Here is an 82,500-nt window from a genome sequence, read left to right on the forward strand (position 1 = left end):
CCCCCGCGCCCTCGCTGGGGGTTTGTGGCCCCCCTTTTGCCCTGTTGTGGGGGTGCTTTTTTTTTTCTGCTTTGGGTTTCCTTCCGCCGGGGGGCCGGGCCCCGCCCCCCGCGACGAACACAACCGCGCCCAGCCGGGCGAGCATCTTTCCGTCCATGACGTTGCCCTCATTCGCCGTTCTGGAACATGCGGACGTTGCCCGGCTGGTAGCCGGCGCCCGGTGTCAGGAACCGGCGGCGCTGCTCGCGGCCCTGTTCGGCGGCCGCGGCCTGCTCAGCCGATTGAAGCGCTTGCGCCCGGCCGTTCGCGGCGACCACGGCAGTCAGGTCGGCGAACTGCTGCGCCTGAAGGCCGAGAAGCTGGTTGCCGGCCTGCGCCGCTTGCAGCGCGCCGGTGGCGCCCTGGCTCTGCCCGATAAGCGCGGACATCTGGGTTCGATTGGTGTCGATGTTGCCGACGACCCCGGCTTGGACACGCATGGCGTCCTGAAGGCCGCCGACGGTGTTCTGCCAACGCTCGCGTGCGCCAGCGATCAACTGCTGGTCCGAGGCCGAGAGCGAGGCATTGCCGTAGGTCGTCTGGAACGCCTGGTCGATCTGCTGGACGTCGAAGGCGATGTTCTGCGCCTGTGTCAGCAGTTGCTGGGTACGCTGGACCGACTGTTGAAGCTGCTGGAGCGAGGAGTAAGGCAGGCTCGCAAGGTTGCGGGCCTGGTTAATCAGCATCTGGGCTTCGTTCTGGAGCGAGGTGATCTGGTTGGTGATTTGCTCGAGTGCGCGGGCGGCCTGAAGGACGTTCTGCCCATAGTTCGTCGGATCGAAAACGATGAAGGCGTGGGCCGATGTCGTGATCATCGGCGACAGCGAGAGAGGTGCTGTCGCGAGAGCCGCCGCAATGCGTGCGGCAAGCGAACGGGAACGGATAGTCATGGTTGGGCCTCCTGCTGGACTTGGGAACTGAGGTTGGTCAGATTGGGGATGAGGTCAGCGGCCCACGCGACGCCGCGGGCCCGGAGCCATGCCGGCACGAAGCCATCACGACCGGCATCGGCTAGGACGCGCTCGATCGCGGCCTGGTCGGTCTTGGACGAGGCGGCGGTGAAGGCGAAGGCCACTTCGCCGAGACCCAGCTCGAACAGGCGGTTGCCGCGGCGACTCTGGCAGTAGTAGTCACGCTTCGGGGTGGCCCTCGCGAGGATCTCGATCTGGCGGTCGTTAAGGCCGAAGCGCCGATAGATCGCCGTGATCTGCGGCTCGATCGCGCGCTCGTTCGGCAACAGCAGCCGCGTCTGGCAGCTCTCGATGATGGCAGGTGCAATCGCGCTGCGGTCGAGGTCGGAGAGTGACTGCGTGGCGAAGACGACGCTGGCGTTCTTCTTGCGCAGCGTCTTTAGCCATTCGCGGAGCTGGCCAGCAAATCCCTCGTCATCCAGAGCGAGCCAGCCTTCATCGACGATCAGCAGGGTAGGCCGACCGTCGAGCCGGTCCTCGATGCGGTGGAACAGATAGGAGAGTACGGCCGCCGCCGCGCCCGTGCCGATCAGCCCCTCGGTCTCGAAGGCCTGCACGGAGGCCTCGCCGAGCCGCTCCGTCTCGGCGTCGAGCAGCCGGCCGTACGGTCCGCCGACACAATAAGGTCGAAGGGCTTGCTTCAGAGCCGATGATTGTAGCAATACGGAGATGCCGGTCAGCGTGCGTTCCTCGACTGGGGCCGACGCAAGCGAGGTCAGCGCCGACCAGAGATGTTCCTTCACCTCCGGGGTAATGGCGACGCTCTCGCGCATCAGGATCGCCACGATCCAGTCTGCCGCCCAGGAGCGCTCGGGTGTATTATGGATACGCGCGAGCGGTTGGAGCGAGACGGACGCCGCGGCGCCGTCGGTCAGGTCCCCGCCGAGGTCATGCCAGTCGCCGCCCATGGCCAGTGCGGCCGCGCGGATCGAACCGCCGAAGTCGAACGCGAAGACCTGAGCGCGTTCGTACCGCCGGAACTGCAAGGCCATCAGCGCCAGCAGAACCGACTTGCCGGCGCCGGTCGGACCGACGACGAGGGTATGGCCAACGTCGCCGACATGAAGAGAAAACCGGAACGGGGTCGAGCCTTCGGTCCTTCCGAAGAGCAGGGGGGGCGCTGCAAGATGCTCGTCCCGTTCCGGCCCCGCCCACACCGCCGAGAGCGGGATCATGTGGGCGAGATTGAGTGTGGAGATCGGTGGCTGCCGGACGTTGGCGTAGACTTGGCCGGGCAAGCTGCCGAGCCAAGCGTCGACCGCGTTGATCGTCTCGGCCATCGCAGTGAAGTCCCGGCCCTGGATGACCTTCTCGACAAGGCGCAGCTTCTCGTCAGCAATGCGGGGGTCGTCGTCCCAGACGGTGACAGTCGCCGTGACAAAGGCTTGCCCGATCAGGTCGGAGCCGAGTTCCTGGAGCGCGAGATCGGCGTCGGCCGCCTTGTTCGCGGCATCGCTGTCGACGAGCGTCGATGCCTCGTTGGTCATCACCTCCTTGAGGATGGCGGCGATCGACTTGCGCTTGGCGAACCACTGCCGACGAATCCTGGTCAGCAGCCTCGTCGCGTCGGTCTTGTCGAGCATGATTGCGCGTGTCGACCAGCGATACGGAAAGGCCAGCCGGTTCAGCTCGTCGAGGATGCCGGGTGTTGTTGAGGTCGGGAACCCGACGATGGTGAGAATGCGCAGGTGCGCCGTGCCGAGCCGCGGCTCGAGGCCACCGGTCAGCGGCTGATCCGCAAGCAGTGCGTCAAGATACATCGGGATTTCGGGCACGCGGACGCGGTGGCGTTTCGTCGAGACCGTCGAGTGGAGGTAGGTCAGCGTGTCGGCGTCATCGAGCCATGTGCTTTCGGGCATGAAGCCTTCGACGAGTTGGAGGACACGGTCAGTGCGTTCGATGAAGCCGCGCAGGATGGCGCGGACATCGACGCCGCCTTGCGCCTTGCCCTCGTAGAGCCAGCTCTCTGCGCGCGCGGCGTCCTCGGCCGCCGGCAGATAGAGGAAGGTCAGGTAGAAGCTGGACTCGTAGTGCACGCCCTCTTCCTCGAAGTCGGCTTTGCGTTCGGCGTCGACGAGTGCGGACGCCGCGTCGGGAAACCGGCTCTCGGGATAGCGCTGTGCCGGCAGCCGCGCGGCTTCGACAAATATCGCCCAGCCGGAGCCGAGGCGGCGGAAGGCATTGTTCAGACGGCCTGCAACCGCGACCAGCTCGGCCGGCACCGACGATTCGAGATCCGGCCCGCGAAAGCGTGCGGTCCGTTGGAAGGAGCCGTCCTTGTTCAGAACCGCGCCTTCGCCGACGAGGGCGACCCAGGGCAGGAAGTCGGCCAGGTGGGAAGATGTTCGGCGATATTCGGCAAGGTTCATCATGGCCGACTCTTGATCCTTCGCTTCAGACGTTCAGATGGCCGGGAATGCGCAGATGCCGGCGCACCACGTCGACGAACATCGGGTCCCGCTTGGCCGCCCAGACCGCTGCGAAATGGCCGATCGCCCAGAGCATCAGGCCGACAAGCCAGAGCCGCAGGCCGAGACCGAGCGCCGCAGCCAGCGTGCCGTTCAGGATGGCGACCGCCCGCGGCGCGCCGCCGAGCAGGATGTGTTCGGTCAGCGCGCGGTGGACGGGGGCGGTGAAGCCCGGAACGTCGGTGCCAGTGTCGAGGATGGCTGCCATCAGACGAGTGCCCCGCCGCCGAAGGAGAAGAACGACAGGAAGAAGGAGCTGGCCGCGAAGGCGATGCTCAGCCCGAACACGATCTGGATCAGCCTGCGGAAGCCGCCTGAGGTGTCGCCGAAGGCGAGCGTCAGGCCGGTCACGATGATGATGATCACCGCCATGATCTTGGCGACGGGCCCTTCGACGGATTCGAGGATCGACTGAAGAGGCGCTTCCCACGGCATTGAGGAACCGGCGGCATGGGCGGGCGACAGCATCAACGTAGCGTAGGTGGCAAAGGTCACTGTCGCGACGTGACGGCGGAAATTAAGGGCATGGCGGATCATGGACGGTCTCCTTGGGGCTCGATCGTTGCGGGGGTGATGACGTAGTCGCCGGTCGGGCCCAAGCTCTCGACCCCAGCCAGTTCGGCAAGACGGCGGTGCGAGCCGCGACCGGAAAGTACGGCCACCAGGTCGATGGTCTCGGCGATCAGCGCGCGCGGCACGGTGACGACGACTTCCTGGATGAGCTGATCCATCCGGCGGAGCGCGCCGAGGGCGGTCCCGGCATGGATGGTGCCGATGCCACCAGGATGTCCGGTACCCCACGCTTTGAGCAGGTCGAGTGCCTCGGCCCCACGCACCTCGCCGATTGGAATTCGGTCAGGCCGCAGACGCAGCGACGAGCGGACGAGATCGGAGAGCGAGGCGACGCCATCCTTGGTGCGCAGCGCTACCAGGTTCGGCGCGGCACATTGCAACTCGCGAGTGTCCTCGATGAGCACCACGCGATCGCCGGTCTTGGCGACCTCGGCGAGCAGCGCGTTGGTGAGCGTGGTCTTGCCGGTCGAGGTGCCACCCGCGACGAGAATATTCTTGCGGGCCGTGACGGCTGCGCGCAGCAATTCGGCGTTGTCGGCCGTCATGATGCCGGCGGCCACATAGTCGCCAAGGGTGAAGACGGCGACCGCTGGCTTGCGGATTGCAAAGGTCGGGGCTGATACGACAGGTGGCAGAAGCCCCTCGAATCGTCGGGCAACTCGGCGGAGACGCGTGGGCGGCCGGAATGGACCTCGGCGCCGACATGGTGGGCGACGAGACGGACGATGCGCTCGCCGTCGGCAAACGACAGATTCTCGCCCGTGAAGGCGAGCCCATGCGAAAGACGGTCGACCCAGAGCCGCCCGTCGGGGTTGAGCATCACCTCGACGATTTCGGGATCTTCCAGAAATCCAGCAATCGCCGAGCCCAGCGCTGTGCGTAACATGCGCGCGCCACGGCTGGACGCCTCCGAGTGCTGGTAGGAAATCGCCATGTCGTCCCCTTTTTGCCAACGAACCGCAAAGGCGGCCGTGGCTTGGGGATGATTAGAAGAGGCAGGAATTTGGACCTGGCAACACCAACAATGCGGCGTCGTAGCCTAGCGTGCAGACACAGGGAAACGGCGGGTCGTCGGAATACTTGGAATCCGCTTCGCGACGACTATTCAGCCTTCATTGGCAGACTCGACGGCTCTTCAGGCGACGTGACGCCGCCGATGTCGTCGGGAATCTCCCGAAGAAAACTTTGTCCCTTTTGCAGGCGCCGGCCCAGCGCTTCAATGAACCCCTCGAATCGCTCACGGCCCTTGATCTGGGCAGCGGCCTGGGCGTCGTTCGGGAGCGGCGGCGTGATGGTGAGCCAGAAGCGGACGAACAGTGCCAGGGTCTCCGCGGTCACGCCGAGATCGCGTTCCATGCGTTGTACCTGTCGCGAGAGCCGATCGAGGCGTCGGGTGAATGCCGCCTCGCGCCGGTCGGCGCCATCCGGCGACAGGAAGGAGGTGACCGCAGCCTCGACAATCGCCGAGCGGGAGAGCTTCTTGCGATCGGCAAGTTCAGCGATCTCTCTCAACATTGCAGGCGGAAAATAGACGTTCATCCGGTCGCGCATGATCCAGCCTCACATCTCGATGCCATCATTGGGGTCAAGCGCAACCTGGCGGGCGACCCCGCGCATCTGCTGGCGCAGGATGCGGCCTTGGCGGGCGGTGTCTTCCGGCTCGTCGTCATCGATGATGGCGAACTCTTCCTGCGGCCTCAGTCCGCTGTTCTCCCTGGCGATGGCGACGTGATCCGGCAGCTCGGGTTCGCGGCGAAGGCCGCCATTGGCCGCGTCCTGTTCCTTGTCCGCGTCGGCCAGGAGCATCGGGGAAGGCCTCTGCGGGGCAAGCGGCGACCAGTTGTCCTTGCGTTCTGACCAGACACTCTTTGCCGGATCGGGGGGCGGCAGCAAACGTTCCTTGAACCGTTCGTCCTCGTAGTAACGGGCCTTCTTTGCACGGATCGGCGGGGTACCGGCCACCATGACGATCTCGTCGCTGGGCGGGAGTTGCATCACTTCGCCTGGCGTGAGCAGGGGCCTCGCCGTTTCCGAGCGCGAAACCATCAGATGCCCAAGCCAGGGCGACAGGCGGTGCCCGGCATAGTTCTTCATCGCTTTCATCTCGGTGGCGGTGCCGAGAGCGTCCGAAACGCGTTTGGCCGTCCTCTCGTCATTGGTCGCGAAGCTTACCCGGACATGGCAGTTGTCGAGTATCGAGTTATTGGCGCCGTAGGCTTTCTCGATCTGATTCAGCGATTGCGCGATGAGGAAGGCTTTCAGGCCGTAACCCGCCATGAACGCCAAAGCGCTCTCGAAGAAATCGAGCCGGCCGAGGGCCGGAAATTCGTCGAGCATCATCAGGACACGGTGACGTCGGTCCTTCGCATGAAGATCTTCGGTCAGGCGCCGGCCGATCTGATTGAGCACCAACCGGATGAGCGGCTTCGTGCGCGAAATGTCGGAGGGCGGCACAACAAGGTAGAGGGTCGCCGGCCTTGGGTCGGCAACGAGGTCAGCAATCCGCCAGTCGCAGCGGCTCGTCACCTCGGCAACGACGGGATCGCGATACAGACCGAGAAACGACATCGCGGTGGAGAGCACGCCTGACCGCTCGTTGTCGGATTTGTTCAGTAGCTCGCGTGCTGTGGAGGCGACCACGGGATGCGGACCGCCTTCTCCGAGATGCGGTGTTGTCATCATCGCAGCCAGCGTGGTCTCGATTGGCCGCTCGGGGTCCGACAGGAATCCAGCGACGCCGGCTAGCGTCTTGTCGGGTTCGGCGTAGAGGACATGCAGGATCGCTCCGACGAGAAGAGAGTGGCTAGTCTTCTCCCAATGATTCCGCTTCTCGAGCGACCCCTCGGGATCGACCAGCACGTCGGCGACATTCTGGACGTCGCGCACTTCCCACTCGCCACGCCGCACCTCGAGGAGCGGGTTGTAGGCGGAGGACTTCGCGTTCGTGGGATCGAACAGCAACACCCGCCCATGCGTGGCGCGAAATCCTGCCGTGAGCTGCCAGTTTTCCCCTTTGATATCGTGGACGATCGCCGAGCCCGGCCAGGTGAGAAGAGATGGCACGACGAGGCCGACGCCTTTGCCGCTTCTTGTCGGTGCGAAGCACAGCACATGTTCCGGCCCGTCGTGCCGTAGGTAGTCGCGATCGAGTTTGCCGAGCACTACGCCGTCAGGGCCGAGCAATCCGGCCGACTTGATCTCATTCGGTTTCGCCCAACGCGCCGAGCCGTAGGTCTCGACGTTTTTCGCCTCGCGCGCCCGCCAGACCGACATGCCGATCGCCACGGCGATGGAGATGAAGCCTCCAGAGGCCGCGATGAATGCGCCCTCGACGAAGATCGGCGGCGCATAAGCGTCGTAGAAGTACCACCACCAAAAAAAGGCCGGCGGGTAATAGAGCGGAACGCCCGCCAGTTCGAACCACGGTGTGCCGAGCTGTGACTGGAAGCCGAGCCTCCACGCCGTCCATTGCGTCGCCGACCAGGTCGTGACGAGCACGATCAGGAAGACGACAGTGATCTGGCCCCAGAGGATTTTCGTGGCGGACAATAGCAAGTTCCTCGACAGCAAATGCCATCAAGGTCGGTGCTCAGGGCAGACGATTGCAAGGCGTCATCGTCGCGGGTCGCAGTCCCGGCGAGACTAGAGAACATATACAGGAGAAAGAGCAGGCAGGCGACGGCGGCGGGCGGCCCTAGGTCCCTCATCCGCCGGCGAAGGCAGTGGACGCTCGCACTTATGAGGCGTCCTGTTTGATAGTCGATCAGACGTCCTGTTTCGGCACGAAAAACCGGCAGGGCAACCTTCCCCGTCGACGAGAAGTCTTGATCGCTTCTATCTCCTATTATCGAACGTTGGGTGGTTGTATTCGTTCGCGACGTTGGTGGTGGCAGCCATCCAGCGTCCCGTGAGAGTGTCATTCCATCATGATGACCTCGCCAAGATCGGCGAGGCGCTCGATCACGTGATCCGGTCTGAATGGAAACCGATCCATGTCAGCCCGCGTGCTCACACCAGTAAGTACAAGCGCTGTCTTCAGGCCCGATTCCAATCCGGCGACCACGTCCGTATCCATTCTGTCACCGACCAGAATCGTATCGGCCGCACCAACTCCTAGCCGGTCGAGCGCACTTCGCATCATGAATGGGTTCGGCTTCCCAACGAAGTAGGGCTGGCGGCCGGTAGCCTTCTCGATGAGTGCTGCAACCGCGCCGCATGCCGGATGGAACCCGCGCTCTGTCGGGCCGGTCGCATCCGGATTGGTGGCAAGAAACCACGCTCCCTTTGCCACAAGCTCGGCGCCAGTGGCGATTTGTTCGTAGTGATATGAAGTGGTGTCCCCGAGGACCACAAAATCCGGCCCATACTCCGTGATCCGGCAGCCTGCGCTGCGCAGGGCCTCGACCATCCCGTGGTCGCCGATGACATAGGCGGATGATCCTGGCTTTTGCAACTCGACGAACCGCGCGGTAGCCAATGCCGAGGTGTAGATGTGTTCAGGGGTTACGGGGAAGCCAACTGCTCTGAGACGCTCGGCATGATCTTCCGGCGTAAAGCGAGAGTTGTTAGTGAAGATTTGAAACGGCTTGCCAGTGGCAATCAGCGCCGCGACATAGTCGATCGAGCCTTCAATCGGTTGGCCGCCGCGGACCAGAACCCCGTCCATGTCGAGAAGGTGCGCTATGATCATCGTCTCTCAACCATCGATGCCTTTGGGTGGATGCGCGGCTTGAGCATGTGCCGTGTCACGCGCGCGGTAAGTCGCAAGAGTGCCGGCAAAATACCCATTGAGAACGATGTGGGAAGGGCACCCAATCGCTCATGCGGCAATAGGACGTCGCAGCGTGAAAAAAGGGCCGACCTAGTCCGGTCGCCAGGCGCACTGGCTCAGCCGTTGCACGGATGCTTGCGCACATGCGCGACGCGTCGGCGATAGACAGACCGCGATCGGCCAACTCCTGCCATCCAGCACTCGTGAAGGGTCCGTGCCACTGAGGATAGTGAATGGCGGGGTTAGGGGCCAGTCAACCGCCGATACTCAGGCCCGAAGATCAAAGCTCCCGGTAGTCGAGCCCGATATCGAGGATCGGGGCGCTGTGGGTCAACCAGCCGATGGAAATCAGATCGACGCCAGTCGCGGCGACGGCTGGCGCCGTCGCGGCGGTGATCCTGCCCGACGCCTCGGTAATCGCCCGGCCGGCAACCAACGCCACCGCCCGACGAAGCTCGTCGACCGACATGTTGTCGAGCAGGACGGCGTCCGGAGTGAGCGCCAGCGCCTCTTCCAGCTGGGCCAGAGTATCGACCTCGACTTCGACCTTGACGAGATGGCCGACGCTGCTTCGCGCGCGTTCTATTGCCGGGCGGATACCGCCGGCGATGGCGATGTGGTTATCCTTGATCAGGATGGCGTCGTCGAGGCCGAAGCGGTGGTTGGCGCCGCCACCGGCGCGCACGGCGTATTTTTCTACAGCCCGCAATCCGGGGGTCGTCTTGCGCGTGCAGACGATCTTTGCGCCATGGTCGCGAACCGCGGCGACGACCGATGCCGTCGCCGTGGCGATACCGCTCAAATGACAGAGAAAATTGAGCGCCGTCCGCTCCGCCGTGAGTATGGCCCGGGCCGAACCGCACACCGATGCAATGATCTCTCCGGGCGCGACTTCGCTGCCGTCCGCACGCTCCACCTTCATGTCGACGTTCTGGTCGATGAGCCGGAAGGCGAGCATCGCCAGATCGAGCCCGGCGACAGTTCCGGCCTGGCGGGCTGTCAGCACGGTTGTCGCATGATGGTCCTTCGGTACGACCGCATCCGAGGTCAGGTCGCCGGCCCTGCCGAGGTCTTCGAGCAGAGCTGCCCGTACCAGAGGCTCTAGCATGATTGCGGGAAGTGGTGGCAGGTTCATCACAGGACGCTTTCCAGCGTTGGGGAGGATGCAAGTTCCCGCGCTGCGGCCATGGCCGCGTCGAGTGTGATTTGGGAGCGGCGGGCGACGGCGGCATGGAGGGGGAAGTCCGTCCGGAAATGAGCACCGCGGCTTTCCCGGCGCAGCAAGGCGGCAATGGTGATCATCAGCCCGACGGCGGCGGGATCGGACGCTGCGTCGTGCGGCTGCAACAGGGGCAGCAAGGCGCGCGCAGCCTCTTTCAACCCTTCGCCATCCCGCGTGACGCCAAGGGCACGTGACAGGAGAGGGCGCACTGGCCTTGGATCTGGCGCGGGTAGGTCAAGTGCCATCGCTCGCTTTCCACCGCCGTCAGACGACCCGGCGATGCTTTCGGCAACCCAGCGAGCGCAAACGACGGCCTCGGTCAGCGAGTTGCTGGCAAGCCGGTTGGCGCCGTGCAGCCCGGTTGAGGCGACTTCGCCGCAAGCCCAAAGTCCCGGAATGGACGTGCGCCCGGCCAGATCCACGGCGACGCCACCCATGTGATAGTGCTGGGCAGGCCGGATGGGAATGAGGTCACGCGTCGGATCGATGCCGGCCTTGCTGCAGGCTGACGCGATCGTCGGAAAATGCTGCGCGAATGTCGCGCCTGGCTTTTCGCGTACGTCGAGGAAGACGTGATGGCCGTCGGCAAGATGCCTCCAGACGGCGCGCGCCACAACGTCGCGCGACGCGAGTTCCGCACCTCGCACGCCGACGAGGAAACGTCGGCCTGTTTCGTCGACGATTGTTGCGCCTTCGCCGCGGACCGCCTCGCTGATGAGCGGCATGGGGCGTTCCGACCCATCAAGCGCTGTCGGATGGAACTGGATGAACTCGAGGTCGGCAAGGGTTGCACCGGCACATGCTGCGAGCGCCAGGCCTTGTCCCCAACTGCCCAGCGGGTTTGTCGTGTCATGGAACAGCCCGCCGATCCCGCCAGTGGCGAGAACGACCCGTCCCATGGCGAGAAACACCGGACCTGTCGAGCAACTCGCCAGCACGCCAGTGATCCTGCCGTCCTCCACGGCCAGCCGGCGTGCTTCGATGCCCTCGACAACCTCTATTGTCGGCGTGGAGCGCACGGCGGCGACAAGTGCGCGCATGAGCTCCCGTCCGCTGCCGTCACCCCCGGCATGAACGATGCGCCGCCGGCCATGCGCGGCTTCCAGCCCGAGACGCAGAGCTCCTTCGGGTGTCCGATCGAAGCGAACCCCAAGGCGCGCCAGATCCTCGATCGCGGCAGGCGCCGCGTACACGATGCGCCTTGCTGCTTCCGCATCGCAAAGGCCGTCGCCTGCGGCGAGCGTATCGGAAAGATGGAGCGCTGGTTCATCATCGTCGCCCAGGCTGGCGGCAAGTCCGCCCTGCGCCCACGCACTCGACGCGTCCGCGCCAAGCGGCGATCTCGACAGCAGAAGCACCGGCTCGTGCGCCAGATGCAGCGCAGTCACCAGTCCGGCTATGCCGCCGCCGATGATGACCGATCGGCCGGCGAGATCGCGGACGTCCATGCTCATACCGCCAGCATCCGCTCGACGGCCAGACGCGCACGCCCGGCAATCTCGGGCTCGATGGTTACGACATGGCGGTTCTGCTCGAGCGCTGTACGGATGTTGGCGAGCGTTATCCGCTTCATGTGCGGGCACAAATTGCAGGGGCGGATGAACTCGACTTCGGGGTGGTCGACCGCGACATTGTCGCTCATGGAACACTCCGTCATTAGCACGACGCGGGGCGGCTTTTGCCGCCCGACATAGTCGGACATGGCCGCGGTCGAGCCGGAGAAATCCGCTTCGGCCACCACTTCGGGCGGACATTCGGGATGCGCCAGCACCGTCACGCCGGGATGGTCCTCGCGCAACTGGCGAATGTCGGCAGGCGTGAAGCGCTCATGCACCTCGCAATGCCCTTTCCAGGCGATGATCTGCACGTCGGTCTGCGCGGCGATGTTCTGGGCCAGATACTCGTCCGGCAGCATGATGACCCGAGAAACACCCAGCGACTCCACGACGGCTTTCGCAGTGCCTGAGGTACAGCATATATCGGACTCGGCCTTCACCCCGGCCGATGTGTTGACATATGTGACGACCGGCAAGCCCGGATAGCGCTGCCGAAGCAGACGGACATCCTCGGCGGTAATCGAGTCCGCCAGCGAGCAGCCGGCCTCCATGTCGGGAATGAGCACCGTCTTTTGCGGATTGAGCAGTTTCCCCGTCTCGGCCATGAAATGCACGCCGGCCAGCACAATGACGTCCGCTTCGACCGACATCGCCTTGCGGGCAAGCGCCAGGCTGTCGCCAACGATGTCGGCGACACAGTGGAAGATCTCCGGCGTTTGGTAGTTGTGCGCCAGGATGACGGCATTCCGCTGCCGCTTCAGATCAAGGATGGCGTCGATATCGTCGGTGAATGCCGGCCACTCGATCGGTGGGATGACCCGTCGCACCCGGTCGTAGAGCGCGGCTGTGCGCGTCGAGGCGTTGTGCATGTCCGGCACCCTTATCCTCAGAGTGAGTATAACTAAGGCATATACTCACTCTGAGGATAAATAGAGTCAAGTCCGCGACAGGGGTAATTTCGTCCCGGCGGCCGCCCGCTCGTCGAGGACAGCATGACGAAAGCGGAAGAGCTTGGCAGGCCGTCCGACGGTTTCGGCTGTCGTCCCCCCCGCTTCCTCTACAAGATCCTGCTGCTCGATGAGCCGCCGGAAATTCGACTTGTGGATCAGCCTCCCGGCAAGCGCTTCGACAGTGCGCTGCAATTGCAGCAGGGTGAATGCCGGCGGCATCAGCTCGAACACGACGGGGCGGTATTTGATCTTGGTGCGAAGCCTGGCGATCCCCGTTGCCAGAATGCGGCGGTGATCGACAATCATCGACCGACCGGGGATGGACGGCGGACTGCCGTTGTCCCCGCCACGTGTGGCCTCCGCTACCAGCACGGCTTCATAAAGCAGTTCGTATCGCTGCAGGACAAGTTCCTCGTTCCAGTTCCGACCATCCAGGCCGAAGGCATAGGCCACGCGCTGCCGGCGATCACGGCGCATGTTCATATTTTCGGCTCCGTCGGCCCAGGCCAAAAGTCTGGGCATGAGGACATCGGCCAGGATGGGCGGCACGCCTGCGCGGTGATCTTCCCATGGAAAATAGTCGTACCAGCCTCGCCAGCCGTGCACTGCGGACCTTTCGGCCTGCTCTTCGCGCGTCAGGCCGAGATAGCTGATCGAGATCACCCGTTGCACATGCTCTTCGCCTATCCGATCACGGTCGGCGAACGTGTAGAGCTGTTCGATATAACCCAGGGGATGGCCGGTCTGCCGTTCCACCCATGCTCTCAAACCCGACTGCAAGGAACGATGGCCGAGTTCAAACGGGCCCGAAGGCAAGGCACTTGCCTGGCCAACGGTGAGCACGCGTGGCTTGCCATCAGTGACGGCGATCACAACGGCGATCAGATCTGCGCTGACCGCCTGGCTTCGCCCGCTTCTTCCGGTCTGTTTCTTCGCCAGTGTTGTCTTGTCTTGCATAGGGGGTTGAAGGCATTCCGATTATCAAGTCGCCCCGAGAGGACCAACCTGAGTGAAGGGTGGACCGCCGCCTGCCGCCCGTCAACGTTCCGCGCGGCACTAGAGTCCCAAAGCACGTTTCCGGCCGAAGCTCCATTGAATGCCGCCTCCATCCCTGGCGACGCCGGCGATGGTCTGACCAAGTCTTCTTTCGAGCGGAGGCGACCACGGCACGAGCTGGAAGCCGAGGCCGTTGTCGATCATCGCGAAGCGGCCAGACGTGAGCGTCAGGCGCTGGCGATAGACTCCGCCGACATTCTCGCCGGCGGCCGCCTTCATGTGAGACAGGCCGGTTTCGGCCGAGAGCCGCGCGGCGGTGGCATCCAACTCTCGGCGACTCAGCGTATTGAGGAGGTCGCGCTGCAGGATGATGCGCTGGCCCTGTCGTCGGGCGAGGCGCTCCTCGGCGAGATGGTCTGCACGAGCTGTCATGGCGTCGCGCACCTCGCGGCCGAACCCGCCCATCGCCAGCGGCATTGGTTCGCGTTCGACCAGCCGATGATCGAGCCACGTCGCCCCCGGTGCGGTGATCTGGCGGTTGAGGTCGAAGTCCGAGCGGTTGGCGAGCACAAGCGTCGGCCGTTCGTCCTCCGCCCCGCCGAAGCGGCGCACCTCGACGATGCCGCCAATCGGCGGCGAGTGCTCAAATGCCTCGATGCCACGGAACCTGACGTGATGCGCACGTCCGTCGGTGCTGTCGATGACGGCGTAAGCCTCACCGGTCAACTCGTTCTGAAGGCCTTTGTCCACCAGCCGGCCGATGATGGGCGCGCCCCTCGCGCCAGAGTCGATCACATAGTCGGCGATGCCGCGATCCTGCCGGAGCTCGGTGAAGGCGCGGTGCATCGTCTTGATGATGTCGCCGCGCAATCCGAGCTCCCGGAGTGAGCGTTCGGCTTCAAGACCGACCATCCATTCGCCAGAACTAGCCGGAGTGGCCAGGCCCATCTTTTCCAGATGCTGGATCCGGCCGATCATCAGGCGGCGGGTCTCTGGATCGGCGGCGCCGGTCGCCTCGGGGCGCAGGTCGATGTACCCGGTCTCGTCGGCGGCAATGCGGATCTCCACATCGAGCCGCGTCCAGCGCTCGGCAGTGATCTCCTTCTCCAGGGCGTTGCGGACTTCGTGCTCGGGTCGGGGTCCGAGTTCGATCGACACCAGTTCCTCGGCGCGGGAGCGCAGGCCACGGCTAATGTAGTCGCGCGAGATCACGAGATCCGCGCCGGTGTCGTCGACGCCTCGCACCAAAAGATGGACGTGCGGGTTGTCGGTGTTCCAGTGATCGACAGCGACCCAATCGAGCCGTGAACCAAGGTCGGCTTCCATCTGCTTGGCAAGGTCGCGCGTGAAGGCGCGAAGGTCCATCATCTCGCCGGCGTCCTCAGGCGAGACGATGAAGCGGAAATGATGCCGGTCATCCTTGGAGCGCTGGGAGAAGGCCATGTCATCGGCTCGTTCGCTGCCGGCGTCGAACATCACCGCCTTTTCGCCGGCGCGAGTCACGCCGTCGCGCTTGAGATAGGACAGGTGTGCGGCGAGCGGCGCGGAGCGAAACGCCTTGCCGGAATGCCGGGCAATTCGCGCGGCGACGACGACACGACGACTGGACGAGAAGAGCCGGTTCCGGCTGAAGCTGATCCGGCCGCGGCCGAAGCTTGAGCGCCCCAGAACGGGCGAGCGGCCGTTCCTCGGTGCCGAACTGGACGCGCCATCGGTGTGGCCAGCACGTTTGGCCGCGCGCAGCACCTGGTTGACGAAGCTCTTCGCCTTCGGCGCGCGGGTGCTGCGGATGCGTCCTGGCCGGAGGCGAAAGTCGCTGTCGCCCTCGCTCATGGCTATCCCGCCAACAGGGGCGTTAGCCGGACAGTGCCGGAAACCACTTTGAAATAGTTCACAAAATCCTCAAGCGCGGCACGCGCCCCGACCGACAGGCACGCCGGAAACCAAGCCACATCAATGGCTTGGCTGACGACCGGCGAGCCCCTTTTATCTTGCCGTCCGAAGTTCGTGTTTCCTCGCCTCTCCTGCAATTCCCTCCACCCTCCGCCATTCCACGCCGGTTCGCGCGATCCCGCGAAACTCGTCATCGTGGGCCTCCAGTGCTGGGACGGGCGATGAACAGGCCTTCGGAAACGGGCGAGATGGCGGAGAGATCGTGCACGGGAGTTGCCGCCGAGGCGTCATCGGGCTGACGATCGCGCGGTGCAGGATCGACAGCCGGCGTGTGCTCGGACTGGGCGGCGAACAGCGTTGCGCGCGCCCAGTTATTGCGCTCGACGGCCCCGGCTACGACGAAAGGGCGATCGATTTTTCCGCCTCCGACAAGAGGCGCGAGGGCAGCGACGTAGGCGCGGGTTTCGGCTGGTAGCGCACGGCGGCCAGCGAGATATTCCTCGTAGCGGCCGGGGCCAGCATTGTAGGCGGCGAGGAAGCCCGGGGAGCCATAGCGGTCGTGCATTTCGCGCAGATATGCCGTGCCCGCCAGGATGTTGTCGCGCTTGCCGTAGGGATCGCCGCCGAGATGATGGCGAAGGCGAAGTTCCGTCCACGTGTCGGGCATGATCTGCATCAGCCCCATGGCGCCCGCAGGCGAGATCGCCCGGACGTCGCCATGGCTTTCGGCACGCATGACGGCGCGTATCCAGGTCTTTGGAATGTCGAAACGCCGCGACGCCTCGGCGATGATAGCAGCGTAGGGGTCGCCTGCCGCCGTCCGTTCGATCGGCGCATTTTGCGCGACTGTAGCGGGCGGCAAGGCGGCGACCGAAAGAAAACCGGAAAGGAGAAAGCGGGCGACCTTGGGAAGGCCGGCGGTGGAGCGACGGTGAGTGAGCGGCATGGCGTCACTCCCGCTCGCCGCGCTTGGGTGGACGGTTCCAGTGCAGCGACCACGACGCATCGTCGGCATCGGATTGGAACAGGTGGGCCCGGATCGGCTGCGTGAAGATGGGATCGTCGAACAGCAGCGAGACGTATTCGCCGGCCTTCTCTCCGGTACGCTTCCAGCCCGCACCAACCTCCGGACCGTCGCCGTCCCCGAGATGAACGCGATAATCCGGCGCATTCTCGGCGTCCGACGGCTCGGCCGGAACCACGGCGACCTGCACGTCAAGGCTGAGCGTGCGGAGGTGGCCTGAGTATCCGGACTTCGTGCGGGTGAACTCCCCGATCTGTGGCATTTCGTACTCCTTTCTGCGGCGGTCATTGACGGTTCAGGCGTGTTCAGTGGGTTGGAGCGCGCCACTCGTACCGCCCTGTCCCGTCCTCATCGGTCCAGAGTGGCGACGCGCGGCCGATGATCGAACTGTTCTCAATCGGCCCGAAGTAGCGGCCGTCGAGGCTGTCGCGAACGTCCCAGTTCATGAGGAAGAGTTCGTTGCTGGCGATGCGGCGGCAGCCCTGCCAGACCGGCAGCGGTCGGCCGAGCCGGTCGCGTTCGAGCGCCTTACCCATCGCGATGCCATCGACGGTGATACTCACGCCGTCGCGACAGACTTCCTGTCCGGGAAGGCCCACGACCCGCTTCATCAGTGGCACACCGCGTGGCAGATAGCCGCCGTCGGCGAGGAAGCTCGCCAGCGGCTCCGGTGTGTCGATGGCGACCAGATCGGTCACCTCGATCCGTCCGGCTGGCTGTATGCTGTAGAGACCGATCGGCGCGCTGGCTGACGCGTTCCAGATCAGTTTCGGCGGGACATGAATGAAGGACAATCCGCCGATCGCCAGCACGGCGAAGTAGGTCGTCATGACGTAGCCGAACCGCGTCATGGTTCGGCCCTGCGGCGCTGGAGCCAGGCGTGATGACGCTCGCGGGTGTAGGGGCGTGGCTCGTGGCCGGCGTTGAGACGGTTGTGGACGTGTCGCCAATGGTCGGGCGCGACATCGACGGGGTCGATGCCGAGCGCCTCAATGGCGTCGATGGCCTGCAGCACGCGCTCGACCTTCGGCCAACGGTCGACTTTCAGAAGGATGTCGCCGCCTGGTCTGACGAAGGGCAGCGTCTGGAACGGTTCGCCGTCACGAACCGTGCGCAGGATGTCGATGCGCGAGATGATCGTGCCGAAGTCATTCGCGGCCCAGCGGACGAAGGCGAAGGTCGTGTTGGGCGCAAACCCGACGACGCGGTGGCGCTGGTCGAGAACCTGCTCGTGAATCTTGCGACCGAACCTGATCCAGTGCTCGATCCGCTTCTCGATCCAGGTCAGCTCAACGAGGGTTGTGGATGGTGTGGCAACGTCGGACTGTCGGCCGCCGCGCATACGAGGCGTCTGGTTTCGGGTCACGGAGTGTCTCCTTGGCTCTCGGGAAATTCGCGGGCGAGCAGGTCGCGCAGCATGTCGGCGACGGTCTGGCCGCGCTGGAAGGCGACGATCTTGATACGACCGCGCAGCTCAGGTGTGACGTCGATCGTCAGCCGGGCGGTGAAAGCGGAGCCGTCACTGCTTCGACCCGGCGGCGCTATCCCGGATTCCTTGATCCAGTCCTCGGCGGTGCCGGGACGGGCCGTGAAGCCGCGCTTCGGGGATCGCCCATTCATGGCGCGATCCTTCCGATCTCGGCGGCGAAGGCCGCAATCTCGCGTGAAGACGGGCTATCCTCATCTGTCTCAAAGACGAGGCGACCCGATTGCGCGGAATCGGCAAATGCGACGCGTTGGCCAATGGTCGCGGCGAGCACGGGCGGATCGTGATCGGCCAACGTCTCGGCTGTTTCGCGAGCGATGACGGTGCGCGTGCCGAAGCGATTAAGCACGAAGCGCGCAGCAAGTTCGGGGCGGTAGATCCGTGCCTCACGGATCAACGCCAGCATCTCGGCTGACGCCCAGCCGTCGAACGGCGATGGCTGAACCGGGACAAGCGCAAGATCGGCCGCGAGCAGCGCCGAGCGCATCAGCGCGGCGACACGGGGCGGCCCATCGATGACGATATGATCGGCACCACGGGCCAGTTCGGGCGCCTCGCGATGCAGTGTATCGCGCGCCAACCCGACAACCCCGAACAGCCTTGGCAGACCTTCCCGGGCGCGCTGCTGCGACCAATCGAGAGCCGAGCCCTGCGGGTCGGCATCGATCAGCGTGATACGCTTTCCCGTCCTGGCCCATTGCCCGGCGAGATGCAGCGCCAGCGTCGTCTTGCCGACACCGCCTTTCTGATTGAGGAGCGCTACGATCATTTTGCCCCTCGCGGCTTAGGTTCGAGGGGAAGTTCAGGTGTCGGAACACCGGATTTACTGAAAGACGTATGCGGGAAGATCGGGGGCTGAAACGTCTGTGTTTCGTCGCGATTGCCGTCGTCGGCAGAGCTTTTGACGATGCCGCGCGCGGCATAAGAGTTAGATTCTGTGTTAGATTCTAAGTTAGGTGCGCGAGTTTCGCTTGCTGTGCAGTGCGTTAACCCCTGTTTGGGTTCCCGATAGCACGAGCCTCGGGTTCCCGATGGCACGATAGTGTGGGTTCCTGATAGCACGAGGCCGTCCACAGGCTTTCCTTGAGGAGACGGCTCGAAGGAGAGCAGCACCCGGCCGCTAGTTTCGACCTCGATGAACAGCGTGTACCCGGGCAGCGGCTGGCGGCGGACGATATCGCGCAGTTCGAAGGCAAATCGCTTAAAGGGTGAGAGGCTACCGGACTTCAGGTAGAGATGGCGGAAGTCGAAGCGCCAGCCGGCGCGCTGTCGGCCGCCATGCTTGCGCACGAGCCGATAGAGCCAGCGGTCAAGCCCGCCCGTCAGCGAAAAGTAATCGCGGTCGATGGTGAGAACGAGGGCATCGTCGAGGATCGCCTGGTAGAACCAGTCGGGAACGATCAGCTCAATGCCGGCAGGACGACCGTGATGATCGGTGCGCTCGACCCATTCGTTGATCCAGGAGAAGCGGTGCCGGCGGCCCTGCGCGGGCTGGCGGATTGTCGTCGCCACTGTTGTCGATTGCAGGCGATCAAGTGCCGCCTTGAGACGCTGGTAGTCGCGAGCGCCGACGCCGCGTCCGATGAAGGTGAGAATTTCGTAGGGCGTCGCCGCCATGAGGCGCGACGTGCGCAGTCCCGCGTCGCGCGCCTCGACGATCTGGCTCGCGGCCCAGATCAGGATATCCGCATCCCAGATGGTCGCCATGCCGTGCTCGGCCACGGCCTCGACGCGAATGACGACGTCCGCGGCGGAGAAGTCAATGGGCTGCGTCCGATGGGATTTGGAGAGGCTGAAGAACGGATATGCCATGAGATCCTGCGTGTCTCGGGGTGCGAGATCGCCGCCGCGCGCACGGAACAGTTCGAGCTGTCCGCGTTCAGACTGAGGGCGACCGCGCACCAGCATTGAGGGAACCGACGCGACGGTCAGCGGGCGTGGCGGCCGGCAACGACCGGCGTCACGGCCTCATGGCGCTTTGCGGGGAGGACGGCGCCGCGAGGATCGGAGGTCGAGGTGACGGCGCCCCTGTCGGCCCAGGCCTGCAGGTCGTCGATCGCGTAGACCACGCGACCTCCGAGCTTGCGATAGGAGGGGCCGGTCCCGTAGGTCCGGTGTTTCTCCAGGGTGCGGCCGGACAGACCCAGGAATCGGGCCGCTTCGGGAGTACGCAGAAAGCGTGGTGGCAAGCCGGAGAGGTTGGCGGACATGATCGGGCCTCCGAGAGGTTCGTTGAGGCCGCTGGCGATCAGCGGCGGACGAAGGCCACGGTGGCGGAGAGGCGCCGCGAGGGGGATGGCGAAGAAGGGCAAGCTAAATTCGCACCCCGCCGGGGCGCGAAGCGTATCAGGACTTGCGGCGATGGCGCAGAAGCTTGCGATAGCCGCCGGCGATCATGGCGCGGCCGTCCTTGACGAGGTCTATGGTGCTGTCTCGAAGCGCCGAGGTCTTCCAGGAATCTGCTGCGACGCGCGGCGCGCCGTAGATGACGTTTGCGATCTCGCGGTAGCTCGCGCCGCTCATGCTGCCGTCGACTGCCTGCAGCATGTGGCGCAGCCTTCGTCGCTGCTGAGCCGTCAGGCGGGTATCGGGGAAAACGCGACGGCTATGCAGCGCCCGCCAGAGCCGTGTGATGGCGTCGATGCGATCGAGGCCGTCGGCGTCAAGCGGAACAAGGGCCGCAAGCGGCTGATCGGGCCGAGCATCGCCGAGCACCAGTAGGCGGATGGCGGCGGCACCCTCGCCGTACACAGTGCTCAGCCCCTCCGGGCCGAGCTGCGCGTTGCGCGGATCAAGTTCAGGTGGCGCAACGCTGTCCAAGCCCGGCAATGCCGGGATCGCTGTGAGCATGACTGTGCCCGGATCGGTTTCCGGCGCCCAGAACACCACCGTCTCAATGGCACTGAAAGTTGGGTGGACAGGGAAATCGCAGCCCCCAGCGCATTCGCACCATGTTCGTCAGGCGCTCACGGTCCGCGTCGGGATGTTCGACTTCAGCGTAATCGCGCTGATAGTCGGCATTGCGGCGCAGCCATTCCCAGGCGAGGTCGGCGGCGACGAGGTCGTCCAGGTAGTCGTACGTCGACGAGGATCGCCACTGTGATGTGTCCGGCCGCATCAGTGTCCTCCAAGCGTGCATGTCTCGTACATGCTGGGAGCGACACGATTGCCGGATCGAAAGACCTCGGGAAGCCCTCGCGTGGACAACGCGCGATGCGGGCGCTGCATCGCGGTCGAGTTAGTGACGGCTCTCGCGAACAAGCTTGCGGTAGCCATGCTCTGTCATCCAGCGTGCGCGGGCAAGATGGGTGTCGTAGACGCGGCGGGCTCGTTCGGGTTCGAGGTCAGCATCTAAACCAAAGAGGATCGAGACCGCCTCGTGCCAGTCGGCACCGTCCGCCGCCGCGTCAAGCAGGCGAATATATAGCGTCATGTGCTCGCGATCGTACCTGGTGATCTCTTGGCTCTCTGGTGGCTGGTCCAGAAACGCTTCTTGTGTCACGCCGATCTCCCACAGCCAGTCATCGCAGCGTCTGCATCATTGTTAGCAGTATCGGCTGGCAGGTGAATGCGCGAGTGCACGAAGGCATCAGGTGATGCGCGCGGCGCATCGCCGCGCCGGTCCGTGAGAGACTAGGACGAACTGGGGGAATCGATCTTCGCACGAACAAGCATCACTCCTTCCCCTTGGTCGGAGGACAGAAAGACGATACCGCTGCTCTCAAGGATCCGGCGCACCTGATCGCGCGTTGTCTCGTACACCTTGAAGTCGTTCGCGGACTCAAGGCGCTTCAACGCGGTCAGCGATACCAGGGCCTTCTCAGCGAGCGTCTCCTGCGTCCAACCAAGCAACGCGCGCGCGGCCCGCGTCTGTCGGGCGGTGATCATGCATGACCACCTCCTACAGACCTAAATGCGCACGCCAGAACTACGACTAAAATAGTCGTTCTTTGGTGATATGGCGAGAGAAAAGTGCCGCGCGGAGCTGGCTTTGGGCAATTAAGCCCGAACTGATTCGGTCGCCCGAAAAGGCTGGCCCCGCCCGGTGTGTCCGGGCGGGGCATTGTTCAGGCGGCCTACTCGCCGTTACGGCGGCTGGGGCGGGACCAGATGAGGCTGAAGCCTTCACCTTCTTCGTCGTCGAAGAGGTTGGCATAGATTGGGGCGTTGAAGCTCGGGTCGTCCAGCTTCAGGCCGAGGTAGTCGCGGCCCTCGTTTGAGGTCTTGGACCAGGCGGCGCCGATCTCGGCGCGGCCGACGAAGACACGGTGGCTGGGAGCGTTCTCGCCGACCTGACGCGTCTCGGGGACGATGCGGACGTTCTTGGTCTGAAGGCTCAGGGTGACGATTTCGCCGGTGAATTCGTTGCCGGACTTTTTGAAGGTGCCGATGGTCGCCATGGTAGTTCTCCTTGATCTCTGCTCGAGCCCGCACCATTGCGGCCTCGATGGCGATCGGCAGGCCGGAGGCGATCGACGCGGCATCGCTTGCGACCGCAGCGTCAGCGGAGGATGGCAGCCAGGCGACTTTGTTGTCTCGCGAGGAATGACGGCACAGCCGGCAGGGGAAGAAAGTCGATCGGCGCCATTGCCGCATAGGCGGTCGAGGCATAGCCGACCTTCGGTCAGATCAGGCCATTGATGAGGCCGTTTTGGAGCGGTCGACCTGCAAGAGGACCTCAAGCGAGAACATGGCGACCAACGTTCACTTCGAATAGCCGGCGTTGCTCTACGGCGCTCAGCCCGCCTTTCGACCATATCCGCGATGTCACCGGAATGAGCCTCCCAGGGAGAAGAACGCCGTTGCATCTGTGATCGACGGCCGCTTGAGGTCGTCATAGCGGTCAAAGCCAGACGGGGTACTGCTCGAATCTGTGCCGTGCGGGTGGGAACCCCTTGGGCTTGAAAGCTCTGTCCGTGACCCTGACGCAGCGAGGAGCGGCTTGGTCGTGATCCTCGCTGTCCTGGCCCTCAATCTCTGGACAGCGCCTAGCCGCGAGCGGCCCCTCGCATGGGTGGCTCGGGCGGTGCCATCGCCAGCAACCGAACCCAAGCGGCAATGCCGACGGCGATCGCGCCGACGATCGAGAACACGATTTGCCAGCCCACGGACGGCACAGCGAGCGTCGCAAGACCAAGTGTCGCGTGATAGCCGGCGACCGATGCTGGTGCGGCAAAGAGGAGAGCGACCGCAAGACGAGCCCAGACCGGGCGCACGAATGTGAAGGTGAATTGGCCGACCGCGAGCGTGGCGCCGGCAGCTGCGATGCCGACGATGAACGCGCCGATCGGACCGGCCCCGGTGCCGTAGGCCCACATTCCGGCAGTCACGCCTACGAAGAACGGAAGCGCGTAGACAGCGAGCGTGAACAGGAGCCAGCAAAGGAATCCGATGCCGGCGATGCAAATAAGGATACCGAGGAAGATCATGGTGGTGGTCTCCGTGAGATAAAGTCTGACGGTCGCGCCTCCACCACCACCACGGCGCGGTTTGAAGTATAGCCGAAGATGAGCGGCGGCGGGAGCGGAAATCCGGCGGGACTTCCGCTCCTGCGGCAAGGCCGCTCCCGGTCAGGGAGCGAAAGGATCGATTTCGTGGACGATGGCGACGGTATCGCCGTCGTATTCGCTGGCGGGCATGACGCCGAGGCTGCCGTCGCCGGCCTGAAAGATGATGATGGTGACCATGAGGGTTGCGGCGAGGCTGAAGGCGAAGGCGTGAGCGTCGTTGAGTGACATTGTTCCGGCTCCTGTCTTGGAGGCGGGAGACCATCCCCCGCGCGACAGGCGCCCGAGTGTCCAGTCCATGGCCGCAATCACCGCTGGGGCGAAGCCTCAAGGCCGCACGCTCGCGTAGCGGACCTTTTACGGGTTGATGGCGTCAGGCCATGGGCCGGACCAAGGATCAGCGCTATTTGGAAGCGGGGGTGGTGTTCACTTGCCCAGGAGTCGTTGTCACGAGCCCTGAAGGCCCATTGCCCCTTCTGCAATCGGCGCAGGGTATGGTCGGTCAGATCGTTCTGGAGGATTGGTGTCATGGCAGAATTCAAGGATCGCGATCTGCATTTAGTGAAGAAGGCGTTGGCCATCGCAGTGCTGGCGATCGCGCGACAGCCGGGGCCGTTTCAGTCAGCATCGGATCAAAGCGACATGAAAGCGCTGCTAGACCAGTTGATCGAGGGCGATGTCGAAATGGAGCACTACTCGCGTGCCGCCCGGATCGCGGTGACGGGCAAACCTGACTGAAAGCCGGTTTTCATTGGAAATGGCGATACGGCTTTACGGAAATACAGCGGCGCTCACGCGCCGTCCTTCTCGCGGAAGTCGTGGGACTTGATGCCGAGCTTCCTCGCCTTGTCTGCAAGGTTGTCCTGGATGCCGGTGCCTGGAAAGACGATGACGCCGATCGGCAGGATGTCCAGCATCGCATCGTTGCGTTTGAACGGTGCGGCCCGGCCATGCTTGTCCCAGTCAGGAGCGAAGCCGACCTGTGGGACCTTGCGATTGTCGGCCCATTTGGCGGCGATCAGTTCAGCGCCCTTTGGCGACTTGCCGTGGATCAGCACCATGTCGGGGTGCTTGGCGTGGACCTTGTCGAGAACGTCCCAGATGAGCTGGTGATCGTTGAAGTCGAGCCCGCCGGTCAGGGCGATCTTCGGGCCAGTTGGAAGCATCACCTCGGTGTCGGCCTTGCGACGTGCGGCGAGAAAGTCGCGGCTATCGATCATCGCCGAGGTGAGGTGCCGATGGTTGACCATCGATCCGGTGCGCGGTCGCCACGCCGATCCGGTGTGTTGCTCGTAGTGGTCGGCGGCCTGGTCGCGCATCAGCTCGAAAGCGTCGCGCCGTTCGATCATGGTCTGGCCTTGCGCTGTGAGGTTTTCTAGTTCGACCGCCTTGATCTCGGTGCCGTCTTGTTCGCGCTGCAGCCGGCGCTGCGCCTGCTCGTTGTCGTCCAGTTGCCGCTTGATCCGCATCACGGCGCGGTGGAAGACGTTGGCGAAGGACCAGAGCAGGTCGTCGAGGTCGGGTTCGAGGCGCGTATCGGCCAGGGCGGCGATGAGGGCGTCGAAGATGTCGGCCACGGCTCCGGACGCATGATCGCCATCGGGGAGTGGCCGCGGGTCGGGCTCATCCACAAATGGGCGCCAGCCATAGAGCTGGAGTTCGGTGAGGACGTGGTGGGTCGGGGATGCGGCGTGGTGCGGTTCGGTGTCTTCGTGCTCGCTCATGGGGATGCTCCCGTCGGTCTGACCGCGACCCTCGCGGCCTTCATGGCGACGAAAGCCCCACAGGCGGGACGGCCCGACACCCGCAGCGAAGCGGAGGGCCGGAACGAAGCGGAGGATGGCGGTGGCCGGCTATTTTGCCTCGCGATGGAAAGGCGTCGCACTTGGTCGCTGGCTTTCGCCAGCAATCGCGCGCCGCCGGAAAATAGTCGGCCGCCGGGATTGCCTGGCCGGTCCGCCTGTGGGCCTGATCGCCCTCTCGAAGGCCGGGTCGCGGTTCTCTACCGGCGGATGCGCATCCGTGCGATGACGGCGCCGTGCGCCGCACGCTTCCCCTGCCGGCTCATGCCGCCCGCTTCAGATAGCGGAGCCGGTCCCTGCGCATGAGTTGCTCGGCGATCGAGGCGCGGAGGGTAGCAAGTCCGAAATGGCAAAGGTCTTCATTGAAGTCTTCCATCGCTGGCGACAGGACGATCGTCTCGATCCCGGCCTTCGTTGCCCGCTCGATCAATGTGTCGCGGGCACTGTCACCGGCCGGATCGTTATCGCGGATGACATAAAGTCGGTGCAGGTTCGGCGGGAACAGGATGGCGGCAAGATGAGCCGCCGAAAGAGCTGCCGCCATCGCCATGTGAGGCATGGCGCATCTGAGCGAGAGCGTCGTCTCGATGCCCTCGCCGGCGGCCATCACGCTACCTGGCACGCCGAAGCGGACAGCGTGGCCGAGGAGGTCACCCATGGCCCGCCTTGGGGTATCGATCGGAGCCTTGCCGGTACCGTCCGTCGCGAGCCAGGTGCGATGCGCCCCGGTTAATCGCCCGTCGAAATCGGTGACGGCGGCGATCATCGCCGGCCAGGTCTCGGTCGGTCCATGATCGTCGGGCCGATAGTAGCAGCGTGAATGGAACCGCAATGATCCGGTTCCGTGCAAAGTCGCAATGCCGCGTCCACGCAAATACTTTTCCACGGCGGTGCCCACGATGGGCTTCGACATGGCGAAAAGGCGCCTCGCCGCTTCGGTCGATCCGGTGGGAACTGGAATTGGCGTAGCCTTCGGTGGGTGCGGCTCGGGCCTCGTTTCCGGAAGCGCGAGAAAGGCGCGTGCCTCTTCCGCGACGTCCTTGAATTCCACGAGGCCGAGAGACTCGCGGATCACATCGAGCAGATCGCCGTACTCGCCTGTCGCGGCGTCTGTCCATTTCCCCGGCGGTCCCTTCGGAGACGGCCGCAGGCGGACGAACATTGAGCGTCCGGGCACGTTTCGGACATTGCCGACGCTCCAATAGTTCCCCTGGCGTCGCCCGCTGGGAAGATAGTATCGGCATGCCGCCTCCGCCTGGTCGGCGAGGCGACGCGCCAGTTCATGCGCTGGTTCTCGCATGATGACCTCCTGCAAAGAAAAAGGCCCGCCGTTAGCGGCGAGCCAGTGTAAGGGTCATGGGAGGCTATTCGGCCGCGATGGTCATTGCCGCGACATCGTCATCATCGGCGACTCCATCATCTTCGGCCACAGCCGTTTCGCCCTCTGCGCCCGCCGTTTCTTCGACGTCAGGGTCGGAAGGCGCCACGGCGAGCTCTGTTGTCTGGCCCGGGGTGCGGAGCGGCTCGGGTAGCCAGCCGGTATCTGCGAGCATGGTCTCGGCTTCCGTCGCCATGTCGCCCTTCTTGAGGTGGGCGATCCGATCAGCGGCACGCTGGCCCTTCGCCTCGCCAACCGCCTGCAGGATGCGAGCCTTGGTCACCCGGCCGAGGAAGGTATCCACCGTCGGCTTCCAGCGCGGGGTCATATCGAGGTCGACGGCGTCGGCCAATTGATCGGCATGGGCGAGTGCTCGTGGCCGCCGATTCCAGGTCTCGTAGACCGCGTTGACCGACAGGCTGACGACATGGGCGAACAGCGCCGCCCGGCTGTCGCTGTCCCAATCGCCCAGAGCGCCCCAGAGGTCGGCGGAGTCCTTCGGCAGTGCCTTGGCCCAGCGTTCGTGCCGTGCGCGGATCGCCTCGGCCGAAGCGCTGTCGTTCAACCCCGGCGCCTGGGTACCAAAGCTGACGGTTTTCAGCTCCAGTTCGAGACAGCTATCCGAGCCATAGTGATAGAAGACCTTGAGCGTCAGGGCATGCAACGCCGCACGGAAGGCGGCATCCGGATGTTCGCCCAAGGCGTGCCGAAGTCCGAGCGTCCGATGCGCCGTCAACTCCGTCACCAGGCGGTCGGAGATGGGCGAAAGGCCCTCGTCCTCCTCAGGCTCCGTTGTGACTTCAATATTGGTATCGTCAGCGTCGTCGGCATCGCCACCGGTCGGCGCTTCTTCGCCCGCGACATCGTCATCGGACGCATCAGATTCCGACCCGACCGAAACCTCATCCTCGGACCGGACATAACCCCGCTCCACGCGCAGGCGACCGTCGCCAGCGATGCTGACAAAGGCGCCGGCGCGGGCGATTTCCCCGGGATCGAAGGAAAGCGGTCGTTCGTCGAACGCCTCCAGCGCGGTCTCGAGTTCGCCGAGCCGCTCGTCGACCTCGTCCGGCAGTTCGTCGGCGCCCTCGTGCTCCACGACTAGGCGGTCGAACTCAGCCTTGAGGGCGTCGCGCGTGGCTTCTTCCTCGAAGGTGAGAGGCATGGGTTCGCCATGCAATCGACGCAGGCCATAGGTGTGGCCATAGGCGAAGTCGGGCGCCACCTCGGTCCACTTCCAGCCTTCGGCAGCGATGGCCTCGGATTCGGCCTTGAGCTTGCTGGCCACCATCTGGTCGATCAGCGGGACATGCTGCAGCCAGCCGCCATCATCACCCTCAAAGAGGTCGCGCAGCACCGTGCCGCCGGCCTCGACATAGGCGTCGATGCCAATGAACTGCGCCCGCTTATCGGAGGCGCGGACAGCTCCTTCGGTGAGCATGCGCCGGATCGCGTGGGCCGACTTGTCGTAGGAGGTCTTCAGGCGCTCGAAAACCTGCTCCTGGCGCTCGTGGTCGCCCGAGACGGTGAAGGCCTCGAGTTGGGCGAGCGTCATGCCGTCCTCGGCATAGACATCGAGCAGTACCGGAGAGACCGAAGCGAGCTTCAGGCGCTGCTTGACCACGTTGACCGAGACGAAGAACGTTGCGGCGATCTCCTCCTCGGACTGACCTTTTTCGCGGAGTGTGAGGAACGCGCGGAACTGGTCGAGCGGATGCAGCGGCGCGCGCTGTACGTTCTCGGCAAGCGAGTCCTCTTCGGCGATGCCGCCCTCGCGGACGACACATGGGACCGGCGCGGCCTTGGCCAGCCGCCTCTGCTTAACGAGCAGTTCGAGTGCCCGGAAACGTCTGCCGCCGGCGGGGACCTCGAACATGCCGGTCTCAGCGCCAGCTTCGTCGACGACGGGCCGAACGGTGAGACCCTGCAGGATGCCGCGGCGGGCGATATCCTCGGCCAGTTCTTCGATCGAGACCCCGGCCTTGATGCGCCGAACGTTCGATTGGCTGAGCACGAGCTGAGTGAAAGGAATGTCCCGCGAGGGGGACAGAACGATGGTAGGCTTCTTCTTGGTGGTAGCCATGGGGATTTACTCCGTGACGGGCCGCCGAGAGCCTCTCTCTCGACCTCCAACCCGTCACGAAAATCGGCGCCGCCCTCTCACTCTGAGGACGGCGCCGCACACTCGGCAATCCGGAAAGGCGCACAGCCGGAGACACGGAAATCCGAATCGCCGGCTTTGCGGGAATTCAGGCTGCGTGGTCGAGCAGCTTCTTGGCCCTAGCCTCCAGGTCGAGCCAGGCGTCCTGATGCGGCTTGTCGCGAGCCACGGCGGTGATGCCCTGGACGAAGTCGAAGACGCTTTCGGGCTTGTGACGCTCTTCGGTGAGCACGATCTCGATGATCTTCGCTGTCTCGGCCTTTGAAAATCCGCGCTTGCGCAGAAACTCCGTTCGATCGTCATCGGTGCGGGCGACGATTTTCTCCCGCGCAGCCCGGATGGCGTTGACGAAGGGCATGGGCGAGGAGTTGGCGAAGCGGGTCAGCGCAGGCGCGGCCTGGTGCGCAAACCGCGAGGCAGCGTATTTGGAGTGCCGGATGGTGATCTCCTCGAAATCCTCGACGCCCCAGAGGTTGCGGTTCTGGCACACGGCGCGGAGGTAGAGGCTGGCTATGCCGAGCGTCTTCGCTCCGACCTCAGAATTCCAGCAGTAGAAGCCCCGGAAATAGAGGTCGGGCGAGCCATCCGGCAGCCTGCCTGCCTCGATCGGGTTGAGGTCGTCGACCAGGAAGAGGAACACGTCGCGATCCGAAGCATAGAGCGTGGTGGTATCCGAGGTGATGTCGACACGGGGATTGTAGATGCCGGTCGACCAGTCGAGTACGCCGGGGATCTTCCAACGCGTATCGCCGGTGCCATTGCCGGCGATCTTCTGAACGGCCGCAACCAGTTCATGATCATAGATGCGCCCATAGTCCGGGCCGGTGACGGCGCGGAGTTCGACGCGCCCGTTCTCGACCTCGAGCGTCTTGACCTGCTCGGCGCGGTGCGCGGTCAGGCCATATTGCAGGTTGATGCCGGCGAGCGGTGCCGGAAGTTGGCGCAGGTAGGTCGCCGGGGCGCCCACGATGCCGGCGAGTTGACCAAAGCTCCAATGCGTCGGGACGACCGGCTTGTCGGCACCCGGAAGCACGAGGGCAAGCCGCTCGGCATCGTCGCGGCTGGCTTCCACCCGGATGGCGGCGCTCTCGACGGTACGGGTCCGGCTGCGCTCGGACCTCCCCTGAACACAAGCCATCAACGCGGACAGCGAGAGGTAGCGCTCATCAGCCGGACGGTTGAACCACTCCGAGGAAACACGACCGATGCGCTCGCCGCGGCTCGCATCCACCTTGTAGCCGCCGGGTGCGCCGCGGCCGGCATCGATAGTCACTGAATTGTTCATGGGAGTTCTCCATGACGGGCGCCGGAAGCCTCTCTCCCAGCCCATACCCGTCATGGCCCTCCAAAACCGCCCTCTCACTCTCCCGGCGCGCAAAGCCTGTACCGAGGAAGGGGGCGCCGGACCGGGTCAGGGATGGAAGCCCGAAGGGTGAAGACCCGCAGAGCGGGGCTTCAGCGCTGGCCGAGAGCCCGGCCCAAAGGGACGCCCATCTCGAACTCATTTGCATTTCGCGATAGAGTGCCCGGCATGTGCAACGCTTACGAACAGCATGTGAAATGGGTCGAATACGTCCAGATGATGCAGGCCCTCGAGCTTGGCATCCCGACGCAACAGACCGAACTCGATTTGCCGGAAAGCGACGATATCCGGATCAATGACATGGCGCCGGTGATGCGCGCTGCCGGCAACGGCATTGAGCTGGTACCGATGAATTTCAGCTTCCCGCCATCCAATCCGAAGGGTGGCCCAGTCTTCAACTACCGCTCTGACGGCCGGCATTTCGACAAGAGCAATCGATGCCTGATCCCTGCATCGGCCTTCTTCGAATTCACGGGTAAGAAATACCCGAAAGCAAAACATCGGTTCACGCTGAACGATGCGCCATTCATGGCGATCGCCGGCATATGGCCCGAAGGCGCAGATGGCTCCAGCTCGGCCTTCGCCATGCTGACCACCGAACCTGGTCCCGATATTGTTGCTTATCATGACCGCCAGGTGGTGGTTCTGCGTCCCACCGACTGGGCGCACTGGATCTACCTGACGAAGACAGAAGCCGAACTGCTGCGCCCCCCACCGGAGGGCTCACTCGCGGTTGAAACCGTTCGACAGGGATCGGACTAGGGCGGCGTGGCCAGGCCAAACGGCCGGAATGGGGCTCATTCCACCGCCAGCTTTCGACCCCTTCTAAGACGTTCGTTCGTGTCTCTGGCGAGCCCTGAAGCGGACGATAGACCTGTTCTCAGGGATAGCGGCTGAGCGCCATTGCTTCGACACGTTTTATCCAGGCGTCCTTGCAGTCGGAATAGGCGTGGCTGTCTTCGGGATGCAGCGCAGCGCATCGCCGCTTCTCTCGCTCGTACTCCTCTGCAATGCTAGGCGAACTGCGCAGAAGGTCGCGAAAGGCAAGGTGTCTGCGGATGGCGGGGTCGCCGCCCACGAAGCAGTGAATTTGAACGACACGCTCGCCCGTTACCTGGTCGTGTAGGGTGCAATAGCGTCGTCCTTCCATGCCGTAGGCGCCATGCCATTCATAGCCAAGGGCTTCAATGGCTGCCCGTTCGGCATCCAGCGCCGCCAGGTTCGAAACGACGGGCATCAGGTCAAGGACAGGCTTGGCGGCAATGCCGGGGATGGAGGTTGAGCCGATGTGGTGGACCTGAAGGATCGAAGCCGCCTGCTGTTGCAGCCGATCTGCTTCGCTGGCCGCACGGGTGGCCCAGCTTGCATTATGGGGTGCCAGGCGAACGGGGATCGGTGGGGCAAACTCTGACTCCTCATGAATTGCGGACCCGTCTGCGAACGTCCGGTCCATTCAATTTCTGCCAGAAAGCGGACCGACTGCAAACCACCCATCTCAGCCAGCGCTTTTACATTTACGGCTGGCTGGACGATGCGAGCACTATCGAAAGTCTCTGGTCTTCACCTTGATCGGCTCAACGTGCAGCGTTGGATCGACGAGGTCCCGTGGCCGCAGACCCTTCGGCAAGCTTCGCGGATCGATTCCAGCCCCACCATGATGGGCTTCGTCGCCTCGCCCATGCGGGAGTGGAAACGGCGTGTCGCGGTTGCCGACACTGGCGAGTTCACCCGAAAGGTCGGTGAGCCGGTTGGCGACGAGATGCACAACTTCGCCCTCGCGCTGAATCTTACCGCGGACAGCGAGCATCGAAGACGAGAGCAGCACACGGCGGAACTTTTCAAAGACCTTGACCCAGACCACGACATTGGCAGAGCCGGTTTCGTCTTCCATGGTCAGGAACATCACGCCCTTGGCTGATCCGGGCCGTTGGCGAACGAGGACGAGGCCGGCCGCCTCCAGCCAGCGACCATCGCGCGCCTGCATTGCGTCGCGGCAGGTGACGATGCGGCGGCGGGCAAGATCGGCGCGCAGGAAGGACAGCGGGTGGTTTCGCAAGGTCAGGCCCACATGACCGTAGTCCTCGACCACTTCCCGGCCAGCCGTCATCGGCCGCAGTGTCAAAGCCGGCTCATGGATTTCCGATACGGTCTGCTGTTCCCGAGCCGAGGCCGCCGCAAAGAGTGGCAGGGGTTCGTCACGGAGCCCCTTGAGCGCCCATAGTGCCTCGCGGCGCGCGAGACCGAGGCTGAAGCGGAAGGCATCGGCCTCGGCGAGTTGGACCAGAGATGCCGACGGCACCCCGGCGCGCTGCCAAAGATCGTCGATGGAGGCGAAGGGCTCGTCGGCACGGGCCGCAACGATCGCGGCGGCGTCGGCATTCGCCAGCCCTTTGACCAGGCGCAGGCCGAGGCGGACGGCGAAGCGTCCATCCTCGCCAATCGGCTCCAGCGTGCAGTCCCATCGGCTCGCATTGATGCAGACGGGCCGGATTTCGACGTCATGGGCCTGGGCATCCCGCACGATCTGGGCCGGCAGGTAGAAGCCCATTGGCTGGGAATTGAGCAGTGCGCAGCAGAAGACATCCGGATGGTGGCATTTCATCCAGCTCGACGCGTAAGCGATAAGCGCAAAGCTGGCGGCGTGGGACTCGGGGAAGCCGTAGCTGCCGAAACCTTCGAGCTGCTTGAAGGTGGTCGCCGCGAATTCCGGCGTATAGCCATTGGCGATCATGCCGCCGATCAGCTTGTCGCGGAACTTGCTGACGCCACCCGTGTGCTTGAACGTCGCCATGGCACGACGCAACTGGTCGGCCTCGCCGGCACTGAAGCCGGCGCAGACCATGGCGACCTGCATCGCCTGCTCCTGAAACAGCGGTACACCCAGTGTCTTGCCGAGCACGCGCTCGAGTTCGGGGGTCGGGAACTCGACCGGCTCCTTGCCCTCCCGGCGGCGAAGATAGGGGTGGACCATGTCGCCCTGGATCGGGCCGGGGCGCACGATGGCGACCTCGACGACGAGGTCATAGAACGTGCGCGGCTTGATGCGGGGCAGCATCGACATCTGGGCGCGGCTCTCGATCTGGAAGACCCCGATCGTGTCCGCCTTGCGGATCATGGCGTACGTCGCCGGGTCTTCGGCGGGGATGGTGGCCAGGTCGAGGGTCATGCGCTTGTGCTCGGCCAAGAGGTCGAAGCTGCGTTTCATGCAGGTGAGCATCCCGAGCGCCAGGACGTCGACCTTCATGAATTTGAGAGTGTCGATGTCATCCTTGTCCCACTCGATGACCTGACGGTCGACCATGCGGGCGGGCTCGATCGGCACTAGGTCGTCGAGCCGGTCATTGGTGAGAACGAAGCCGCCCGGATGCTGCGATAGATGCCGTGGCGTACCCTCAAGCTGCTGCGCGAGTTCGAGCGTCAGCCGCAGCCGGCGATCGGCGAGGTTGAGATTGAGATCTTGGGCGCTCTTCTCGTCGATGCCCTCGTCGTGCCCCCAGACCTGCGAGGAGAGCAGCTTGGTGAGGTCCTCGGGCAGGCCGAGAGCCTTGCCGATATCGCGGACAGCGCCCTTGGTGTGATAGCGCACCACCGTCGAGCACAGCGCGCTGTGGTCGCGGCCGTAGGTCTCGTAAACCCACTGCATGACGATTTCGCGCCGCTCGTGCTCGAAGTCGACATCGATATCCGGGGGCTCGTTGCGCTCCTGCGACACAAAGCGCTCGAAGAGGAGATTATTGCGCTCGGGATCGATGCTGGTGATGCCCAGCACGTAGCAGACCGCTGAGTTGGCAGCCGAGCCTCGGCCCTGGCAGAGAATGTCCTTGCTGCGCGCGAACTGCACGATGGCGTTCACGGTCAGGAAGTAGGGGGCGTATTGTAGGATCTCGATCAGGCGCAGTTCGTGCTTGATGAGCGCCACGACTTTGTCAGGCACACCCTCGGGATAGCGCCGCCCCGCACCGTCCCAGGTGAGCTGTTCCAAAGCCTGCTGCGCCGTCAGTCCCGGCAGCATCTTCTCTTCGGGGTATTGGTAGGCGAGTTCGTCGAGCGAGAAGCGGCATTGCCGGGCAATCTCGAGCGTGCGCGCGAGGGCTTCCGGATAGCGCGAAAACAGCCGCACCATCTCCTCCGGCGGCTTGAGATAGCGGTCGGCGTGGCGCTCGCGCCGGAATCCCAGCTCGTCGATCGTGATGTTGTGACGAATGGCGGTCACCACGTCCTGGAGGATGCGCCGGCCGGGTTCGTGAAACAGAATGTCGTTCGTCACCACCGTCGGGACCCGCATTCGGGTGGCGAGGTTGGAGAGTTCATGCAGCCGGACCTGATCATTTGGCCGGCGGCGCAGGGTCAGCGCCAAATAGGCACGATCGCCAAAGGCCTCGCGCAACCGGCGCAATTGCAGGGCGCAGGTGTCATCGGCATGGTCGGGAACGAGAATGGCGATCAGACCCTCGCTATAGGCGGCCAAGTCGCTCCATTCGAGCCGACATTGCGCCTTGCCGCCACGCTTCTTGCCCAGTGTCAGCAGCCGGCACAGCCGGGAATAGGCGGCGCGGTCGGTCGGATAGACCAGCACCGCCATGCCGTCGACCAGATCGAGTCGGCAGCCGACGATGAGCCAAACGCCGGTGTCCTTGGCAGCCTGATGGGCCCGCACGATGCCGGCGAGCGAATTGCGGTCGACAACGGCCAAGGCCTCGATGCCGAGTGCGGCCGCCTGGGCGAACAGGTCGTCGCAAGAGCTGGCCCCGCGCAAAAACGAGAAGTGGCTGGTGACCTGCAATTCGGCATAGGGCGGCGTGCTCATGCGAAGACCCCATGCAAGAACCATTTGTGCGAACCGGTCTCGGGATCCTCACCATCACCGGCGCGGTAAATCCAGAAGCGGTCTCCGGACTCGTCCTCCACCTGAAAATAGTCGCGCACGGCGATCAGTTCGGCATCGCGCTGCCACCATTCGCCGAACACGCGCTCAGGACCATCGGCGCGCGTGACGCGACGACGGATGCCGCGCCAACTGAACCAGACCGGCGGATGGTCGGGCAGAAGGGCCATCGTCTCGATGGGTTCGGGGTGGGTCAGCAGACGCGGCGGGCGAGGCCACTCACCGGACCAATTCGTCCCGTCGTCCAGCGCATTCGGCGCGATGCGGCGGACTGAGCGTTCGGGCACGTCACTCTCGACCGGGGCAAAGCGGTAGAGCCGCTGCTCGCCAATACGGTTGGCGAGCACGTCGATGAGATCGGTGATGTCGGGCTCCGGCTCCTCGACCAGTGAGGAGATGATCTGCTTGGCTCCGAAGGGCTCGGCGAGCGTCGCGGCCAGGGTCATCACCTCGATGCCGAAACCGGGATCGACAGTTTCGATCCGGTCGGTCAGGAGGCGGGTCAGACGTTTGATATCGCGCACTGGCACGGCGGTGCCGACGCGAATGGCCTCGATGCAGTTGTCGACGCGATGAAACAGCAGGTCCAATCGGCGGGCGCCGAGCCCCTTGGCCTCAAGCGCCTCGCAGAGCGCTGCCACGAGCTTGCCGGTATAGCGGGCGATGGTCTCGGCGGCGCCGATCGGCTCGCCGAAGGCTCGGCGAACCTCGATGAGTTCGGGAGAGCGGACGGGCTCGAAGGGCTCACTGCGCCGCCCCAACGCCTGATCGAGGCGACGGCCGAGTTCGGGCCCCAATCGCAAGGTGAGAGAGGCGCGCGGCGCCGCCTCGACATCGCCCACCCGCTCGAAGCCGAGAGTGAGCAGGCCTTCGACTATATCGTGGGGAAGTCGCAGGGCGCCGATCGGAAGACCGCGGATAATTGCCGGGGCCTGCCCCACTGGCGCGACGAAGGTCGGCCGGGCGAGGAAGCGTGCGCAGGCATGAGCGGCGCCCCACGTATCGGCGACAGCGGCGCGCGCCTCGATACCGGAGGAAGCCATGCGCGAGACCAGTCCCTCTAGCATGGCGTCCTCACCGCCATGCAGATGGTCGGCGCCTGTGGTGTCGATGATGAGACCGTCGGGCGGATCGGCGGCGACGATCGGGGCATAACGCAGTGACCAGAGCGCCATTCTATCGAGGGCCGCGGCATCGGCCGCAGCATCCAGGTCGAAACTCTGCAGGTTGGGCACCAGCACCTGGGCCTTGCTTGCCGGCATGCCGATGCGCAGGCCAGCCGCGCGCGCCGCCGCATCGGCGGCCAGCACGAGCCTCCGGTTTCCCTGCCGGCCGAGCATGACGATCGGGGTTTCAGCCGATGGCGCTGACTGGCCCATTGCGCGCCTTAGGCGATCGGTCGGCCAGGTCGGAAAATAGAGCGAGACGACCCTTGTCATCGCAGGCTTCCACTTCAAAATCGGCGCTTTCTCCCGCCCGTACCCGGATCAGCTCGAGCTGCCAGCGAGCGCGGCCGATACCGGGGACCGGCAAGGGACGGGAGGGGAGCGCGGTGACCCGCCAGCGGGTGACCGCAGCGGTTGGTTGTCCAAAATCGGTCGCTTCGGTTTGTCGTCGCCAACGGCGGATAGCGATGCCGATGGCGCCGGAGGCTTCGGCGGCGAGTTGCAGTCGGCGGGAGGCGGTCATGGAGACACGAACCAGTTCGGCAACGACGGCGCCTAGACCGCCATGGCGAAGCCCTTCTTCGAAGCAGGCAAGCACCGAAGCTTCGTCGCCCGCCTCGACATAGACGACACGGCCGGGCAGCAGCCCAGCCTGGGCGAGGGCTGGGGCGAAGAGATCCTGCCGGGTGACGCACCAGAGCACCTTCCCTTTTGTGCGCGCAGCAATCCCCGCAGCAAAGAGCGCCGCCGCGGCGCCATCGATCGCCCCGTTGCGGCCGCCGGCAACCTCGTGCAGCGCCCCGAGCGCCAGCCCGCCTCCCGGCAAGACCTTGTCGATAGCGGGAACGCCGAAGGGAAGTGTCGCACGGTTGCGCGCCGGCCCGCCTTCGAGGCGCGCGATTCGCTCGCGAAGCGCGGCGATAGCAGGGCTGGCGGCCGGCTGACCCATGAACAAAACACTCTCAAACTGTCTTCCCAATGGATTTCGGGGCTGGTATGTTCCTTATTTGTTCTCTTGGTGTCCGAGAGTCAATCGGACTCATTGCGCCGCTCCGAGAGTTGATCCCAGACTGCCCTTGATCGAGGCGCGGTTTATCTTGATATGTCGCAGGTGATGCAGGACGGCGAAGTGGGCGAGCGAAGCGACAGGGGCCAAGAAGCTGATGCGCCGCGGGAAGCGACGGCCGTCCTTCGCAAGATCATCCATGTCGACATGGATGCCTTCTTCGCCTCGGTCGAACAGCGCGACAACCCGGACCTGCGCGGCAAGCCGGTGGCAGTCGGCGGCTCGGCGGCGCGCGGTGTGGTGGCCGCTGCGAGCTACGAGGCCAGAAAGTTCGGGGTGCGGTCAGCCATGCCCTCGATCACCGCAAAACGCAAATGCCCCGAGTTGATCTTCGTGCCGCCGCGCTTTGACGCCTACCGGGCCGTCTCCCAGCAGATCCACGCAATCTTCGCCGAGCATACGCCACTCATCGAACCGCTCTCGCTCGACGAGGCCTATCTCGACGTCACCGATAATCTGCAGGGCATCCCGGTCGCGACCACGATCGCGGAAATGATCCGTGCGAAGATCAAGTCTGAGACCGGTCTGACGGCTTCGGCCGGCGTCAGCTACAACAAATTCCTGGCCAAGCTCGCCTCCGGCCAGAACAAGCCAGATGGGCTGTTCGTTATCACCCCGAAGCTTGGTCCGGCCTTTGTCGAGGCCTTGCCCGTGCGGAAATTTCATGGTGTTGGCCCGGCGACCGCTGATAAAATGGGTAGGCTCGGCATCGAGACCGGCGCCGATCTGCGTGCACAGAGCCTGGCGTTCCTGGAGGAGAAGTTCGGGAAAGCGGGTCCCTACTATTACTGGATCGCTCGCGGCATCGACGAACGCCCGGTGCGGGCCGACCGCGAGCGCAAGTCCGTGGGGGCCGAAGACACCTTTGCGAGCGATTTGTTTGACCTCGAAAGTGCTCGCAAGGAGCTGGCGCCATTGGTCGGTAAGGTGTGGCGCCATTGCCAGGAACGATCGATCCAGGGTCGCACGGTGACATTGAAGGTGAAATTCGCCGACTTCCAGCAGATCACGCGCAGCCGCACCATCGAAGGCGTCATCGAGGGCGAAGCCGACCTCGCGACCGTCAGTGGCACACTCCTCGAACAGCTGTTTCCCATCGCCAAGGGAATCCGCCTGCTCGGGGTGACACTTTCAAACCTAAGCGGAACGCGAACCGAGGCCGATCGGCAGATGTCGCTGACCATCTAGGACTGGCTGCTGCTATCGCACTGCTTTTCGGATGCGAGCTGTGAGGGTCTGCTCGACGTCGAAATAGCCTTCCCAGGCGTCGGGCTGCTGAGCCCGCGCAGCAGCCGCGAAAACGTCAAAGGCGCTGGCACTTTTGAAGGTCGGCAACTCATCCCAAGTAACCGGCACGGCGCACGACGCACCAGACCGCGCCCGGGTCGACCAGGGGCATATTGCCGTGGCGCCCTGGCCGTTGCGGAGATAGTCGAGAAACATCCGACCCTTGCGCTTCGCCTTGCTCATATTGGCGACGAAGCGCGACGGATCAGTCCGGGCGAGCAACTCAGCGAAGTCCTGAGAGAAGCCTTTGACCTCTTCCCAGTTGGCTTTGGGGACGAGCGGGACGACGACGTGAACGCCCTTGCCTCCGGATAGCAGAGGCCATGATTGGAGGCCGAGTGCCTCCAGAACGCCGCGGATGTCGAGGGCGGCCTGCTTGACGTCACCAAAGCCTAGGCCCTCGTCGGGGTCGATGTCGAAGATTATCCGGTGCGGCAGGCTCGGCTGCTGGCGCAGGCTCCCCCAAACGTGGAATTCGAGCACGTTCATCTGGATGCCGGCGATCAGCCCAGCCAGGTCATCGACCCAAAGAATGCGGCTCTCCTTGCCGGACATCTTCTCCAACTGTCCGTCATGGATTGCCTTGGGCATCCCCGGCAGCTTGTGCTTCTGAAAAAAGGTCTGCTGCAGGTCGCCGTCGGTGTCGCGCACCAGCGAAAGGGGCCGATCCTGGATGTGCGGCAGCATCCTCTCGCCGACCGCGGCGTAGTAGGCGGCTAGCGTTGCCTTTGTCACCTTGGTGCCGGGATACATGACCTTGTCTGGATGGGTCAGCTTGACGCCGACAGCAGCGGCGATCTCCTTGCCAATTCCCGGATCGAGATTGGCGGAGCCAAGAGTTGCCGGCGTCTTCGGCAGTTCCATCACCACCTGGTCGGCTCGCTTGTCTTCGCGCATACCTTGAAAACTTGGATGCCGCAGGCTGCCGTCCGGTGTCACCTCGGCATAGGTAACCTCGGCAACGAGTTCGGGCTTTACCCAGCGGGCGCGGCGCGCAATGTCGCGCGGCACGGAGACAAAGGCGGGTTTGTCTAGAGGCCGCTTCTCCAATTGTGCGAGAATGGATTTGCGCATCGCCTCGGTGAACCCCGTGCCTACGCGGCCGCGGTAGATCAGCTTTCCGTTCTCATAGGTACCGAGGATCAGCGATGCCATACCGCGGCCAGTATCGCTTGGGCGGTAGCCGCCGACCACGAATTCCTGTCGTTTCGTGCACTTGATCTTGAGCCAACTGGTTGTGCGGTCGCCGACATAGCGACTGTCGGCGCGCTTGGCGATGATGCCCTCGTGGCCGCCGGCGCACATGGTGTCAAAGACCTTCTTGCCATTGTCGGCGATGTGGCTGGAAAACTGTAGAATGTCGTCCGAATCCCGCTCGCCTAAGAGGGTCGCAAGGCATTCCTTGCGCTCGAGCACGGGCCGGCCGGTCAGTTCTTCGCCGTTCAATTCCAACAGGTCGAAGGCATAAAACTTGAGCGGCATGCCCGCGGCAATGCCGGTTTTCAGCATGGAGAAGTTGGTGCGGCCGTGGCTATCGATGGCCACGATCTCGCCGTCTATCAGGGCCGAACCTTTGGTGAGCACCTGAAGGGGCGGCAGGATCACCTTGAACTGCCGCGTCCAGTCGTGGCCGCTGCGGGTGTAGACGACAACCTCCGAGCCCGAGATGGCGACCTGGGCGCGATAGCCGTCGAACTTCATTTCGAAGAGCCAGTTGGCGCCCAGGGGAATGTCGTCTGTGAGCGTGCAGAGCTGGAACGGCCGAAACGTGGGGAGTGGGTATCGAGGGGTAGATTCTGAGTCCCTGCGCCTTGTGCGCTTTTTGCTGAGGGCGGCCTCTAGGGCCGGCATGCGGAACTCGAATACATGGCTCGATTCAATACTCTGCCCTAGGATTTTGTTCCACACGCGCGTCGATGAATTGAACCGGAAGAGTCCGGCTGCGTTGTTGGGGACTGGAACGCAATCCTTGGAGGACGAAAATGGCCACTACTCAAACAACTCGCGGGCGCAGCCAGGACCGCGCCAAGGTCGCTGGTGGGCAGGATCATGAAGTGAAGTACGAGGCGGGCAAGACCGGCTCGAGCAAGGCTGAGGTCAAATCGGCCGTCAAATCGGTCGGCAACAGTCGCAAGAAGGTCGAGGACAAGCTCGGAAAGAAGTGAGCCAGGGCCGCGAGGGCAGATGGTTCGCATCGCCACCTTCAATGTCAATGGCGTCAATGGTCGGCTGCCCGTGCTCCTCAAGTGGCTTACGGCCACCGACTACGACATCGTCTGCCTCCAGGAACTGAAAACCTCCGACGAGAAATTTCCCGCCGAGGCCATCCGCGAGGCGGGCTACAGCGCCATCTGGCATGGCCAGAAATCCTATAACGGCGTGGCCATTCTATCTCGCGGCGCGGACCCGGTTAAACGCCGACGCGGCCTGCCGGGCGACCCTGACGACACCCACAGCCGCTACATCGAAGCAGACGTGGACGGGCTCGTTGTCGGCTGTCTCTACCTGCCGAATGGGAATCCGGCGCCTGGTCCCAAGTTCGACTACAAGCTGCGCTGGTTCGACCGCTTGATCAGCTACGGCCAGGACCTGCTCAGAGCGGGCGCGCCGACTGTGCTGTGTGGAGACTACAATGTCGTTCCAACGCCGATTGACGCCGTGGTGCCGCGACGATGGCTAGGCGACGCGGTCTATTTCCCGGAGAGCCGGCAGGCTTATGCCGAAATGCTCGAAGGTGGGTGGATCGATGCCGTTCGGCGCACCCATCCGGAGAAGGGCATCTACACTTATTGGAATTTCTCCTACCGGGGCGGTTACGACAAGAGCTCGGGCCTGCGAATGGACCATCTGCTCGTTAGTCCTTCGCTGTCACCCCGGCTCCGCGGTGCCGGGGTGGATGTCGACGTGCGCGGGTGGGAGAAGCCAAGCGACCATGCGCCGGCCTGGATCGACCTGGAATAGGCGAAGGGCAAGCCCCGTTTTCGCGCTGAACTCCTGGTTGAAGCCTCGATGTGTTGTCCAGTAACGCGGCATCATATCGGCGAATTGGGTGCAATAACTGGGGACATGTTCAGCAGCCTTCCATTCGAGGCCGCATTTTTCGGGCTTCCCGTTGCAAAACCTACAGAATTGCTGTAGCTCTTGAACATCACGGCGACTATCTCACACAGCTTGTGGGTGCAGGTTGGCGAGTACGCTAACTGTAGAAATGCGGTCGATGGGTCGAGACGCCGCCCACGGATTTTTCGCGCAGTTATTGGTGTAATGAACGCACTTAAGCATCCATCTCCGCCCGCCGTGACCAAACGAGCCGACGCGGTCGTCACCATCTGTACGGTTCGAAAACGAGCCCGCCCACCGGTCGAGTCGACACCTGCCTCGCTACCAATAGACACGCAGGACGCGATCCAGACTGCGTGGATAGAAAAGGTCCGGACGTTACCTGCCGATGTCACCGCGGGCGAAATTTACGCGGGACGGGGTTTTTCGTTGGCAGCCCGCGCTTCAGCGATCGCTTCGGCCAAACTTTACATTCTGTCTGCAGGGCTAGGTCTGGTGGCTGCGGACCGAAAAGTTCCCTTGTATGGGCTTACCGTGTCCGCGGGACACTCCGACTCTATCGCGGCGAGGGTTAGGGGTGAATTCGACCCCGGCGCTTGGTTCTCTGGCTTGCAATCATCGCCCCTGTCGGATCACTGGGTCGACGCGGTTGGTCGAGGTTCTGGGCGCATTCTGATCGCACTCACTCGGCCGTATGCTCAAATGGCCGGTGAAAGCCTGAATGCCCTTGGCCCACGGGATTTAGCTCGACTGAGAATTTTCGGTGCTTCTCTTGCCTCGGTCTTGCCGCCTGCGTTGCATCCGGCGCTCGCTCCCTATGATGCGCGACTAGAAGCTATCCTGCCTGGAACCCGGTCAGACTTTTCTCAACGGGCGTTGCATCATTTTGTCGGGTTGGTTGCGGGGGGAAGCGGGCAAGAAGCGCGTGACGCCGATTATGCGGCGGTGACCAGGGCGCTCGCCCAGGTGGCGGCGCCAGAGAGGCCGACCCGGCCGCGTCGAACAGACGAAGAGTTACTTGAGTTGATCGCGGCTCGCCTGCAGTCGCAACTGGGTGTTGCTCGCATCTTGCGGGCTCTTCGAGAGGAAGAGGGTGTCGCCTGCGAGCAATCACGATTCAGTCGGCTCTATCAGATCGCCCTTCGGAAGAGGGAGGCAGCATGACGCGACCGCGGAAGACGACTGAGCCTACTCTCGCCGTGCGGGCGGTGAGGACGGAGCAGGCGGACAAAGCTGTTTACGCATTCTTTGTCGCTGGCGCAGACCTACTTAAGATTGCGGAAATCAGTCGCGTCCATCGCGACGGCGAAGGCTCCTTGCAAGGTTTTCAGCGCAAAGGGATCAAGAGTCACGTTCAGGCGATCACAGAATTCCTAGACCAGGGCCCTGTGCTTTTCCCGAATGCCATCATTCTGGCGATCTCGCCTCGAGCGCGCTTCACCCAGGCACGAGGTGAGCGACCGAGCGGCGACGTGCGGATTTGTGAAGCAGGGACTCTACGAATTCCACTGCCGAAGGACGGCCCAAAGGCGGCATGGATCGTGGATGGCCAGCAGCGCTCGATCGCTCTGTCACAAGCTCAAAATAAAAGCTTTCCAGTTCCGGTTGTTGCCTTTGTTTCAGAGGAACTTTCCGTCCACCGAGAGCAATTCATCTTGGTCAATAAAGCCAAGCCCCTTGATCCTCGACTGATCAACGAGCTCCTTCCGGAAGTGGATACCGCCTTTCCGCGGGACCTTTCATCTCGGAAGATTCCTAGTGAACTGGTCAATCTTCTTCAGTCGTCTCCGGATTCTCCGTTCCGTGGTCTGATCAAGAGGGTTTCCGAAGATTCCGCCAATGCGGTGGTCACAGATTCCGCGTTGGTCAAAGCGATCAGAAACAGCATCAATAGCGCTCTCGGCTCTCTAGCCCCCTACAAGGCGACGGCCGAATCTCCGGCCGACATCGACGCAATGTATCGCGCACTTGTCGCTTTTTGGAGTGCTGTGCGCGTGGTATTCCCGGAGGCGTGGGGTCGCCCTGCGACCGAAAGCCGGCTTATGCACTCGGCCGGGATCGAGGCCATGAGCCTCCTGATGGATCGCATCATGTCGCGTGCTGCTCCTGGTACGGACCTGCTGCTCCATGCGACCGAGTCGCTGTCGCGCGTCGCTCCATATTGTCGGTGGACCAACGGCAGGTGGGCCGAGTTGCAGCGCAATTGGAATGAGATTCAGAACGTTGGGCGCGACATTAGACTCTTGTCGGGCCATTTAGCCCGCCTGGATCACATGCACGCCTTCGCCAAGGTTGCGTGATGCGGTTCGTTTTCGCAGATAGCGTCGATACGATCGACCCCGAGTATGACTTCGTCGCGGATCGCAACGGCGCTGGCCGATCAGTTCATCGCGACGACCAGTACCCTCACGAATTCCTCGAGCATGCACCTTACGACGGAATCTTGGTTTCCCGCGGCATCGTGGGGGACGCGCGGCAGCCAGGCAAATATTCGGAAGCACAGTTGATGCGCTTTCGTCGCGAGGGCGCACGACGCTTTCTCCGCTATCCTTTCGATCGATTTCCGGGAAGCCTGATGATGGGCGACTGCGGCGCCTTCACCTACCGGAATCTCCCGGAGCCACCTTATAGCGCCGACGACACAGCAGAATTCTATGCCGATGGCGGCTTCACACACGGCTGTTCGCCCGATCACCTTATCTTTGACTTTGACGACCCGGGTTTGAAGCGAACCTTGGAGGACGTGCCGGAGGATGTGCGTCGTCGCTACGAAATCACTCTTCAGAATGCGACCGAGTTCTACAAATCCGCCGCAAGCGTAGGCTCGGGCTTCACTCCGATGGGCGTAATACAGGGATGGTCGGCTGAGAGTATGGCGCAGGCCGCAGGCCGCCTAGCCAGCATGGGATACGACTACTTAGCCATCGGCGGCACTGTGCCGTTGAGGATCGACCAGATTCGCCGGGTCCTCCAAGCGCTGCGTGAGACTCTCCCCGATCGAGTTCGGCTGCATCTTCTCGGATTTGGGAAAATCGAGGAGCTTGCTGTACTGGAGCAATACCGCGTAACCAGTTTCGACACGACGTCACCGCTCTTGCGCGCCTTCAAGGATGCCCGGAAGAATTACTGGGTGCGGACGCCTGACGGCGATCTTTCTTACTACACCGCAATTCGTATTCCGCAGGCCACTCAGAACAACAAACTCAAGCACAAAGCGCTCGAAGGCAGCCTCAACCAGGAAGATGCAAGGCGCCTTGAGGACGCCGCGCTTCTCGGCGTGCGCGCCTATGCCGAGGGAGGCGCGACCCTGGATCAAAGCCTTGACGCCGTGATGGAGTATTGGGCCGCATTGAACTGGCACGATGAGGCGTCACCAAGTCGTCGTGCCGATGCCGCAACCCGACAGCGCAAGGTCTACGCCCACACCCTTGGGGACCGTCCTTGGGAGCGATGTAGCTGCCGAGTTTGTCGGGAGAGCGGCGTGGAGGCTGTGATCTTCCGTACGTCAAATCGCAACAAGCGACGCGGCATCCATAACCTCCATGTCTTTCACACACACCTCAGCGAATTTCGGCAGGAGAGCCTATGAGCAACAACCATATTCTTCGGTTTGACGCGCTCGCGCCGGTTCAAAGCCAAAAGCTGACGGTTTTTACGTTTATTGCAAATGCCACTGAAGTGGCACGCATCGCTCGAATCGAGCGGGCGGGGCGCGACGACGGCGGGGCGCTCCAGGGTTTCCAGAGGCCACAAATCGCAGGCCATATTCGCGAAATCCGAGATTATCTTGAAAAGCCGAACTCGATTTTGCCCAACGCCATCGTGGTGGCGTTCATGGGTCACGCTCGGCTAGAGCCAGCAGCAAACCCGGAAAGTCGACTCTGCCAACTAGTGATCGATACGTCCAACGGACCGCCGGGTTGGATCGTCGATGGGCAACAGCGCTTTACGGCACTTTCGGAACTGCGAAGCCGTGACTTTGAAGTGCTCGTGTCGGGTTTTCTGTGCGAGACCGAGGAGGAACTGCAAAAACAGTTCATCCTCGTGAATAACACGCGCCCGCTACCGAAGGCCTTGGTCTACGAACTGCTCCCCAAGGTAGGAGATCTGCCGCATCGCATGTCGAGCCGGTCGCAAGCGGCTCTTGCCACCGAGGCTCTTAACTATCGCAAGGGCTCGTCGCTGAGGGGACTAATCAAGCAGCAAACCAATCCAAAGGGGGTCATCCGGGACACAGTGCTGCAGCGCGTTATTATGAACTCGTTGAGTGACGGAGCGCTGCGGCTTTACGCCGGCGAAGACAAGCTCCTGCTTGATCATGGCGTCACAATGATGAGCGAGTTCTATCATGCAGTTCAACACGTCTTCACAGAAGACTGGGCCGGCAAGACGCCCAAAACGTCTCGGTTGATTCATGGCACAGGGATTGTCGCTCTCGGATATGTCATGGACTATCTCAACAGCGTTACAGGTGCCTCTACGCGTGACGAATTCGCCAGTGGCTTGCGACTGCTGAAGGGAAAGACCGCTTGGAGCGAGGGCGAGTGGGAGTTCGGAGCCGAGCGCCGACGTTGGAACGGGCTCCAGAACGTTCCAACCGATGTCCGCCAATTATCGTTTTACCTAGTCCAGGTTATCAAGCGGTGCCTGGCCGAATCCGCAAGGGCAGCGTGAAAGCCATGAGTTACGCAGTCAAAGAAATGTTCTATTCGCTGCAGGGCGAAGGTCGTCACACTGGGCGGCCGGCCGTTTTCTGCCGTTTTGCGGGTTGTAACCTATGGAGTGGCCGGGAGCGCGACCGAGCGAAAGCCGCCTGCAATTTTTGTGACACCGATTTTGTTGGCGTCAATGGCATTGGCGGTGGACGGTTCAACGATGCGTCTTCTTTGGCAATCGGAATTGAGAATATGTGGGGCGGTGGAGCGTCCAGACGATTCGTCGTTCTCACAGGCGGTGAACCGCTTCTGCAGGTGGGGGATAAGCTTGTGGCGGCACTCCATGATCGCGGGTTCGAAATTGCCTTAGAGACTAATGGCACGCTGGCGGCCCCCAACAAGATTGATTGGATTACCGTTAGCCCCAAGGGGGCGACAACCTTGGCGCAAACTTCGGGGAATGAGCTGAAACTGGTGTTTCCGCAAGCCGGTCTAGATCCTGAGGCCTTTGAGAAACTCGCGTTTGACCACTTCCTCCTGCAGCCACTCGACGGCCCCCAACTCGAGGCAAATACAGCGGCGGCGATAGCTTATTGTCTGCAACATCCACACTGGCGTCTGTCTCTGCAGACCCATAAATTCATGGGGATTCGATAATGTACGAACTCAGCAAGGAGTTTCGGTTCGATGCAGCGCACACACTTCACCGCACCATCGACGTTGAGCCCAGCCGTAGGATTCATGGCCATTCCTACCGCGCAGAAGTAGTAGTTCGCGGTCGCCCTGACCCAGAGAGCGGCATGGTCATCGATCTAGGGCTGCTCGATCAGGCGCTCGAAGAGGCTCGCGACGGTCTCGATCACCGTTTCCTAGATGAGATAAATGATCTTGGACCCGCGACGATGGAAAACCTTTCGTCGTGGATCTGGCGGAAAGTTGCGCCAATCTGTCCGAACTTATGGCGCGTAACCGTAAGACGCGATAGCGACACCGGGGTTTGTAGTTTCTATGGCACGGACGCCCAATGATGTCCGATTCTACCGCACTCGTACTCTTTTCGGGCGGTCAAGATTCCGCGACATGTCTGGCTTGGGCCCTAGATCGGTTCGAGCGCGTGGAGACTATTGGTTTTGATTATCGGCAGCGCCATCGCGCCGAGTTGGACGCTCGCGGCGCTTTCCGAGTTGGCTTGGAGCGTGATTTTCCGAAATGGGCCGCCAGGCTCGGGGAGGATCGGGTGCTGGATCTATCCGTGCTGGGCGAGATCAGCGAAACTGCTTTGACCCGTGAAGTTGAAATCGCAACGACCGAATCCGGGTTGCCGAACACGTTCGTGCCCGGGCGGAACATTATCTTCCTCACATTTGCGGCTGCTGTCGCCTACCGTCGAGGTCTCAAGCATGTTGTGACCGGCGTTTGTGAAACAGACTTTTCTGGCTATCCGGACTGCCGTGATGACACAGTGAAAGCACTCCAGGTCGCACTCAACCTTGGCATGGAGCGCCGTTTCGTTCTTGAGACGCCGCTCATGTGGATAGACAAGGCACAGACATGGGCACTTGCCGAGCGACTGGGGGGAGCGGCTCTCGTTGATTTGATCCGGGAGCGCACTTTGACTTGCTATCAGGGGGACATCAAGACAACCCACGAATGGGGTCGTGGATGCGGAGTCTGCCCAGCTTGCGAACTTCGAGCGAACGGTTTCACACGCTGGAAGACGCCGTAAGAGTTCTCCCAGTTCCCATCGGCAACATGTTGTGCATCTTTCCCGGCGAAGGTAGCATTCCAGTTGCTTAGTGTTTAACGTCCCCAGCGTTCTTTGGATCAACTTGCTGATTCACTTGAACGCCCTTTTCGGAGCCAATTAAGCCTCTCGCGATCGAGGCTTCCCCGCTTGTACCGGGACCCGGAGTGGGCCTAGGTGAGGTACGAGGGGCTTTTGTGTCGGATTCGAAGTTATCGCCTGGTATGTTTGTCAGCCTTCCGGGACGGCGGGGTACCGGCAGGCTGCTTGCCATCGAGGGAGAACAGTGCCGAGTCGCCCTGTTCCACTCCATTGACGAGATCGAAGAGTGCTGTTTCGACAGGTCCGATTTAGGCCGCGCCTATTTGGGACCGCAGACCCGTGTCTATGTGCAAACTCCCAAGGGCTGGGCAATCGGCAGGGTAGTCGACTACGATCCCTCCGGTATGCCGTGGGTGGAGTACACGGTTCGCTTTCCGAATAATCACCTTGGTGACTTCAAGGAAAATCGCCTTCAGGTACGGGTGTTCGAACCACACGCCGACCCTAGCGACGTGCTCGCCCGCGGTGGCGGCGAGAGTCAGTTTCTGCATGATCGACGTTGGGCCGCTTTGGAGAGTTCGGTGGCTTTGAGGGGGGCTAGCAAAGGTCTCACGGCCTTCTTATCCAGCAGAATTGAACTGGTCCCGCACCAATTTGCAGCCGTCCGTCGCGTGCTCACCGATTTCGTCCAGCGCTATCTGTTGGCCGACGAGGTCGGTATGGGAAAGACGATCGAAGCGGGGGTTATCGCTCGCCAATGCCTAATCGATGATCCCGATCGATGCATTCGCGTGCTCGCACCATCGCCCCTGGTCAGCCAGTGGCGAACTGAACTAGAGGATCGCTGTGGCCTCGGCGAGTTCCCCGGACGCGTCGAGTACCTTGCCTTCAGCCAACTCGATGAGGCCAGGCTGCCCGCAGACCTCTTGATCGTGGATGAAGCTCACAGCCTCTTGGCGGATGAAACGCTGAATCGGGCGTTGCGCCGCCAAGCCCACGCCACGCCGCGGCTGCTCCTTCTGACAGCGACCCCTGTCCTTGGCGATCCAATGCGACTCCTCGACCTTCTTCACCTCCTCGATCCAGAGACCTACGGACCCGAGGACGTATCCAAGCTGGAGATGCGACTGCAGATCGGCCGCGATCTTGGGCGGCTGCTCATGAGCCTGTCCGATGACGCCCCGGTGCTGATGGTAAGGCGCGCGGCCATCGAAATCGGGAGCCGCATCCCTGAGGACGAACTTGTTGGAGGGCTGAAGGACTTGATTGTGGCGGGTGGGGAAGAGGCTACCGCGGCCACCGCGGATTTACGCCAGCATCTGGCTGACACGTATCGCGTGCACCAACGTCTAGTGCGCGCCCGACGCAGCGATGCGGTACTCTATTTTCGCCCGCGCGGACAACTGGTGGATGGCCGACGGGAACACGTCCTAGAAGAGGTAGACGAAGACCTTCGCTGGCCTGACATATTGGCAGCGATCGAAGACTGGCGGGAGGACGTCGGTGCCGAACTGGATCCCAACAACTGTACCGCTGGGCGCGCTGAAGCGGCCAGACATCTCTTCAAGCAAGTGGAGGCTATCGGTTTCAATCTGGACGCGGCTGCTGCTGACGTAACGTTGCCAGCCGCCGTGGCGGCCATCGCGGGTCGGTATCCTGGGACCCGCAATGCGGCGGCGGTAGCTTCGGATAGTCTGGTGACCTTGCGCCGGCGCCTGCACAGCCAAGGCGAACGCCATCCCAAGATTGTCGCCTTCGCGTCGCGTCCGGAGACCGTGGCCGCGTTCGCTTTTGCTTTGGCTGAACGGGGCGAGAGTGCACTAACCTTCACGGAGGCCTCCACCAATTCCGACATAGACGCAGCCATCGCGCGCTTCCGCACGGACTCAAACATCTCGGTACTGATTTGCGATCGCGCCGGAGAGGAAGGTCTCAATCTCAACTTCGCCGACGCCCTGCTGCATTTGGATCTTCCCTTCTCGGTGATCCGAATGGAGCAGCGGATTGGCCGGTTGGATCGATTCGGCCGCACTAAACCAATGGTTCGGCAGAGAATCCTTCTTCCCAGCGAAGACGATGCAAGCCCATGGGCGGCGTGGCAGGAACTATTGACCAAAGGGTTCGGGATCTACGAGCGGTCCACGAGCGACGTTCAATTTATCCTGGACGGACTTGAGACGGAAATTGCGCAAGCTTTCCTCGAAGGCGGCGCAACCGCCCTTCGCGAAATGATCGAGCCGGTTCGGAACAGGTTGCAGGAAGCGCGGCAGCTTGCAGATGAACAGTACGCCTTGGATGCGGTGGCGCTGGCGGATGACGCTGGGAAAGTGATTGAGGCCATCGAGGACGCGGAGGCCGATGAGAAGATGCTCGAACTCGCGGCGGAGGGGTGGCTGTTGAAGGGATTGCAATTGAAGCGGTTGCGTCTGGAGAATGAGGAGGATCCGTTCCGGTACGACTGGGTGAAAGAGACCCTTCTGCCTAGGGAACCGTGGGAGCGCGAGTTCGGGCTCGAGCGGGAGCGCCCGCTCACTTGGCGGCGGCGTGTCGCCTCCCGGCGAGGTGCGGCTCTTTTAAGGCCGGGGGCTCGCGTTATCGACGCCATGGAACGGGCTCTCAGGTGGGATGATCGCGGTTCAGCGTTTGCTACATGGCGCGTCGATCCCAGTCTGGAAGGCAGCGACATCGCCTGGAGTGGCTTCCGCCTTTGCTTTGTTGTCGAGGCCCAAATCAGCAAGGATCTTGAGGTATTCCGTTCTGCTGACGTGGACGGACTTTCCCGCCGAGCACAGTCGTTCCTCTCGCCATGGACGATGCAATTCCACCTCGATCCGAAAGGGCTGGCAGCCCCACCGCATTTGCTGGATATCCTCAAACGCCCCTATGTGCGGGAGCAGGCGTCAAACGGGACGCGCGACATCAACCTGTCGAGCCGCTCCGACATTTTTGCCCGTATCGTTGAGCCCTCTGTATTTGCCGCCGCCTGTGTCGAGATTCGCGAACACGCCGACGCTATATTGCGGAAGCAGGCCGACTATCTGGCCCAAACCTCTGAGGCAGTGCGTCTTGCAGAGCAGGATTTTCGGCGCCGGGCCCGTCGCCAGGACAGCCAAGGGATCGCGGAAGCGAGGGCGGTTGTCGAGGCGGTTCGTGCTCCTAGGGTGCGCCTGGATTCCATCGGTTTCTTTGTGCTTTCAAGCCGAACTCCGTCACGGGCTGGGCTGGCATGACCCTAAGGGGAGCACGGGCTTTTGCCGCCCTAGGACGCCTGCTCAGCGGGGAAGCGCAAGAGCCGTGGGTGTCACCCGACAACCCATCCTTTGATCGTCTGCGGCGAGCCATGCTGCATCCTGCAGGCCGCTCCCCTCTCGACCTCGCGCTGCTCCTGCGGCAGGCGCTGAGCCACGAGACGGCCCAACGCGAAGGACCATCCGCGAGTTGCACCCTAGGAGAAGAATCTCCTCTGCTCGACTTTACGGACTGGAATGTCGTCGGTCTTCGCGCTCATCCTTTGCCGCGAGGTCTACAAATAAACCTCACGCCCTGGCGCCCCGCTTGGCTAGGATCTACGCCGACCGAGGGGGTTGATCGCTATGCGGCGGCCGAGCAGCCAAAGAATTTCGGTGAAGACGCTCGGACGGAGGGAGATCCGTTTCTTGCGGCTCTCGGCCACGATACCTACCAAAGCGTGGGCCAACGCGCAGCCGTCCGCGCGGCGCTCTCGACCCCTCCGGGTGCTACTTTGGCTGTGGGTTTGGCCACGGGCGAGGGTAAGAGCTTAATCTTTCAGCTGGCTGAGCGAATTGGCTTCACTGGGCAACAAGACCAGCGCGAGCCGGGGCTTGTCCTTGTCGTCACACCAACAGTGGCATTGGCCATTGATCAGGAGAATTCCGCAGTTGAAAGGGGCTTTGTCGCTCCTATTGCCTATCGCGGGGGCGAGGCTTTGAGCAATGCGATCCTAGTCGCCCGCATAGATGAGGATAGTCAAGGCCTTTGCGTCGCCTCGCCGGAAGCGGTCTGCGGTCCCTTGCGGCGATCGCTGCATCGTGCTGCCGAGCGTGGCAGGCTTCGCGCCATCGTCATCGATGAAGCCCACCTGGTAGATGGATGGGGCACTGGCTTCCGAACAGAATTTCAAACTCTTGGTGGAATTCGTCAGGAGCTCGTCGACGCCTCTCCGCCGAAAAATAGGGCTAGGACTATTCTGCTATCGGCCACCCTGACACCGGCAACGATCGCAATGCTGAAAACGTTGTTCGCTGGCGCGAGCCCATTTGCGGAGGTCGCAGCGATCCGACTGCGGTCGGAGCCTGATTACTGGGTGGCTCAGTCAACGACCGATCTTGATCGGCAGTCCCGCGTCCTCGAAGCCCTGCACCATGTTCCTCGCCCAGCGATTCTGTACGCCACACGTGTGGTCGATGCAAAGGCATGGTTCACGCTGCTGCATGCGGCAGGCTTCCGTAGCCTTAGGATGGTGCATGGCGAGAGCCCAAACCGAGAGCGCGAGAAGATTCTGGGCGATTGGCGTGAAGGGAAAGTTGACTTGGTGGTAGCGACCTCCGCCTTTGGGCTTGGGATCGACTACCGCCATGTTCGGTCTGTGTTGCACGCCTGCGTGCCAGAGACGCTGGACCGCTTTTATCAAGAAGTGGGTCGGGGTGGGCGTGATGGACGAACATGTTTGTCCCTCGTCATGCCCGCCTACGGGGACGGTGCGATCGCCGAACACATCAACCAGAAACTCGTAATCGGATTGCCCCGCGGGCGGCAGCGCTGGCGATCCATGTTTGAGCAAAGCCGCACGGCAGATGGGGTGGATGAATACGTCGTCCCCTTGGACGTCGCCCCGAGTAACGAGCCTGATGACATCGATATGCGCGGCGAGCGAAACAGTGACTGGAACGCCCGCGTACTCACCCTAATGGCGCGTTCGAACCTCATCCAATTGATGGGCTCTGACGAACCTCCAGAAGGAAAGAAGGGTTCCTATGAACGGATCCGTATTCTTGAGTTTGATCATTTGCGTGAAGACGCCTGGGTGGATCGCGTCGAACCCGTCCGTCGCGATCTCGCCGCTGCCAGCCAGACCAGCCTTTCACTAATGCATCAGTTTCTGACTGACGCTGCATGTCCCGCAACCTTGTTTCGACGTCTCTACGAGGCAGGTCCAGAAGCGCATTCCTGTAGCCGCTGCCGGCTTTGCCGGGTAGACAAGAGCTGGCAGGCGCCCGAACGTCCTCGGCTGGAACCAGCATCCCCATGGCCTTCAAGAGGCCTCGGTTCTGGCCGGCTAGCCAGCCTGCTCGACCAAGCTAATAGGCTGCTTGTCTTCTATGATTCTCAGGCAATAAACCTTAGGTTTCGTAGACGCTTTGGTGAAATTCTGGAGAGCTTGGTCGCAGAGGGGGTACAAAACCTAGTGATCGTCGGAAAAATCCCCCTTCTGGCCAAAGAAGCGCAGGATGTTTGCCGCGACCGGCCGGTGTTTGTAGCGCACGTCGAGCGCATAACTCAGCGCCGACTTCCGACGGGTCCTGAGCTTGTGCTGCTTGCCGAGGGAGCGCAGTTGGAAGCGCTCGATCTCGCGCCATGCCGGGTCGGGGCGGAGCGGATCATCGTAGCACCTCTCACGCTTACAGATCCGAGCCGATCTGGCGTACCGCTTCAAGCCACTAACGCGGGTCGGTCGCTTGCTTATGACGTTTTCCATGCGAGGCTAAGAGCGTGAGTATCATCGGTAGCATGGAAGCGACGCCGAGCAGGGTCCGCCTCTTGGTGTCCGTACTGAGCGAGCGAACCTCAGGTGAAACGCCAGAACGATTGCTGGCCTTTTGTTCACCCAAGCCACTCTGGCGCAACGTTGCTGAACCAACGGTCATCTTTCGACAGACGCTGAAGGCTGCAAAGGACTTGCGCCTGATTGAAGAAGAGGGAGACAAGCTGCGCCTAACCTCCTCTCTGTCGTCTCGTCGCGAGTTTACAGAAGCCACATTCCTGGCGTCCTTAGAGGCCGTTCTGCTTCCAGTTTCGGCTCCTGACGACGACGGCGAGGCGGCGTTCGCGAGAGCTATAGCTTGGTTCCTGATGCAATCAGTAAAGCTTCCTCTGCAATTCGGCGTCACTAAGAAGGATGACATCCAGAAACAGTTAGGCGACGAGGGGGATGTCTATGACCTAACGAATAAGGATCGTTGGAATGCGTTTACCTATTGGTGCCGCTACCTCGGGTTTGGAGAGGCCCTGGCGGCGCGCTCCATGGTCCCAGATCCCACCGTAGCGCTGCGCCGGTTGCTCCCAAGAGTCTTCTCCAAGGGGCAGGAGGCGCCGATCGGAACCTTCCTGCAATCTTTGGCTAGCGTGTCGCCGGTCTTCGAGGAAGGCAGGGTCCGCAGCGAAGTCGAAGGCCGCTGTCGTCCCGCGTTCGCCCGCCAACCCCAACGGCTGTCGCAATCCACGAGTTTCGCGCTCATAAGGCTTGAGCAACTGGGTCTGATCCACCTAGACGCTCGTGCTGACGCGCAGGCCATGGTGATGGATTTCGGCGCAGATGCACCGCGTCGGCTCAGTCGGGTGATTTATAAGGGCGAGCGCGCGTGAAGAATTATCTCTGTTGGAGCCCGACGGGTGTCACCGCGGTCGTTAACACCGAGGCCGAAGCAGTGTCGCCCGCGACATTCCGCGCTGTACACAGCGATTGTACATTGCAAGTTTCGCCCCCCATGGGAACAGCGTTCCAGGACCTCGCCCCAAGCCATTTTACCGGGATGTCTCAAGAGGATCTGCTGCGCGAATTCCTTCGACCGGAGGTCAACTATTCGAGACTTGCCGTATATGGCCGTAGTGGATCGGGAAAGTCCCACCTGATCCACTGGTTGAAACTGAACATTCCGAAGTCAGAAGACCGCCTCGTCTTGGTGATCCCAAAGGCCGGTACCAGCCTGCGTTCGATAATTGAGATGATCATCGAGCAACTCGTACCCGAAAGGCAGACCAGCTTTCGGGAGGTGCTGGAAAGAACTGGTGATGCGACCGCGACACGTGCGGGCCAAAAGGAAAGACTTTTAAACGAGATCGCGTACGCAATTGGTGAAAAGGTACCCTTGCCCGCTTCGCCCGACCTCGATCTAGAACGGGAGCTTATCAAGGTACTTCCGTATCTCTTTCAGGATGTTTATTTTCGCCAGAAGCATTTCTTGCAGGATGGGAATATCATTTCTGAGTTGGTCGATCACGTCTTCGCCGCGCCGACCGCATACCGTCCCGTCGACGAACGGCGTCGGTTCACCGCTGACGATCTTCCGGTCGATCCACGAGACTTTGGTCAGGCGGCCAAACTCGCTCAGCAAGCCCTTCACTACCTCTACGGAGTGCCAGAAGCCCTGCAGATGGCTGTGGCTATCATCAATGACTGCCTCAATTCGGCAATCATGCGGACTCTCAGTTTCTCTGGCGACCGCCTGATAGGACTGATGGCCGATCTGCGCCGGCAACTCTTCGTCGAGGGCCGCGAACTAGTTCTCCTGATCGAGGATTTTGCAAGGCTCCAAGGTCTCGATCGTGCGCTGCTACAGGCGATGATCGAACAGGGGGATTCCGAAAACAGACTTTGCCGGCTTCGGTGGGCGATTGCGGTAACGACGGGCTTTTTCGAACAAGTTGTCGAGACCGTGTATACGCGAATGAGCTTCTTGGTCGATATGGACAAATCCGTTGGCCGGCAGACGTCCGGCCGGATGGATCGTTCCTCTCTTGCGGCGTTCGCGGGCCCGTATCTCAACGCCGTTCGGCTTGGTTTAGGGCGCCTAGAGGAATGGGACTCGTTTGGATCGGCGAGCCCGCTTCCAAACGCCTGCGAGGAGTGCTCATTTATGTCGTCCTGCCATGATGCCTTCGGCGCCACGACGATCGGCCATGGCCTCTATCCCTTCACATCCACAGCGCTGTGGAACATGACTGAGCGAGCTGATGAGCGGATGCAGGAGGCTTTCAATCCGCGCGCCCTGCAAACCAATGTGCTGGTTAAAGTGCTCGACAATCACGGGCCATCCCTTGCAAGCGGCCACTTCCCACCCAGTGCGCTGTTGGACGAACTGGGGGGGTTTCGAGGTCTTTCGGCGACGACGCGAGATACGCTCCGAAGGCGAATGCCCGGTGAAGAAGGGCGTCTTGGCGCTTTGTTGGAGCTTTGGGACGGATCAGGAGCGATTCTGAATCTTCCGCCAGGTATTCGGGACGCCTTCAGCGCTCCTGAAATCCCTGATGCGGCAGAGAGAGAAGAGCAGAGGGAAACTGCGCAGGAGCCGGGACCTCAGAAGGACCAACCGGCTCCCGACATGCGTACACGAGACGAGCGTGAGATCGAAGCGTGGGCAACCGGGGACACGCTGAAGAACGCTGCTGATAAGTTGCGACCGCTCTTGTTCGACGCAATCGCCGACTCCATCGATTGGGATGGGCTTGGACTAGAGCGCAGCACCTTCTGTGGCGCCGACAGCCCTCGCCCATTCCGACGGCGGTCGGTCGTTTTCACGCGCCAAAGTACAGCCGCGATAAACTCCCTGGTCTCGGTCGAAATTCCGGGCGCGAATGCAAGCGCGGCCGAATTCGACCGCACAGCACTTGCACTGCAAGGCCTGCTGCGAGCCCAGAGAGACGGCACTTGGGATTTTCAAGGCGGATCGCAGGCACTCGCGGCCTTCCTTCAATGTCTGTCCACATGGCGCGATGATGTCGTTGGCCAAGTCCGTAATTTGACTGCTGCTACGGCCGATTGGTCCCATGCGATGGCCGCAGCAGAATTGCTTGCAGTCGCTGCGGCATTGAACGGCAAAATCAAGGCGGACGCCGAGCTGACGTCGGACGTCGCTGCACTCTTCACGGCCGAGTGGCCGGAGGAAATTCAGGCCGTGAGTGATGATTTGCGACGAGTCTACGGCACCCTTTACACCGGCCGCACCGGGCTCATTGAGGTTCTGCGGGCCTTTTGTTCGGGGAGCAAGGGTGGCGAAGTAGGCACTCTTGTGAATCCCGCTGTTCCTATCGCAGCGCTCAAGCGGGTGCGGGCTGAGGGATGGCGCCTCACGCTCAAGCCGCCCTCGGACATAAACTTCGACCTCCTTCGCAAGGCGGCAGATCTCTACCGGAAGACTGCAGCGGCGTTGGAACCGGCGGCGAACGTCGAGCAAGCCGACCGATTGTCCTGGCTCAGCGAGGTGGAGGCCGCCTTTGGGCCGGAAACAAAGAAACTAACGATTGTGACGACTCTCGCAGATGTTAGGACGAGCTTAGTTGGAACGGGTTTGGCCGGTCGATCGGCAGGCAAGTTGGAGGAGGCCCTCGGGCGGTTCGACAGCGTTCAGTTTGATGATGCTGTGTCAGCTTCGCGCATGCTGCGGGACGCTCCGGACGCAGTTGGAATGATTTGCGCGTTTGCCCGCGGGCGGCGTGGTGCGGTCATTGCCGCGAGAGAACTGATCGCAGCCACGCAGGCGTTTTTGGATCAATCCGAAACCATCCTGCGGGAGCAGGCGGACCAACAGTCGGCCCAAGAGCAGGCCGTGGCGACGGACATTCAGAGGATCGAAACGTCCCTAGACGCGATCAGCAACCAACTGCGCATGTTCGAGGTCGAGCATGCTACTTGATCGCGCTCTTGCCCTGAAAGCTGGGTTGGCCGAGCACCAAGATTTGAAAGCGGCGAGCAATCAAGCGCAGGTTTTCGCGACCCGCGCTGCGCAGTTGTCGGCCCCTGCGACGGCGCTTTCGAATGCATGTGCATCCCGGGCGGGCCTCAAAGCCCAGAACGTCGTTGTCCATGCCCACCTTCCTCTACCAGGCCTCCGACGTCGCGCAGAGGAACTCCTGGCGACCTTCCGCGCAGATCGGGCGGCTTTGGGCAATGCGGACGAGAGTATCCGGTTTGAATTCCTGCCGGCCGTGAAGAAGGTGGCCGAGGAGATCGACCGCCTAGCGCTCTCTGCTTGGACGGAGACAGTCGATGAACAAGCAGATCTTCCAAGCGAAGACGTCCTTCGCGCACTTGAAGCCATCCCCAACTATCACGGCCACGTCCAGCGTATTCGAACCGTGGCCGAGCGTGTGAACATCCTGCGCAGTCGCGTCCCGGATCCAGAACAGGTGGCCGGCAAACTCGCGGAGTTGACGGCCGCACGCTCAGCAAAAGACGCTGAACTCGGAACCATGACGGGCGACGGTCTGCCTGCGAAAGTGCTTCGCTTTCTGCGCGCCGCCGGACAACAAGGGGCGGCCCTCTCCGACTTCACAGAGGAGGTGGCAACCTGGCTTGAGGACCGCAAGCTGAGCGATGCCTTCCGCATCGTATCCAGAAGGACCACCTGAGCATGGAGGACGAAATCCTTGAGGCGTTCGAAAGCTTCGAACTGCGCTCGCTTCGTTGGGGATTCGCAGACGGGTCGTTCTCGGAAACCGAAGCGCTCGAGATCATAACCAATACGCTTCAGACGCGAGCCGATCCTGAGGTAACGCTTGATGCCCTAGTCCGCGGCCGGTTGTTGGTCGAGGTCTGGGCGCCCGGGGACCAACGGCGCTTAAGGTCCCGCTTTGCAGAAACGGTCCGCCTCCTCAGCCGCCTGCGCCAAATTTTTCCGAGCACGCCGTGGACCAATGCGCCCCGGCTTGTGTCTGACTTTCGCGTCGACATCCGACGACGCAGTTATCCAAGTCGCGACTTGCCTGCAAGCGAAGTCTTTTGGCGGATCGCCGGCAACACGGCTACGCCTCTTCGAACACAGATCTGGAAAGCTCTTAGCGGAGCAGACTTGTTGCTGGCCGATTTTCAAGAGGAAGCGGCGCAGCGCCTGCTGCATAGTTCCGGAGATCTCGGCCTGATTGTTACAGCCGGCACCGGGTCTGGCAAAACAATGGCCTTCTACCTTCCTGCCCTCACGCGAATCGCTGAATTGGTGCGGGTCAATGAGAACTGGACCAAGGCTCTAGCAGTTTATCCGCGCACCGAACTACTTAAGGACCAATTTGCCGAGACGTACCGGATGGCTCGACGGCTTGATGGTGTCCAGGTCGCGCCGAGACGTCCGATCAGGATCGGCGCCTATTTTAGTTCCACACCCGGCTATCCGGATCCGACCGATGTGAAGAGCCGGGGCTGGACGCGCCGTGGTGGGTCTTTCGTTTGCCCGTGGCTGCCATGCACGATCTGTGGGGGAGATCTGATCTGGGCCGAAGCCGATCTTGCGGCCCGACGCGAGCGGTTGACGTGCGTAAATCCACGGTGCGCCAGCGAGATCGATGAAAACAAAATAGTGCTCACCCGGCAGCGGTTGCGACGAGAACCGCCCGATCTCCTCTTCACGACTACGGAGATGTTGAACCAGCGGCTATCTGACCTGGATGCCCGTCGGATGTTCGGCGTCGGCCAACCCAGCGACCGACGGCCGTTGTTTGCTCTGTTGGATGAAGTCCACACTTACACTGGAACGGCCGGAGCCCAGGCGGCTCTCACACTCAGGCGATGGCGCCATGCCGTCAACGCGCCCGTCACCTTCGTAGGCCTCTCAGCGACGCTGCGCCAGGCGACGCAGTTTTTCGCCGATCTCGTTGGTCTTGATCCAAGTCTCGTGGAGGAGGCTTCGCCAACGACCTTCGTTAAGGAAGGGGCAGAATACCAAGTATTGCTGCGCAGCGATCCGGCGTCGCGAAGTTCCGTACTCTCCACCTCGATCCAGTCGGCCATGCTCCTGTCACGCATGCTAGACCCGCTTGAGAACGGCCGCTCAGGCGGCCGCTTCGGCAGCCGCCTGTTTGCGTTCACAGACAACCTCGACGTGATCAACCGATTGTTTGACAATCTCCGGGACGCCGAAGGTCTGGATATATTCGGTAGACCGCGGGGTGGCACGCAACCCCTAGCGGCGCTAAGGCGGTCCTTACCGGGTGAGGCGGACTTCGCACGACGCGAGTTAGATGGACAAAACTGGCGGGTAAGCGAGGACATCGGTCGGAGGCTGGATCAACCGTTGCTGGTGGGTCGAACGACGTCCGAAGATGCAGGCGTGCTCGGAAATGCCGATGTGGTGGTGGCCACGGCGTCTTTGGAGGTCGGGTACAATGATGCGCGAGTGGGCGCAGTGCTGCAACATAAGGCGCCGAAGGACGCGGCGTCCTTCCTCCAGCGCCGCGGTCGCGCTGGGCGAAGTAGAGGTATGCGCCCATTAACCGTCACGGTGCTGAGCGATTACGGACGGGATCGGGTCGCGTTTCAAGCCTACGAACATCTTTTTGATCCCGTCCTTCCCGCCCAACCACTGCCCGTTCAGAACGAATATGTGCTTCGGATGCAGGCAACCTATGCGCTATTCGATTGGATAGCGGATCAGGCCGGTCAACAGGGACGCGGCTGGGCATGGGATGTCCTGAGCCGGCCGCAGGGTGACAGAGCGAGCGCAAGCGATGCCTTGCGCGAAGTCGCCAAACAAAAACTTCTCGACCTCAGTCGTGGCGAGCCCACGGCAATCGCTAGCCTAACGCAACACCTTCGCCGCGCTCTGAAGATTGACCAACCCACGGTCGAGACTCTCCTATGGCAGCCGCCCCGATCACTGCTGCTAGATGCCATCCCTACTCTGTCCCGGCGGCTCCATCGAAACTGGCGCATCGCACACCCGCCCCGCGACGGGATGCTCGATCTCTATACGGAGTGGCATCCGCTGCCCGATTTCGTGGCCCGCAACCTATTTAGCGATCTTAACCTCCCAGAAGTAACAGTCGTACTGCCCCCGGCCACGGTACAGTTAGACGAAAAGCAACGGGGGATGCCCATTGCCGCTGCCCTCGCCCAGTTGGCGCCGGGCCGCGTGACCCGCCGCTTCGCCGTTGAACGGGGCGGGCTCCACCATTGGTCGCCCCTTGATCCGGACATCGACGACCAGGCCCTTTTAATCAGTCAGTATGCGGAACTCTCCGAATATATTGGGGACTTTGTGACCTCGGAGGGGGCGTTTCACGTGTACCGTCCGTGGCGGGTTCGGCTGCAAGCGCCAGCCCGGCATATAGCGGGGCCGACGTCCAACGGTTCGTTTGTTTGGCGTTCTGAATTTGTGCCGCAGGGCGACCCACTCTCCATCGAGCTAGGCCCGCGCAGTCCTTGGCGGAGGCATGTTTCCAAAATCTCTTTCTACCTGCACCGACACCGGAGCAATATCGGGGTTCGTCGCTTTGCCCCGGGCGGTGAAGCCATCCTACGCAGACAGAGCGGCGACCGACGCATTAGGTATCGCTTTGTCGACGACGAGGGCGCGACCGCGGCGATCGGCTTTGAAATTGAGGTCGACGCGCTCAGCCTTCAGCTGAACCTTGATCTGGTTCTACAAAAGGCGGCCTTGACACTGCCGACGGACACACTCGCCGGTTGCCGGTCCGCCTATTTCCGGCACCTGATCCTGCACGACCCGGAAATGCCCAGCGACGTGGACCCGTTTCAGCGCGAATGGCTGCATCAAATCCTGCTCTCTGCTGCACTTGTGGACTCGGTAGATCAGAACGTCGGCCTCTCCGCTGCTGCGGTATCCATCTTGGACCAACCTGACGCGGTGGACCGCCTGCGCTTGGCTATGGCCGTTATCTTCCAGAATCAGGCCGTCAGTGATCTTGACGGCGAAGATGGCGCCCCGGACGACGCTCCCACTACCCATGCCGACGGCCACCTCAGCGGCCAAGAACAGGCGTTGACCGACGTCATGAACCGGGACGAGGTCCTGCAGCGCCTTCGAACTCTCTCCGAGCAGGCGAGCGAACCCGAGCCCCGCGCCGTTCGGGCTTGGATGGTCGACACGGTGGTCGCGACGCTGACGGAAGCTGTCCTCCAAGCGTGCGCTGCTATGGCACCGCGACACATTTCCGCCGACTCGCTTGTAGCGGACACCGAACATGCTACGTCGCCGACGATCTGGATCAGTGAAACCACGCTAGGTGGCGCGGGTGTGCTGCAGGCCATAGCCGAGCGAGCCGCTGAAGAGCCGCGGCTGCTTGCTCGAGCAATGGAAGGGGCGCTAGCCCCGACCGACCTCGAAGTCGCCGCGAACGGCCTCGAAGCCTTCGTGGAACTGGTGCACACGGATCGAGACGTGCGTGCAGCGGTCGCGCTGCTTCGTAGTGCTTCCGGCCACACCGAGAGGGAAGGATTGCGCGCCCGCCTCTACCAGTTGCTTGCTACGCGCGGGCTTGACGTTGGCCATGCCCTCAGTGTTTCGCTGAATGCACGACTTCTGACGCCCATGAATGGACCGGAACTTGATGGCTTGCTACATGACCTGTTGGCGCGCTGGAGGGATCTTGAGACGCGGATCGGCGTCGCGGTGGGCGTTCGCGAGATTGCCCATGTCTTTGGCGTGGATCCGAATGTCCGGGCGCGGTTGCGCATTGTGGTCGGGTCTGCCCACGAACTGGATCACGCCGAGGCAACGCAACTTCTCGCAAACGTGCTCTGGCCACGCGGTGTGGAGACCAGCCAACGGGCGCTTCAGTCCTACAGTCCATACGCCGCGCGACGACACGCTGACCCCCGACTTGCGCGAGCGCTCCTTGAGCGGTCCGGGCGGCGAGTATCCCTGGTCGATGTGGAATGGCGAGCCCGTCTCGGAGAGGCGCTAGCTGAGGAAGGGTCGGCGGAACTGTTCGCACCGGCGGCGGCCGCCGCTGCTTTCCGAACCGCGCTCCTGGAGGTACTTCTGGACCCTGTCGACGTCGGGTTTCTGCAATTTTTCCCTCGGGTGGAACGTGTCGAAAGCCATCCCGCCGGATGGGTCGCCACCCTGGTCGTGCAGGAGCAGGTATGACCGCTTCAAGGGATCTCACAGGCCCAGGTCAGACGCGGGCTATCCGAGACCTTCTCCAGTCTCTGTTCGCCATCGAATTGTTGTCACCTAGCCGCAGACTTTGGCTCGGTTTCGGCTGGATCACAGACATCGATATCCTCGACAATGAAGCTCGACAATTCTCCGCGCTGCAGCCGGATTGGCCCGCTGCTGCCATTCGCTTGTCGGCTGTGATCGAGGCCCTGGCCAACAAAGGCTGCGAGGTGATCGTGCTCACCCGGGATCATCCGCACAACGTGAGCTTTGTGGACAAGATGCGAGCGCTAGGAAGCGCCAATGGCGGCGCTGTGCGGACTCTCGTCACGCCCGATTTTCACGAGAAGGGCATACTGGGCGACGGCTATGTCTTGTCTGGATCCATGAATCTTACATGGAGCGGCATCACCGTAAACGACGAGCATGTTCTGCTTCGGCGGGATCCCGCCGCAGTGGCCGAGCGGCGGATCCAGCTTGAGGAGAAGTGGGGGCACGGCCGATGATTGGCGCTGCCGCATCCGAGGCCGAAAGCGTCTTAGCGGCATTTCGGGCTTTTGCTCCAAGCCCGCTTTCCGATCGGCACACAGCTTTGGAGGCTACGGCTAAGGATGCAGCGTTTCCCGGCGCCATACTCGCTTGGCCTCGTGGGAACAAGGTCACGATCTACTACGCCGTCGCTAACACGGCAGCGGAGTGGAGGCGTCTGCGTCCGCTTCTTCTGTCGTTCGTGGGGCCAACGCTTACCAACTTTGGGGGTCTCCCTTACCACCCAGAGGTTTACCAGCCTCACGAGAGGATTCTTGTGGATGCGGGCCTCGCAGCCGTTGCTAGGCTGGTGCCGTCGCCGGAAACGGCGGACAGCGCCGAGCGTGCGCTTGGCCGTCTCGTCGCGATGGTCGCGCGGACACCACCGAGTAACGAGCCCATTCCGGAACCTACCAGCCGACTGCTGGCGAGAATCCGAGACCACCTCAATGCGCTTGCAATCGACGACGCCTTCGCTGTTCTCCAGAGGTGCCGTTCGGAGCACCGTCTCGACGCGCTCAATCTGCGCTTTTTGGAAATTGAGATCCGGGCGGCCGCGCGCGATTGGTCCGCCATAGCCGGCATGCCAGCGTTTGAGTCCCTTGTACAGGCACGGCGTCCGGCGGCTGTGACCGCTGCCCTGTTGGAAAGCCTTTATTGGACGACATTTCGCGACCAAGCCTATGACATCGGTATTTATGCTGCTGCTGTACGACCGATGGCCCGCGATCTCATTCGTCTGCCGGCTTCGCCATTACTCGAGGAGGGCGCTTGGCGGCTCTACGCTATGGAGGCCTTGGCCACCGATCCCTCTGGCCTCCTCGCACAGGCCGCATTGGCTTCCGGCGCGGACCTTGGCGAGTTGGCGACCGTGCTGGTGCCCGGGTTGGTGGAGTCAACCGTCGTCCATGTGCACACCGAGAACGCTGAGCCGGCTGTTTTGGCCGCGCAGGCGGTTGCCGAAGCTGACCTCACCGGCAGTCTTTCGGCGTACGACCAAGCGAATGCGCTGCTGCAGGCGCTGCCAGAACCTGACCGCGAGAGCCTTCTTCGTTCCTACGTTGTTCGCCATGCGCTCTCTAACCTAGATCAGGAATTCGGCCAGGATGATCTGCCGACAAATTGGCCACATTGGCTCAGCGCGATAGCGCGACCCGCATTCACAAGCGCCGCAACCATCGCTCGCCGAGGTTCCGAAGAGTGGAGCACGGTTGACGAGTTGGGGGATCCAGCAACGGCATCTGGTTTGGCGGACTGCCTTCGGGGCGCATCGGACGAGCCTCCTGCGCTCGATCGCCTCCTGGAAGCGCTGCCGCATTTTGTGGCCTGGCTTCAGAAAGATCCGGAGTTCCCCCGCGTCTCTGGCCATGTCGTCTATGAAGCGGCCCTGGAGCGTATCATGTTGAGCGGGCGATTTGCCCCGTTGATGCTGGACTCTGCCGGGGTTCTGGCTCGAGCGCTACTATCGGGGGGCCTCCTGGCGACCGACTATCGTCGCCTCCTTCTTGACCTACTTGAGTATTCGGGAGAGAGCGCCGGACTTCGCTCAACCTACTGGCTGATCGATCTTGTCGAAGAGACGATCGCCGCCCCCGCGCCGGATCAAGCCGCGAGAGAGCAATTCTGGCAAGGAGCTGTCTCGCGGCTAATCCCGATTGCCCATCAACTTTCGCCCCTCCAGAGACGCAGTCTAATTGGGGTGGCCAATGCGCTGGGCTGGCCCGCGGCCCTCCCCACAGAGTTGGTCAATGCCAGTGCGGACGCTGCGAATGAGACGAAACTCGCAGCCAGCCTAGCAGGCAAGTTGATCGGGATTTACACGCTCACCGAGTCTGCCGGCGCCCAATCCGCGGCAATTCTCATGGAACTTGAGGCCACCCTACAGGTCCGGGTTAACAGCGAGCACGGTGGCAGCCCCAGCTTGCGCGCCCTCGCCGAGAACGCCGACCTCTTTGTCATCGTCGCGGGTTCTGCGACCCATGCCGCAACAGATTTCATTCGCGCTAGGCGAGGGGGACGGCCCGTCGTCTACGCTGCCGGGCGCGGAGCCGCGAGCATTCTGCGCGCTGTTGAGGAGTGGGTGCGGGAAGTCGGATAGCGGCAGACACGCACCGCCTCCCGGAAGGCCTGCCCGCCATAGCTGCGATTATTGCGGTGGTAGCCGGCTCGACACCGGCGGCTGCTGTCGTCGCCAGGATAGCGGGTGTGGTAACCACAAGGTAGCGCGGACGTCGTGGAACATGAGCCACGTGCTAAGCCTGAGGGCGAAGATGGCCAGCAGTAGTCCGGCCTGTGACCACCGGCCCGCTACAGTAGGGGCGCCATGACGTGACAGCCCATAAATCAGCCTTCGTTGCAGGCGTCTTGGTATTTCCCAAAGGCTGGAATCATGCCTCACCGTGCGGAAAGCACCACACCTCCATTGGAAGAGTTACGCTTGAGCGAGGTTAGACTGAAGTAACGATAATTACTCCGGGACCTGCGGCCCGGGCCTGCATCCCACCGAGAGACATGCCGCCCAGCAAGGCCAGGGCGAGACCAATCACCTGCATCGTTTTCATTTGCGATCTCCTTCGATCGTTGGTTCGAACACTTTGAAGGCCGGCCAGAAGGCGCGCTCGTGGTATGCTTTGGCAACCGGCCCCAATTCAATCGCCCACTGCGCGGTGTGGTAACGAGCGCTCCAAAGCCCCAGCTCGACCATGCTAGGCACCCAATAGTCGCGCAAATCCTGATTCTTCGCATAGCCGAACCGTTTGGCTACTTTGGCAAGCGGTTCAGGCGCGCGGTTCGCCACCGACAGTCCGTACTGCTCGAAATAGATACCCATCGCCTTATAGCTCAGGGCCTTGTCGAGAAAGTTCTCTCGGCAAAGGAGCGCAGCGTCATTTCTCAGCCGCTCCAGATTATTGCGGAGACCGTTCTCGAAGCCGCGCGCAATCAGCTGAAAAAGTCGGGAAATGCGGTGGCCATTCGGGCCGAGAGGTCCGAGCGCATCATGTGGCCACCACTGTCCGGCCTCAAGGCTATTATCTGCATCGTAACGGTGGTCGTTACGCAGCAGCCAATCCCTGGTGGCGTCCGCATGGAACACGACCTTCTTGCGAATTTCCCGTTTCTTGAAATGCTTGGTGGCCGCTTCAACCCGTCGCAGAATTTCCGCCAAGGGAGGTGGGCCCTTGCGCCCGCCGGCTGCGCCGCCCTGATCCGAGTCTTTTAGCACGGGACTTTTCTCCCAAAGATTCTCCTGAACGATGTAAGCAGCCTGACTCCTGAGCGCCAGTGGGTGAGGGGAAGACAGGTACCCTCAGGGGACCCCCCGTTGCACAGCCCGGGTAGGGGGCCGATGACCACGCCGTGTTGAAACGGGGCTGCCTTCAAACATCTCCAGTGCAACACCGCAATGCGCTTCCATTGGCATGCCCGCGATGGTCGCGGCGCCGAGTGCCCGTTGCGGCAAGGAGAAGAATGTTATGACCAAGTATCTCGCACTTTTGATGGCGGCCTCCACAGCGCTCACCGCCATCTCCCAGCCAGCCTCGGCTAACTGGTTCGAGAAGGCCTTGCACGATGCGGGCAACGCCGTCGAGAAAGGCCTGCACGACGCCGGCAATGCCACCGAGAAAGGCCTGCACGACACCGGCAACGCCGTCGAGAAGGGCCTGCACGACACCGGCAACGCCGTCGAGAAGGGCCTGCACGACACCGGCAATGCGGTCGAGAAAGGCCTGCACGACTCCGGTCACGCCCTGGAAAAGGCGGGACAGGATGTCGGTAAGTTCGTGGAGGAACATCCATGGGAGACTGTGGCCGTCATCACCTTCGTCGTCGGTGGCGGGTATCTCCTCGTCTACCAAGGCTATACCCTCAATATCGCCGTCGGCGAACAGGTTGTCGCTACCCTGACCAGCACCGAGCTCGGCTTGGGCTCGGTTGCCACGGGGGTGGGAACTGCCGTCGTCACCGCCAGCCAGCCGCCGTCCGCCGTCGAAGATGCGGGCGCGGACAGCGGGCAGCAGGCACCGAAGATCGATACCCCGGCCGGCAACAACGACGTGCGTTCTGTGGTCGAATTGCCGTCTCTCAACACGCCCCCTCCGGCATTGCCTGAAAACGCCTCGGATATCCGCAAACTCAACTTCGCCAGGGAAGTGGTGCTCTGGACACGGGACAGCCAGCCGATCGAGCTTTTCAACCCGGACGACTATGGCAACAGTATTTCGCCGATGGAGAAGGCCCTCCTCGAGGCACATATTAGTCTTGAGACTGTGCCCGACTCCGCCGCCGACGCCGCCGCCAAACAGCAGGCCGAAGACCGCCGCAACTTCATTCGCGACAAGGCGAAAGAGGTTGGAGTCGATCTGATGACGGGCAAGGTCCCGGACCCGAAGGACATTGCTAAGGACGTGCTGTTAGAGGTCCTGACACCAACCACCCTCGGGGACGGCCAGAGTGCCGCGCGGGAGTATTTGAAGCTGAAGGTCGATGACGAACTGCGCAAGTACGCTGAAAAGCGTGACCCCTGCATGAGGAAAGCCTTTGCGCCCGAATGCATCAAGCTTCCTGCCGGCGACGGCCCGGTCATTCACGCGGCGCCCTAAATCCACATTTTCGTGGGGCCCGGACCGTTTGTTCGGGTCCTTTTCTGTTTGGCCCAACCTCCACGATAATTTGCTCCGACAAATCGTTAGTGTAGCGGGGTAGCGAGCTGGATAAGGTCCTGGGAGATGATGGTGGCACCATCCCACGTTCGCCCCTTCTTCGCCGGCGCTTGCACTTAGCAAAGAGGCGATTCCTCGCACGTCCGCGGCGCGGCCAGTTTGAGAGCCTCGTCGATATGAAGATATCCTTGAGTGACGCCCCTTGCAGCGTGGCCGTACGTCGCGCCAGATTGATGAAGCGTGCCCGCAACGACGAACGCCGCCGCTCTAACGAAGAACGGCGTATAAACCGCAGTCCTGCGCGCGTCCGCAACAGCGGACGATCGTCGCGCGCGGGATGAAGGAAATTCGCCCCCACCGCGGGCGGGTAAGCGGGACAGCCGTAGGAGCGTCAGCATAGCGCCGGCCGTAGGACGGGACGCGGGACCGACTGTCCCCGTCCGCGATGGTCCGCATGCCCCGTCAGGGGATGGAAACCGCCCAGCCGAGACCGCCTGCGGGCTCGGTGTTACGACAGTCCGACCGGGCCGCTAGGTCGGGATGCCGACGGAGACGTGGTCTTGAGCGAACGGTCGGCGAAGCTCCATCTCAGCAGACCTGGGTGCGGCGGGTTCAGGATACTGGCAACGCAAAGACTCGAGCGCGAGACGGCAAGCTGTGGCAGTTCGGCTTTCCTTCATCCAGTTCGACGTCTGGCATCTGTCCGCCGATCAGAGGACATCATGGTCTGTGGCATCGCGAAAAATCATCCTATCGCCGCCGAATCCGACCGAAAGTGCGCTTGTTTTCGGTGAGTTTTTGGTGAGTCTTTTGAATACGCACATCCTATAAATCCGCCTAAGCGATTGATTTTATTGGCGCACCCGACAGGATTCGAACCCTGTGACCTCTGCCTTCGGAGGGCGACGCTCTATCCAGCTGAGCTACGGCTGGATCTCGCGGGGGCAGTTCGCCGACCCTGCCCATGCCCATGCCCATGCACTGAGAGGCATTTCTCAAATACCCACCAACGTTCACCTTCGTCGTGCCATGGCGTCTTACCGCGTGGTCGGTCGATCGCGCGGCCGAAGACGGGCACCATCTCGCCACGTATCCGGTGCCGGGACGCCTTGGCGCACCACTTCGCTGAAAAGGACGAAGAAAGTGATAAGCTTTTTCATGTGCACCGCGTGTGCACGTCGCGCTCTAAGTGGTTGTTTCTTAACCTATCGCTCCCATCCATCAGTGGGACGACCCTCGACACCAGCGTCCATATTGCCCACGAGTGTGAACGCGGCGAAGCGGCCAAAGCCGCCGCGTATCGGAATAGTCACGCCACTGTGAATCCGGATTAGGCAGTCGGCGAAAAAGCGCTGCTGAGATGCCGATGGCAGCCGCAACGTCCGGCGGTCCCATTGAACGAGCCAGACCGACCAGGGGGTCAATGTCCTCGTATCGTTGCCCGCTATATTGCCGTGCCCATGAAATGGATACCATGAAGAACCTTAAGCGCTGGTCCTGCGGCGAGGAGGACAGCCAATGGACTTACCTGCGCCGAGCCACCTGATAATCCAAGGCCCAATCGGGTCGAGTGCCCGTCACACATGATCCGCCATATCGGATTGTTCAGCGCGAAGTATGGCAGCGACATTGAACTCATGAGGGAAGGGCTGGAGCTTCTGACCAGGATTCCTCACGCGTTGCGACTAGAGATTGCCCTTAACCACAAATCCGATCTATTGAGCAAAGAAATCGACGTCATCGTGTACCCTGAATTCGAGAATGATGTCGGACGCCGCCTACAAAGCGCATGAGCTTTACCTGGAGGCCGTTAGGCGCGTGCGTCCGCTTCGAGAGCTGCGGCTTGCCGCCGACTACGATGTTGCGACTGCTGTTTCCCGCGACAAGCGCGATGCCTGAGCCTTCGGATCAGCACCTTCAGGCGGTGGCAACGATCGCCTTCACAATGCCCTTGCTGCCTTGCTGCTCTAAGACCTTCACGTTATCGATCAGCCGGATTTCGCCGAGCCACGCCGCAATAAGCAGTCGCGCAGGTCGATCGAGCGCCTGCAACGGCTCGAGAGTCTCTTCTGCCCGCAGTTCCAGATACTCGACTTGAGCGTAGTCGGCGGCGACGATCGCCGCCCGCGCTTCGACAAGCGTTGGGCCAATCGGTGCTCCGTTCGTGAGTTGCCCGGCCAGCTCGAACAGGATCGATGCAAGCTTCGGCGCGGCCTGCCGCTCGGCCGGCGTGAGGCGGACATTGCGCGAAGACAAGGCCAAACCGTCGGGCTCGCGTACAGTGGGGCAGCCGACCACGGTGATCGGAATATCGAGATCCCGCGCCAGGCGCCGCACGACATGCAACTGCTGAAAATCCTTCTCGCCAAAGAAGGCGAGATCGGCCCCGGTCTGAAGGAACAGCTTGGCCACGACGGTCGCCACGCCGTCGAAATGGCCGGGCCGGAACGCGCCGCACATGCCGTCGCTGACGCCGTCCACCGAAACCGTGGTGGCGAAGCCGTCCGGGTATATCTCCGCGGCGTCCGGCACGTAGAGCAAATGCGCGCCAAGAGACGCGAGCTTTGCCGCATCCTCCTTCTCAGTGCGCGGATAGGCGGCGAGGTCTGCCGCGCTGTTGAACTGCTTCGGATTGACGAACAGCGTCACGATCACCCGGTCGGCTTTTTCGAGTGCGGTGCGGACCAGGCTGAGATGCCCCTGGTGCAGCGCGCCCATCGTCGGGACGACCGCGACGCTTGCGCCTTCGCGGCGCCATTCCGCAACCGTCGCGCGCAACTCCGCAACGGTCCTGACGATCGGCACGTTCATGCAGCTTCTCCGCCCTTGATGCTTTTGGGCGCATCGCCGAAGACATGCTCAGTGCTCGGAAAGCGCCGCTCGCGCACGTCGCGCGCGTAGGCCGCGATCGCAGTTTCGGCCTGCTCGCCGAGCTGCGCATATCGCTTGACAAATTTCGGCTGGAACGGCGTGAACATCCCCAGCATGTCGTCGACCACGAGGATCTGGCCGTCACATGAGGACGAAGCGCCGATGCCGATGGTGGGGACCGCGAGGTTCGCGGTGATCCGGCGCGCGAGTGCCTCCGGCACCTTTTCGAGGACGACCGCGAAGGCACCGGCTTCCGCAACCGCGGCGGCATCGCGCAAGATCCGCTCGGCGTCGTCGCCGCGCCCCTGCACCTTGTAGCCGCCAAAGGTGTTGACCGCCTGCGGGGTCAAGCCGACATGCCCCATGACCGGGATGCCACGTGCAGCAAGGAATCGGATCGTCGCAGCCATACCCTCGCCGCCTTCGATCTTGACGGCGCCGCAGCCGGTCTCCGCCATCAGCCGGGCAGCGTTACGAAAGGCCTGCTCGGGGCCCTCTTCATACGATCCGAACGGCATGTCCACGACCATCAGCGCGCGCCCGACGCCGCGGCGAACCGACTGTCCATGCATGATCATCATGTCGAGCGTGACGCCAAGCGTGGAGGGCAGGCCGTGAAGCACCATGCCGACGCTGTCGCCGACGAGCACGATGTCGCAATGCCTGTCGACGAGCCTCGCCATCGGCGTCGTGTAGGCCGTCAGGCACACCAGCGGCTGGCCACCCTTGCGGGCGACGACATCTGGTGGCGTCATGGCTTTCAATTCGCCAGTCGCACTCAATGGTGCCTCCTTCCCATGCGTCATCTATCCGTGGGGCCGCGTTTGGCATATTTTTGTGCCAGTGCGAAGAGCCAAATGACCGCATCGCTGCCCGACGTTGACGAGCGGACGAGCGCAGTCCACGGTCGCGGCAAACTGGTCTGCGCTGCCTCGAAGCGGGACCGAGCCGTTTTGGGAAACATGCAGGACCAGACGACAGGATCCAGGAAGGACGAGCCGCCGGCAACGACCACGAAGCAAACGTGGACCTGATCGCCGTAGTCGTTGCGCTCGCGGAAGGCGAGCCCTGCGTCCTCACCATCGGCCAGGCCAATGCCCTGCCCTCGGGCCCGTTCGAACTCGGCCACCGCTCCCTCCAGTCGGGCCTGAGGGCGTGGGTGGAGCACCAGACCGGTCACCTACTGGGCTATATCGAGCAGCTATACACCTTCGCCGACCGCGACCGGATCGGAGACGAGCGCCAGCAGCGCGTTATCTCGATCAGCTATCTCGCCCTGACCCGCAAGGACCAAGCCGCGAACTCGCCCAAACGCAGATGGCGCAGCTGGTACGACTATTTCCCGTGGGAAGACCGCCGCGCCGGCGTTCCGGCGATCGTCGCGGACATCCTACAGCCACGCCTGTTCGCCTGGGCGGACGCCGCCGGCGAGGCGCAGATTCGGCGCCATCGCCGGCAGCGGGCAGCAATCGCCTTCGGTTTCGACGACCACGCATGGAACGAGGAATTCGCGCTGCAGCGCTACGAACTCCTCTACGAAGCGGCACTGGTGGAAGAAGCAACCCGCGGACACGCTGTGAGCCCCTCCCCGCTGGGCCCGGGCTCTCCATGGTCTCCGACCACCGCCGCATCCTTGCTACTGGCATCGCGCGGCTGCGCTCCAAGATCAAATACCGCCCCGTGGTGTTCGAGTTGATGCCGCCAGCATTCACTTTGCTGCAATTGCAGCGCACTGTCGAAGCGCTCGCTGGCAGACTGATCCACAAGCCGAATTTCCGGCGGCTCATCGAGCAGCAGGATCTTGTCGAGGATGTGGGGGAGACGACAGCCGATACCGTCGGACGGCCCGCCAAGCTCTTCCGCTTTCGTCATGCTGTCCTCGACGAGCGGGCGGTCGCCGGGACGAAATTGCCGCTGTCGCGGGCTTGACTCCATTTATTCTCAGAGAGAGTATATGCTATAATTATACTCACTATGAGAATAATGAGGAGCTCGGATGCCAACTTCGCTGCCCACCGCCGCATCGCTCTATGATCGTGTCCAGCGGGTAATCCCGCCGATGGAATGGCCGACTTTCGCCAGCGATATCGACGCCATCCTCGAACTGAAGCGGCAGCGAAATGCCGTCATCCTGGCGCACAATTACCAGACGCCGGAGATCTTCCACTGTGTCGCCGACATCGTGGGCGACAGCCTGGCGCTTGCTCGCAAGGCGATGTCGACTGAAGCCGATGTCATTGTGCTGGCCGGCGTGCATTTCATGGCCGAGACGGCGAAGTTGCTCAATCCGAAAAAGACGGTGCTGGTTCCTGACCTCAGGGCAGGCTGTTCGCTGGCGGACTCCATTGCCGCCGAGGACGTCCGCCTGCTGCGGCAACGTTATCCGGGCGTACCGGTCGTCACCTATGTCAACACGTCAGCCGAGGTGAAAGCCGAGTCCGACATCTGCTGTACCTCCGGCAATGCCAAGGCCGTGGTGGAGTCGCTGGGCGTTCCTCGGGTGATCATGCTGCCGGACGAGTATCTGGCCCTGAACATCGGCACCCAGACCGACGTTGAGATCATCGCCTGGAAAGGGCATTGCGAGGTGCATGAGCGCTTCACGCCAGCCGACATCAGGGAGTTGCGCGAAAGTCATCCAGGCGTGACGGTGCTGGTGCATCCCGAATGTCCGCCGGAAGTCGTCGCGGAAGCTGACTTCTCTGGTTCGACTGCCGCTATGTCCGACTATGTCGGACGACGAAAACCGCCCCGGGTCGTGCTGATGACGGAATGCTCGATGAGCGACAATGTCGCGGTCGAGCATCCCGAGGTCGAGTTCATACGGCCCTGCAATCTGTGCCCGCACATGAAGCGGATAACACTTGCCAATATCCGTATAGCACTCGAGCAGAACCGCCATGTCGTGACCATCGAGCCGGAGATTGCCGGGCGCGCGCGGCTGGCCGTCGAGCGGATGCTGGCCATATGAGCATGGACGTTCTCGATCTCGGCGGCCGGCCGGTCATCGTCGGCGGCGGCATAGCCGGGCTGATGACCGCGCTGCATCTGGCGCCTGAGCCGGTGCTTCTCCTGTCGAGATCGCCACTTGGCGCGGACGCGTCGAGCACGTGGGCGCAGGGTGGGCTTGCGGCCAGCCTGGGCGAGGATGATGAACCGGCGCTTCATCTTTCCGACACACTCGCCGCAGGCGACGGTCTTTGCGATGCGCAAGCAGCTAGGCGCATCGTCTACGCGGCGGCCGCCGCGATTGAGGATCTAGCGCGCCTCGGGGTTCGCTTCGATCGAACGCCCGCAGGTGCTCTTCGTCTTGGGCTGGAAGCCGCGCATGGTCGGCGGCGCATCGTTCATGCCGACGGTGACGGCAGCGGACGGGAGATAATGCGCGCACTTGTCGCCGATGTGCGCTCCACGCCGACAATAGCGGTCATCGAGGGTATCGCCGGCGGCGTTCGCGCGGCAATCGAGCGCGCGCGAAGCAGCGTCGGCCATCTCGTCAAGATCGAAGTCGAGGTCGATACGCTGGCCCAGTTGGAAGAGGTCCTGGCCCTCGCCCCCGACGTCGTACTGCTCGACAACATGTCGATCGACGAGTTGCGCCAGGCGGTGGCCATGGTTGCCGGCCGGGCGATCACCGAGGCGTCTGGCAGGGTCACGCCCGCAACGGCGCCGGCTGTCGCCGCAACCGGTGTCGATCTGATCTCCATCGGCTGGTTGACTCACAGCGCGCCGATCCTCGATATCGGTCTCGACTACAGTGAGTTCTGATCGTCGGGGCTGACCATCGGCAGTCGACCGGGCTCTTCTCGCCGCGGTCCGCCAGGATCAAGGGCGCCCACGTCGCTATAACGCAAGGAACAGGATGGAAATGCAGCCAGCAATTTCGGATTTGACGATGCCCAAGGCCCAATCCAATGAGAGCCGGCGGATGTGGACCCTGGAAGAGGCCCGGGCACTGCATGACGCGCCTTTCAATGACCTGCTGTTTCAGGCGCAAATCGTTCACCGGCAGAATTTCGATCCCAACAAGGTCCAGCTCAGCCGACTTCTCAGCATCAAGACAGGCGGATGCCCGGAGGATTGCGGCTATTGCAGCCAGTCGGCGCATCACGAAACCGGCCTGAAGGCCTCGAAGCTGATGGAGGTCCGGCGCGTCATCGCCGAGGCGACCAAGGCGCGCGACGCCGGCGCCACCCGCTATTGCATGGGCGCGGCCTGGCGGAACCCCAAAGCGCGCGACATTGATGCGGTCGTGGCAATGGTCGAAGGCGTCAAGGCGCTCGGTATGGAGACCTGCATGACGCTCGGCATGCTCGATCTTGAGCAAGCCTCTCGTCTGAAACAGGCGGGCCTCGACTACTACAACCACAACATCGATACGTCAGAACGTTACTACAGCGAGGTCATCTCGACCCGCACGTTTGCCGACCGGCTGGATACACTCGCCAATGTCCGCGACAGCGGCATCAAGATCTGCTGCGGCGGCATTGTCGGCATGGGTGAAGAGCCTGTGGACCGGATCGACATGCTGGTGACGCTGGCCAACCTGCCTGAGCATCCGCAAAGCGTTCCGATCAACATGCTGATCCCAATCGAGGGCACCCCGCTTGCCGAGGCTAAACCCATTGAGCCGATCGAATTCGTGCGCGTGATCGCGCTGGCACGCATCATGATGCCGAAATCGCACGTCCGACTTTCTGCCGGCCGCACCGCCATGACCGACGAGATGCAAGCGCTGTGCTTCTTTGCTGGCGCCAATTCGATCTTCGTCGGCGACACGCTGCTGACGGCGGACAATCCCGGCGAGGACAAGGATAGTCTGCTGTTCCGGCGCCTCGGCATCGAGCCGATGGAACTCGAGGCGCAATGAACGGGGCGCTCCTCGCCCGCTATGACGCGACCTTGCAGGGGCTGGCGCGCAAGGACCGGCTGCGGATGCTGTCGCCGCGTGCCGGGATCGACTTCTCGTCGAACGACTACCTCGGGCTCGCCGCCTCGAGGAGGCTCGGCGACGCGGTTGCGGCGGCGATCGCGCAGGGCACGCCGGTCGGCGCCACCGGATCGCGGCTGTTGCGCGGCAATGCGCCGGAACACGAGGCCGTGGAGGCGGAGGCGGCGGTGTTCTTCGGAGCCGAACGCGCACTATTCTTCGGCAGCGGCTACATCGCCAACTTCGCTCTCCTGACCGCCCTGCCGCAGAAGGGCGACCTGTTGGTCCTCGACGAGCTCGCTCATGCCAGCATGCATGAGGGCGCACAAGCCGGGCGCGCCGAGGCCAGGCTGGCCGCGCACAACGACGTCAACGCTGTCGAGGACGCGATCACGCGCTGGCGCGCCGAAGGCGGCATGGGGCGCGTCTGGATCGCGGTCGAGAGCCTCTACAGCATGGATGGCGACTGCGCACCGATGGAGAGCCTCGTTGCGCTTGCCGATCGGCACGAGGCATTCCTCGTCGTCGACGAGGCGCATGCCACCGGCGTCTGGGGACCGGACGGCCGGGGACTGGCCGCCGCTTTCGAGGGCCGCGACAACATCATCGCGCTCCACACATGCGGCAAGGCGCTTGGCGCGTCCGGAGCGCTTGTCACCGCTCCACGAACGCTGTGCGACTATCTCATCAACCGGTGCCGGCCATTCATCTACGCCACCGCGCCATCGCCGCTGATGGCGGTCGCGGTGCGTGAGGCGCTGACTATTCTGTCCGACGAGCCCATGCGTCGTGCTCAGTTGCATGAGCGTGTCGCTTTCGCGGGCCGGCAACTGACCGACCGTTGCGGCGTGACTCTCAGCGGCTCGCAGATCCAGCCATTTGTCATCGGCGAGAACAGGCGCACCATGGCGGTGGCGGCGGCATTGCAGGCTCGCGGTTTCGACATAGGCGGCATACGTCCGCCGACGGTGCCCGAGGGCACGTCGCGGCTGCGCATTTCGCTGACGCTCAACGTCGACGAAGCCGACATTTCGGCCATGGTCGAGGCGCTCGCCGAGGTGTTGGCCACGGCATGACCAAGCGCATCGTCGTCACCGGAACAGACACCGGAATTGGCAAGACTGTTTTTTCGGCCGGGCTCGCCGGCCTGCTCGACGGCTTCTACTGGAAGCCGGTGCAGTCGGGCCTTGACGAGGAGACCGACAGCGAAGTCGTTGCCCGGCTTTCCGGCTTGCCGCCAGGGCGCGTGCTGCCGGAAGCCTACCGCTTGAAGAGCCCGCTTTCGCCGCATCGTTCGGCCGAAATCGACGGAGTCGCGATCGAGGCGTCTGATCTCTCGCTTCCGGTCGTGCCGGGTCCGCTCGTCATTGAAGGCGCCGGCGGCCTGATGGTGCCGCTCAATCGGCGCACAAGGTTCATCGACATATTCGCGCAATGGCAACTGCCCGTCATTCTGTGCGCCCGCACCGCGCTCGGCACAATCAATCACACCCTGCTGTCGATCGAGGCGCTGCGAGCCCGGTCCATCCCGCTCATCGGCATCGCCTTCATCGGCGATGAGATGGCCGACACTCAAAGGACAATCGCCGAATTCGGCGATGTGCCACAACTCGGCAGGCTGCCGTACCTCGATCCGCTGACCGGCGAAACGCTGAGAGACGCGATGATTGCCGGTTTTGATCTCGCCCTGGTTGGCGGAGGCGAATGATGTCCCAGTCCAATGTGTGGCATCCCTTCACCCAGCACGCGCTCGAGCCAGCGATCCCTGAAATCGTCCTGACAGAAGGCGCCTATCTCCACAAGGCCGACGGCGCGCGCATCCTGGACGCCATTTCCTCCTGGTGGGTCGTCACCCATGGCCACCGCCATTCCCGCATCATGAAGGCTATCGAGACGACCGCGTCGAGCCTCGACCAGATCATCTTTGCAGGCTTCACGCACGAGCCGGCCGAACGGCTCGCCGAGGCGCTTGTCGGCCTCGCTCCCTCCGGACTCGACTGGGTGTTCTATTCGGACAGCGGCTCGACCGCCGTCGAAGTCGCACTGAAGATGGCGCTCGGCTATTTCCGCAACATCGGCGCGCCGCGCTCGCGCATCGTCGTCATGGAGCACAGCTATCATGGCGACACCATCGGCACGATGAGCGTCGGCGCCCGCGGCGTGTTCAATGCCGCTTACGAGCCTTTGCTGTTCGAGGTGGACACCATCCCCTTCCCGGCCGCCGGGCGCGAACAGGAAACGCTGGATCGTTTCGAGGCCGTCAGCCGCGACCGGCGCGCCGCCGCGCTGATCGTCGAGCCGCTCGTGCTTGGCGCCGGCGGCATGCTGATGTATCCGGCCTGGGTCCTGGCCGAATTGAAAAAGATCACTGAGGCCTCCGGCACGCTGCTGATCGCCGACGAAGTGATGACCGGCTGGGGGCGCACCGGAACCATGTTCGCCTGCGAGCAGGCATCCATCTCTCCGGATATCCTGTGCACCTCGAAAGGCTTGACCGGTGGCACCATCCCGCTGGCGGCCACACTCGCTACCGATGCCATCTTCCAGGCCCATTATTCCGAGGACCGGCAGAAGACCTTTTTCCACTCGAGCTCCTACACCGCCAATCCGATTGCCTGCGCGGCCGCACTCGCCAATGTCGAGATCTGGCGCGACGAGCCGGTGGTCGAGCGGATAGCGGCCCTGAGCGCGATGCAGGCCGCCGGGATTCGGCGCTTTAGCTACAATTCCAACTTCACCGACTGCCGGGCGACCGGAACGATCGCGGCGCTGGATCTGCGCGCCGACTCGACCGGCTATCTGGCCGAGATCGGCCCGAAGCTGCGCGCGTTCTTCCTCGACCAGGGCCTGCTTGTGCGCCCGCTCGGCAATGTCCTCTATCTTCTGCCGCCCTATTGCATCACCGGCGACGAACTCGACCGGCTCCATGACGCCATCGAGGAAGCCGGCGAACGCTTCGGTTCGAGGCCATGAGCAAATCGTCGCGCATTCTCGGGTTTGGTCATCATGTGCCCGGGCGAAAGGTCGAGAACCCGGAAATTGAAAACCGTCTCGGCCTCGAGTCGGGCTGGATCGAGCGGCGCACCGGAATTCGCTCGCGCTTCTGGGCAACCAGCGAAGATACGCTGTCCGGCCTTGCCGCGAATGCTGGTGACATGGCGCTGGCGAACGCCGGCATCGATCGCAGCGACATTGGTCTGTTGTTGCTTGCCACCTCGACACCCGATCACCTCCTGCCGCCAAGCGCGCCGCTGGTCGCACATCGGCTGGGACTGAGCCGCGCCGGTGCCGTCGACCTGACCGGCGCCTGTGCCGGCTTCATCTATGCGCTGATGTTCGCGGACGGATTCACCCGCCTGCATGGCAAATCGACCCTTGTCATCGCCGCCAACATCCTCAGCCGCCGCATCAATCCGGCCGAGCGCGCCAGCGCCGTCCTGTTTGCCGATGCCGCCGGCGCTCTGGTGATTGGTCCTTGCGAGGACCACTGTCGGGGCATTCTCGGCGCCTCGCTGGATTCGGACGGCTCGCGCTATGGGCTGATCCAGATTCCCGCTGGAGGAAGCAGCACGCCGTTCCATGATGACCTCGACCTTGGGCAGACCCGAATGACGATCACCGACGGCCGTGAAGTGTTCGCCAAGGCCGTGGACATGATGACTGCTTGCTCAGAGGACGCATTGGCCGCAGCCAGAATGCAGCCGCAGGACATCGATCGGTTCGTGCCGCATCAGGCCAATGCCCGCATTTTCGATGCGGTGGGGAGGAACCTCGGCATAGCAGACCGAACAATCGTCAAGACGATCGCCGAATACGGCAATTCCTCCGCCGCGACGATCCCGCTCTCCCTGTCGCTGGCCCATCGCACGGAGCCGTTTCGGTCTGGTGAGAAAATCCTTCTGGCGGCAGCGGGCGCGGGCCTGAGCGGCGGCGCACTCGTGGTCGGTGCATAGCCGATCGCCACCGGTCGCCCACGATACGGGGTCTCTCGTACCCGGCAGGCGGTTTGAACCACAGATCGCCTCAGCTTGCCGCCGAATCCGCGCCAAGGCTTGCCTCGAAGTGATTCCGATTTGATTCCGGACCAAACTTGACAAGCAGGTATGCCGGAATCAAAAAGCCCGCAAGCAGTTGAACTTGCGGGCTAATTTTGGTTGCGGGGACAGGATTTGAACCTGTGACCTTCAGGTTATGAGCCTGACGAGCTACCGGGCTGCTCCACCCCGCGTCAACCCTAAAGGTAAGCCTTGGCTCACCGGATTCAAGCTTCCGCCAAATGAAAGGGCCGCTTTCGCGGCCCGGAGTCCCGTTGGCGGGCCTGTTCGTAAGGAGAAGATTAAACAACGTGCGCTTGGCAGACCTGGCAGCGACCTACTCTCCCGCGTCTTGAGACGAAGTACCATCAGCGCTGGAGCGTTTCACGGCCGAGTTCGGAATGGGATCGGGTGCAGCCGCTCCGCCATAACCACCAGGTCGGCAAAACGCACGTTGCTCGAGAAGCTGTTTTCTGTGCCATCCATCGTGTTCACGATGGACATTAGGAATGAGAACGATCAAGCCGATCGAACTATTAGTACCGGTAAGCTTCAAGCGTTGCCGCTCTTCCACACCCGGCCTATCAACGTGGTCGTCTTCCACGGTTCTCAGGGAATACTCGTTTTAAGGTGGGTTTCCCGCTTAGATGCCTTCAGCGGTTATCCCGTCCGGATATAGCTACCCTGCTATGCGGCTGGCGCCACAACAGGTCCACCAGAGATCCGTCCATCCCGGTCCTCTCGTACTAGGGACAGATCCTTTCAATATTCCTACACCCACGGCAGATAGGGACCGAACTGTCTCACGACGTTCTGAACCCAACTCACGTACCGCTTTAAATGGCGAACAGCCATACCCTTGGGACCTGCTCCAGCCCCAGGATGCGATGAGTCGACATCGAGGTGCCAAACAACCCCGTCGATATGGACTCTTGGGGGTCATCAGCCTGTTATCCCCGGCGTACCTTTTATCCGTTGAGCGATGGCCCTTCCACGCGGGACCACCGGATCACTATGACCGACTTTCGTCTCTGCTCGACTTGTCAGTCTCGCAGTCAGGCAGGCTTATGCCATTGCACTCAGCGAACGATTTCCGACCGTTCTGAGCCCACCATCGCGCGCCTCCGTTACTCTTTAGGAGGCGACCGCCCCAGTCAAACTACCCACCATACATTGTCCCGGACCCGGATAACGGGCCGCGGTTAGACATCCATAGTGATAAGGGTGGTATTTCAAGGGTGGCTCCACCTGAGCTGGCGCCCAGGTTTCAAAGCCTACCACCTATCCTACACATGCCACTACGAATGCCAATGTAAAGCTATAGTAAAGGTGCACGGGGTCTTTCCGTCTAACCGCAGGAACCCCGCATCTTCACGGGGAATTCAATTTCACTGAGTCTATGCTGGAGACAGCGGGGAAGTCGTTACGCCATTCGTGCAGGTCGGAACTTACCCGACAAGGAATTTCGCTACCTTAGGACCGTTATAGTTACGGCCGCCGTTTACTGGGGCTTCGATTCAGAGCTTGCACCCCTCCTCTTAACCTTCCAGCACCGGGCAGGCGTCAGACCCTATACGTCGTCTTGCGACTTCGCAGAGCCCTGTGTTTTTGATAAACAGTCGCTACCCCCTGGTCTGTGCCACCCTCCCATGCTTGCGCATGAAAGGGTCACGCTTCTTCCGAAGTTACGCGTGCAATTTGCCGAGTTCCTTCAGCATAGTTCTCTCAAGCGCCTTGGTATACTCTACCAGTCCACCAGTGTCGGTTTCGGGTACGGTCTATAAGGAGGAGCTATTTCCTGGAACCACGCAGCAGCCCTTTCAATCCGATAAGATTGGACTACCTCAATGATCCGTCACTTCCTCCAGGCCCACGAATATTAACGTGGTTCCCATCGTCTACGCATTTCTGCCTCGACTTAGGGGCCGGCTAACCCTGCTCAGATTAGCTTTAAGCAGGAACCCTTGGACTTTCGGCGGGGGAGTCTCTCACTCCCCTTACGTTACTCATGTCAGCATTCGCACTTCTGATACCTCCACCACCCCTCACGGGTATGGCTTCATCAGCTTACAGAACGCTCCGCTACCGCTTGCATTGCTGCAAACCCTAAGCTTCGGTGTATGGCTTTAGCCCCGTTACATTTTCGGCGCAAAGACCCTTATTTAGACCAGTGAGCTGTTACGCTTTCTTTAAATGATGGCTGCTTCTAAGCCAACATCCTGGTTGTTTTGGGATCCTCACATCCTTTCCCACTTAGCCATAACTTGGGGACCTTAGCTGTAGGTCAGGGTTGTTTCCCTTTTCACGACGGACGTTAGCACCCGCCGTGTGTCTGCCGACTATTACTCCCAGGTATTCGGAGTTTGGTTAGGTTTGGTAATCCGGTGAGGACCCCTAGCCCATCCAGTGCTCTACCCCCTGGGGTATTCGGTCGACGCTCTACCTAAATAGATTTCGCGGAGAACCAGCTATTTCCGAGTTTGATTGGCCTTTCACCCCTAGCCACAAGTCATCCCGAACTATTGCAACAGTTATGGGTTCGGTCCTCCAGTAAGTGTTACC

66 protein-coding genes, 1 tRNA gene, 2 rRNA genes and 3 pseudogenes (1 of these 72 only partly in view) are annotated in these 82,500 nt (G+C 62.4%); 29 read left to right on the forward strand and 43 right to left on the reverse strand.

Annotation, left to right across the window (positions count from 1 at the left end):
* Positions 1 to 167: 167 nt before the first annotated feature.
* The 28 genes and pseudogenes from trbJ to NKH21_RS09010 form a co-directional block, all read right to left on the reverse strand.
* On the reverse strand, positions 168 to 929 hold the full coding sequence (gene trbJ / locus NKH21_RS08875) for a P-type conjugative transfer protein TrbJ (protein WP_352864301.1): 762 nt from the start codon (positions 927 to 929) through the stop codon (positions 168 to 170).
* On the reverse strand, positions 926 to 3,382 hold the full coding sequence (gene trbE, locus NKH21_RS08880; RefSeq protein ID WP_352864304.1) for a conjugal transfer protein TrbE: 2,457 nt from the start codon (positions 3,380 to 3,382) through the stop codon (positions 926 to 928). Before trbE ends, trbJ begins: the two co-directional genes overlap by 4 nt.
* Before the next feature lie 22 nt (positions 3,383 to 3,404).
* Positions 3,405 to 3,686, reverse strand: a complete 282-nt coding sequence (locus NKH21_RS08885; protein WP_352864306.1) for a VirB3 family type IV secretion system protein — start codon at positions 3,684 to 3,686, stop codon at positions 3,405 to 3,407.
* A complete protein-coding gene (locus tag NKH21_RS08890) occupies positions 3,686 to 4,015 on the reverse strand; it encodes a TrbC/VirB2 family type IV secretion system protein (RefSeq protein WP_352864308.1) in 330 nt (109 codons plus the stop codon). The genes NKH21_RS08885 and NKH21_RS08890 overlap by 1 nt, the downstream gene beginning before the upstream one ends.
* Positions 4,012 to 4,985 (reverse strand): annotated as a pseudogene (trbB, locus tag NKH21_RS08895) (P-type conjugative transfer ATPase TrbB). The gene NKH21_RS08890 and the pseudogene trbB overlap by 4 nt, the downstream one beginning before the upstream one ends.
* A gap of 167 nt (positions 4,986 to 5,152) precedes the next feature.
* A complete protein-coding gene (locus tag NKH21_RS08900; protein WP_352864310.1) occupies positions 5,153 to 5,602 on the reverse strand; it encodes a ribbon-helix-helix domain-containing protein in 450 nt (149 codons plus the stop codon).
* Between the two features lie 9 nt (positions 5,603 to 5,611).
* Positions 5,612 to 7,600, reverse strand: coding sequence for a conjugal transfer protein TraG (locus NKH21_RS08905; RefSeq protein WP_352864312.1), 1,989 nt, complete (start codon positions 7,598 to 7,600; stop codon positions 5,612 to 5,614).
* Between the two features lie 367 nt (positions 7,601 to 7,967).
* Entirely contained in the window at positions 7,968 to 8,741 is a 774-nt protein-coding gene (locus NKH21_RS08910; RefSeq protein ID WP_352864314.1) for an HAD-IIA family hydrolase, read from the reverse strand.
* Positions 8,742 to 9,102: 361 nt separating this feature from the next.
* Positions 9,103 to 9,957 (reverse strand): carboxylating nicotinate-nucleotide diphosphorylase, encoded by an 855-nt coding sequence (nadC, locus tag NKH21_RS08915; RefSeq protein WP_352864317.1) that lies wholly within the window; start codon positions 9,955 to 9,957, stop codon positions 9,103 to 9,105.
* Complete coding sequence (locus NKH21_RS08920; protein ID WP_352864319.1) at positions 9,957 to 11,498, reverse strand: L-aspartate oxidase; 1,542 nt, start codon at positions 11,496 to 11,498, stop codon at positions 9,957 to 9,959. The genes nadC and NKH21_RS08920 overlap by 1 nt, the downstream gene beginning before the upstream one ends.
* A complete protein-coding gene (gene nadA, locus NKH21_RS08925; RefSeq protein WP_352864322.1) occupies positions 11,495 to 12,469 on the reverse strand; it encodes a quinolinate synthase NadA in 975 nt (324 codons plus the stop codon). The genes NKH21_RS08920 and nadA (NKH21_RS08925) overlap by 4 nt, the downstream gene beginning before the upstream one ends.
* 66 nt (positions 12,470 to 12,535) lie before the next feature.
* Positions 12,536 to 13,507: an NUDIX hydrolase gene (locus NKH21_RS08930; protein ID WP_352864324.1), complete on the reverse strand. Its 972-nt coding sequence runs from the start codon at positions 13,505 to 13,507 to the stop codon at positions 12,536 to 12,538.
* Positions 13,508 to 13,606: 99 nt separating this feature from the next.
* Positions 13,607 to 15,379: a relaxase/mobilization nuclease domain-containing protein gene (locus NKH21_RS08935; protein ID WP_352864326.1), complete on the reverse strand. Its 1,773-nt coding sequence runs from the start codon at positions 15,377 to 15,379 to the stop codon at positions 13,607 to 13,609.
* Positions 15,380 to 15,629: 250 nt separating this feature from the next.
* Positions 15,630 to 16,385 carry a lytic transglycosylase domain-containing protein gene (locus NKH21_RS08940; RefSeq protein ID WP_352864328.1) on the reverse strand — a complete coding sequence of 252 codons (756 nt, stop codon included), beginning with the start codon at positions 16,383 to 16,385 and terminating at the stop codon, positions 15,630 to 15,632.
* 4 nt (positions 16,386 to 16,389) lie between these two features.
* Positions 16,390 to 16,725: a DUF736 domain-containing protein gene (locus NKH21_RS08945; protein ID WP_352864330.1), complete on the reverse strand. Its 336-nt coding sequence runs from the start codon at positions 16,723 to 16,725 to the stop codon at positions 16,390 to 16,392.
* 43 nt (positions 16,726 to 16,768) lie between these two features.
* A complete protein-coding gene (locus tag NKH21_RS08950; protein ID WP_352864332.1) occupies positions 16,769 to 17,314 on the reverse strand; it encodes a S26 family signal peptidase in 546 nt (181 codons plus the stop codon).
* Entirely contained in the window at positions 17,311 to 17,805 is a 495-nt protein-coding gene (locus tag NKH21_RS08955) for a DUF2840 domain-containing protein (protein ID WP_352864572.1), read from the reverse strand. Before NKH21_RS08955 ends, NKH21_RS08950 begins: the two co-directional genes overlap by 4 nt.
* Positions 17,806 to 17,825: 20 nt before the next feature.
* Positions 17,826 to 18,083, reverse strand: a complete 258-nt coding sequence (locus NKH21_RS08960; RefSeq protein ID WP_352864334.1) for a hypothetical protein — start codon at positions 18,081 to 18,083, stop codon at positions 17,826 to 17,828.
* Positions 18,080 to 18,718, reverse strand: a complete 639-nt coding sequence (gene parA, locus NKH21_RS08965) for a ParA family partition ATPase (protein ID WP_352864336.1) — start codon at positions 18,716 to 18,718, stop codon at positions 18,080 to 18,082. The genes NKH21_RS08960 and parA overlap by 4 nt, the downstream gene beginning before the upstream one ends.
* Positions 18,715 to 19,857 (reverse strand): replication initiator protein A, encoded by a 1,143-nt coding sequence (locus NKH21_RS08970; RefSeq protein ID WP_352864338.1) that lies wholly within the window; start codon positions 19,855 to 19,857, stop codon positions 18,715 to 18,717. The genes parA and NKH21_RS08970 overlap by 4 nt, the downstream gene beginning before the upstream one ends.
* Positions 19,858 to 19,877: 20 nt before the next feature.
* Complete coding sequence (locus NKH21_RS08975; protein WP_352864340.1) at positions 19,878 to 20,159, reverse strand: helix-turn-helix transcriptional regulator; 282 nt, start codon at positions 20,157 to 20,159, stop codon at positions 19,878 to 19,880.
* Between the two features lie 136 nt (positions 20,160 to 20,295).
* The gene (locus tag NKH21_RS08980) at positions 20,296 to 20,799 is read right to left on the reverse strand and encodes a DUF2285 domain-containing protein (protein ID WP_352864342.1); all 504 of its coding nucleotides are present in this window, start codon (positions 20,797 to 20,799) and stop codon (positions 20,296 to 20,298) included.
* Positions 20,800 to 20,842: 43 nt separating this feature from the next.
* Positions 20,843 to 21,067 carry a transcriptional regulator domain-containing protein gene (locus tag NKH21_RS08985; RefSeq protein WP_352864344.1) on the reverse strand — a complete coding sequence of 75 codons (225 nt, stop codon included), beginning with the start codon at positions 21,065 to 21,067 and terminating at the stop codon, positions 20,843 to 20,845.
* Between the two features lie 120 nt (positions 21,068 to 21,187).
* On the reverse strand, positions 21,188 to 21,451 hold the full coding sequence (locus tag NKH21_RS08990; RefSeq protein ID WP_352864346.1) for a DNA -binding domain-containing protein: 264 nt from the start codon (positions 21,449 to 21,451) through the stop codon (positions 21,188 to 21,190).
* A 131-nt stretch (positions 21,452 to 21,582) separates the two neighbouring features.
* Positions 21,583 to 21,837, reverse strand: a complete 255-nt coding sequence (locus tag NKH21_RS08995; RefSeq protein ID WP_352864349.1) for a helix-turn-helix domain-containing protein — start codon at positions 21,835 to 21,837, stop codon at positions 21,583 to 21,585.
* A 188-nt stretch (positions 21,838 to 22,025) separates the two neighbouring features.
* Positions 22,026 to 22,349: a DUF736 domain-containing protein gene (locus tag NKH21_RS09000; protein WP_352864351.1), complete on the reverse strand. Its 324-nt coding sequence runs from the start codon at positions 22,347 to 22,349 to the stop codon at positions 22,026 to 22,028.
* A 588-nt stretch (positions 22,350 to 22,937) separates the two neighbouring features.
* Entirely contained in the window at positions 22,938 to 23,507 is a 570-nt protein-coding gene (locus NKH21_RS09005) for a hypothetical protein (protein WP_502911873.1), read from the reverse strand.
* A gap of 12 nt (positions 23,508 to 23,519) precedes the next feature.
* Positions 23,520 to 23,687, reverse strand: coding sequence for a hypothetical protein (locus NKH21_RS09010; RefSeq protein WP_352864354.1), 168 nt, complete (start codon positions 23,685 to 23,687; stop codon positions 23,520 to 23,522).
* A 297-nt stretch (positions 23,688 to 23,984) separates the two neighbouring features.
* On the opposite strand from NKH21_RS09010, the gene NKH21_RS09015 reads away from it, so the two are divergent.
* On the forward strand, positions 23,985 to 24,194 hold the full coding sequence (locus NKH21_RS09015; RefSeq protein ID WP_352864357.1) for a hypothetical protein: 210 nt from the start codon (positions 23,985 to 23,987) through the stop codon (positions 24,192 to 24,194).
* Between the two features lie 53 nt (positions 24,195 to 24,247).
* On the opposite strand, the gene NKH21_RS09020 is transcribed toward NKH21_RS09015, so the two are convergent.
* From NKH21_RS09020 to NKH21_RS09035, 4 genes are all read right to left on the reverse strand, one after another.
* Positions 24,248 to 25,180: a DUF2493 domain-containing protein gene (locus NKH21_RS09020; RefSeq protein ID WP_352864360.1), complete on the reverse strand. Its 933-nt coding sequence runs from the start codon at positions 25,178 to 25,180 to the stop codon at positions 24,248 to 24,250.
* A 340-nt stretch (positions 25,181 to 25,520) separates the two neighbouring features.
* On the reverse strand, positions 25,521 to 26,558 hold the full coding sequence (locus NKH21_RS09025) for a DUF7146 domain-containing protein (protein ID WP_352864362.1): 1,038 nt from the start codon (positions 26,556 to 26,558) through the stop codon (positions 25,521 to 25,523).
* 64 nt (positions 26,559 to 26,622) lie between these two features.
* On the reverse strand, positions 26,623 to 28,719 hold the full coding sequence (locus NKH21_RS09030) for a ParB/RepB/Spo0J family partition protein (RefSeq protein ID WP_352864364.1): 2,097 nt from the start codon (positions 28,717 to 28,719) through the stop codon (positions 26,623 to 26,625).
* Positions 28,720 to 28,885: 166 nt separating this feature from the next.
* On the reverse strand, positions 28,886 to 30,082 hold the full coding sequence (locus tag NKH21_RS09035) for a DUF932 domain-containing protein (protein WP_352864366.1): 1,197 nt from the start codon (positions 30,080 to 30,082) through the stop codon (positions 28,886 to 28,888).
* A gap of 246 nt (positions 30,083 to 30,328) precedes the next feature.
* On the opposite strand from NKH21_RS09035, the gene NKH21_RS09040 reads away from it, so the two are divergent.
* Positions 30,329 to 30,922, forward strand: a complete 594-nt coding sequence (locus NKH21_RS09040; protein WP_352864576.1) for an SOS response-associated peptidase — start codon at positions 30,329 to 30,331, stop codon at positions 30,920 to 30,922.
* A gap of 118 nt (positions 30,923 to 31,040) precedes the next feature.
* On the opposite strand, the gene NKH21_RS09045 is transcribed toward NKH21_RS09040, so the two are convergent.
* The 4 genes from NKH21_RS09045 to NKH21_RS09060 all read right to left on the reverse strand — a co-directional run bounded on the left by NKH21_RS09045 (position 31,041) and on the right by NKH21_RS09060 (position 37,160).
* Entirely contained in the window at positions 31,041 to 31,613 is a 573-nt protein-coding gene (locus tag NKH21_RS09045) for a GrpB family protein (protein ID WP_352864368.1), read from the reverse strand.
* 87 nt (positions 31,614 to 31,700) lie between these two features.
* A complete protein-coding gene (locus NKH21_RS09050; protein WP_352864370.1) occupies positions 31,701 to 34,967 on the reverse strand; it encodes an error-prone DNA polymerase in 3,267 nt (1,088 codons plus the stop codon).
* Entirely contained in the window at positions 34,964 to 36,484 is a 1,521-nt protein-coding gene (locus NKH21_RS09055; RefSeq protein WP_352864373.1) for a Y-family DNA polymerase, read from the reverse strand. Before NKH21_RS09055 ends, NKH21_RS09050 begins: the two co-directional genes overlap by 4 nt.
* Positions 36,399 to 37,160 carry an ImuA family protein gene (locus NKH21_RS09060; protein ID WP_352864375.1) on the reverse strand — a complete coding sequence of 254 codons (762 nt, stop codon included), beginning with the start codon at positions 37,158 to 37,160 and terminating at the stop codon, positions 36,399 to 36,401. Before NKH21_RS09060 ends, NKH21_RS09055 begins: the two co-directional genes overlap by 86 nt.
* A 165-nt stretch (positions 37,161 to 37,325) precedes the next feature.
* Here NKH21_RS09060 and dinB point away from each other — a divergent pair, with 165 nt between their 5' ends.
* Entirely contained in the window at positions 37,326 to 38,465 is a 1,140-nt protein-coding gene (gene dinB / locus NKH21_RS09065; RefSeq protein WP_502911882.1) for a DNA polymerase IV, read from the forward strand.
* 12 nt (positions 38,466 to 38,477) lie between these two features.
* On the opposite strand, the gene ligD is transcribed toward dinB, so the two are convergent.
* The gene (gene ligD, locus NKH21_RS09070) at positions 38,478 to 40,415 is read right to left on the reverse strand and encodes a DNA ligase D (RefSeq protein WP_352864381.1); all 1,938 of its coding nucleotides are present in this window, start codon (positions 40,413 to 40,415) and stop codon (positions 38,478 to 38,480) included.
* Between the two features lie 131 nt (positions 40,416 to 40,546).
* Between ligD and NKH21_RS09075 the strand changes: the two genes are divergently transcribed.
* The 16 genes from NKH21_RS09075 (at position 40,547) to dpdD (ending at position 65,540) form a co-directional block, all read left to right on the forward strand.
* Positions 40,547 to 40,729 carry a DUF3606 domain-containing protein gene (locus NKH21_RS09075; protein ID WP_352864384.1) on the forward strand — a complete coding sequence of 61 codons (183 nt, stop codon included), beginning with the start codon at positions 40,547 to 40,549 and terminating at the stop codon, positions 40,727 to 40,729.
* Between the two features lie 19 nt (positions 40,730 to 40,748).
* Positions 40,749 to 41,525, forward strand: coding sequence for an exodeoxyribonuclease III (gene xth / locus NKH21_RS09080; protein WP_352864386.1), 777 nt, complete (start codon positions 40,749 to 40,751; stop codon positions 41,523 to 41,525).
* A 1,259-nt stretch (positions 41,526 to 42,784) separates the two neighbouring features.
* The gene (gene dbpB / locus NKH21_RS09085) at positions 42,785 to 43,924 is read left to right on the forward strand and encodes a DGQHR domain-containing protein DpdB (protein WP_352864389.1); all 1,140 of its coding nucleotides are present in this window, start codon (positions 42,785 to 42,787) and stop codon (positions 43,922 to 43,924) included.
* Entirely contained in the window at positions 43,924 to 45,213 is a 1,290-nt protein-coding gene (dpdA, locus tag NKH21_RS09090) for a tRNA-guanine transglycosylase DpdA (protein ID WP_352864391.1), read from the forward strand. The genes dbpB (NKH21_RS09085) and dpdA overlap by 1 nt, the downstream gene beginning before the upstream one ends.
* A complete protein-coding gene (gene dbpB, locus NKH21_RS09095) occupies positions 45,210 to 46,298 on the forward strand; it encodes a DGQHR domain-containing protein DpdB (protein ID WP_352864394.1) in 1,089 nt (362 codons plus the stop codon). The genes dpdA and dbpB (NKH21_RS09095) overlap by 4 nt, the downstream gene beginning before the upstream one ends.
* A gap of 5 nt (positions 46,299 to 46,303) precedes the next feature.
* Positions 46,304 to 46,936 (forward strand): 7-carboxy-7-deazaguanine synthase, encoded by a 633-nt coding sequence (gene queE, locus NKH21_RS09100; RefSeq protein WP_352864397.1) that lies wholly within the window; start codon positions 46,304 to 46,306, stop codon positions 46,934 to 46,936.
* On the forward strand, positions 46,936 to 47,307 hold the full coding sequence (locus NKH21_RS09105) for a 6-pyruvoyl trahydropterin synthase family protein (protein WP_352864399.1): 372 nt from the start codon (positions 46,936 to 46,938) through the stop codon (positions 47,305 to 47,307). Before queE ends, NKH21_RS09105 begins: the two co-directional genes overlap by 1 nt.
* Complete coding sequence (gene queC, locus NKH21_RS09110; protein WP_352864401.1) at positions 47,304 to 48,005, forward strand: 7-cyano-7-deazaguanine synthase QueC; 702 nt, start codon at positions 47,304 to 47,306, stop codon at positions 48,003 to 48,005. The genes NKH21_RS09105 and queC overlap by 4 nt, the downstream gene beginning before the upstream one ends.
* Positions 48,006 to 48,220: 215 nt before the next feature.
* Positions 48,221 to 51,295 (forward strand): protein DpdE, encoded by a 3,075-nt coding sequence (gene dpdE, locus NKH21_RS09115; RefSeq protein ID WP_352864403.1) that lies wholly within the window; start codon positions 48,221 to 48,223, stop codon positions 51,293 to 51,295.
* Complete coding sequence (dpdF, locus tag NKH21_RS09120; RefSeq protein WP_352864406.1) at positions 51,292 to 53,799, forward strand: protein DpdF; 2,508 nt, start codon at positions 51,292 to 51,294, stop codon at positions 53,797 to 53,799. The genes dpdE and dpdF overlap by 4 nt, the downstream gene beginning before the upstream one ends.
* On the forward strand, positions 53,796 to 54,668 hold the full coding sequence (gene dpdG, locus NKH21_RS09125) for a protein DpdG (RefSeq protein ID WP_352864409.1): 873 nt from the start codon (positions 53,796 to 53,798) through the stop codon (positions 54,666 to 54,668). The genes dpdF and dpdG overlap by 4 nt, the downstream gene beginning before the upstream one ends.
* On the forward strand, positions 54,665 to 57,715 hold the full coding sequence (gene dpdH / locus NKH21_RS09130) for a protein DpdH (RefSeq protein ID WP_352864412.1): 3,051 nt from the start codon (positions 54,665 to 54,667) through the stop codon (positions 57,713 to 57,715). The genes dpdG and dpdH overlap by 4 nt, the downstream gene beginning before the upstream one ends.
* Entirely contained in the window at positions 57,705 to 58,430 is a 726-nt protein-coding gene (locus NKH21_RS09135) for a hypothetical protein (protein ID WP_352864414.1), read from the forward strand. The genes dpdH and NKH21_RS09135 overlap by 11 nt, the downstream gene beginning before the upstream one ends.
* A gap of 2 nt (positions 58,431 to 58,432) precedes the next feature.
* The gene (gene dpdJ, locus NKH21_RS09140) at positions 58,433 to 62,902 is read left to right on the forward strand and encodes a protein DpdJ (protein WP_352864417.1); all 4,470 of its coding nucleotides are present in this window, start codon (positions 58,433 to 58,435) and stop codon (positions 62,900 to 62,902) included.
* A complete protein-coding gene (dpdK, locus tag NKH21_RS09145) occupies positions 62,899 to 63,420 on the forward strand; it encodes a phospholipase D-like domain-containing protein DpdK (protein WP_352864420.1) in 522 nt (173 codons plus the stop codon). Before dpdJ ends, dpdK begins: the two co-directional genes overlap by 4 nt.
* Positions 63,417 to 65,540, forward strand: coding sequence for a protein DpdD (dpdD, locus tag NKH21_RS09150; protein ID WP_352864423.1), 2,124 nt, complete (start codon positions 63,417 to 63,419; stop codon positions 65,538 to 65,540). The genes dpdK and dpdD overlap by 4 nt, the downstream gene beginning before the upstream one ends.
* Positions 65,541 to 65,999: 459 nt before the next feature.
* Here dpdD and NKH21_RS09155 read toward each other — a convergent pair whose 3' ends face one another.
* On the reverse strand, positions 66,000 to 66,665 hold the full coding sequence (locus tag NKH21_RS09155; protein ID WP_352864426.1) for a hypothetical protein: 666 nt from the start codon (positions 66,663 to 66,665) through the stop codon (positions 66,000 to 66,002).
* 250 nt (positions 66,666 to 66,915) lie between these two features.
* Between NKH21_RS09155 and NKH21_RS09160 the strand changes: the two genes are divergently transcribed.
* Entirely contained in the window at positions 66,916 to 68,043 is a 1,128-nt protein-coding gene (locus tag NKH21_RS09160; protein WP_352864428.1) for a hypothetical protein, read from the forward strand.
* A 1,643-nt stretch (positions 68,044 to 69,686) separates the two neighbouring features.
* Positions 69,687 to 70,002: pseudogene (locus tag NKH21_RS09165) on the forward strand (Dabb family protein).
* Positions 70,003 to 70,020: 18 nt separating this feature from the next.
* Here NKH21_RS09165 and panC read toward each other — a convergent pair.
* The gene (gene panC / locus NKH21_RS09170; RefSeq protein ID WP_352864431.1) at positions 70,021 to 70,914 is read right to left on the reverse strand and encodes a pantoate--beta-alanine ligase; all 894 of its coding nucleotides are present in this window, start codon (positions 70,912 to 70,914) and stop codon (positions 70,021 to 70,023) included.
* Positions 70,911 to 71,756 (reverse strand): 3-methyl-2-oxobutanoate hydroxymethyltransferase, encoded by an 846-nt coding sequence (gene panB, locus NKH21_RS09175; protein ID WP_352864434.1) that lies wholly within the window; start codon positions 71,754 to 71,756, stop codon positions 70,911 to 70,913. Before panB ends, panC begins: the two co-directional genes overlap by 4 nt.
* Before the next feature lie 200 nt (positions 71,757 to 71,956).
* Here panB and NKH21_RS09180 point away from each other — a divergent pair.
* From NKH21_RS09180 to bioZ, 8 genes and pseudogenes are all read left to right on the forward strand, one after another.
* Positions 71,957 to 72,903: pseudogene (locus NKH21_RS09180) on the forward strand (NUDIX hydrolase).
* 67 nt (positions 72,904 to 72,970) lie between these two features.
* Positions 72,971 to 73,945 carry a quinolinate synthase NadA gene (gene nadA / locus NKH21_RS09185; protein WP_352864437.1) on the forward strand — a complete coding sequence of 325 codons (975 nt, stop codon included), beginning with the start codon at positions 72,971 to 72,973 and terminating at the stop codon, positions 73,943 to 73,945.
* Positions 73,942 to 74,742: an FAD-dependent oxidoreductase gene (locus NKH21_RS09190; protein ID WP_352864440.1), complete on the forward strand. Its 801-nt coding sequence runs from the start codon at positions 73,942 to 73,944 to the stop codon at positions 74,740 to 74,742. The genes nadA (NKH21_RS09185) and NKH21_RS09190 overlap by 4 nt, the downstream gene beginning before the upstream one ends.
* A gap of 160 nt (positions 74,743 to 74,902) precedes the next feature.
* The gene (gene bioB, locus NKH21_RS09195; RefSeq protein ID WP_502911883.1) at positions 74,903 to 75,844 is read left to right on the forward strand and encodes a biotin synthase BioB; all 942 of its coding nucleotides are present in this window, start codon (positions 74,903 to 74,905) and stop codon (positions 75,842 to 75,844) included.
* Positions 75,841 to 76,980 carry an 8-amino-7-oxononanoate synthase gene (locus tag NKH21_RS09200; protein WP_352864446.1) on the forward strand — a complete coding sequence of 380 codons (1,140 nt, stop codon included), beginning with the start codon at positions 75,841 to 75,843 and terminating at the stop codon, positions 76,978 to 76,980. The genes bioB and NKH21_RS09200 overlap by 4 nt, the downstream gene beginning before the upstream one ends.
* Positions 76,977 to 77,612: a dethiobiotin synthase gene (bioD, locus tag NKH21_RS09205; protein WP_352864449.1), complete on the forward strand. Its 636-nt coding sequence runs from the start codon at positions 76,977 to 76,979 to the stop codon at positions 77,610 to 77,612. Before NKH21_RS09200 ends, bioD begins: the two co-directional genes overlap by 4 nt.
* A complete protein-coding gene (locus tag NKH21_RS09210) occupies positions 77,612 to 78,877 on the forward strand; it encodes an adenosylmethionine--8-amino-7-oxononanoate transaminase (protein WP_352864453.1) in 1,266 nt (421 codons plus the stop codon). Before bioD ends, NKH21_RS09210 begins: the two co-directional genes overlap by 1 nt.
* Complete coding sequence (gene bioZ, locus NKH21_RS09215) at positions 78,874 to 79,857, forward strand: 3-oxopimeloyl-[acyl-carrier-protein] synthase BioZ (RefSeq protein WP_352864456.1); 984 nt, start codon at positions 78,874 to 78,876, stop codon at positions 79,855 to 79,857. Before NKH21_RS09210 ends, bioZ begins: the two co-directional genes overlap by 4 nt.
* A gap of 198 nt (positions 79,858 to 80,055) precedes the next feature.
* Here bioZ and NKH21_RS09220 read toward each other — a convergent pair.
* The 3 genes from NKH21_RS09220 to NKH21_RS09230 form a co-directional block, all read right to left on the reverse strand.
* Positions 80,056 to 80,132 (reverse strand) — tRNA-Met (locus NKH21_RS09220).
* Positions 80,133 to 80,262: 130 nt separating this feature from the next.
* Positions 80,263 to 80,377, reverse strand: a 5S ribosomal RNA gene (rrf, locus tag NKH21_RS09225).
* A 76-nt stretch (positions 80,378 to 80,453) separates the two neighbouring features.
* Positions 80,454 to 82,500: ribosomal RNA gene (locus tag NKH21_RS09230) — 23S ribosomal RNA — on the reverse strand (it continues 752 nt past the right edge of the window).

It is taken from the genome of Mesorhizobium sp. M1329 (assembly GCF_040318035.1).
Taxonomy (GTDB): Bacteria; Pseudomonadota; Alphaproteobacteria; order Rhizobiales; family Rhizobiaceae; genus Mesorhizobium.

Excerpts from the sequence above, each read along its gene's own strand:
- bioZ (WP_352864456.1), top strand. The coding sequence starts at position 78,874 with ATGAGCAAATCGTCGCGCATTCTCGGGTTTGGTCATCATGTGCCCGGG.
- NKH21_RS08985 (WP_352864344.1), bottom strand. The coding sequence starts at position 21,067 with ATGCGGCCGGACACATCACAGTGGCGATCCTCGTCGACGTACGACTAC.
- ligD (WP_352864381.1), bottom strand. The coding sequence starts at position 40,415 with ATGCCGGCCCTAGAGGCCGCCCTCAGCAAAAAGCGCACAAGGCGCAGG.
- nadC (WP_352864317.1), bottom strand. The coding sequence starts at position 9,957 with ATGAACCTGCCACCACTTCCCGCAATCATGCTAGAGCCTCTGGTACGG.
- NKH21_RS09045 (WP_352864368.1), bottom strand. The coding sequence starts at position 31,613 with ATGGACCGGACGTTCGCAGACGGGTCCGCAATTCATGAGGAGTCAGAG.
- nadA (WP_352864437.1), top strand. The coding sequence starts at position 72,971 with ATGCCAACTTCGCTGCCCACCGCCGCATCGCTCTATGATCGTGTCCAG.
- NKH21_RS09020 (WP_352864360.1), bottom strand. The coding sequence starts at position 25,180 with ATGAGCGAGCACGAAGACACCGAACCGCACCACGCCGCATCCCCGACC.
- NKH21_RS09200 (WP_352864446.1), top strand. The coding sequence starts at position 75,841 with ATGAACGGGGCGCTCCTCGCCCGCTATGACGCGACCTTGCAGGGGCTG.
- bioD (WP_352864449.1), top strand. The coding sequence starts at position 76,977 with ATGACCAAGCGCATCGTCGTCACCGGAACAGACACCGGAATTGGCAAG.
- NKH21_RS09015 (WP_352864357.1), top strand. The coding sequence starts at position 23,985 with ATGGCAGAATTCAAGGATCGCGATCTGCATTTAGTGAAGAAGGCGTTG.
- NKH21_RS08975 (WP_352864340.1), bottom strand. The coding sequence starts at position 20,159 with ATGTCCGCCAACCTCTCCGGCTTGCCACCACGCTTTCTGCGTACTCCC.
- NKH21_RS08920 (WP_352864319.1), bottom strand. The coding sequence starts at position 11,498 with ATGAGCATGGACGTCCGCGATCTCGCCGGCCGATCGGTCATCATCGGC.
- NKH21_RS09190 (WP_352864440.1), top strand. The coding sequence starts at position 73,942 with ATGAGCATGGACGTTCTCGATCTCGGCGGCCGGCCGGTCATCGTCGGC.
- NKH21_RS09135 (WP_352864414.1), top strand. The coding sequence starts at position 57,705 with ATGCTACTTGATCGCGCTCTTGCCCTGAAAGCTGGGTTGGCCGAGCAC.
- parA (WP_352864336.1), bottom strand. The coding sequence starts at position 18,718 with ATGATCGTAGCGCTCCTCAATCAGAAAGGCGGTGTCGGCAAGACGACG.
- NKH21_RS09050 (WP_352864370.1), bottom strand. The coding sequence starts at position 34,967 with ATGAGCACGCCGCCCTATGCCGAATTGCAGGTCACCAGCCACTTCTCG.
- NKH21_RS09040 (WP_352864576.1), top strand. The coding sequence starts at position 30,329 with ATGTGCAACGCTTACGAACAGCATGTGAAATGGGTCGAATACGTCCAG.
- trbJ (WP_352864301.1), bottom strand. The coding sequence starts at position 929 with ATGACTATCCGTTCCCGTTCGCTTGCCGCACGCATTGCGGCGGCTCTC.
- NKH21_RS08980 (WP_352864342.1), bottom strand. The coding sequence starts at position 20,799 with ATGCTCACAGCGATCCCGGCATTGCCGGGCTTGGACAGCGTTGCGCCA.
- NKH21_RS09060 (WP_352864375.1), bottom strand. The coding sequence starts at position 37,160 with ATGGGTCAGCCGGCCGCCAGCCCTGCTATCGCCGCGCTTCGCGAGCGA.
- NKH21_RS08900 (WP_352864310.1), bottom strand. The coding sequence starts at position 5,602 with ATGCGCGACCGGATGAACGTCTATTTTCCGCCTGCAATGTTGAGAGAG.
- NKH21_RS08995 (WP_352864349.1), bottom strand. The coding sequence starts at position 21,837 with ATGATCACCGCCCGACAGACGCGGGCCGCGCGCGCGTTGCTTGGTTGG.
- NKH21_RS08885 (WP_352864306.1), bottom strand. The coding sequence starts at position 3,686 with ATGGCAGCCATCCTCGACACTGGCACCGACGTTCCGGGCTTCACCGCC.
- NKH21_RS09025 (WP_352864362.1), bottom strand. The coding sequence starts at position 26,558 with ATGCGAGAACCAGCGCATGAACTGGCGCGTCGCCTCGCCGACCAGGCG.
- dpdK (WP_352864420.1), top strand. The coding sequence starts at position 62,899 with ATGACCGCTTCAAGGGATCTCACAGGCCCAGGTCAGACGCGGGCTATC.
- NKH21_RS08955 (WP_352864572.1), bottom strand. The coding sequence starts at position 17,805 with ATGCGCGGCGGCCGACAGTCCGACGTTGCCACACCATCCACAACCCTC.
- NKH21_RS08960 (WP_352864334.1), bottom strand. The coding sequence starts at position 18,083 with ATGAATGGGCGATCCCCGAAGCGCGGCTTCACGGCCCGTCCCGGCACC.
- xth (WP_352864386.1), top strand. The coding sequence starts at position 40,749 with ATGGTTCGCATCGCCACCTTCAATGTCAATGGCGTCAATGGTCGGCTG.
- NKH21_RS09075 (WP_352864384.1), top strand. The coding sequence starts at position 40,547 with ATGGCCACTACTCAAACAACTCGCGGGCGCAGCCAGGACCGCGCCAAG.
- NKH21_RS08890 (WP_352864308.1), bottom strand. The coding sequence starts at position 4,015 with ATGATCCGCCATGCCCTTAATTTCCGCCGTCACGTCGCGACAGTGACC.
- NKH21_RS09010 (WP_352864354.1), bottom strand. The coding sequence starts at position 23,687 with ATGTCACTCAACGACGCTCACGCCTTCGCCTTCAGCCTCGCCGCAACC.
- NKH21_RS09160 (WP_352864428.1), top strand. The coding sequence starts at position 66,916 with ATGACCAAGTATCTCGCACTTTTGATGGCGGCCTCCACAGCGCTCACC.
- dbpB (WP_352864389.1), top strand. The coding sequence starts at position 42,785 with ATGACGCGACCGCGGAAGACGACTGAGCCTACTCTCGCCGTGCGGGCG.
- bioB (WP_502911883.1), top strand. The coding sequence starts at position 74,903 with ATGTGGACCCTGGAAGAGGCCCGGGCACTGCATGACGCGCCTTTCAAT.
- NKH21_RS08930 (WP_352864324.1), bottom strand. The coding sequence starts at position 13,507 with ATGCAAGACAAGACAACACTGGCGAAGAAACAGACCGGAAGAAGCGGG.
- NKH21_RS09035 (WP_352864366.1), bottom strand. The coding sequence starts at position 30,082 with ATGAACAATTCAGTGACTATCGATGCCGGCCGCGGCGCACCCGGCGGC.
- dpdA (WP_352864391.1), top strand. The coding sequence starts at position 43,924 with ATGCGGTTCGTTTTCGCAGATAGCGTCGATACGATCGACCCCGAGTAT.
- dinB (WP_502911882.1), top strand. The coding sequence starts at position 37,326 with ATGCAGGACGGCGAAGTGGGCGAGCGAAGCGACAGGGGCCAAGAAGCT.
- NKH21_RS08970 (WP_352864338.1), bottom strand. The coding sequence starts at position 19,857 with ATGCTGGTGCGCGGTCGCCCTCAGTCTGAACGCGGACAGCTCGAACTG.
- dpdF (WP_352864406.1), top strand. The coding sequence starts at position 51,292 with ATGACCCTAAGGGGAGCACGGGCTTTTGCCGCCCTAGGACGCCTGCTC.
- trbE (WP_352864304.1), bottom strand. The coding sequence starts at position 3,382 with ATGATGAACCTTGCCGAATATCGCCGAACATCTTCCCACCTGGCCGAC.
- NKH21_RS09210 (WP_352864453.1), top strand. The coding sequence starts at position 77,612 with ATGTCCCAGTCCAATGTGTGGCATCCCTTCACCCAGCACGCGCTCGAG.
- NKH21_RS09000 (WP_352864351.1), bottom strand. The coding sequence starts at position 22,349 with ATGGCGACCATCGGCACCTTCAAAAAGTCCGGCAACGAATTCACCGGC.
- panC (WP_352864431.1), bottom strand. The coding sequence starts at position 70,914 with ATGAACGTGCCGATCGTCAGGACCGTTGCGGAGTTGCGCGCGACGGTT.
- NKH21_RS08935 (WP_352864326.1), bottom strand. The coding sequence starts at position 15,379 with ATGAGCGAGGGCGACAGCGACTTTCGCCTCCGGCCAGGACGCATCCGC.
- NKH21_RS09055 (WP_352864373.1), bottom strand. The coding sequence starts at position 36,484 with ATGACAAGGGTCGTCTCGCTCTATTTTCCGACCTGGCCGACCGATCGC.
- NKH21_RS08910 (WP_352864314.1), bottom strand. The coding sequence starts at position 8,741 with ATGATCATAGCGCACCTTCTCGACATGGACGGGGTTCTGGTCCGCGGC.
- dbpB (WP_352864394.1), top strand. The coding sequence starts at position 45,210 with ATGAGCAACAACCATATTCTTCGGTTTGACGCGCTCGCGCCGGTTCAA.
- queC (WP_352864401.1), top strand. The coding sequence starts at position 47,304 with ATGATGTCCGATTCTACCGCACTCGTACTCTTTTCGGGCGGTCAAGAT.
- NKH21_RS09105 (WP_352864399.1), top strand. The coding sequence starts at position 46,936 with ATGTACGAACTCAGCAAGGAGTTTCGGTTCGATGCAGCGCACACACTT.
- NKH21_RS08945 (WP_352864330.1), bottom strand. The coding sequence starts at position 16,725 with ATGCCACAGATCGGGGAGTTCACCCGCACGAAGTCCGGATACTCAGGC.
- NKH21_RS08950 (WP_352864332.1), bottom strand. The coding sequence starts at position 17,314 with ATGACGCGGTTCGGCTACGTCATGACGACCTACTTCGCCGTGCTGGCG.
- queE (WP_352864397.1), top strand. The coding sequence starts at position 46,304 with ATGAGTTACGCAGTCAAAGAAATGTTCTATTCGCTGCAGGGCGAAGGT.
- NKH21_RS09030 (WP_352864364.1), bottom strand. The coding sequence starts at position 28,719 with ATGGCTACCACCAAGAAGAAGCCTACCATCGTTCTGTCCCCCTCGCGG.
- dpdD (WP_352864423.1), top strand. The coding sequence starts at position 63,417 with ATGATTGGCGCTGCCGCATCCGAGGCCGAAAGCGTCTTAGCGGCATTT.
- dpdJ (WP_352864417.1), top strand. The coding sequence starts at position 58,433 with ATGGAGGACGAAATCCTTGAGGCGTTCGAAAGCTTCGAACTGCGCTCG.
- nadA (WP_352864322.1), bottom strand. The coding sequence starts at position 12,469 with ATGCACAACGCCTCGACGCGCACAGCCGCGCTCTACGACCGGGTGCGA.
- NKH21_RS08940 (WP_352864328.1), bottom strand. The coding sequence starts at position 16,385 with ATGCCGCTCACTCACCGTCGCTCCACCGCCGGCCTTCCCAAGGTCGCC.